This is a genomic window from Halanaerobium sehlinense (genome assembly GCF_055379485.1).
On sequence record NZ_AP042442.1, the window covers coordinates 115,343 to 230,685 of the forward strand.

Below are 115,343 nucleotides of genomic sequence, written 5' to 3' on the forward strand. Positions count from 1 at the left end.
TAGAAATAAGAAGAGATAAAGAACAAGGTGCTAATTTGTTTTGCATGTATGCTATTGATTTCAAAAGATTAAAAAACAATGAATTTAAATTGAAACTAAAAAAAAGAAATGAATGAATTTGGTGACACTGGCTTGATTATTTTAGATTGTCTTGAATTCTTTAAAAAAATTAATGCAGCGATTTATTTAGAAAACAAAAAGTTATATAATGATGCAATTGAACCATTAGGAGATGGATTAGTTGAATATGTTGATAAAAACACCTATAGTGGTAGGATGGGTTTATTTAAAAAGTTTAAGGGCTATAGTCATCAAAATGAATTCAGAATAGCGTTAGATGTACCAGAATCCTTATTAGATATCAATGATGTTTTTAAACTGGATATTGGAGATATAAGTGATATTACAAAAATATTTAAAACCAGAGAATTTGATAATATAATGGAAATAAAGATTGAATAAATAGTGATCAAAATTTTAAATTAAACAAATTATAATTTATGGAAGCTTTTAGTTCAAAAACCCCATCCAATCAAGAACAAAAAATCTTGACTTTTTCACCTAAATAATGTAGTCTAAATACACGTAGGGATAATCGAATCAGAAGTGATGAAACCTAAAAGATCAGATGCTTTTCAAATTTTCATACTGGAAATTTTACTTAAATAACTCTAAATATTTTCTAAAAATGGTCTTTTTTATTGTCGTCAAGACAGCTTACTAACTAACTTAAACAGCTCACAAAGGCTGTTAGTTCAATGAATATAATTTTTTATTAAAAATCACTTGACGATAATAAGAGTAACTGTTATAATATTTATTGTTGCTTAAGAAAAGTTTTAGCGTGCGCCTGTAGCTCAACTGGATAGAGCGTCTGACTACGGATCAGAAGGCTAGGGGTTCGACTCCTCTCAGGTGCGCCATTTTAAATATTAAGCCGCCAAAAAATGAGCGGTTTTTCAATAAAATATATTTTACTTTAGTAACTAAAGCAGCTGATCTTAAAACCAGCTGCTATTTTTTATGCGAAAATTTATTTATATGTGATTTCAATCTACTTATTAACTGATTTTAAGGCAAATTTTTCAGAGAAAATCCTTGCAAAAAATATTGGCAGCTGTTATAATAATTGATGTTGCAAGTTGAAAAATTGCATTATTTACAGGAGATATTCTATGGAAGATGATATAAAATATATGAAAATGGCTCTGGCAGAAGCTAGGAAGGCTTACCAAAGAGCTGAAGTTCCAATCGGTGCAGTTGTTGTCTGTAATGATCAGGTTGTTGGCCGTGGGTTTAATCTCCGGGAGCAAACTCAGGACCCAACTTCTCATGCTGAAATGATTGCTCTGAGAGAAGCTGCCGAAAATGAGGCTAGCTGGCGCCTGGAAGACTGCCAGCTTTATGTGACTCTGGAACCCTGTCCGATGTGTGCAGGAGCAATTCTGCAGTCTAGAATTAAACGTCTTGTTTATGGAGCCAGTGATCCCAAAGCGGGAGCTGTTGATAGCCTATATCAGCTTTTAAATGATGGGCGTTTTAATCATCAGGTAGAAGTTAAAAAAGGTGTTATGGAGGATGAGTCAGCTCAGCTTTTAAAAGATTTTTTCCGTGAGTTAAGACAACGGAAGGATGGGTGAGTCTGGCTGAAACCGCTCGACTCGAAATCGAGTAGACAGTTCTGCTGTCTCGAGGGTTCAAATCCCTCTCCTTCCGCCATTAGATTTTGATCAACCATAGAATTGTATATAAATTTTCAAAGTAGAGACTTAGAATTGGAGTGATTGGATTTATCCTACCTCCAACTTCTTATATCCTACTTCTTTTACGGAGAGGTGTCCGAGTCTGGCTTAAGGGGCCCGCCTGGAAAGCGGGTGTAGGCTCAAACCTACCGAGGGTTCGAATCCCTCCCTCTCCGCCATTAAAATTTTATAATTTTTGTTAAGATTTGGCCGCACTAGATGGGGTGGTAGCGGTACCCTATAACCTGCAACCCGCTATAGCAGGATTGATGCCGTGGCTGAGGATTTTTTCTTTCAGGGTCTGGCCCTGATAAGTAGTGTTGACAATTGGGTCTCGCGCAATGGAGTCTTGTGAACCCCGTCAGGTCCGGGAGGAAGCAGCGGTAAGCAAGTCGCTCCATGTGCCGCGAGGGTGCCTGGTTCGAGCCAACTGTCAGGGTAACGCCTGGGAGAAAATCTTCGAAACACGGTGTGCGGCCACTTTTTTAAAACACCCGGAATAGGGTGTTTTTGTTATATAATACTATTTTAGAGGTGAAAAAAATGTCCTTTCTCTCTCTTTACAGAAAATATCGGCCTGAAAATTTCAATGATTTAATTGGGCAGGATCAGGTTAAACAGACTTTGAAAAATGCTTTAAAAAATGACAGAGTTGCTCATGCCTATCTTTTTGCTGGGCCTAGAGGTACAGGCAAGACTTCGACTGCAAAGGTCTTTGCCAAATCTCTTAATTGTGCTAACCCATCTCCAGAATTTGAGCCGTGTGGTGAGTGTAATTCCTGTCAGCGTATAGAAAAAGGAAACTCTCTTGATGTAATTGAAATTGATGCTGCTTCCAACCGTGGTATTGATGAAATTAGAGAACTGAGAGAAAAGGTCAAATTTTATCCTGGAGAAGGCAAGTATAAGGTTTATATCATTGATGAGGTACATATGCTGACTAAAGGTGCTTTTAATGCTCTTTTAAAAACTTTAGAAGAACCTCCAGAAAGTGTTGTTTTTATTTTAGCAACAACTGAACCACATGAGGTTATTACAACAATTATGTCACGCTGTCAGCGTTTTGATTTTAGCCTTTTAACTTTAAATAATCTTAAACAGCGTTTGAAATTTATTGTGGATTCTGAGGGTTATGAAATTGAAAAAGAAGCTCTTGATATTTTAGCACGTAGTGCTAGAGGTGGAATGAGGGATGCAATTAGTCTTTTAGATCAGGCAATTTCTTTTAGTGACGGTCAGCTCAATGCAGAGGAAATCACAAGAATGCTTGGGCGAATTGATAAATCAGATTTAAAACAATTTTTAATTTATTTAAGTAAAAAGCAGAGCCAACCTGCTTTAGAATTATTAAATAAGCAATTAGAATCTGGTTTAGGAATAGAAAGGTTTAGCGATGAGTTGATTGAATATTGTCGCGAGTTGCTTTTGATAAAAGAATGTGGTATTGATTCTGGAATCTTGGAGTATTCCCAAAGCTATTTAGAAGAAATTTCTTCTGTGGCTGCTAATTTAAGCACTAAAGAGATAACCAAAATCATAGATGAATTTGCTTCTTTAAAAGAAAAATTACGTTCAAGTTCTAGACCCCGTTTACAATTGGAGATAAGTGTTATAAAATTAAGTAGTAGAGAGAGCAGTGGCAGTGGATTAGAAGCTAGACTCTCTGAAATTGAATTTAAACTAAATAATTTATTAACTAAAAAAGATAGTTCTAATCTCAAAAAAGAAATGCCTTCTAAAAATTTGGATCTAAGTTCTGAAGCGGCTGAAGATGATATTAATAAAGAGACAGTTGAGCCTATAAATGAGAACTCAGTTCAGCAAAAAAGTGAGGCAGAAGAGGACTCTAAATCTGAAAGAAAAAGAAAGTCTAAAGCTTCAGCAGTTGAGGAAGATGTTAAAACAGATAAAACTGCTGGAACAGGAAATCTCTCTTTAAAACAGGTCAAAGATAATTGGGGTCAAGTCTTAAACGAAATTAGACAGCTTGATGTTTCTGTACAGGCACTTTTAAGAGAAGGAGAACCACTGGCTGTAGATCAAAAAACAGTCACTATAGCTTTTCCTGAAACTAAGAAATTTCATTATAAAGGTGCTGTTTCGAACAAAGCACTGATTATTGGGGTTTTAAGAAATGTTTTAAATGAAGCTGTAGAGTTAGAGCTGCAGCTTGGTATTAAAAAAAAAGAAATAAATGAAACAGATTTTAATCAAACTGGAAATAATGATCCTTCTGTAGTTGAAGATAAAAGCAGTAGTCAAAAGAACAAAAAAACTAAAACACCGGCTTCTAAATCTAAGCTAAAAAATAATGATTTCGCTGGTGATTTAGATATAGAAAATCTGGCCAGAATATTTTCTGGTGAAATTATTGAAGTAGACCAAACAATTTTGGAAAATAGGGGAGGAAAATAAAATGAATATGCAAAAAATGATGAAACAGGCACAAAAGATGCAGGCTAAGATGGCTAAGATGCAGGAAGAATTAGAAGAAAAGACACTTGAAGCTACTGCTGGTGGTGGAGCAGTTAAAGTAGTAGTTAACGGTAAGCAGGAAGTCGTTGACCTACAGATTGACCCGGAAGTAGTTGACCCAGAGGATGTAGAAATGCTTGAAGATTTAGTTCTGGCAGCTGTTAATCAGGGTATGAGAGAAGTTCAAGAAATGGTAAATGAAGAAATGGGTAAAGTGACTGGTGGAATGAATCTACCAGGGATGCCTTAATGAATCCATATCCTAAACCTATGGGGAAATTGATCGGCGAGCTCAGTAAACTGCCTGGAATAGGGCCTAAAACTGCTCGCCGTCTTTCTTTTTATATACTGGGTCAGCCCAAAAATGATGTAAAAAATCTCGCAGATGCTTTAATTGAAGCGCGCGAAAAAATAAATTACTGTTCTAATTGTAATCACTTAACTGAAGGTGAAACCTGCTCTTTCTGTCAGTCAGAAGAAAGGGACCGGACTTCAATTTGTGTAGTAGAAAGTCCACGTGATGTTGTGGCGATGGAAAAGACTGGAGAGTACAATGGTCTTTATCATGTACTGCATGGAGCTATTTCACCAATGGATGGAATCGGACCAGATGAAATAAAAATTAGATCACTTATTCCTCGGCTGGAAAAAGACCAGGTTAAAGAGGTTATTGTGGCAACAGACCCTAATGCAGAAGGTGATGCTACCGCAATGTATCTTGCTAAACTGATCAAACCTCTAGGGGTTAAGGTGACTCGCATAGCTCACGGAATTCCTGTTGGAGGAGATTTAGAGTATGCAGATGAGGTCACTCTTTCCAAGGCCTTAGAAGGAAGAAGAGAATTATAGTATGTGCAGCTTCCGTTTGCGGAAGCATAAAATGGCAAATATTTAAGGAATCCACTATTTTTAGTCAGGAATAGTGGATTTTTTAAAAAGGAAGTAATCCCATCATCATTTATGGAAATAAATGGTCCTGTAAACGGTAGGTGTACGTTAATTCGCTTGACATTTGGCTGCTGCTTTGTTAAAATACTTAAAATATTAGATTCATTTTCGGATAATAAATATCCAATGATTATATTCAATTACATATATTTATAAAATTCTATAAGTATTAATTTTCACAAAAATCTAGGAGGTTGGTTATGGAAAAAATAATTAAAGAAGGCTTGACTTTTGATGATGTTCTGCTGGTACCTGCAGAATCTAATGTAGTCCCAAAAGAAGTAAGTACAAGATCTAAACTGACTGATGAAATTTATTTAAACACACCGATTATCTCAGCTGGAATGGATACAGTTACTGAAGGTGATATGGCGATTGCAATGGCTAGAGAAGGTGGACTTGGTGTAATCCATAAAAATATGCCAATTCAGGTTCAGGCTGCTGAAGTTGACCGGGTAAAACGTTCTGAAAGTGGAGTTATAGTTGATCCTTTCTTTTTGTCTCCAGACGCTTTAATAGAAGAAGCAGAGGCTTTGATGTCTAAATATCACATTTCAGGAGTGCCGATTGTTGATAAAGACGAAAAGTTATTGGGGATACTAACAAATAGAGATCTTCGTTTTGTCGAAGATTATAAGCGCCCTGTTTCTGAAGTTATGACTGATGAAGAACTTGTTACTGCTCCTGTTGGAACCGATTTAGAAGGAGCAAAAGAGCAGCTTCGCAAGCATAAAATTGAAAAACTGCCAATAGTAGATGATGATGGAGTCTTAAGAGGTTTGATTACTATTAAAGATATTGAAAAAGCAAAACAGTATCCACTTGCTTCTAAAGATAAACAGGGAAGATTATTAGCTGCAGCAGCAGTTGGTACTGGTGCAGATACCGATGAGCGTGTTGCTGCTTTAGTTGAAGCTGGTGTAGATATTTTAGTTATTGATACAGCACACGGACATTCTCAAAATGTATTGAATGTAGTAGAAAAAATTAAAAACAAATATCCTGAATTACCTATAATAGCTGGAAACGTAGCAACAGCAGAAGCAACCGAAGCTTTGATTAAAGCGGGCGCGGATGTAGTTAAGGTTGGAATTGGACCTGGTTCAATTTGTACAACTAGAGTTGTTGCAGGAGTAGGTGTCCCTCAAATTACAGCAATTAATGATTCTGCTCAGGTAGCTCAAAAGTATGGTAAAACTGTTATCGCAGATGGTGGTATAAAATACTCCGGAGATATTGTCAAAGCTATTTCTGCAGGTGCCAGTACAGTTATGATCGGAAGCCTACTGGCAGGTACAGAAGAGAGCCCGGGTGAATTAGAAATTTATAAAGGCAGAAGTTATAAAGTCTATCGAGGAATGGGTTCAGTTGGAGCAATGAAAAAAGGAAGTAAAGACCGTTATTTCCAGGAAGACGAAACTGAAGCAGAAAAATTTGTGCCTGAGGGAATTGAAGGAAGAGTCCCATATAAGGGTACTTTATCAGAAACCATTTATCAGCTGGTTGGAGGGTTAAAATCAGGTATGGGTTATTGTGGAACTCCTGATATTGATACTCTAATTAATGATTCAAAAATGATAAAAATATCTGCAGCTGGCCTGCGTGAGAGTCACCCACACGATGTTAAGGTGACAAAAGAAGCTCCAAATTACAGTGTTGATTAAAACTAAAATTATTATTTGAGATTAACTCTCTGCTTTATCTGCAGAGAGTTTTCTTTTGCGATCAAAGTTCTGTTAACGCTGCAGCCTTTGTTGCTAGTTTAACAGAAAAAAGTAAAGAATAGTAATACTATAATATTTGAAAGTTAAGATATAAATCGGATTAAATTAATATTAATTTATATAAAAGTTTTAAACAGGGGGAATTAATAATGAGCGATAAAAATAGACAGGAAGAGAATTTAATAATTATTGGTGGTGGACCTGGTGGGTTATCTGCTTCAATTTATGCTGCTAGAAATGGAGTAGCCCCACTTGTCTTAAATGGACCAGAGCCTGGAGGGCAAATTACAACAACCTCTGAATTAGAAAATTATCCTGGTTTTCCAGAGCCGATTGGTGGTTTTGAGCTAACACAAAAAATGACCGAACAGGCTGAAAATTTTGGTGTACGTTTGGAATACGAAAGTGCTGAGAAAGTTGATTTTTCAGGAGATAAGTTCATTGTAAAAACAGAAGCTGGAGAATATATCGCAGATTCTATAATAATTGCCACTGGAGCTGAACCAAAAACTTTAGGTTTGGATAAAGAAGACAGTTTGCGCGGTAATGGTGTTTCTTATTGTGCAACCTGTGATGCTGCTTTCTTTAGAAATAAAGAAATTGCAATTGTAGGTGGTGGAGATACAGCACTATGGGAGGCAACATTTTTAGCCAAATTCGCCTCTAAAGTATATATCCTGCATCGACGTGATAAATTTAGAGGGGCTAAAATCCTTGGTGATCGAGTCAAAGCTAAAGAAAACATCGAGATTCTTTGGGATACAGAAGTTAAAAGTCTCAAAGGCGAGAATAAATTAGAAGGTCTTCGCATTTTCAATAATAAAACAAATGAAGAGAGTGACCTTGATGTAGATGGATTGTTTGTGGCTATCGGACATCATCCAAGAACAGAATGTTTAAATGGCCAGATAGAACTTGATGATTATGGCTATATAATAACAGACAAAAAACAGCATACTAATATTGAAGGTGTTTTTGCTTGTGGTGATGTACAGGATCCTGACTACAGACAGGTTGTAATTGCTGCTGGTTCAGGAGCTAAGGCTGCAATTGAGGCTTCTGAATATATTGAAGAAAAAGAGGATTCTTTTCCAGCAAAAGAAGTTAAAATGAAAAATCAAAATACAGATAGCAGTGATGATGAATCAGCTGATCAGGAAAAGAATGAAGGCGGCTTAAGTTTAAGTCTTAATCTAGATTAATTTATCACAGCTCCAGGTTAAATTTTAGCTTTAGATTAATTTTTTGATTAAAAAAACACTTTTTAATAAGGGTTAATTAAGAGTCGACAAAACACTTCTTGTGGTAGTTCAAGGATGTTTTAGTCGGCTTTTCTTTTATTGCATTAGCAGATTGATTATTATATAATTAATATATAAATAAGATTATTTTAACAAAGTTTGAGAGGGGCTGACAGTTTTGGCAGAAGGTTTTTTTATCACGTTCGAAGGTATTGAGGGTTCAGGTAAAACAACACAAATTAATCTGCTGGCAGGTTATTTGCAAAAAAAGGGATATGAAGTTTTGGTTACTAGAGAACCGGGAGGAACTCTATTGGGTGAGAAGATTAGAAACTTACTTTTAGATCCTCAATATGATTCTATGGATTATCGAACAGAAATTCTTCTATATGCTGCTGACAGAGCTCAACATGTTAAAGAAAAGATAAAACCAGCTTTAGAAAAAGGGAAAGTAGTTATTTCTGATAGATTTGTAGATTCTAATTTAGCCTATCAGGCAGCTGGACGCGGCCTGGATTATGAAATGGTGTATCAGATTAATGATTGGGTAATTGATTCCACCTGGCCGGATTTAACATTTATTTTAGATATTGATATTAAAGATGGCTTAAATAGGGCGAGAGCTCAAAGTTTTGATGCTGAAGGTGATAGATTGGAAAGAGAAGTGGATGAATTTCATCAGCGGGTAAGAGAAGCTTATTTAAAAATGGCAGAAACAGAACGTTTTGCTCTGGTAAATGCTGGTGACAGTATAGAAAATGTCCAAAAAAAGATAGAAAATATAATTAGCAGGAGGTTATTCTAATGGAAAAAAGAGCAAAAACTGGAAAAACAGTTAAGATGGTAATTGCTGTTGTCCACGATCATGATGCGTCTGATCTTCTGGAAGCCTTAACAACATCAGGTTTTCAAGCAACTAAAATGGCTTCTACAGGTGGTTTTTTAAGGGAAGGAAATACTACTTTTATGATTGGCTCTGATGAAGGTCATGTAGAAGAAGTTTTAAATATAATTAGAGAAAACTGTGAAGCACGCAAAAAAACTGTGGCACCAATGTCACCTGTTGCTAACTCACTGGAAGGATATTACTCTTTCCCAATGGAAATTAAAATTGGAGGAGCAACTGTATTTATTATTGATGTAGAACAATTTATTAAAATGTAAATTAAAAGGAGTTTTTAAATGAGTTTTGACTCAGTTATTGGTCAAGAAGAAGCTGTGGAAATCCTACAGGATGAAATAGAAAAAGATCGAATCAGCCATGCCTACCTCTTTTCTGCAAAAAAAGGCAGTGGTAAAACAAAACTGGCTTTTGAGTTTGCTAAGGCCAGTTTTTGCGAAGAGTCTGAAGATGACAGCTGCGGCAGTTGTCTTAACTGCAGAAAAATGGACCACCAGAATCATCCTGATTTTAAAATAATTTCTGTGCTTGAGGGTAAAACTGCTATTTCAATTGATCAGATTAGAGAACTAAAAAAAGAAATAGCTTATAAACCCTATGATAGTGATCATAAAATATACATTATTGAGCCTGCAGAAAAAATGACTAAGCAGGCGGCTAATTCGCTTTTAAAAACTTTAGAAGAACCACCAGTTTTTGTTACACTCATTTTACTAACAGAAGATAGCGGCAAATTATTGCCAACAATTGTATCACGCTGTCAACAAATTAAATTAAGTAGTGTTAGACAGGAAAAAATTAAAGAATTACTTTTAGCTGAAGGGTTAAATCCAGAACAGGCAGCTATTATTAGTAAAACAGCGGCTGGAAGTCCAGGGAGAGCTCTGGATATTGTCGAAATAGAGGATTATTTTGAGCAGCGCCAGCAAATTTATGATTTTTTAAAAGATATTAAAGCTAAAAATACTATAGAAATTTTTAAAATAACAGAAAAATTGGTCTCACTGCTTAAAAGCGATTTTCCCTGTTTTAATTTGCTATCAGACTGGTATCGCGATATAATGTTGATTAAACAGGATTATCTGGATGCAGTGATAAATAAAGACTATTTAGAAGAGTTGACAATTTTGGCAGAGGAATTAAGTCTGCAGAATATTATTCAGAGTTTAGAGCTAATATCTGAGAGTGAAGAATATATAGAACGAAATATACGTGAGGAACTTAGTTTAGAAGTCTTGTTTTTTAAACTGCGCCAGCCTGATCAAGAATAGATAAATGAGGTGTATATTTTAATGAATACGGTAGTTGGAGTAAGTTTTAAAAAGGCCGGAAAAATTTATTATTTTGATCCTGGTGAACTCGAAATAAAAACTGGAGATTATGTAATAGTAGAAACTGCCCGGGGCATAGAATATGCCGAAGTAGTTGTTGGTAAAAAGGAAATATCAGATGATGAAATTGTTGCTCCTTTAAAAGATGTAATTAGAAAGGCAACTTTAAAAGATAGAGATAAACATGAAAAAAATCTAGAATTAGAAGAAGAAGCTTATGATATTTGTTTAAAGAAAATTGATAAGCACAATCTGCCAATGAAGTTGATAGATGTAGAGTATACATTTGATCACAATAAAATTATATTTTACTTTACAGCAGATGGTAGAGTTGACTTTAGAGAACTAGTTAAAGATTTGGCATCGGTATTTAAGACTAGAATTGAATTAAGGCAGATTGGAGTCAGAGATGAGGCCAAAATGCTTGGTGGCCTGGGGCCCTGTGGATTACCAGTTTGTTGTGCCACTTTTTTGAGAGATTTTCAACCAATCTCAATCAAAATGGCCAAAAAACAGGACCTTTCACTTAATCCTTCCAAAATATCAGGACTCTGTGGACGCTTAATGTGCTGTCTGCAGTATGAGTCTCAAACTTATAAGAGTTTGAAAAAGTTAATGCCAAATGTAGGCGAAAAAATAAATTTAGAGATGGGTAAAGGAAAAGTTGTAGACAGGAATCTTGTTAAACATACAGTAGAAGTTGATATTGGAACAGAAGAGAATTTAGAAGTAAATGTAGATGACTTAGATGAATATGATTTAAATTGATTGGAAAGGAAGGAAAATTAATGGATCAGGAAATATTGAGCAGCCTTGCCCATTTTCAGGAACAAATAGAGGCCCTTTCCCTTCGATTTCATAAGCTTAAAGATATTACCTATCAGCTTTATAAGGAAAATGAAGAACTTCAGCGAGAGAATGAGGAGTTAAGGTCTCTTCTTTTTAAGGATCAGGAAGAAGCAGAGGAAACTGTAGTTGAAAAAGAGGGTTACAGTAATTTAATTCATATTTATGATGAAGGCTATCATGTGTGTCCTTTAAGTTTTGGTGAAAAAAGAAAAGGGGATTGTCTTTTCTGTTTAAATCTGCTGGAAAATCAGGGTAAGGAGAAATAAGTGATGGAAGAGATTCATTATTTAATAGAAGATGAGCTTGAAATTATACAGGACGATAGATTCTTTAAATTTGGAACTGATTCTGTACTTTTAGCAAATTTTGTTGAACTCCGAAACGGAGATAAAGTAATTGATCTTGGTACAGGCAGTGGTGTAATTCCACTGCTTTTAGCATATAAAAATACGAATGTAGAGGTAACTGGAGTTGAGATTCAGTCGGAAGCCGCTGATTTAGCAGTGCGGAATGTAAAATTTAATAAATTGGAAGATAAAATTAAAATTATTAATGCTGACCTCTGTAGTCTTAAGCCACAGTTTAAGGCTGGTAGTTTTGATGTCGTTGTTTCAAACCCGCCTTATCTGCCCGTAGAGGGTGGAAAAATGAAGGAAAATGATTTTGTTGCAATTGCAAGACATGAAATTCATGCTGAGCTGGAAGATGTAGCCGCAGAAGCTGCTCGTCTTTTAAAATATGGAGGTCACTTTTTCCTTGTTCACCGAGCTGAAAGATTAACAGAAGTTATTGAGGTTCTCGCCAAATATAATTGTCAGGCAAAGGAATTGCGTCTTGTTCAGGCTCGAAGGGACAAGGAGGCTGATATTTTTCTGTTGAAGGCCAAAAAGGGGGCCAATCCCGGGCTTAGAGTTAAACCAGTACTTATAATTTATCAGGATAACAGCAGTGAATATACAGCTGAATTAAAAGAAATATATGGTCAAAAGTAACAGCAAAGATGGCTGTTAATATAAATTTTAGCAAATTAATAGACAGAGATTGGAGGTTGTTTTTTGCAAGCAGCAAATCTTTATTTATGTGGTACCCCTATCGGTAATCTAGATGATGTAAGTCAGAGGCTGCTGGCTACTTTAAAAAAAGTAGATCTGATTGCCTGTGAAGATACTCGCAGAACCCAAAAACTTTTAAATTATTTTTCTATCAAAACAAAGTTAATTAGTTATCATGAGCACAATGAAAAACAGCGGAGCCAGGAGTTAATTGATCTTTTAAAATCAGGCAGTGAAGTTGCACTGGTTAGTGATGCTGGAATGCCTGGGGTTTCTGATCCCGGAGAGATTCTAGTTAAGCAAGCAATAACTGCAGGAATTGAAGTTGTTCCAATTCCTGGACCGAGTGCTTTTTTAGCAGCATTAGTAGTTTCTGGTTTGGACCTTTCATCTTTTTCATTTAAGGGTTTTATTCCCCGTGCTGGCCAAAAACGCCAGGTTTTTTTGGAGGAATTAGCTTTAGCTAGAGATACTACAGTTTTTTATGAGTCCCCTTACAGGTTGAAGCAAACACTAAAAGATCTGAGTGATTTTAGTACTGAATTAGCTGCAAGGGAAACTGTTGTAGCCCGTGAAATAACTAAAATTCACGAGCAGAAATATTATGGGACTGCAGCAGAACTAGAAAATGAATTGAAGAATCAGGAAATCAAAGGAGAAATAGTAATAGTTATTGCTGGTAGAAGCGAAATCAAAGAAGAAAGTGAAGGTTGGGAAAATTTAAGTATTTTAGAACATCTTCAGCTTTTAATTGAAAGTGGAATGACAAAAAAACAGGCAATCAAGAAGGTTGCAGAATTGCGTGATCTTCCTAAAAGTGATGTTTATAAGGAAGCGGTTGTCATTTCAGTTGATAAAAATAAATTTGAATAAACAAATTTGGAAAGGATGATTATTTTGAGCAGAGATACTTATTACGTAACAACACCAATTTACTACCCCAGTGACAAATTACATATTGGGCATGCTTATACAACAGTTGCTGCTGATACAATAGCCCGCTATAAGAAAATGCGTGGTTTTGATACAATGTTTTTAACTGGTTCTGATGAACACGGTCAGAAAATTGAAAGAAAGGCTCAGGAAGCCGGTAAAGAAACTAAAGAATATGTAGATCAGATAGTTGAAACATTTAAAGATCTGTGGGATAAGCTTGATATTGACTATGATTATTTTATTAGAACTACTGAAGAACGACACGAAAAAGTAGTGCAAAAAATATTTAAAAAACTTTATGATAAAGGTGACATTTATAAGGGAAATTATGAGGGTTGGTACTGTACCCCCTGTGAATCTTTTTGGACAGAAAGACAATTAGAAGAAGAGAATGAGGAAAAAGTTTGTCCTGATTGTCACCGTCCGGTAGAGTGGGTTGAAGAAGAAAGTTATTTCTTTAAAATGGGTAAATATGCAGATCGGCTTTTAGAACATATTAAAAGTCATCCAGAATTTATTGAACCAGAATCTCGCCGTAATGAAATGATTAATTTCATTGAAAATGGACTTGATGACTTAAGCGTCTCCAGAACTACCTTTGATTGGGGAATTCCGGTTCCAATTGATGAAGACCATGTTATTTATGTCTGGATTGATGCTTTAAGCAACTATATCACTGCGATTGGTTATGAAACTGATCCAGAAAACTTTGAGCATTACTGGCCAGCTGATCTACATCTTGTCGGAAAGGATATACTTCGTTTTCACACAGTAATCTGGCCGATTATTTTGATGGCTTTAGATTTAGATCTTCCTGACCAGGTATTTGGTCATGGATGGCTTTTAAGTGATACAGGAAAAATGTCAAAATCAAAGGGGAATGTTGTTGATCCTGTAGTTTTAATTAATGATTTTGGCAAAGATGCTATTCGTTATTATCTCTTGCGTGAGGTAGCTTTTGGTACAGATGGAACTTATTCTACAGAAGCTTTAATTCAAAGAATAAATTCTGATTTAGCAAATGACCTGGGTAACCTATTGAACAGAACTGTTTCCATGGTTGAACAATATTTTGATAGTGAAATTCCTGAACCTTCCACTGTAGAAGAAGTTGACCAGGATTTAATTAATCTGGCTGCTGAAACAAAAATAGAGGTTGAAGCTCAGATGGAAAAATTGAAATATACTGTTGCTTTAGAAAAAATATGGAATTTTGTTCGTAGGACAAATAAATACATTGATCAGACAACGCCCTGGATTTTAGCGAGAGAAGAAGATAAAAGAGAAAGGCTGAAGACAGTACTTTATAATTTATTAGAATCTTTAAGGATAATAGCTGTGATGTTAAAACCATTTTTAACTGAGGCTCCTTATAAGATGGGAGAACAGCTGGGACAGCTGAAAGCAATAGAAAATGCCAGCTGGGATGACAGTAAATGGGGTGCTTTAGAGACAGGTGTTAAAGTTTATAATGGAGAACCTATGTTTCCAAGAATAGATTTAGAAGAGTACTTTGAAAAGGTTGAGGCTCGCAAAAAAGAGTCTACAGCAGAAACTGATGATAAGGAGGAAAATAATTTGGAATTAGCAGAAATTAAGGATAGGATTACTTTTGAAGAATTTATGGATACTGATATTAGAGTTGCTGAAATTATCGAAGCAGAAAAAATTGAAGGCAGTAATAAACTGTTAAAATTAAAGGTTGATATCGGTATAGAAAAGAGACAATTAGTTGCAGGAATTGCCAAGCACTTCAGTGCTGAAGATGTTATTGGACGCAAAATTTTGATTGTAGCTAATTTAGAACCTGCAACAATTTTTGGGGTTAAATCAGAAGGTATGATTTTGGCTGCTTCAGATCCAGAAGGTAATATGGTTTTATCGACAGTTGGGGACGATATAGCAAATGGAAGTCAGGTAAAATAAAAATTTAACCAGGGGGAATTAACAGTGAAAGATAGAGAGAATATACCTAAAGCAACAATTGAAAGGCTCCCTTTATATTACAGATGTCTTGACAAGATGGATACTTTTGAAGATGTAGATGTAGTTTCATCTAAAGATTTGGGAGGAAAACTTGATATTCCATCAACTCAAGTACGGAAAGATCTTTCCTATTATGGAGAGTTTGGACGTCGTGGAGTTGGATATAATGTTAATGAGTTAAAGAAATCAGTTGGAAAAATTTTAGGTGTTGATAGGATGTGGCCAGCAGTACTGGTAGGAGCTGGTAATCTGGGACATGCTTTAGTTAATTATAAAAGTTTTTCTATGATGGGCTTTGAAATTACTCATGTTTTAGATAATGATCCAGCTAAGATTGGAAATGTGATAAATGAAAGAAAAATAGAAGATTTTAATAAAATAGCTGAAATAACAGCTGAAAATAATATTAAATTAGGTGTGATCGCAGTTCCAACTGAGGCAGCTCAAGCAGTTGCTGATGAGATGATCGAGTCTGGAATTAAAGCTATTTGGAATTTTGCCCCAACTCGACTTCGAGTTCCGGATGAAATTGAAGTTAAAAATGAAGATCTAGCAGTTGGTATAGTTTCATTAATTTATCATTTAAGCTGGCAGGAAGAAATGGAAGCAAAGGGTGAATAAGAAAGTGATGATTGAAACAGCAGTTTTATCCAGCGGCAGCAAAGGTAACTCTACTTATATTCGAGCCGGAAAATATTCTGTTTTAATTGATGCCGGTTTAAGCGGAAAAGGTTTAGAGCAGAGGATGGAGGCGCTTGATTTGCAGGCGGAAGATTTAAATGCTCTCTTGATTACACATGAACATAAAGACCATATTAAAGGAATAGGAATCCTCTCCCGCCGCTATGATATTCCTATTTATGCAAATGATGGAACCTGGGCTGCAGCTGAATCTGAGCTGGGTAAAATAAAAGCTGAAAATCGCAGAGTCTTTACTGGAGATTTTATAGTTGGAGACTTAAATTTCTCACCATATGCAGTATCACATGATGCCGCTCAGCCGGTCGGTTATGTCTGTTATGCAGGCAGTAAAAAGATTGTATTAGCTACAGATACAGGAATCATGGATCAAAAAATGATCGCAAAGATCAAAGGAGCAGATTTTTTTGTACTTGAGTCAAATCATGATTTAGAAATGCTGATGACCGGTAAATATCCTTATTTTTTAAAAAACAGAATAAAAGGGCAGGAAGGTCATTTATCAAATGACGCTACTGCTGCTTTACTGCCTGAATTAATTAAAGATAATTTTCCAACAGTTGTTTTAGCTCATTTAAGTGAAGAGAACAATAACCCTAAAGTTGCTTATATAACAGTTAATAATGCACTTAAAGAAGCAGGGTTTAAAGTTGGAGAAGATTTAAGAATGGGATGTGCTGCTCAATCTAAAACAACACCACTTTTTAGAATTGATCAAAAGGCAAAGAAAAAGGAATTATTTTAATTATGGATATAAATATTATAACAGTTGGCAGCCTAAAATCTTCATTTTTAGAACCCGGCATTCAGGAATTTAAGAAACGCTTAAGCCGCTACTGTAAATTAAATATTATTGAACTGAAGGATGAAACTGTTCCTAAAAACCCTTCTCAGAAAGATATAGAAGCACTGCAGGCTTTAGAGGGTGAGAGAATTATTAAAAATATACCTGAAAGAAGTTATGTTTTTGCACTTGATATAAAAGGTAAGCCCATGACTTCTATTGGTTTTGCTAAATCTCTTAATAATTTGCAGGTTAGAGGTTATAGTTCATTTTCTTTTATTATTGGTGGAGCAACTGGTTTAAGTGATTTTGTATTGGATGCTGCTGATTATAGATTTTCTTTATCACATATGACATTTACCCACCAGATGATTCGTTTAATATTATTAGAGCAGATTTATAGAGCTTTCAAAATTAATAATAATGAGCCATACCATTTATAACTGTGCACCTTCCGTTTGCGAGACCAATTTTTCCCAATTTATAATAAAAATTTAACTATAATGAAAAAAGGTGCCTGATAACTCTCAAAAATTTGAAGAGCTTCCGGCACCTTTAATTATTTATTTTCTAGAATAGAATTCTATTACCAGCTGATCATTAATTTCAATTGGAATTTCTTCAATTTCAATTTCTGAAACTAGTTTTGATTCAAAATTGTCGAAATCTCTTTCTAGATAGCTGATTGGAGTTAGATGTCGATCTAAGAAATTTTCTCTGAATAAATTATTTTTTCTATATTTATCTCTTAGTGTAATCTGATCACCAATTTTGAGCTGATAAGATGGAATATCTATTTTTTTTCCATTGACTAAAATATGTCCGTGAACCACCATCTGCCTGGCCTGTCGTATTGAACGGGCAAAACCAGCTCGATAGACTAAGTTATCAAGCCTTTTTTCTAAGCTTTTAATCAAATTATCACCAGTTACACCATCTTCTTTGGCAGCATTTTTTACATATCGACTAAATTTTTTTTCCATTAAGCCGTAATAAGCACGTAAACGCTGTTTTTCAAGTAGCTGTTGTCCATAATTTGATAATTTTTTATTTGCTCGATTAAAACTTCCATCTGCTCTTTTCATTGCCTTTGGATGTCCATAAATATTAACACCCAACCGTCTTGATTCTTTAAATCTTGGACCTCGTTTTCTGGCCAATTTAAAAGTTCCTCCTTATTAATAACTATTAGCCGCGGTTATTAATCCATAGTCATCTTATCAAGATAATATACTTATTGATAGTTCTTGTTTAACAATTTCTTGATAAAACTACAATACTTTAATAATTTTAGTTAAATTCGTTTACAAAGTAGAGAAGAATATAATATAATATAATTTAGAGTAATAATATTAAGATATGAGGAGTGGAATTTTGAACTGTAAAATTTGCGGCAGTGATGATTTAGAGAAAATAGAGACTGACAATAATTATTATTTTTGTAATAATTGTGAAGCGATTTTTATTGATTCTACAGAAATCGTTGATCCTGATGCAGAAAAAGAACGATATCAGGGTCATGATAATAACCATCAAAATGAAGGTTATGTTAAAATGTTTAAGGAATTTATAGAGGATTTACTGGAGCCAAATATAGATTTCGAAGCAGTAAATGATGTTTTAGATTTTGGCTGTGGACCTGGTCCAGTTTTGGCAGACCTTTTAAGGGATAAAAACTTTGAAGTTGATCAGTATGATCCCTATTTTTTTCCGAAAAAAATTTTCAAAAATAAAAAATATGATTTAATCACTTCTACTGAAGTTTTTGAGCATTTTTCCGATCCCATTAAAGAGATGGAATTATTAACCTCACACTTAAAAAAAGGTTCTTATCTAGCAGTAATGACTTCTTTCCATCAGGGACCCGAAAACTTTGATGATTGGTGGTATAAATGGGATCCTACCCATATTGTTTTCTATAACGAAATTACTTTTAATGAAATTGCTTCAAGTTTTAATCTGGAAATAGTTCATACTGATTTTGAAAAATATATACTTTTTAAAGCTTAGAGGAGGAGAGACTTTTGAAAAAAGTTGTAGTATCTTTGGCTGTATTTTTAACAGTAGTTTTTATTTTGACAGCAGGCGTAAGTGCTGAAGAAGTTGATGTTTGGGAAAAGGCAAGGACGGAAGGTGTTCATTTTCGAGCAGTTGGTAATGAACCTGGCTGGTTGGTTGAAGTAATGGATGATAAAAGAATTAGATTTGTGAATGATTATGGTAATTTAGAGATAAAAGCACCGGTTGATGATTTATGGGTTGGACCAGCAGATGAAGACAAGATTTATTATGTTGAAAATGATGCTGTTCAATTTCAGGTAATTATTATGAAAAAAACCTACCAGGATACAATGAGTGGAGAAAACTTTCCTTACCAGGTAAGGGTGGTTTTTCCAAATAAGAGCTACATAGGTGGCGGCAGATTATTGATTCCAACTGATGATGAAAACTAAATATAATAAAATCCCTGCGGAAATTTTATTTCTACAGGGATTTTTATAATTAATCCATTTTAATTGAAATTGGTGTTTGATGTGCAAGATTATCACTAACAGGACATCTGCTTTCTACTTTTTTTAACCATTCATCTAAAACATCCTGGCTGACATCTGCTTTAGCATCAACTTTTACCTCTATTTCCTTGTAGCCAGCTCTTTTAGTTTCAGATTTACCTCTAAACTTAGCCGGATCAAGCTTACCGCTAAGATTAAACTTTAATTCATCTAACTTAAAATTCATTTCTCCAGCTACTAAATGGCCGACGATATTTAGACATCCAGCCAAAGAAGCTAAAACATATTCGACTGGATTAGGCCCTTCACCTCCACCACCGAGTCTTTCCGGCTCATCAATGGTTATTTTCAAGCCTCCAGCTGTTTCAACTACTGTTTTAGTGGTATTTTTACTTTCTGCTTCAACATTATACTTTGCTATAATTGTAATCACCTTCCATAAAATTTTTGTAATCTCTAACTAATTAATTCTATATTTGATTCACGATTCCTGCCTAAAAAAAAATAATTAATGTCTTTACAGCTGACAAGACAGATGATAAAATAATGAGCAGAAGTGACTTAATAAAAGAGGTGATAAAAATTAAGACTGAAGTTAGAAGAAGTGAGCTGCTGCAGAAATTGAAGAACTCTCAGCGGGCAGTTATTGGATCACAATTAGCAGAAGACTTTGGAGTTAGCCGTCAGGTGATTGTTCAGGATATAGCTCTTTTGCGGGCCAGAGGAGAAAAAATAATTGCAACATCACAGGGATATTTTTATGAGGATAACACTAGAATGTCAACTGTACAAACATCTATCGCCTGTGCACATGGTGATGGGATTGAACTTAGAGATGAACTTTTAACAGTAGTTAATTTTGGCGGTAGAGTTATTGATGTTAAGGTAGAACATCCCATTTATGGTGAGTTGAGTGGTAATTTGATGATCAGTAGTGTTGAAGATGTTGATAATTTCATAAAAAATTACAGGAAAAATGAGGCATCATTACTTTCCAAACTAACTGATGGTGTTCATCTGCATACAATTGAAGCTGTAAATACACAGGTTTTAGAAAAAATAAAAAAAGAGTTAGAAGAAAAGGGTTATTTGCTGGAAGCTTAATATTAAAAAATATTAAAAGTAACTTATGCACTTGGAGGTTAAAAGATGGATCAAGATCAGTTAAAAAAATTACGGTGGATATATACTATATTAATTACTATTTTAGTAACCTTAGCGTTTGTTGTGCCCTATACACTGATGAATAATATTAATCTTTTCCGGGCAGCATTTTTATTTTGGATGATTTTTGCTTTATGCGTTATATTTTTGACAATTAAGATTACGAGTTATTGGAGGAATAATTAATGCCAGCAATCTACTTATATTCAGCAGTCTTTTTATACATACTAATTGCTTCAATAGTTGCTCTGATGGCAAGAAAAGAGATGAATGAAGGAGTTGTAGAATATTTTTTAAGTGGTAGAAACACAGGAGGTTTTGTTGCTGCTCTTTCCTATAGCGCGACAACTTATAGTGCTTTTATGATGATTGGTTTAGCAGGTTTCACATATTCTGGTGGAGTTGGGGCACTTGGCTTTGAACTTATCTATTTATCAGGGCTTTCTTTAGTGGCGTTTTTCGGTCCCAGATTTTGGTTGATTGGAAAAAAGAATAATTATGTTTCCCCTTACGAAATGTTGGGAGATCGTTATCAAAATCAATGGATTGCTTTTGCAGCTTCACTATCAGCCTGCATATTTTTAATTCCCTACCTCGCAGTCCAATTAATGGGAGTTGGTTATCTCCTGAATGGACTCTCAGGTGGTGAAATTCCATTTATTTTCGGAGTAGCAATTGCGGTTGTGCTGGCAATTGCCTGGGCTTTGATTGCGGGTATGAAATCAGTAACCTGGACAGATGCTCTGCAGTCTTTAATTATGATAGTGGTCAGTATTATAATTTTATTTTATGTTGTTTACCAGCATTTAGGTGGTTTCAGAGAATTTTTTATTTCGCTAAATGCTATTGAAGGTGATGTACTTACAGTTCCAGGACCTGGTTTTTTTAATTTCAAAACTTTTTTAGGCTTGAGTTTGCCCTGGTTTTTCTTTTCTATTTCTAATCCACAAGTAAGTCAACGCTTATTTATTCCTCGAGATTTAAAAGCTATGCAAACTATGGTTAAAGGTTTTTTGGTTTTTGGTTTTATTTATACAATTGTTTCTGTTATTTGGGGTTTTTCAGCACGGCTCTTAATTCCAGGGCTGGAGAATGCTGATCTGGCGACTCCAGAACTTTTAGCCTCTCAATATGTGCCAACAATTTTAGCATTAGTAGCTATGATTGGAATAACAGCTGCAGCTATTTCAACAATTGATTCGATAATGCTGACCCTATCTTCATTAGTAGTCAGGGATTTATTTAAAAATGTTGAAGATAATCTGGAACAGGAACAGAATTTAAGACAGCTGCTGACTGCCAAAATAGCAATTTTATTTATAGCATTGCTTGGTTTTTTCTTTGCTATTCAGGAGTTAGACTTAATTGCAGCTTTATCAGTAGCAGCATCAATTGGCCTTTTAGTTGTAGTTCCTTCAATTTTTGGCGCTTTTTTCTGGAAAAAAGCAACAGCTTTTGGCTCTCTGGCAAGTATCATAGTTGGATCAATAACTGCTTTATACCTTCAATTTAGCTCCTTGTCACCTTACGGTTATGGAGCTGGAATTTGGACTCTTATCATTTCTACAGCAGTTTTTGTGATTGGCAGCTTACTGACAGAGGCACCTCGAGCAAAGGCTGATCAATTTATAGATTATATAAATCAAGAATGTAAAGAGAGAAACATAATTTAAATATTATTTTTAAAATGCTGTACTTTATTATGAGTTTTGAAAAAATTAAGCTTGACAAAAGATCTTTTATAAGATAGAATTATAAAAAATCAAGTTATAATTAAAATATAAAATAATAAAAACATTGATCAGGGAAAGTAATTAGAAATATTTATCTCAGCGAAGCGGGGTTAGTGAGAGCCTGCCGATAACTATTTTAATGAAGTTCCCCTGTGAGTTGTCAGCTGAACTAAAAAGTAAGCTTGAACCGGATGTCTACCGTTATCCAGACAGATTATCGGAGTTAAATTAATTCCTGTAATTGCTGAGTGGGCTTTTTAGCCAAAAAGATTGGTACCACGAGAATAACAACCCTCGTTCTTTAATTAGAACGGGGGTTTTTTGATTTTAAAGATACGTACATGCACCGTGAACCTGTCAGTTTTTGTAATAATTTGTCTAAAAAATTCTTAAAAATATTTTTTCTTCATGATAGTTGTTTTAAAAGGTGTCAAAATGAATAACAACAAATTAAAGGAGTGAGTAGATGAGTATTTTAGAGTATGGATATTTAGGCCCTCCTGGGACCTTTAGTGAACAGGCAATTTCAAATTATTGCCAGAAGTATGGAGGAGAGACGAGTCCCTTTGCTTCGATTAGGGATATTGTAGAAGCAGTAAATAGTGACCAAGTTGATCTGGGTTTACTGCCCCTGGAAAATTCATTAGAAGGATCGGTGAATTTAAGTCTGGATCTCTTATATCAGCATTCAGAATTGAAGCTTTATCGAGAAATAATTCTACCGATTTCCCATTATTTATTAGTTCAAAGAGGAGCTGCAGAAGGTGAAATTGATGAAATTTACAGCCACCCTCAGGCAATCGCTCAGTCTGGTGATTATTTAGCTAAAAAATTTAAGAACGCTAAAATTATTTATACAGAAAGCACTGCAGCAGCAGCAAAAAAAGCGGTAAAAGAAAAAAACAGAGCTGCAGTTGGTTCAATTAGGCTGGCAGACATTTATGATTTGGAAGTCATTGGGGAAAACCTGCAGGGGGATCTCCCGAATTCTACCAGATTTGTTTTGGCAGCAAAAAATGATAAGGATTTTTCCGAAAATAATCACTTAGGAGAACTGGCAGAAAGTGATTTCAAAACATCAATTATTTGTGCACCTGAAGTCAATGAAGCCGGGGTTCTCTATCGAATGCTTGGAAAATTTGCTGAGGCAGATATTGATTTGACAAGAATTGAGTCACGGCCAAGCCGTCAGCGTTTGGGAGAATATATTTTTTATATTGATTTAAAAGGCTGTGTCAGTGATGAGCAGTTAAAATTGGCTTTAATGAAAGTGAAAAAAATGTCATCATATTTTAGAATTTTAGGTTCATATCCTAAAACAATAATAGAATAATCATGTATTTTTAAAATTGAATATTTGGGCGAAAAAGCAGTTTTTTTATTTGACAGAACTAAAATTGCCTGCTATAATACTCATTAAATAAATAAATTCACTTTAAAAACTTTGAAAGAGGACCTAGTAAGCAATAAGCTGAAATACACCTCTTGAGTTGCCAGCTGAAAGTTAAACGAGTAAGCTTAAAGGCCGTCGACCGTCGTTATCCGGTGCGGAAGTGTTGGCTTCCAGTAGAGATAATCTGTTATTTTATGAGATTAAAACAGGTGGTACCGCGATATCAATCGCCCTGACTAAGGGGCGATTTTTTGTATTTTTATAGGAAATTTATTATAACTTAGTGTTTATTTGAAGAATTTTAGAAGAATTAATAAAAATAAAAGAAAACAGCTGCAGAATCAATTTCCATAAATTGGTTCGGCAAACTGTAGCTGCAAGTAGAGAGGAGAATTAATTATGATAGCAGTGTTGAAAAGAAACGCAAGTCAAGAAGATAAAAATAAGGTGATTGAGATCATTCGAGAAGAAAACTTTGAGGTTCATCCAATTCAGGGAGTAGAAAAAACAGTAGTAGGTGTTTTGGGAGATCCTGCAAGGAGATCAAACTTAAAAGAAAAGTTGCAGACCTTAGGAGCAGTCGAAAAAGTTGTGCTTATTTCTGATCCTTATAAACTAACCAGCTGGAATTTTAAACAGCAAAAAACAGTAATAGACTTAGGGGATGGTGTTAAAGTTGGTGGTCCTGAACTAACAGTGATGGCCGGACCATGTTCAGTGGAAAATAGAGATCAGATTATAGAAACAGCCAAAATTGTTAAGGCTGGAGGAGCTAAAATCTTACGCGGAGGTGCTTTTAAACCAAGAACTTCTCCCTATTCTTTCCAGGGTTTAGGTGAAGAAGGACTAAAATTAATGGCTGAAGCTAGAGAAGAAACTGGTCTAAAAATAGTGACTGAGCTGATGGATATTGAACACATTGATGTTGTCTGTAAATATACCGATATAATTCAGATTGGTGCACGTAATATGCAGAACTATTCACTTTTAAAAGAGATTGGAAAACTTGATAAACCGGTAATGCTTAAACGAGGTATGGCAGCAACTATCAAAGAATGGCTGCTTGCAGCAGAGTATGTGATGAATAACGGTAATCATGACGTTATTTTGTGTGAAAGAGGAGTTAGAACCTTTGGTGAGGAAACAAGAAATACAATGGATCTTAGTTCAATTCCTTTGGTTCAGCAGTTGAGTCATCTGCCGGTAATTGCTGATCCGAGCCATGGTACAGGACGTTGGGAATTAGTAACTCCGGTTGCCAGAGCTGCTGTTGCAGTGGGAGCAGATGGAATAATGGTTGAAGTTCATCCTGACCCGCAAAATGCTCTATCAGACGGTCCTCAATCCTTAAAACCTAAGAATTTCCAGCTAATGATGGATGAAATAAATGCTATTTCTAAATCTCTGCACAGCTTTGAAGCTAAGGAAAGAAAAATAGCTTATGCTTAAATTCAAAAAAATAGCAGTTGTTGGGATCGGCCTGATTGGCGCTTCACTGGCAGCTGCTTTGAAAGAATCGGATTCTGAAATTGAAATAACTGCTGTTGATAGAAGTGCAGAGAGCATTAGAAAAGCAGAGAACTTAGCTATTATTGACCAGGGATTTACCGAAATTAAGGATAATTTAAAAGATTGTGATTTAATCTTTATTGCGGTTCCAGTAGCAGCGATAGCTTCTGTTATCAAAAAAATTAAGGCAGGCAGTCAGAAACAGCAGCTGCTGGTTGACCTAGGTAGTACAAAAAAAGAAATTATGCAGCAGGCAGCAGAAATTTTAAGGGGTACAGATAAAATATTCATTGGAGGACATCCAATGGCCGGTTCTCATAAGTCGGGTTTAGATTGGCATCAGGCTGACTTATTTAAAAATGCCCCTTTTATCATTACACCCTGGATTCAAGCCGGCAAAAGTTCACTGCCGCTAAATCAGGCTTTAAAGGATTCAGGAATTGAAGCAGAACTGCTGAATCAGCTGCAGGAGTTAATTGAAAAAATAGGAGCCAGAGTTCATATTATTTCAGCTGAAGAACATGATCGCTGTACAGCTTATTTAAGTCACCTGCCTCATCTTTTATCTTCAGCTCTGGTTAATTTAAGCTCTGAAAAAGAATTTGCAGATGAGTTTTTAGAACTTTCTGGAAGTGGTTATCGGGATATGACTAGAATTGCAGGTAGTTCACCAGAGTTATGGCAGGATATAATAATTTCAAATAGAGAAAATATAGCAGAATTAATAGCTGATTATATAGTTGAATTAAAAGAGATCCAGTCTAATTTAGAAAATAATGAAGCAGCTAAGATTTTTAATTTTTTAGCAGGTGCAGCAGAAATCAAAAATAAAAGTAGAGAGAAACGAGGAGGAAACAATGAGCTATCAAGTTAATCCAGGCAAAAAAATTAATGGTGAAATCAAGGTCCCGGGTGATAAATCAATTTCACATCGGTCTTTAATCTTATCATCAATAGCAGAAGGTGAGAGCAGGATTGAAGGACTTTTAGAAGCAGAAGATTGTTTGAGTACGATGGGGATTATGCGTAATTTAGGAATAGAAATTACAAAGGAAGCTGATGGCAGCTACATAGTTAAAGGTAAGGGCCTTGATGGGCTCCAGGAAGCTGATGATGTTTTAGACTGTGGTAATTCGGGGACTTCAATGCGTCTTCTAGCTGGACTTTTAGCATCTCAAGATTTTTATTCAGTTTTAACTGGTGATCACTCACTGCGCAAACGTCCAATGCAGAGAATAATCGGACCACTTACAGATATGGGTGCAAAAATATGGTCCCGGCGGGATGGATTGGCCCCACTCAGTATTAAAGGCCAAAATTTGAAGAGTATGACTTATGAGCTTCCTGTTGCCAGTGCTCAGCTTAAATCGTCTATTTTGCTGGCGGCTTTAAAAACGGAGAGCGAAACAGTAATTGTTGAACCTGCTGTTTCAAGGGATCATACAGAAAGAATGCTCAAAGGAGCAGGGGTGGATTTAGAAATAAAAGAGGATAGGATAATTTTAAAAGAGGCAGCTGAAAGAAAATTAAGTCCATTTAATATTAAAGTTCCGGGAGATATTTCTTCCGCAGCTTTTTTCATAGCAGCTGGTCTTTTAGCAGACAGCGGCAGCCTCTTGATTAAAAATGTAGGTATTAATCAAACCCGCAGCGGCTTCTTAGAAGTAGTCGAGGCAATGAACGGAAAGATTGAACTTTTAAATCAAAAAGATGAGGGTGGGGAACCAACCGCAGATATTTTGGTTAAAGCATCTAATTTAAAAGGCTGTGAAGTAAGTGGAGAGATTATTCCTCGCCTGATTGATGAAATACCTATCATTTCTGTGATGGCTGTGATGGCAGCAGGTAAGACTACAATTAAAGATGCAGAAGAATTGAGAGTTAAAGAAACCGACCGCATAGCTGCAGTAGTAAAGGAATTTAAAAGATTGGGGATCGAAATTAAAGAAAATCCAGATGGGATGGAAATTGTTGGTGTACAAAAAGTCAGAGGTGGAATTGAAGTTGAAAGTTACCATGATCACCGCATAGCTATGTCACTGGCGGTTCTTGCTTTAAATACTGAAAAGGGTATAACAATTAACGGCAGTGAGATTATTTCTACTTCTTTTCCAAATTTTAAAGAACTTTTAGAAGAGGTGAGGGGATGAAAAAATTGATGGATAATATTGCAGATGGAGTTAAGAAAATGAACCGTTATCAGGCAGGTAAAAGCATAGAAGAGGTCCAGAAAGAATATGGCCTGGAAAAAATTGTGAAACTTGCTTCAAATGAGAATCCTTTGGGACCTGCAATTCAGGTTATTGATACAATTCAGTCGGAGGCGAAAAATATTTCTCTTTATCCTGATTCAGACAGCAGAGAGCTTAAAGATGCTCTTTCAGAAAAATATCAATTGGATAAAGAAAGAATTTTTCTGGGAAACGGATCAGATGAGATTTTAGATCTTTTGATGACTTTAATTTTAAATCCAGGTGATGAAGTAATTCAGGCAGATCCAGCCTTTATCAAGTATGATTTAGCAGTTAAATCACGGGGAGGAAAAAGTATAAAAGTACCCTTAGATGCTGATTATAAACATGATCTTAAAGCGATGGAGGCAGAAATAACTGATAAAACTAAGGCAATTTTAATTTGTAATCCAAATAATCCGACAGGAACAATGCTTAAAAAAGAAGAGATCGAATCTTTTTTAGAAAGAGTTTCAGAAGAAATATTAATAGTTGTTGATCAAGCATATTTGGAGTACATAACAGCAGAAAGTTATTTTGATGGGGTAGAGCTGCTGGAAGAGCACTCAAATTTAATGCTGATGCGTACTTTCTCTAAAGTTTATGGTCTGGCAGGGATGAGAATCGGTTATGCTTTAACAGATCCCCAGCTGGTAGACTATCTAAATCGAATCCGAGGTCCTTTTAATATCAATCGACTGGCCCAAAAAGCAGCTGTAACTGCTCTGCAGTCACAATCTCATGTAAAAACCTGTAAAAACTTAAATGATAAAGAAAAAAACTTTCTTTATCGAAAATTTGAAGAACTGGGACTTGATTATATAGAAACACATGCTAATTTTTTAATGGTTGATACCCAGATGCCAGCTGATCAAGTTTTCAGGAAATTGCAGCAGCAGGGAGTAATTATTCGACCGGGCAATCAATTAGGAATGGACAGCTGGATTCGGGTGACTATCGGGACAAGGGCTGATAATGAATATTTTGTTAGGAAACTAAAGGCCTTACTAAAAGAGGAGGAATAATTGAAATGATAGCTGTACTTAAACGTGGATCCACTAAAGAAGATGAGAAGAAAGTAATTGAGTTAATAGAAGCCGAAGGATTTGCTGCTCACCCTGATACAGGTGCAGAGACAACAATTGTTGGTGTTGTTGGAGCTGCTCCTGATAAAAAAGTCAATTTAAAAGAAAAACTGCAGGTTATGAGTGCTGTAGAAAAAGTGGTTGTTATTTCTGACCCCTATAAATTAACAAGTTGGAATTTTAAACAGGATAAAACAATAATTGATCTCGGAGATGGAGTTAAAATTGGTGGTGAAGAACTGACAGTAATGGCTGGCCCCTGTTCTGTAGAAAATAAAGAGCAGATACTCGAAACAGCAAGAATTGTCAAGAGTGCTGGGGCAAAAATACTGCGTGGTGGAGCATTTAAACCGAGAACTTCACCTTACTCATTCCAGGGTTTGGGTGAAGAAGGATTGAAGCTTTTAGCTGAAGCCAGAGACGAAACAGGTCTGAAAGTTATTACAGAATTGATGGATATCGAGCATATTGATGTTGTCTGCAAATATACTGACATTATCCAAATTGGTGCCCGCAATATGCAGAATTATGCTCTGCTTAAAGAGATAGGAAAACTAGATAAGCCTGTAATGCTTAAAAGAGGAATGGCGGCTACAATTAAGGAATGGCTTCTGGCTGCAGAATATGTAATGAATGAAGGCAATCATCAGGTGATTTTATGTGAAAGAGGAGTCCGCACCTTTGGCGAAGAAACCAGAAATACTATGGATCTTAGTTCGATTCCTCTGGTTCAACAGTTAAGCCATCTGCCGGTGATTGCCGATCCAAGTCATGGTACCGGGCGCTGGGAATTGGTTATTCCTGTTGCCAGAGCTGCAGCTGCAGTTGGAGCAGATGGGATTATGGTAGAAGTTCATCCCCATCCAGAAAATGCACTTTCAGATGGTCCTCAATCTTTAAAGCCAGATAAATTTAGATTGTTGATGGATGAGTTAAATGCAATAACTACTTCTTTAAGAACATTTAAGGCTAGAGAAAAGAAAATTGCTTATAATTAAAACTCAATATTAATAATTAAAATAAAAGCAGAAATATAGATTAAAAAAAAAATGGAGAATTGAGAATTTTGAGGAGGCATTTTAATGTTTGAATATTTAACGGCTGGAGAATCTCATGGTCCGAGGTTGACCGCAGTTATAAAAAGTCTGCCAGCGGGCCTGAGGGTAGAGGTTGAAAAAATAAATGAACAGTTATTTAGAAGACAGCAGGGCTATGGCCGTGGTGGGCGGATGAAAATTGAGAGTGACAGAGTAATTATTAATTCAGGTCTGCGTCATAAAAAAACTTTAGGGACACCAATGAGTATGACAGTTGAAAATAGAGACTGGGAGAACTGGTTAGAATCTATGGCACCTGATAAAGAACGAGGAGCTGAAGTAGAGGCTCTTACTAATCCTCGTCCAGGTCATGCAGATTTGCCCGGCGCTTTAAAATATAATCACAGTGATTTGAGAAATGTACTGGAAAGGGCCAGTGCCAGAGAAACAGCAGCCAGAACTGCAGTTGGAGCAGTTGCCAGGCAATTTCTAGAAGAATTTGAAATTGAGGTTTACAGTCATGTAGTTCAGATTGGGAATCTCAAAAGTGAAACCTGGACAGAGCTCAAAGCTAAAAATCCAGAAAGCTTTAATGACCAAAAAAAGATTAATAATTATTTTGAAAAGCTTGATCAAACTCCACTCCGCTGTGGTGACAGAGTAAAAACCGAAGCCATGAAAGATTTAATAGATTCCTGGAGAGCTAATGGAGATTCAGTTGGAGGAGTTTTTGAGATTGTTGTGACTGGTCTGCCGGTTGGTTTGGGCAGTCATGTCCACTGGGACTTAAAATTGGAAAGTAAACTTGCTGCTCAGCTGATGGGGATTCAGGCAATCAAGGGTGTAGAAATTGGATCGGGTTTTAAAGGTGCTGGGCTGCCGGGGTCTAAGGCCCATGATGAAATTTTTTATGATTTAAACAAAGGCTTCTACCGCAGTTCTAACCAGGCAGGGGGAATTGAAGGTGGGATGACAAATGGAGAGGAATTAATTATACGTCTGGCAATGAAGCCGATCCCAACTCTTGCTACAGCATTACACTCAGCAGACATAATTTCAAAAAAAGAAACAACGGCAGCTAAAGAGCGCTCAGATGTTTGTGCAGTTCCAGCCGCCAGTATTGTAGGTGAGGCTGTTACAGCTATTGTCCTAGCCCAGAGTACAGCTGATAAATTTGGTGGAGACAGCATCCAGGAGATTAAGCGCAATTATAAAAACTACTTAGAGCAGTTAAAGAAATTTTAATCGAATAATTTGTTGATTTTAATCGCATTTTAATAATCACTTATTATACTATTTATAGATAAGCAAATAATAATTTAATTAAATATTTATTCAAGGGGAGTGCATATCTAATAATGAAGAAGATTTTAATTTCACTTTTATTGATAACTGTTCTAATGGTTCCGACATCAGCTCTGGCTCAAGATATGGAAATGAACGGTGAAGAGCCTGCCGATCAATCATTGAATCCAAATAATAAGGTTGTAGCAACTGTTAATGGAGAAGAAATCACATCGCAAGAACTGGCTCAGCAGGCAAATGTTAATCAGATTTTACAGCAGGTAAGCCAGGTTGATCAGCAGTTAGCACAGATTTTAGCAAGTTCTGAAGCTGGAAATCAGGTACTGGAAGAGCTGCAGCAGGCGAAATTAGATAACATAATTGATAATGTTTTATTAAAGCAGGCAGCAGAGGAAGAAAATATAACTTTAAGCCAGTCAGAAAAGGATGAAATTTATCAGCAGCAGAAAAGTGCTATTTTGAAACAGCAGCAGATGAGTGAAGAACAATTTTTATCTATTCTAAAAAAGCAGGGTTATGAAAATGAAGCTGCTTATAAAGAAGAATTCTCAAATAATCCTCAGATTAAAATCAATAAATTAATTGAAGAAAAGGTGATTTCAAATATTGAAATCAGTGAAGAGGAACTGCAGCAGGCTTATGATCAGAATAAAGATGCCTTAGCTCAAAGTGGTCAGGATGCTTCATATGAAGAAATAAAACCACAGCTGGAACAGATGCTCAAACAGCAAAAACAGGGGCAGGCAATTAATGATTATTTATCAAAGCTGAGAGAAGAAGCTGAAATAAAGAAAAATATTTAAGTAAAGCTTTAAATAAAAATTATATACACTTTAGTTCTGTGAGTCCTGTGTAAAAGCAGGGCTTTTTACTTTTTTTAGCTATTGTAAATTGATTACTTACAATTAATTATATTTACTGGTATACTGAGAAAGAATAATCTAACACATATAGGAGGCATTATCGATGACTAAAGATCAAAAAAATGATAATTCATATCAGGCTAAAAATGCCTGGACAGAGATGGGGGAAGCAGAAAGAAAAGAAGTTTTTGCTTTTAACGAAAAATATGCTAAATTTTTAACTGAGAATAAAACAGAGAGAGAATTTGCCAGTGCTGCTGTTGCAGAATTAGAGGCAGCAGGATTTAAAAATATTAATGAATATCAAAAATTAGAAAAAGGCGACAAAGTTTATGTAGAAAACCGTTCTCGAGCTTTAATGGCTGCTGTAATTGGAGAAAAAGACTTAAAAGAAGGTTTAAAAATTGTAGGGAGCCATATTGACTCTCCAAGACTGGATTTAAAGCCAAATCCACTTTATGAAAATGGTGAAATGGCAATGTTTAAAACCCATTATTATGGAGGAGTTAAAAAATATCAGTGGGTTACAATGCCTTTAGCTTTACATGGAGTAGTTGTTAAAGATGACGGCAGTCAGATTGAAATTAAAATTGGAGAAAAAGAAGAAGACCCTGTTTTCTTTATTAGTGATGTTCTGCCGCATCTTGGTAAAAAGCAGATGAAAAAATCAATGAATGAAGGAATTAGCGGTGAGCAGCTAAATGTAGTTGTTGGCAGTATCCCTGTCGATGATGAAGATGCGAAAGACAAAATTAAAACTGCTGTTTTAAATTATCTGCAGGCTGAATATGATTTTAAAGAAGAAGATTTTATCAGTGCTGATCTGCAGATTGTACCAGCTTTTAAAACCCGTGATGCTGGTTTTGATAGAGCTTTACTTGCAGGTTACGGCCATGATGATCGGGTCTGCAGCTATACTGCGCTTGAGGCGATTTTGGATGTACAGGATCCAGAATATACATCAGTGCTGCTGCTGATGGATCGTGAAGAAGTTGGAAGTATGGGCTCTACCGGAATGCAGTCCCACTTTTTTGAAAATCAGGTAGCAAACCTGGTCGACCTTTACTATGATCAGTACAGTGAGTTAATTGTACGTAAAGTAATGCAGAACTCTAAGGTGCTTTCAGCTGATGTAAGTGCTGCTTATGATCCTGACTTTGCAGAAGTATATGCCAAGCATAATTCAGCTTATCTTGGTAAAGGTATTGTTATTTCTAAATATACCGGTGCTAGAGGCAAGGCAGGAGCTTCAGAGGCCAGTGCAGAATTTATGGGAGAAATCCGCGGTACTTTTAACAATGCTGGTGTAATCTGGCAGACTGCTGAACTCGGTAAAATTGATGAGGGAGGCGGCGGAACTATTGCCCAGTTTTTAGCAAATTATGATATGGATGTAGTTGACTGCGGACCTGCTGTGCTTTCAATGCATTCTCCTTATGAAGTTGTGAGTAAGGCAGATGTTTACCACTCCTATTTAGCCTATAATGTATTTCTAGAAAAATAAATTACTAAATTATGAAGCAGTAAAAATAATTTTCAGCTAAATTTAATTTTTTAAAATGTTAATTGCTTAACTTTAATTAAATTTATATCGTATATAATAAATGTTGTAAGCTAAAATTGTATTCTAGATTGATAAAAAAATAAAGTTAATAATTAATAAAACCCAGGGAGTGATATGTAATGGCAAAGATAGACCAGGAAGAGAAAATTAAGATTAAGGAACTTTTCACTAAAAATCTAAAAGATGAAGTTAATTTACTTTTCTTTACCAAAGAAGAGGGATGTCAGTACTGTGGAGACACTGAAGAAATCTTAAAAGAGGTAACTGAACTTGATGAAAAAGTAAATTTTGAAACTCATTTATTAGGCAGTGAAAAGGCTGAAGAATTTGGTGTTGACCGAGCTCCAGCAATTATTTTCTTAAACAATGATGGCCAGGATAGTGGAGTTCATTTTTATGGAATTCCTTCAGGTTATGAATTCACTTCATTAATTGAAGATATTTTAGATATCTCTGATAATGATAGAATAGATTTATCTGATGATATTAAAAAAGAAATAATGGCCATTGATTCTGAAGTTCTGCTTCAGGTTTTTATTACACCAACCTGTCCTTACTGTCCACGTGCAGTTAGAGTTGCCCATCAGATGGCAATGCTTAACCCTAAGATTAAAGGTGAAATGGTAGAGGCAATGGAATTTGAAGAGCTTTCAGCAAGCTTTAATGTATCTGGAGTGCCGAAAACAGTGATTAACTCAGGTGCAGATGAGCAGGTTGGAGCAGTTCCAGCAAAAACTATTTTAAAGAAGATTCAAAATCTAGCTGTGGCAGCTAGCTAAAATAAAGATTTAATATTTGTTTCAACTGTACCCGGTGCAAAAAACATTTTGCACCAGGTACAATAAAATTTTAATAACACAATAGGGGGAAATTCAATAATGAGTAAACCAGTTAAGGTAACAGATGGAAATTTCAACACTGAGGTTCTAAGTGCTGATAAAAGAGTTCTAGTTGATTTTTGGGCAGAGTGGTGTGGACCATGTAGAATGGTGGCTCCTGTAGTAGAAGATATTGCCGCAGAATATGGTGAGCAGATTAAGGTAGCTAAATTAAATGTTGATGAGAACCAGTCTACCGCATCTCGCTATGGAATCATGAGTATTCCAACAATGTTGGTTATGGAAGATGGTAAAGTCGTAGATAAATTAGTTGGCTATATGCCTAAAGATAAGCTGGTAAGTAAGCTGAATTTAAAATAAATTTTATTTATTTTTAAGTGCCTCTCTTTTTATTTTAGAATAGGAAGAGAGGATTTTTATATTTTATTGCAGATAACCCTGTAAAAGTAGAAACTTTTATGATAAAATGAAGATTGATTAAAAAAGGAGGGTTATCAGTGCAGCGCTTATTAATAATATATACCCCTGATGACGATTTAGAAGAGATTGCAAAAGGGATTAAAGAAGGGGCAGAATCACAGGGGTTTCGAGTGGATTTGAAAAACACCAAAGATATCGGAACCGGTATTTCTTTTTATCCATATGATTTAATAGCAGCAGGTAGTCCCACTAAAGGTATTTTTAAGGGGAAAATAGATAACTCTTTAAATAAATTTCTTGCTGAAGCTAAACGAACTGTTGGTAAAAATTCTGTAGCATATGTTAAACCACGTTTTTTTGCTACAAACAAGGCATTGAAGAAAGTAATGGCAGCTCTTGAATCTCAGGGCTGCATAGTTAAGAATTTTAAAGCCATTAAAGATCACCGTTCAGCAGTAGAATTTGGCAAAAATATTAAAATATAGAATTTAAAAACCGCAGTTAAAAAATGGGCTGTGGTTTTTTCAAATTATAAAATTTGGAGTGAGTTAATAGAGGATGAGTAAAAAAGTTTCTATTAAATTAGAAAATGTACAACAAATAGTTGATGACCAGGAAAAACAGAAGATAAATAATAATTATCAGGGCGAATTTTATATCAAAAATGAAAAGTTATATTTAAGTTATGAAGATAATGCTGAGGGAATCGATGGTTCTCAAACGATTGTTAAAATTGATCCAGACCGGGAGAGAGTTTTACTGCTGCGCCAGGAGCCTGCAGCTATGAAGCAGGATTTTGTCTGTGGTAAAAAACAGGAAGGATATTTTAAGACTGCTTATGGAGAAATTAAGATAGCAGTTAAAACAAAAAGATTAGAAATGGAGATCAGCGAAAAATCAGGACTGATAAGAATAAACTATCAGGTCTTTTTAGGTGGAGAACTAAATGCTGAACACCATTTAAAAATAAATTATAAAATAATAAAGTAAATCTATAGGAGGTTTATTGTTTTGCAGAAAAATTTACAGGCCGCTGTAGAAGCTGAGTTAATCAGTTTTCTGGTCGAGAGTGTTAAAAAAGCTATTTTTGATGGAGATTTGGACTTAGAAAAGGTGCCGCAGGTTTCAATTGAGGTCCCTAGAGAAAAAGGACATGGTGATTATGCAACTAATCTAGCAATGGTTTTAGCCGGACAGGCCGGAATGAATCCACGTAAGATTGCCGAGATTATTGTCGATAATTTTGAGAGTGAAATAGTTGAAGAAATCAGCATTGCTGGGCCGGGTTTTATTAATTTCAAACTCAAAAATGCCTGGCTCTGGAATAATTTAAAGATTATTACCAAAAGAGCAGATGATTATGGTAAAATTGATGCTGGTAATGGAAAGAGAGTTCAGGTGGAATTTGTTTCTGCAAACCCAACTGGTCCGCTGCATGTGGGCCACAGCCGAGGAGCAGTTGTTGGTGATGTTACTGCTGCAATTATGGAAGCTGCAGGTTTCGATGTAGAAAAAGAATACTATATTAATGATGCCGGAAATCAGATGGATATTTTGGCTGAATCAACACTTTTAAGGTACCGCGAAATCTTAGGGGAAGAAATTGAAATGCCTGAGGATGTTTATGCAGGTGATTATATCATAGAAATTGCTCAGGATCTATATGATGAGTATGGGCCAGAATTAATGAAAAAAGAAGAAGCGACAAGGCTTGAAATTTGTCGAGAGTATGCCTATCAGGAAATGCTGAAAAATATAGAACATGATCTGGCTGAATTTGGGATTGAATTTGACAGCTGGTTTAGCGAAAGAACTTTACATCCTAATAAAATTCAGCATGCAATTGATCTTTTAAAAGAAAAAGGATATATCTTTGAAGAAGAGGATGCTATCTGGTTTAAATCAACTGACTTTGGTGATGACAAAGATCGAGTAATCATCAAATCAGATGGTTCTCCAACTTATTTAGCTGCTGATATGGCTTATCATTTGGATAAACTTGAGCGAGGTTTTGATAAACTAATTAATGTTTGGGGTGCAGATCACCATGGGTATATTCCAAGGATGAAAGCTGTAATTGAAGCCTTTGGTTATCCTGCTGATACCCTGGAAGTAATTGTTGTTCAGATGGTTAACTTACTTCGTAATGGGGAAAAAATGCAGATGTCTAAACGTGCAGGCAGCTTTGTTACTATGAATGAAGTGAATCAGGAAGTTGGTAAAGATGCAGCTCGCTATTATTATGTGATGCGCAGTACTGACAGTCATCTTGATTTTGATCTGGAGCTTGCCAAAGAAGAATCAACAAATAATCCAGTTTACTATGTTCAGTATGCCCATGCCAGAATTCACAGTATTTTAGATAATGCTGAGCTTGAAGCTGATGCGGAAAATCTTGATTTATTAACACATGAAGCTGAGATTGACTTAATGAAGATGCTGGCTAAGTTTCCAGAAGAGATAAAAATGATTGCAGAATCGCGGCAGCCACATCATTTAACAACTTATGCTTATGATCTTGCAACAGCTTTCCATTCATTCTATAATAATTGTCGTGTGAACACAGATAGTGATAAATTGGCAAAAGCCAGACTATATTTAGTAAATGCTGCCCGTCAGGTATTAAAAAATGTCTTAACACTGCTTGGAATTAGTGCGCCGGAGCAGATGTAATAATATTAAAAATTAAAAGTGGAGGAGATAGTAAAATGACGAAATATATTTTTGTGACAGGAGGAGTAGTTTCTGCTCTTGGTAAGGGAATCACTGCAGCTTCCCTGGGACGCCTGCTTAAAAGTAGGGGTCTTAAAATTAGTATTCAAAAATTTGATCCTTATATTAATTATGACCCAGGGACAATGAGCCCCTATCAGCATGGTGAGGTTTTTGTAACTGATGATGGTGCTGAGACAGATTTAGATTTAGGACATTATGAAAGATTTATTGATACTAACTTAAGTCAGAGTAATAATGTTACTACAGGAAAAATTTATGGTTCTGTAATTCAAAAAGAACGCAGAGGAGATTATTTAGGGGCAACGGTTCAGGTGATTCCTCATATTACAGATGAAATAAAGGATAGAATTACCCGAGTTGGTCGTGAGACTAATGCAGATGTAGTTCTAACTGAAATTGGTGGTACAGTTGGTGATATCGAAAGCCTACCATTTTTAGAAGCCATTAGACAGCTAAAAAATGATTTGGGACGGGATAATGTCCTTTATATTCACTGTACTTTAGTTCCTTATCTGGCAGCAGCTGGTGAGTTAAAAACCAAGCCAACTCAGCACAGCATCAAAGAAATGAGGAGCATTGGAATTCAGCCTGATATAGTTGTCTGCCGTTCAGAAAGAGAGCTAACTCAAGAAGTTAAAGATAAGATTTCACTTTTTGGTAATGTAGAAAAAGATGATGTTATCAAACTTGTTGATGCAGAACATATTTATGAAGTGCCGCTGATGTTAGAAAAAGAAGGAATGGCAGAAAATGTTATTAACAAACTAAAGTTAAATGATCGTGTTCAAAAAGCAGATCTTAAAAACTGGATTGAACTTGTTGATAAAATAAAAGAGCGTGACCAGCAGGTTAAGATTGGGATTGTCGGAAAATATGTTGAGCTTCCTGATGCATACATAAGTATCGCTGAATCATTTACTCATGCTGGAATTGCTAATAACTGCGAAGTTGAAATTGAATATATTTACGCAGAAGGTATTGAATCTCTGGCTCAGGCTGAAAAAGAGATGGCTGATTTAGATGGTATTTTAGTTCCAGGTGGATTTGGAGATCGGGGAATTGAGGGTAAGCTGAAAGCAGTAGAATATGCCCGCAAAAACAAAATTCCTTATTTTGGAATTTGTCTTGGAATGCAGTGTGCAGTAATTGAATTTGCACGTAATGAACTGGAATTGAAAGAAGCCAACAGCAGCGAGTTTGACGAGGATAAAAAAGAACCTGTTATTGCACTAATGCCTGACCAGCATGATGTTGAAGATATGGGAGGTACAATGCGTCTTGGTCTTTATCCCTGTAAATTATCAGAGGGGAGCATCAGCCGCGATTCTTATCAAGAAGAAGTTATTTATGAAAGACACCGACACCGTTATGAATTTAATAACCAGTACCGCGAGCAAATTGAAGCTGCAGGAATGGTGCTGAGCGGTCTTTCACCAGATGAAAGACTTGTGGAAATAGTAGAAATTCCAGATCATCCTTGGTTTGTAGGGGTTCAGTTCCATCCAGAATTTAAATCAAGACCAAATAGACCACACCCTTTATTTGTCAGCTTCATTGAAGCAGCTTTAGCTAATAAAGAGTAATAAGGAGGAAAAAATATGGCAGGGGACCTGGTTAAATGTGATTTTGATTCTCCAATAGCGACTGTCAGCATCAATCGCCCGGAAGTTTTAAATGCCTATAATGAAGAATTACTGGACGAGTTATATCAAACTCTGGCAGAACTCTTTTCAGCAAATAAAGCCGCAGCAGTAATTTTAACTGCTGAAGGTAATAGAGCCTTTTCTGTTGGAGGGGATATTGACTATTTAGAAAAGCTGAACAGTGAGCAGGCTAAAAAATTGTCACAAAAAGGACAGAGCTTGTGTGATTTGATTGAAAACAGTGACCCTGTTGTTATTGCAGCGGTTGATGGTTATGCACTTGGTGGAGGAATGGAAATTACTTTAGCCTGTGACTTGAGACTGGCCTCAACTCGTTCTCGTTTTGGACAACCGGAGGTTAAACTTGGTATTATACCTGCTTTTGGTGGAACCCAACGTCTGCCGAGATTGATTGGAGAAGCTGAAGCCAAAGAACTTTTATATACAGGTGATATAATAGATGCAGCACTAGCTTATGAGCTGGGATTAATTAATAAGGTAGTTACTCCTCGAACTCTGCTTAAAGAGGCCAAAGAACTTGCTTTAGAAATAACTGACCGCTCAACTAAGGCTGTCAAACTAATTAAAACAGCTGTTAATAAAAAATACACAGAAACTGCTAAAACAGGTTATCAGTATGAAAGTGAAGCCTTTGCCGAATGTTTTAAAACTGAAGAGCACCGAGTTCGAATTAAAGAAATTAAAAAAATAATTAAAGAAGATAATTAAAGCTCTTTGTTTCCTTAAACTAATTTTTAAGATTCAAAAAAGGATTTTTAGAATCAATGAAGAATAATTAGGTTAAGGAGGTGAAGACCTGGCCTCAAGTTTACAGGCCGGGATAAAGAATGCTAATAAATCTTTCAACAACTATCGCTTTAAGCTGTCCTGCCTGTGGTCGTCTGGAAAAGGAAGAAATCAATATTTTTGAGCTGCCGGTAGGTAAATTAAAACAGTTAAGCTGCAGCTGTGGAGCAGAAAAAGCTTCAATTAAAAGAACAGATAATTCTAGACTGCAAATTAATTATTTTTGTTTACACTGTAATAAAGCTCATAAAGTTAAGCTTTCAACTCATAAATTCTGGTATTCTAAAAAGTTAAATCCTCTTTCCTGCATAGAGACAGGTCTAAACCCGGGTTTTTTTGGTAGATCTGCTTTGGTTAATGAAGAAATCAAAAAAGAAAAGCAGGAGCTAGAATTAATAGCAGCCGAGTTAGGTTTTGATGATTTTAAAAATCCAGATATAATGCTGCAGGCATTAGACTTTATTCATGATATTGCTGAAGAAGATGCCTTGAGTTGTGAATGCAGTAGTGATAATATAAATATAGAATTGTTTTCTGATAAAATTCAATTGATTTGTAATGATTGTGGAGCACGCCTAAATATAGCGGCTGTCAATGAAGATGATCTTAAAAGATTAAGGCAGCTTAACAAAGTGTGTATCCACTCTATTCAGGGAAAACCAAATAACTTTTAAAAGACCCTGAATTTACTATCTAATAAGGAGGAAATAATTATGAACTTAGTTCCAATGGCAGATATTTTACAGGACGCACACAAGAAAACTTATGCAGTCGGTGGTTTTAATATTAATAATATGGAATTTCTACAGGGTATAATGATGGGAGCAGAAGAACTTAATTCTCCTGTTATCTTACAGGCGAGTGAAGGTGCAATTCGATATATAGGAATGGATTATGTAATACAGATGGTCGAAGCTGCAACCAAAAACACTAATATCCCTGTTGCTTTACATTTAGATCACGGTAGTGATTTCGAAAGTATTATGAAGTGTATCAGAGCTGGATTTTCTTCTGTGATGATTGATGCTTCTAAAAAGCCATTTGAAGAAAATATTGCTTTAACAAAAAAGGTTGTAGAAGCAGCTCACAGTGTGGGAGTTAGTGTTGAAGCAGAATTAGGGACAATTGGTGGTACAGAAGATGACCACACAGTTGAAGAAAAAGATGCAATGTATACTGATCCAGATCAGGCAAAAGAATTTATTGAGGCAACTGGAGTAGATGCTCTGGCAATTGCAATTGGTACTGCTCATGGAGTTTATGAAGGTGAGCCGGAATTAGATTTTGAAAGACTCGATAAAATTAAAAAGTTAATCGATATGCCTGTTGTTTTACATGGAGCCTCTGGTATTTCTGCAGAGGATTTAAAAACAGGTGTTAAATATGGTGTTAACAAAGTTAATGTTAATACTGATTTCCAGCAGGTATTTACTGCTAAGGTTAAAGAAATTTTTGCTGAAAAGCCAGAACTATATGATCCACGTAAATACTGTGGACCTGGTAGAGAAGCTATTGCCGAAAAAGTAAAAGAAAAGATTAAAATTTTAGGTAGTGACGGCAAAGCCTGGTAAGCAATTATTGGTACCGGGTACCTGTAAAATATTTCCGCATTTATTAACTGGACTAAAATGTTGGAAGTATTTCACAGGTGCCCGGTATTTTTATTTCAGCTAAGGAGGATTCAGTTGACACAGCTTTGGTTAGAGTTTATTTTAATGGCAGTATTTATTATTATTTCAGGGACATATCTTTCACAATTTGGAGATGTAATTGCAGATAAAAGTGGATTGGGGCAAGCTTTTATCGGGGGGATTTTAATAGCAATGGCAACCTCACTACCTGAACTGGTAACCAGTGTAAGTTCAGCTATTGTAGGTGCACCAGATATTGCTGTTGGTAATGCCTTCGGCAGTAACACTTTCAATCTTGTAATTTTAGCATTTGCAGATCTACTTCAGGGCAAAGGTCCTTTACTACTTCGAGTTAACTACAGTCACATCCTTTCCGGACTTGTTGGTGTTTTACTTTCAGCTTTGGTAGTCTTCAGCTTAATATTATCTCATTTTATGAATTTTAATCTGAGTATTTTTGGAGTAGGCTTAGACAGCATAATTCTGCTTTTAACTTATCTTGTCAGTGTCAGGATGATTTATCGTTATGATCGGAATAATCCACTTGATGCCAAAGATGAGGAAAAAGAAGATCCAAATCCAGATTACACTTTAAAAAAAGCACTGCTTGGTTTTGCAGCCTGTGCCGTTGTGATAGTATTTAGCGGTTATCGTTTAACTTTAGCTGCAGATCAGATATCAGCAGTGACGGGTATTGATCAGAGTTTTATTGGATCTATTCTAGTGGCTGCAGCTACTTCACTGCCGGAACTGGTTGCTACAATTTCTGCTGTTAAAATAGGTGCTTTTAATATGGCAGTTGGAAATGTTTTTGGCAGTAATATCTTTAATATGACAGTTATTTTCTTTGCGGATCTTTTTTACAGGCAGGGAGTTCTGCTTCAGGATGCCCGCATTGTTCATATTTTAACTGCGACTGTAGGGATAATGATGGCGACAATAATTTTAATTGGTTTATTTTACCGCTCACGCAGATCATTTATGTGGATGGGCTGGGATGCAATTGCAGCAGCAGTTGTTTATTTTGTAGGAGTGTATTTGCTATTTCAGCTGGGGCTAAATGTAATTTAATTTCAAATTTTTTGCTTGGTCAATCTAAATATTTTGTCTTTAAACTTAAGTCTAAAAATATAAGTCATTCAATTATAATTTTTTTATGAAAAAAATTAAATTTAATAATGTATACTAAAGTTTAGAGACAAAATATAAGTTTTATAAAAATTTGAAATTAATTACTCTTCAGAGATTAGGATTTCGATTTTTTAATTAGTTATTATTTTTATGAAATACATATAATGATTTATTCAAAAGATATAAATTATTTTCAAATAAAACAAGGGGAACTTTGAGAAAGGTGGACTTGGTGTGCTTAACATCAGTGAATTAGAAAGAAAAACTATTACAGAATTACATGAAATAGCAAAGGAGATGGATGTCAGCGGTTATTCGCAGATGCGGAAAAAGGATTTAATCTTTGCTATTTTGAAAAAAGGGACAGAAAAAGGGGGTAATATTTTTGCTGAAGGAGTTCTAGAGATTATTCAAAGTGAGGGTTATGGGTTTTTAAGACCTTCTAAATATATTCCTTCCAGTGATGATATTTATATTTCTGCTTCTCAGATTAGACGCTTTGATTTACGGACTGGAGATGTTGTTTCCGGCCAGGTGAGGGAGCCTAAAGATAACGAAAAGTATTTTGCGATTTTAAGAATTGAGGCTGTTAATTATCAGGACCCTGAAAAAGCCAGGGAGCGGTCTCATTTTGAAGATTTGACTCCGCTTTACCCGGAAGAAAGATACAAGCTGGAGTATCACAAAAATGAAATTTCTTCAAGAATGATTGATCTAATTTCTCCAATTGGAAAAGGGCAGCGGGGATTGTTGGTTTCTCCTCCTAAGGCCGGTAAAACAGTACTTTTAAAGAAAATAGCAAACAGCATTCGTTATAATTACCCTGAAAGTAAGATGATGATTCTACTTATTGATGAGCGCCCGGAAGAAGTTACGGATATGAGGCGTTCGGTTGATGCAGAAGTAATTGCCTCAACGTTTGATGAGCCGCCAGAAGAACATATTCAGGTAGCAAAACTGGTGCTGGAAAAAGCCAAAAGATTAGTTGAACATAAAAATGATGTAGTTATTTTATTAGATAGTATTACCAGACTGGCTCGGGCTGCTAATGTTACAATTCCACCCAGCGGCAGAACTCTTTCCGGTGGTTTGGACCCAACAGCAATGCATTTCCCCAAAAGATTTTTTGGAGCAGCTAGAAATATTGAAGAAGGCGGAAGTCTGACAATTATTGCTACCTCTTTAGTTGATACTGGAAGCAGGATGGACGATGTTATTTATGAGGAATTTAAAGGCACCGGTAATATGGAGCTGCATTTAAACCGTCGCCTTGCCGAAAGAAGACTATTTCCTGCTATTGATATTGATCGCTCGGGAACTAGAAAAGAAGAAATGCTTCTAGAAGAAAAAGAGCTTGAAATAATTTGGAAGCTTCGTCAGCAGACTGCTGAGATGACTGAATATGAATTAATGGATACTTTTTTAAAGCAGTTGAAAAATACTAGAGATAATGAAGAACTGCTGCAGATGCTGGATAAAATATTTAAGAGCTGAGCTTGATATTTTGATTTGCTTTTTTCCTTGCATAGCGAAAAAGCCTGTGTTATAATAAATCTTAGCTTGAAGATTTATGTCTTCAGCCCGATTGTTGAGACAGAAATCAATCGGTGTATCAATAATTATGTGTGCAAGAGAGGTGATATAGATGCGTGAAGGAATCCACCCAGACGTAAAAGAAACTACAATAACCTGTGCCTGCGGCGAGGTTTATAAGACTAAGTCAACTAAAGAAGATATCAGGGTTGAAGTTTGTTCTAGCTGTCATCCATTCTATACAGGAAAACAGCGTAAAGCCAAAAAAGGTGGTCGTGTCGAAAGATTTAATAAAAAATATGGGATTTCAGACGAAAGCTCAGAAGAAGATACTGAGTAGAACGGGAAAGAAATCCTTTTTTTCTGCTGCAGGGCTTAATTGCTCTGCTTTTTTTTTAGAAAATTTTTCATGAATTTACTTTTAAATTATAAATTTTAATAGTATTTAAACTTTAAAAATTTATTTTTTAATTAATTTTCCCAAAAAAGATAAGCCAAACTGACGAGGTGGAATAATTGTATAAAATAACAAAGAGTGGCTGGCTGGAAGTGATTACTGGTCCGATGTACTGTGGTAAAAGTGAAGAATTGATTCGGAGACTGAGAAGAGTAAAGATAGCTAAACAAAAAATAAAAGTTTTTAAACCTGTTTTAGATAACCGCTACAGTAAAAAAGATGTTGTTTCTCACAGTGGAGACAGTATAGAAGCAGTTCCGGTTGATCATCCGGAAGAAATTTTAGAGAGAATTGACAATACAGTTGATGTTGTAGGTATTGATGAAGCGCAATTTTTTCATGAAGATTTAGTTGAAATTTGTGAAGAACTGGCAGATCAAGGAATTAGAGTTATTTTAGCCGGTTTAGATCGAGATTTTCGCAATCAACCTTTTGGGCCAATGCCTGAATTAATGGCTAGAGCCGAATATGTTGATAAACTGCATGCTATCTGTATCCAGTGTGGAGAACCCGCAAGTAGGACTCAGAGGCTGATTGATGGGGAGCCGGCCGCAGCTGATGATCCGGTAATCCTGGTTGGAGCAGCTGAGGTTTATGAAGCTCGCTGCAGAAGTTGTCATGCCATTAAAGGAGAATAACTTTATAATTCAAAGATAAATATGAGGTGAAATATAAATGTTTGATTTAAATGATTTAGAAGAAAAACTGGATAAATTAGTTGATAATTATAAAAAACTCAATTCTAAGCTGAGTGATCCAGAAGTAATTAATGATAGTGATAAATATCAAAAATTACTAAAAAAACACGCTAAATTGAAAAAGATTGTAGATAAGTACAAGGAATACAAAGAAGCAAAAGAAGGAATTGAAGAAGCAGAAGAAATGATGGAGCTTGATGACGATCCAGAAATGCAGGCTTTATTTGAAGAAGAAATTGCAGAATTGAAGCCTAAAAAAGAAAAATTGCAGGAAAGACTGCCTATTATGCTGCTGCCTGATGATCCCAATGATGAGAAAAACGTTATTGTGGAAATTAGAGCTGGAGCAGGTGGTGATGAAGCTGCACTTTTTGCTGCAGATTTATATAGAATGTATACCCGCTATGCAGAAAGCCGGGGTTGGAAGGTAGAAGTCATGAGTGCCAATGAGTCTGGAACTGGTGGTTTTAAAGAAATTATCTTTACCATTGAAGGTACAGATATTTTCAAATATTTAAAGTACGAAAGTGGAGTTCACCGCGTCCAGCGTGTTCCCTCAACTGAATCCAGCGGTAGAATTCATACCTCAACCGCAACTGTAGCTGTTTTACCAGAGGCTGAAGAAGTCGACGTAGAAATTAATACTAATGACTTAACAATAGATACTTTCCGCTCCAGTGGTCCAGGTGGCCAGAGTGTAAATACTACTGATTCAGCAATCAGAATTACTCATAAACCAACTGGTCTTACTGTTTCCTGTCAGGACGAAAAATCTCAGCATAAAAACAAGGCAAAGGCGATGCGCATTTTAAGAGCACGTCTGCAGGAGAAAAAAGAGCAGGAAAAACAACAGGAGCGAGCAGAGGCCAGAAAGTCTCAGGTTGGTACAGGTGACCGCAGTGAAAAAATTAGAACTTATAACTTTCCTCAGGGAAGAGTTAGTGATCACAGAATTAATTTAACTATCCACCAGCTTGATAAGATTTTAGATGGTGATCTTGATCAGGTTGTTGAAGCTTTAATTGAGGAGGATAATATCAAGAGATTGGAGAAGATCTAAAATGAATATCAAAGAACTTCTTAACCGCAGTGATCAGTTTCTGGCTGCAAAAGGTATTGAAAGTTCTCGTCTTGATGCAGAGGTGCTGATGGCAGATCTGCTTGATATGGAAAGAATAAATCTTTATGTAAAATATGATTATCCTTTAAAAAGTGATGAGATTAATAATTATAGAGAAAGAATAAAGAAAAGAGCGCAAAGAATTCCTGTTGCTTATATTACTGAAAAAAAGGAGTTTATGTCTTTAGAATTTAAAGTGAGAGAAGGGGTTTTAATCCCCCGTCCTGAAACTGAAAATCTGGTTGAGGCAGTGATTGAATACTGCCGCGAGCAAGAGATTCAGAGCCCTCAGATCATTGATGTCGGGACAGGCAGTGGAGCTATAGCTGTCAGCTTGGCCCATTACCTAGAGTCTGCAAAAGTGGTTGGAGTTGATCTTTCAGCTAGAGCCTTAAAAGTTGCCCGCCAGAATATGGATCAGCATGGATTATCTGAAAGAATGAGCATTTTAAAAAGTGATTTATTAACAGAATTCATAAGAAGAGAAATTACGGGTATAGATCTTATAGTTTCAAACCCTCCCTATATTTCAAAAAAGGAAATGGAAGAACTGCCGCCAGAAGTGAAAAAAGAACCAGAAACTGCATTAGCAGCAGGAGAAGATGGTCTGGATTATTATAGAAAATTGATTCCACAATCTGAGCAGGTTCTTAAAGACGGAGGTAGATTGTTCTTAGAAATAGGTTACCAGCAGGCAGAAGCAGTCAAGAATCTCTTTGGCAGCAGCTGGGATAAAGTTGAAATCAAAAAAGATTATTCAAAAAATGACCGGATAGTAGCTGCAAGTTTTAAAGAAGGGTAAATTAGTTTTTAAAAATATGGCTGCAGCATTAAAAATTAGGTGGAATTAAATGCGATTTGAGACTAAAATCAAAAAAACAAAATATCAGGCTGAATTAGAGAGTGGATCTATCCAGCATTTAGCTCGAGATGCTTCATTTGTAGAAAAACTAAAACAGGATTTGACAGTTGCTGAAGCAGCAGATTTTCTGCAGCAGGGGGAAGTTGTGGGCCTGCCGACAGAAACTGTTTATGGTCTGGCAGCTGATGCATTAAATCCAGAGGCTGTTAAAAAGATATTTCAGGCGAAGGGGCGTCCTCAAGATAATCCCTTAATTGTACATATAGCACAAAAATCGCAGCTTAAGGATTTGGTGAGTGATGATATTTCTGCTAAAGCTGAGATGTTGATATCTGAGTTTTGGCCCGGTCCTCTAACTATTATTTTTCCAAAAAATAAAATTGTTCCTTTGGATACATCAGCTGGTTTAGATACTATTGCAGTTAGGATGCCGGCCCATCCATTGATTCTGGCAGTGATTGAAAAATCGAATTTGGCTCTGGCAGCTCCAAGTGCAAATACATCTGGTTTTCCCAGCCCAACACGAGCCAGCCATGTTTATAATGACTTAAAAGGAAAAATACCACTGATTTTGGATGGAGGTCCCTGTCAGGTTGGAGTAGAGTCTACAGTAATAGATATTAGAAGTGAGCAGGTAAAAGTTTTGAGACCAGGTGGGATAAGTCGAGAAGAGCTTTCTCAATTCTTAGATGAAAAAGTAATTCTGGCTTCTGATTTAAAAGATAAAAAAGTATTATCACCGGGGATGAAGTACCGCCACTATGCTCCTAGAAAAAAATTATTTGTTTTTAATTTTTCAGATAAAAAAGCTGTATTAAATCAGGCGTTAAAAAGAGCTGAGATAAAAAAAGTTGCCATAATAACTGCTAGAGAAAGTGAAATTGATGCTGAAGAACTTGCAGGAAAAGAAATTGAGCTTTTAAAGGTTTTTAGTCATGCAAAACCGGAAGAGATGGCTCAAAAGCTTTTTTATTTACTTAGAAAACTTGATTCTGATGATAGTATAGCTGAAATTTATATTGAGGAATTAAATTCTGCTGGTATTGCTGAAGCTGTTATGAATAGAATTTATAAAGCTGAAGCTGCCGAAAAACATTCTCAGCCAGGAGGTGGAGACAATTAAAAGAATTTTATTTGTTTGCACAGGAAATACTTGCAGGAGTCCAATGGCAGAATATTTATTTAAAGATTTAATTAAAGATAATGATGAACTTAAAGCAGAGGAGTGGGAAGTCCTTTCTGCAGGGATTTCAGCTGTCAAAGGGGCTGAAGCTAACGATAAGGCAAAATCTGTGATGAAAGAAATTAATATTGACCTTTCAAATCACAGCTCTCACAATATAGATGATATTAAATTAAAAAAAGAAGATTTGATTATTACTATGACCCGAAAACACAGCCGAGCGTTGGTTCTCAGACATCCAGATTTAGCTGACAAGATTTTCACTCTAAAAGAATTGAGTGGTTTGGAATCTGAATCAAATGATATTCAGGATCCTTTTGGTCTTTCTAAAGAATTTTATCGAGAAACTAGAGATGAAATCAAAGAAAACTTAAAAAAACTTTTGAAAAAATTAAATAACACTGCACTGATAGAGGAGGATTAAGCCTCTTTTGGTAGAATAATATAATATGAAGGGAGAAATTATTTTGAGTGAATTACATGTAATGGAACATCCGTTAATTAGACACAAAATTGCAATTATGAGGGATAAAAATACTGGGCCCAAAGAATTTAGAGAACTTGCTGACGAGGTTGCTACTTTAATGGCTTATGAGGTAACAAGAGATATGCCTTTAGAAGATGTGGAAATTGAAACACCAATTACAAAAGGCAAGTTTAAAATGATCGCTGGTAAAAAAATGGGGATTGTGCCAATTTTAAGAGCTGGATTGGGAATGCTGGATGGGGTTTTAAAACTAATTCCTGCTGCTCGTGTTGGTCATATTGGTCTATATAGAGATCCTGAGACTTTAGAAGCAGTTGAATATTACTGTAAGCTTCCCACAGATATTGAAGAAAGAGATCTGCTGGTAGTAGATCCAATGTTGGCCACAGGTAATACTGCTATGGAAGCTATTAAGTTTATTAAAGAGAGAAATCCACGCAGCATTAAGCTGATGGTTTTAGTTGCTGCTCCAGAAGGAATAAAAAAGATTCAGGATGCACATCCCGATATTGATATTTGGACAGCTGCTTTAGATGAAAAATTAAATGATCATGCTTACATTGTTCCTGGTCTTGGGGACGCTGGCGATAGATTATACGGAACTAAGTAAATGCTAGTGATACCGGGTGCTTGTAAAAATATGCCTTATTAACTAACAAAAATATATAATGGATTATTTTTATAAGTGCCCGGTATTTTATTACAATACCTTTTTAAAAAGGAGTTGAGGGAATTGCTATATCTAGCTGCTTTTGCAGTATCTTTAGTTTTAGCTTTAGGAATAACTCCAGTGATAATCAAATTGGCACATAAGTTTGATTTTGTTGATAAACCTGGAGAAAGAAAAATAAATAAAAAGATTGTGGCAACAGCTGGTGGTACAGCAATTTATCTTGCCTTTATGATTCCGTTGAAATTTTTTATACCGATTAATCCAACGATTAAGGGAATTATAGTTGGGGGCAGCTTTATGCTGCTTTTAGGCCTACTGGATGATAAATTTGAGATATCAGCTCCTGTAAAATTTAGCGGCCAGATAATTGGTGCTTTGATTTTAATTTTTTATGGGGTTAAGATTAATTTTATAACTAATCCTTTTGGAGGTTTCATTTACCTGGGGATTTACACAATACCATTTACTGTTTTTTGGATAGTTAGTATTATTAATACCATCAATTTAATTGATGGTCTTGATGGTTTGGCTGCTGGTGTTTCAATAATAGCAGTATTGACTCTTTTTGCAGTGGCTTTACAGGAAAATCAGCTTATAGCTCCAATGCTGGCAGTGCTGCTTGCAGGAAGCTGTCTTGGTTTTCTGAGATATAATTTTAACCCGGCTGAGATTTTTATGGGAGACACTGGTTCAATGTTTGTTGGTTATATTATTGCAGCTGTTTCGATTACCGGAGCCTTAAAAAGTGCGGCGGCAGTAACAATTTTTGTGCCAATGCTGGCCCTGGCAGTTCCTATTCTGGACACAACATTTGCAATTGTCAGAAGAGTTTTTAATGATCGACCAATCGGAGAAGCAGATCACGGTCATATTCATCACCGGTTGCTGGCTATTGGTATGAACCAAAAACAGGCAGTTCTTTCCGTTTATATAATTAGCTCTATTCTAGGTGCAGTTGCTTTTATAATTAATGGAATCAAGTTTGATCAAGCTTTAATAATTTTTATTGCTGTCATTTTGATTGTTATTTTTGGGGCTAAAAAATTAGGTATTTTTTCTGTAGAACTTCCACAGGAAGGCTGTTCACTGGAAGACAGTTAAAAAGTTTTGATAGGCTTTAAAAGCTTCCATATCAAGCTTTTTAATGAATTTACAAGAGTAATTCACTCTGGTTTATGTTTGTTTTTTACAGATTAAAAATATTTATAAATATAAAATAAATACTGTATTCAATTTTTTGCTTTTTTAAAAACTTTGTTGTTAAATTCACAAATTTTCCTTGCAACTTTAGTTTTTATATAATAAAATATTAAAAAAAGGTAAGATTAAAATGGATAAAAATAATTGGCGTCAGATTATGAGAGCTTTTTCTTTGCTGACAGAAGTTGGATTATTAATAGTTTCTGCTGCCGGAATTGGTTTTGGTATGGGTTATTTAATTGACAATATTTTTAATTTTAATCTTTTTTTTAAATTAAGTGGTTTAATTATTGGTCTGGCAGCTGGCTTTTATTCTGTTTATAAATTATTGATCTCAACTTTTGATGATAAATAAAGTTTATTTTCTGATTATTTCATTTATTTATATTGTTGATTTAAGATCTATTGATTTTAATTTTCAAATTATCTTAAGAGAGGAGGAAATATTTTGAATCCAGGTCCACAGATACAATTTTATTTGTTTGGCAATGAATTATTTCCAGTAACTGATACTCTAATTGTTGGCTGGATCTCTGTTATAATAATTTTGATTGGAGCTAAATATTTAACTTCCAGTTTAACTATTCGCCCCAATGGAAAACAAAATATAGCAGAATTTATGATAGAACTGATTTATAAGCAGATTGAGCCAATGCTTCCGGGTGAAGGATGGAGATTTCTTCCTTTTATTTCAACGATTTTTATTTATGTTGGAGTTGGAAATTTAATTGGAGTCGTTCCTGGGGTTACTAACCCAACTGGTGATTTAAATACAACACTTGGTCTTGCTCTTGTTGTTTTTCTGGTTGTACAGTATGAAGGAATGCGGGAGTATGGAGTATGGGGATACATTAAAGGATTTGCAGAACCTGTAATTTTCCTGCTTCCAATTAATGTGATTGGAGAGTTAGCAAAACCAATTTCACATTCTTTCCGTCTATTTGGAAATATAGTTGGTGGTGGAATTATAATCACTCTAATTTATCAGGCAGCACCTGCTTTAATACCAGTGCCTTTACATGCCTGGTTTGGTGTTTTCACAGGAGCAATTCAGGCTCTAATCTTTGGTATGGTTTCTATTGCCTATATATCAGTTGCCAAATCTTAACATTTAGAAAGGAGGCAAATTATGATTGAATTTACGCCTGAAGTAGCTAATACAGTTATTACAACTGTTTCTTATATTGCTGCTGGAGCTGCAATGATGGCTGGTATGGGTCCAGGAATAGGTATGGGCTTTGCCGCAGGAAAAGCAACATCTGCCGTGAGGAGACAGCCGGAGGCCAGAGGACCGATTATTACAACAATGTTATTGGGTCAGGTAATTTCAGCCTCAACAGGTATTTACTCACTGGTTATTGCTATCTTTTTAATTTATGGAATTTAACTTTTATTTTATTAATTAGTTTACTTTGTTTTTAATTCTTAGAAGAAGTAAAAAAACAAATTAGATAATAATTGAGGAGCAGTAAATGAAAAACATTGATGATCCACAGAAATTACAGAAAGAAATCTTAAAAATTACATACCTGATTTCTCTTCTGCCGATAATTTCTTCTTTATTCTTTGGTGAATATGATATAACTTTGGGATTTGTCTTTGGTTTAGTTATTGCTACACTTCTTTTAAGGTTAAAATATAATAACATAATTAGGGCATTGAGTATGGAAGAAGATTCAGCAGAAAAATTTATCCGTAACAGATATTTTATAGAATATGCCCTGTATTTTGTAGTGCTTTTTAGTGCGGCGAGAAGTGATAATATAAACTTTCTTGCTGCAGCAGTAGGACTATTTATGATAAAATTTGTAGTCATACTGATGTCGATTGTTGATTTACTCAAGGATACTTTTCAAAGCAAATTTGATGAGTATAAATAAGACTTTTTGTTTTTTAATATCGAAAGGAGGAACTTATAATGGTAGAATTTTCACCAGAAGTTATTGACACAGTTATTAGAGCAGCAGCACTTTTAGGAGCAGGTTTCGCAATGATCGCAGGTATTGGTCCTGGTATTGGTCAGGGTTATGCTGCTGGTAAAGCTGTAGAATCTGTAGCTAGAGATCCAGAGGCCAGAGGTAATATTATTACAACAATGCTTTTAGGTCAGGCTGTTGCTGAGTCAACAGGTATCTATTCTCTGGTTATTGCCATTGTTTTAATTTTTACAATATAGTACAGAGTAGATTAAGTCGGGAGAGTTTTCTCCTGACTTAATAGTACTTACTATATTTCGCGACTATTTTCCCATCCTAAAGATGGGTAATTATATTTCAGGAGGTGAATGTACTCTTGGTTAATATTAATACAACAATGTTATGGCAGTTAGTCAACTTTTTTCTGCTTTTATTTTTACTGCGTAAGTTTTTATACTCACCAATCAAAAATATACTTGACAAAAGAGCAGCACAGATAAATGGTGATTTAGATGATGCTGAAGACCGCAGACAAGAAGCAGAAGAACTAAAAGCTAAATATGAGCAGAAATTAAGAAATGCTCGTACTGAAGCACAAGAAATTGTAGACAATGCTGAAACTAGAGCCAATAAAAAGGCTAAAGAAATTATAAATAAAGCAGAAGAAAGAGCTGAAAACTTAAAGGCCAAGAAATTAGAAGAAATTGAGCAGGCGAAAAAAGAAGCAGCAGCTGAGCTTAGAGACAGCATTGCTGACTATACTGTTCTGGCAGCTAACAAACTAATCCGAGAGCAGATAGACGAGAACAAACATCAGCAGATGATTATGGACTTTATAGATGATTTAGATAAAGAGAAACTGGGTGAGCTGCAATGAGAAATGAAGTAGCATCTAAATACAGCCGAGCTTTATTTGAACTTGGTAAAGATCATGATAATTTAATTGAACTAAAAGAAAACTTAGATGAATTCTGGCAGCTTGTATTGGAAAATGAAGATCTTAAAGAGCTTCTTTTCCACCAGAGAATTATGCCGGAAGAAAAGAAAAACATTTTGGAAAAATTATTTGCTGAACAGATGAATAAAGATGTTTTACACTTTCTTTTTATTTTAATAGATAAAAGAAGAGAATTCTTTTTAGAATCTATTATACAGGAGTTTAATACTCTTGTTGATGATGCTGAAAGTATATTACATGTAGAAGTCACATCAGCTATAGAATTAAATGATTCTATACTTGATAAATTAAAAGAGAAACTAGATTCACTATTAGACTATAATATTCAGATTAAAAATAATGTAGATGAAGAAATCATTGCTGGTATTGTTCTAAAAATTGAAGATTATATTGTCGACGGCAGTTTGCGTAATGAACTTAACTCATTAAAGCAAAAACTGCAGGCGATTCCAGTAAGTAAGTTAGGGGTGAATTAATTTGAAACTGAGACCTGAAGAAATAAGTTCTATTATCAAAAAAGAAATAGAAAATTATGATCAAAAATTAGAATCCGTAGGGGTTGGTACCGTTTTAGATGTTGGAGATGGTATCGCTCATGTTTACGGTCTTAAAGATGCTATGGCCGGAGAACTTCTGGAATTTCCAAATGAGGTATTCGGTATGGCTTTAAACCTTGAAGAAGATAATATCGGGGTTGTTTTACTCGGTGACGAAACATTAATTGAAGAGGGTGATGATGTAAAACGTACCGGTCGTGTGGTTGAGGTTCCGGTTGGAGATGCTCTTTTGGGTAGAGTTGTAAACCCACTTGGACAGCCACTTGATGGGAAAGGTTCAATTGATAGTGATACATATCGACCTGTAGAGTCTGAAGCTCCTGGTGTTGTTCAGCGTCAGCCGGTAGAAGTTCCTTTACAGACTGGTTTAAAATCAATTGATGCAATGACACCGATTGGTAGAGGTCAGCGTGAATTAATTATCGGTGACCGTCAGACTGGTAAAACAGCAATTGGTATTGATACAATTATCAACCAGAAAGACAATGATGTAATCTGTATTTATGTAGCTATTGGACAGAAAAACTCAACTGTAGCTCAGCTTACAGAAAGATTAAGAGAAGAGGGAGCAATGGATTACACTATTGTAGTTTCTGCTACAGCAAGTGAGCCAGCTCCAATCAGATATATTGCACCTTATGCCGGTTGTGCTATGGGTGAGCATTTCATGTACGAAGATGATAAAGATGTTTTAGTTATTTATGATGATCTTTCCAAACATGCGGTAGCCTATCGTTCGATGTCACTTCTTTTAAGAAGACCACCTGGACGTGAAGCTTATCCAGGAGATGTATTCTATTTACACTCACGTCTTTTAGAGCGTGCAGCTAAGCTGAATGATGATTTAGGTGGAGGTTCTTTAACAGCTCTACCGATTATCGAAACTCAGGCTGGAGACGTTTCTGCTTACATTCCTACCAACGTAATTTCAATCACTGATGGTCAGATATATCTGGAGAGTGAACTTTTCAACTCTGGTGTAAGACCTGCTGTTAACGTAGGTATTTCTGTATCTCGTGTTGGTGGTAATGCTCAGATTAAAGCTATGAAAGATGTTGCTGGTACTCTGCGTCTTGATTTATCTCAGTATCGTGAACTCGAGGCTTTTTCTCAGTTTGGATCTGACCTTGATAAATCAACTCAGCAGAAATTGGCACGTGGTGAAAGAATTGTAGAGATTCTAAAGCAGAATCAGTATTCACCAATGCCGGTCGCAGAACAGGTTATTATAATTTATACTGTAACTAATGGTCATTTAGATGATCTTCCAGTTGATAATCTACAGCGTTTCGAAGAAGAATATCTTAACTTTGTTGACAGCAACTATGCTGAAGTAAAAGAAGAGATTGTAGAAAGTGGAAAATTATCTGATGAACTTAGAGAAAAATTAGATGATATGGTAAATGAGTTTAAAGATATCTTCCAGGTTCAAAAAAATACTATTGTAGATATGGACACTGAAGAATCTGCTGATTCTAATGGGTCTGATACCGAAGCAGAGGAAGCTGAGGTGAAATAACAATGCAGAATATGCGAGATATTCAGCGGCGGATAGGGAGTGTTAAAAACACTCAAAAGATTACCAGAGCCATGAAAATGGTTGCTGCCGCTAAGTTGAAAAATGCTCAGGATAGAGCAGAAGATGCCAGACCTTTTTTCAACAAAACAGTAGAGGTTTTACGAGGTGTTTTTACAAGAACCAAAGAAGCATCTCATCCTCTTTTAGCAGAGAGAGAAGGCGGCAGGCATTTAGTAATTGTTATTACAGGTGATAGAGGTCTTTGTGGATCCTATAACCATAAGGTGATCGATATAGCTGAAGAAATAGCGGAAACGGAAGAAGAAGTTTCTCTAATGGTATTGGGTCGTAAGGCGCGCGATTATTTTCGCCGCCGTGGGGTAGATATTATGGCCGAATATGTCCAGCTGGATGATTATCCTGGTTATGGTTTTGCCAACAATCTTGCTGATGAGATTATTCATCATTTTGAGGCTGAAGACGTAAATAAAGTGTCAATGATTTATACACACTTTAATTCTGCTATCAGCCAGACAGTAAAAACTATGCAGCTTTTACCAGTGGAGAAATTTAGTGAAGCTGAAGCTGAGGCAGAATCTGAGCTTGAAGAAGAAAAAACAGATGCTGAAAATGAAGGTGAAGAAACAAAATCAAAAAAATATGTGGATTACATATTTGAACCTTCACCAGCTGAAGTTTTTGATAATATTTTACCACAATATTTAATTAATGTTATTTATTCGGCTCTTCTAGAATCAAAAGCTAGTGAATTTGGAGCTAGAATGACAGCAATGGATTCAGCAACAGATAATGCAAACGAAATGATAGATAAATTGACCTTGAAATATAATAGAGCTCGTCAGGCAGAAATCACCAAAGAAATAACTGAAATTGTTGGTGGAGCAGAGGCACTTAAATAAAGTTTTATAAAGGAGGAATTTGTGTGAGTGACCAGAACATAGGTAGAGTAGTTCAGGTTATTGGTCCGGTAGTCGATGTAGAATTTCCGGATGGAAGTTTACCAAAAGTTAAATATGCTGTTAAAATAGAAAATGAAGAAAAAGATATAAATTTAACCTGTGAAGTAATGCAGCAGCTCGGTGATGATCGAGTCCGTTCTGTTGCTATGTCCTCAACCGATGGATTAGTAAGAGGAATGGAAGCTGTAGATACAGGAGCACCAATCAGTACACCTGTAGGTGAAGCTGTATTGGGAAGAGTTTTCAATGTTTTAGGTGACACAATTGATAACAGGGGTGAGGTAGAAACAGATGAGAGAATGCCTATTCACCGACCTGCACCTAAATTTGAAGAACAGGAATCTACAACAGAACTTTTTGAAACTGGAATTAAAGTAATTGACCTTTTAGCACCATATACACGTGGTGGTAAGGTAGGATTATTTGGTGGTGCTGGAGTTGGAAAAACAGTACTTATCCAGGAATTAATTAATAATATAGCAACAGAGCACGGTGGATATTCTGTATTCTCCGGTGTAGGAGAAAGAACAAGAGAGGGTAATGACCTCTGGCTGGAATTCCAGGAAGCTGGTATTTTAGATAAGGTTGCTATGGTTTTTGGTCAGATGAACGAGCCGCCAGGAGCTAGAATGCGTGTTGGTTTAACAGGTCTGACTATGGCTGAGTATTTCCGTGATGAAGCTGGTCAGGATGTATTATTGTTTATTGATAATATTTTCCGTTTCATTCAGGCTGGTTCTGAGGTATCTGCACTTTTAGGTAGAATGCCTTCGGCGGTAGGTTATCAGCCAACACTGGCTTATGATGTTGGTTCTCTGCAGGAAAGGATTACTTCAACTAAAAAAGGTTCAATCACATCTGTACAGGCAGTATATGTACCTGCAGATGACCTGACTGACCCTGCACCTGCAACCACATTTGCTCACTTAGATGCTACAACAGTACTTTCCAGAGATATTGTGGAAAAGGGTATTTATCCTGCTGTTGATCCACTGGACTCATCTTCTAATATTCTTGATCCAAGAATTATTGGGGAAGAACACTATCAGGTTGCACGTGAGGTACAGGAGGTTCTGCAGGAATACAAAGATTTACAGGATATTATCGCGATTTTAGGTATGGATGAATTATCTGAAGAGGATAAGATTGTTGTAAATAGAGCCCGTAGAATTGAGCGTTTCTTATCTCAGCCATTCTTTGTTGCTGAGCAGTTTACAGGAACTCCAGGTCAATATGTTGAACTGGATGACACAATTCGCGGCTTCAAGGGTATCTTAGAAGGGCGTTATGATGATCTACCTGAGGAAGCTTTCTATATGGTAGGAACAATCGAAGACGCAATAGAAAAAGCTAAACAGCTGGAAGAAGGTGAGTAGCCAATGGCTGCTGCACCAAAAATTCAGCTTGATGTAGTAACACCAGAAAAATTAGTTTATAGTGAACAAATAGATAAATTAGAAGCACCTGCAATTGATGGTTTGATTGGTATCTGGCCCAGACACGCACCTCTAGTAACTGCAATGAAAATTGGAGTTGTGAGAGTCGTTAAAGATGGGGAAGATATTCAGATTGCCATTAGCGAAGGTTTTATGGAGGTCCAGCCTGATCAGGTTAATTTAGTTGTTCGAACTGCTGAACTACCTGAACAGATTGATGTTGATCGTGCTGAAGCAGCTAAGGAAAGGGCAGAAAAGAAAATGGAAAAAGGTAAGGACAATGTTGATTTTGCCCGAGCAGAAGCTTCTTATGATCGAGCATTAGCCCGCCTTAAGGCTGCCGGTCACCATGACCACGGTTATGATCGTTTATAACTAAAAATGTTCATTTATGTACACGCACCGTGAACCACTCGGTTTATGTTTAATTATGTTGAAAAAAATATTATAAATATCAAGAAAGGTCCCAGAATATGGGGCCTTTTTTTGTATATTGGAGCCATCTGTTTTTTTCGACATAAAATGACAGGTTCACGGTGCGTGTACAGATATGTACATAAGTACACATAGGTGTACATCTCGAGCTTAAAATGTTAAAATATTATAAGGAGGGTAGTATTTATGATAAATAATAATGGAGAAAGCAAACTTGAAAAAACTGCCCGTGAGGGTGCATTTGGTTCGAAAGAAATTAAAAAAGATGAAAAAAATAGATTTTTGGGTGAATATGAAGAAAGAGTAATTACCTATTTAACAGAAAGCCAGGTTGAAGAAAAAGCATTATACCCTGAGGTGAAAGAAGCCTTAAAAAATAAGGAAGCAGCCAAACTTATTATTCGAGGTGATATTGATAAAAAAGATATCTCAAATTATATAAAATGGGCCCGCCAGGAGGGCGTAAGATTTAATAGAAAAAACTCTCCTGAATTCCGTGGAAATGTAGCTCTGGCAGTAGTTGGGAAAAAAGCAGTATCTCAGCAATTTGGTGCAATTCCAGAGCGAGAAGAAAAGTTGCAAAAAAAGGGCTTATCTGATAACATTATAGAGAATGCAGGCTCTTTGCTCTGCAGTGATTGTTGGAATGAATTAATGGAAAAAGCGCCGGAAGAAAAAATCAATTATAAAAAAGCCGGCATTTTAGATAAAATAACTGGTACAAGCTGTATAGGCTGCAGAAAAAAATAACTGTTATTTATGAAATGAACAGTTGATAAGGTAAGACTGACGCGGCCTTTAAAGGCGTAATTCTAGAAAGGGGCTTTTAGAGGTGGACAAGTATATAATTCAAGGTTTGAATCCACTTAAAGGAGAAATTAAAGTTGGGGGAGCTAAAAATGCAGCATTACCAATCATAGCTGCATCACTACTTGCTGATTCTGAAGTAGTACTAGAAGATATCCCAAGACTTAGAGATGTAACAAATTTATGTAGTATAATTGAAGATATGGGTGCAAAAGTAATAAGAGATAAAAATCGGATAGAAATTGATCCTAAATTAGTTTCTAAAACAGAAGCTGATCATGAACTTGCTAGAAAATTAAGAGCTTCATATTATATTTTAGGAGTAATGCTTGCTAAAGAAGGACATGCAAGAACAACTCTGCCTGGAGGCTGTAACATCGGCAACCGCCCAATTGACCTTCACCTAAAAGGATTTAGAGCTTTAGGAGCAGAGGTTAATCTTGACCATGGAGTTGTAGATGTTAAAGCTGATAATTTAACTGGTGCAGAAATATATCTGGATTATCCAAGTGTTGGAGCAACTATTAATATTATGATTGCTGCCAGTCGAGCTGATGGTAAAACAATAATTGAAAATGCAGCTCGTGAACCAGAGATTGTAGATTTAGCCAACTTCCTAACTGTAATGGGAGCTAATATTAAAGGTGTAGGTACAGATATCATTAAAATTGAAGGTGTAGATGAGATGCATGGAGTTGAGCATCGAATTATACCTGATAGAATTGAAGCAGGTACATATATGATTGCATCTGCTATCACAGGTGGAGATGTTTATGTTCGTAATGTTTTAACTGAACATGTTAAACCGCTGATTGCAAAAATGCATGAGATGGGAATTATTGTTGAAGAGGATATAGCCGGGGTTAAAGTTAAAGCAGACGGAAAACTAAAAGCTGTTGATGTTAAAACTCTGCCCTATCCTGGTTTCCCAACAGATATGCAATCTCAAATGATGGCACTTTTAACTCAAGCTGATGAAACAAGCTTAATTATTGAAACAGTTTGGGAAAATCGTTTTATGCATGTAGATGAATTGAAAAGAATGGGAGCCGATATCAAGATTGATGGCCACAGTGCTCTCGTCAAACCTGGTCGCCTAACCGGTGCTGAAGTAAGAGCTACAGATTTGAGGGCAGGAGCTGCACTTATTCTGGCCGGATTGGCTGCTGAAGGTCAAACAGAAGTTAAAGATATCTACCATGTAGAACGCGGTTATGAAAATATTGAAAAGAAGCTTCAAAGAGTTGGAGCTTCAATAAATAAAGTATCTGAGTAAATAAAACCTGCCGCTGATATTTCAGCGGTTTTCTGTTTTGAAACTGATTTTAGCTTTTTAATAAAATAAGGTGGTGAATAAAATGATTACAACGGTAACTTTAAACCCGGCAATTGATCGTGAGTACTTTGTTGAAAAAAATGAGGTTATGAAAAACCAGTTTATTTATAAGGAAGAAGATTTAAAAGTTTATCCGGGTGGTAAAGGCTTAATTAGTGCAATTAATTTTAAAGAACTAGGTTATAGTGATGTGCAAAATATTGGTTTTGTAGGTGGCAAGCAGGGTTTGTTTTTTGAAAAAATGGTTCAAAAACATGATATTATAAGTAATTATATTTATACTGAAAGTGAAATTAGAAATAATGTAAAAATAATTGGTAAAGATCCTGCAACATATACTCAGTACAATGATTATACTTTTGAAGTTGAAAAAGAAGAGGTTGATGAGCTGATTGTCCGTTTCAAAAGATCAATTTCAGAAAGTGACTGCATTTTAATTTCAGGCTCCGTTCCTGAAGGTGTAGATTTTGATATTTACCAGCGTTTAATAAAAATTGCTAAATCTAAAGGAAAACATGTTTTTCTGCAGGCAAGTGGTGAAGCTTTAAAATTAGCTTTAGAAGCGGAGCCTGATATTGTAGCACCATATTTCAAACACCATAAAACAATTTTAGATATGGAGATGAATGATAAAGAGGATTACATTAAAGCAGGAAAAAAGATGCAGGAAATGGGTGCTAAAAGAGTTATGATTCCTTTTCACTGTGACCGCATACTCTTTGATAAAAATGGTGATGTTTATCAGCTTTCACCAAAAGGATACTGCATTATCAACTGGTTGGGAGCAAGTGATGCTTATAATACTGCCTATTTAGATTATGCTTTTAAAACAGAGGATTTTGATTTTATTGAAGCTAATTTAAGAGGGGGAGCTGCTGCCCTTTGGATAGCAGAAAATAAAGAAGTTTATTTAAATGAAAGTAAAGATTATAATTGCTGTTTGGAAAGATTAGAAGTTCAAAAACTGGAGGTGTAGAAGTTGAGTTTAGTAAAAGATTATATGATTAGAACGATGAATTCAGTTACTCCAGATGACAGTATTCGCAAAGCGATAATTTTGATGTATAGATCAGAACAGTCTGTATTACCGGTAGTTGACCATCAAAATCAGCTTATGGGAACTATTTATAGTAACAACATTCTTAAGAACATAATTCCTGAGAGCTTTGGCTTTTTAGACAGCAGCCGGCTGTTTTATGAGGTGAATGAAGCAGTAGAAAACCTAAAGTATGTTAAGGATGAAAATGTTGAAAAATACATGGCCCGCAACCGTGATGCAGTTAAAGAAAATAGCGATATGAAAAAAATTGCTGATATTATGCTCAATAATAAAGAGTCATTACTTTTTGTTATTAATGATGAGGGGTTTTTGCGCGGTTTTATTGAAAGATCTAATCTGCTGCATTATTTATTAGATGAAGCTGAAAATCATTCTAAATAGTAAGGTTGGGGATTAGTTTGAGCAGGTTTTGAAATTTGAAAATTGTATAAGATGATCGGATAAAATGGGGTGTATTTTATGAACGAATTAATTAACTTCTCTGCACATGATGTTGAAGAATGGCTGGTATTAAATAATGTTGCAAATAAAGAACTTTATTTGATTTCTTTATTGTTATTATTTGCATTTTTAGTAGTTTTGCTGGCCAAAAAGTATAGAGTTCCAATTGTAGTTGGTTATGTGTTTTTAGGTATTTTATTGAGTCCAGATATTATTTCTATCTTTCCAGTGGTAGATTCCGAAATGTCTAATATGTATACCTTTGTTCTGGCCAATTTGGATTATATTACAAATATTGCTCTGGCTTTTATTGCTTTTACAATTGGTAGTGAGCTTTCAATTAAGACAATAAGAAGATTGGGGAAAAGCATTTTTTCAATTGCAATAATGGAATCTGTTTCGGCTTTTATAGTTGTTACTGCAGCAGTATATCTGATTGGCCGCCCACTTTATATGGCACTTCTATTTGGGTCTGTCGCTTCTGCTACTGCACCAGCTGCAACTGTGATGGTTTTGAAAGAATATAACGCTGAAGGTCCATTAACTTCAACAATTATGGCTGTTGTCGGGCTTGATGATGCCTTTGCCTTAATAATCTTTTCTTTAATTAATCCAATTGCATATTCTCAGTATAAAGGTGAAGGAGCAATTAAAATATCAGAGGTTATCGGACTTCCATTAATTGAAATTTTTGGTTCCATAATCTTAGGTCTGTTTTTAGGTTATATTACCCAATATTTATTAATTAAATTTAACGAAAAAACTCGAAAAATATTAACTATGGTTACCTCAATTACCTTAACTTCTGCTGTTTCTATATTTTTAGGATTATCAGCATTGATAGCAAACATGGCTGTTGGTTTTGCAGTCCGTAATTTTGCCAAAAAGAATTTGGAAATTTCAGAAGAGATGGACACACTAACAGTACCACTTTATGCAATGTTTTTTATAATTGCCGGTACAGAAATTAGATTTTCAGAGATGGGTTCCCTTAGTTTTCTGCTGATAGCATTTATTTATTTATCTGCGCGTATCATCGGTAAGGTGGGGGGGTCAACCCTGGCAGCAAGAATCTCTGGAGCGCCGGAAGCGGTACAAAAGTTTATCGGATTTGGACTTCTTCCACAGAGTGGAGTGGCTATTGCTTTAGCTTATTCAATTCAGAAACAGTATGTACATGATACTCAGGTTGGACTCTTAATTTTTAATACTTTACTGCTTACAGCAGCCATGACTGAAGTTTTTGGTCCGCTTTTAACAAAGTATGCAGTAATTCAATCAGGAGAAGGTACAGTAGAGTAGTTATTTGATCTTAGATCAATAATTACGTTATTTTAATTTTATTTTAAGGTTGATAGTCTATAATGAGGTGTAAGAATGGAAAATAATCTAGAAGCAGCCATTGAGCTCGAAAATCTGCAGCACTGGTTTCATGCAAATGAGCTGCAGACCAGAGCAATTTATCTAATTGCCTTCTTTCTTGTTTTGGCAATGCTGGCAATAATTTTTTCGAAAAAATACAGCCTGCCGATAGTAGTAGGTTATGTTTTATTTGGGATAGTAATAAGCCCTGATATTTTGAATTTAATTCCTTTTTTGGAAAGTGAATTTCACAGCTGGTATGAGTTTTTAATCATCAAATTGGATTATATAACTCAGATAGCTTTAGCTTTTATAGTCTTTACAATTGGAAGTGAGCTCTCACTTAGAACTTTTAGAAGACTTGGTAAAAGCATATATATTATTACAATTTTTGAAGCACTAGGAGCAGCTTTAGTTTCGGCTGCAGCAGTTTATTTTATCGGAGCTCCAATTTATATGGCCTTACTTTTAGGAGCGATTGCTGCTGCTTCAGCTCCTGCTTCTACAATAATGGTTTTAAAAGAATATAATGCGGAAGGCCCACTGAGTTCAACACTGATGGCAGTTGTGGGGCTGGATAACACTCTGGCTTTGATTCTTTTTGCTCTGATTAGCCCGGTTGCAATGATGTTTATCGGAGAAGGTCAGGCCTTAAGCCTGGGACTGCTCGTAACTCCGATAATTGAAATATCAGCAGCGATTATTATCGGTCTTGGAATTGGCTATTTAACTCAGCATTATATCAGTATGGTTGATGATAAGACTAAAAAAGTTGTAGCAGTTTTGACTTCAGTAGTTTTAAGTTCAGCCATCAGTCTTGTTTTTGGTCTTTCATCTTTGATTTCTAATTTGGCACTGGGTTTTGCTATTAGAAACTTTGCTGAAAAAAATCTTGATATTTCCGAATATCTTGATACTTTAACAATTCCGCTTTACGCAATGTTTTTCATTTTTGCTGGTGCAGAAATTAGATTTTCTCAGATGGGATCTTCAGTCTTTCTAATTACAGCCCTTGTTTTTTTAGCAGCCAGAATTATCGGCAAATATGGTGGTGCAGTTTTGGCAGGTCATTTTTCTGATGCATCTCCTGTGGTCAAAAAATACATCGGTTTAGGACTTTTTCCTCAGGGAGGAGTTGCTATTGCACTTGCTTTTTCGGTTCAAAAACAATTTACAGTTGTTTCAGATGTTTCATTAATGATTTTCAACATGGTTATTTTAACAGCTGCTTTAACCGAAATTTTTGGTCCTTTATTTACTAAAGCAGCAGTCATTAAGTCGGGGGAAGCAGAAGAATAAATAACAAGGAAGGAGAAATCTATTGAGCTTTTTAAATAAATTTAGCAAAAAAATTGCAATTGACCTCGGAACAGCAACAGTAATTATTTACGAAAGTGGTAAAGGAATTGTTCTGCAGGAACCTTCCTTTGTTGCTTTAGATTCCAAGTCAAACAAAGTAATTGCTGTCGGAGAAGAGGCACGCAGAATGTTGGGGCGGACGCCTGCAAACATTAAAGTAGTACGCCCACTAAAAGATGGAGTTATAGCAGATTTTGAAATAGCCGAATTAATGCTTAAGAGTTTTTTGAAAAAAGTTGGTGTCAAAAGCAGGTTTATCAAACCTCAAATAATGGTCTGTATCCCGGTTGGTGTTACCGGTGTGGAAAGCAGAGCTGTTCTGGAGGCTGCAGTTCAGGTAGGAGCTCGCAAAGCTTATTTGATTGAAGAACCAGTAGCGGCTGCAATTGGAGCTGGACTTAGAATTGAAAAAGCCGAAGGGAATATGGTTATTGATATTGGTGGTGGAACCACTGAAATTGCCGTTCTTTCTTTGGGTGGAATTGTTGTTGGCGAATCAATTAGAGTTGGTGGCGATAAATTTGATGAAGCTTTAGTTCGCTATGTTAGGGAAAACTATAATTTGGTCATTGGTGAATCCACTGCTGAAGAAATAAAAACAAATATCGGTAGTGCTGATCCAGGCTACTCTGCCACCTATGAAGTAAAGGGTAGAGATTTAATGACCGGTTTACCAAGACATATCGAATTATCAGCTGCAGAAACAACTAAAGCTTTTAAGGAACTTCTGGATAATATTGCCCAGGCTGCCCGTAGGGTGCTTGAGCAAACTCCACCAGAACTTTCAGCTGATATTGTTGAAAAAGGTATTATTTTAACAGGTGGAGGCTCCTTACTGAAGGGGATTGAAAGTTTTATCAAAAACCAGACAGAAGTTGGAGTTTTTGTTAGTGATGATCCTTTAACCTGTGTTGCAGAAGGCACGGGTCAGGCTTTAAATGAATTAGATAAAATTTCAAATGTTTTAAGCACAGGCAATCAAGGCATTTTTTCCTAAAAGTTACTGGAGAGTGATTAGAGTTGAGTAAAAATATAAGAAGAATTTCATTATACATTTTAGTAGTACTAGTTTTAATAAATATCCCAGTACTTGCTGCCGAAGACATTATGCCATTAGATGAAGTAAAAGCAGGGATGACAGGTTATGGAAAAACTGTTTTTTCTGGCAATGAAATAGAAGAGTTTGAAATTGAAATTATTGATGTACTGGATAACCGCAGTCTGGATGAAGATCTGATTTTAATTAAATTAACAGGTGAAAAAGTAGAAGAATTTGGTGGTATTGCTGCCGGTATGAGCGGCAGTCCAATTTATATTGAAGACAAATTGATTGGAGCGATTGGTTATGGTTGGAATAACAGCAGTCACCGCTATGGCCTGGTAACTCCGATTGAAAGAATGCTTGAACTTTTAGAAAAAAATGATCCAGAGGCTGAAGACAATAACCTTAGTGATCTAGAAGTTGATATTGATGAATTTGCTCCCAATGAAAATCTAATTAGAAGCTCAAGCCCAATCATGGTTAGTGGAATTAAAGGTCGAGCTTTGTCTAGATTAGAGAAAACTTTATCAGAGCTTAACTTAGAAGTTGTACCATCTTCCGGAATCAAAGAAGCGGACAAAAGTTATCGGGAGCCCAAACCAGGTGAAGCAATTGCAGTTCAGCTGGTTCGAGGTGATATAAGTGTTGCTTCTATTGGCACCTTAACTTATGTTGATCAGGGCAAATTTTTAGCCTTTGGTCACCCTTTTACAAACCGAGGTAATGTCAATTATCTTTTGAGCAGAGCTAATATTAGTGCTGTAATACCAAGCTCAGAGCAGCCTTTTAAATTAGGTTCACCTTATCACAGGTTATTGGGATCAGTAACTCAGGATAGAGGAGCAGGAATTGCCGGGAGGATGAATAGTTATCCGCGTATTACCCCACTTTATATCTCTATTTCTGAAAACGGAGAGCTGCTTAAGGAAGTCAGCTTGCAGATTATTAATGATGAATACTTGTTTTCATCACTTTCTAATAGTGCTGCTCTGCAGGCGGTTGACTCGGCGCTCGATAGGATTGGTCCTGGTTCGGCCGAATCGAGAGTTAAGATTATGGGAAGAGGGCTGCCGCAGCTTCAGATAGAATCAAGCAATATGTACTACAGTCAGAATGATATAGGCAGTACTGCACTTTACGATTTTTCACAGCTTCTGGATTTGATATTGACAAATCCATTTAAAGAAATTAATTTGATTGATATCCGTTTAGAATTAGATTTTGAGAAAAAAGATAGTGTTGCTTTAATTCAGGAAGCAAAGGTTTTAAATGAGGAAATTTATCCTGGTGACGAATTAGAAGTAGAGGTAACCCTTCATCGATATCGAAATGGGACTGAAACTAAAACATTAAAAATGAAAGTTCCGGAAGATGTAGAGCCTGGAATAGCAACCCTATTCATTGATGGTGGTTATACCGGAGAAACAGTAAGGCCGGAAGATGCTGTTCCGATGCAGAGTCAGGGAGGCTTAAATGAAGCTGAAATATCTGGTCATAAAAGTTTTGAATCAATTTTAAATGCCTACCTTGATTCACCGGATAACAATGATCTAATTTTACAGCTTTACCCTTCTTATGCAGCACCTGTTTATCAGGAAAGCAGTCCGGAACCACCTGCTAAAAATACAGCTGAGCAGGCTCAGGGAAAAGAATCAACGGAGCAGGATTCTGATAATAAGAGCAAGCAGGAGTTTCCTGCAGCCGAAGATGAAATTAAAGAGACTTTTGCAACTGACTATGTTTTGGAAGGAAGCTTAAATCTTGATTTAGAAATTCTCAGCTCGGCTGAAGCAGAGACCGCTTCCGATTCAGAACCTGAACTTTCAGAATCTGAACAGCCAGAAAATGGCTCATTTGAAGCTGAAGGCCAAACAGAAGAACATTAATTAAAGTCAGGGCTTTGTGGAGGTTTTTAAATGAATAAGCAAATAAAATATCTTTTGGGGGTTTTGGTTTTTCTGCTGATTGCAGCTTATTTTTTAAGTCTGTTAAGCGGTTTACCCCAATATTTCAAAGATGATATTATTGCTTTTCTGGAAGAAAGGTTTTCAGGCGAAATTTCTTTCAGCTCTGTCTCTTTATGGCCTCTAAACAGGCTCAGGCTGGAATCATTTTCTTTTGCAGATCAAAATGGCAATCTTTTTAGAATAGAGCAGCTTAATCTTGACTATAATTTTGACTTTAGTGACTTTGATAATTTGATTAAAATTTCATTTTTAGAGGCAGAAAATGCAGAAATAATTCTGGTAGGAGATTTTTTGGATGCTGAGGTCAAAAATCAGGATGCTGATTTAAATACTCAAAACTCAGAGACTGTAGGATTTAATCTTTCTAGTTTTGATTTACCTAACTTTTTAGGTGATATTAATGTAAATGTTGTTAATTCAAATTTAACTATTAAAAATCAAAATTATAATTTTGAGCTTTCCAATTTAAATCTTGGGGCTGCAGTTCAGAGTTCTAAAGATTATGTTTTAAATCTGTCAACATCTGTTGTAGCAGACCAAATAAATTATAATAACTTTAATTTAAGCAGTTTTGATACAGAAGAGCTTGAACTCCAGCTGCAGCGAAAAGGTGAAAGTGCTGATCTATATTTTAAAATTAATAATTTAGCAGCTGCACCACTGGTCAATCTACTGGAGCAAAAAAACTATAATTTTGAAGGTTTAAGTCTTGACTTAAACACCTTAAAGGGAATTTTTTCTGCAAAAGGTGAAATTAAATTTGGCGAAAATGAGATTTTAGATTATAAATCAGAAATTGATTTTTCCGAATTAGAAATGACCGCCTTTTATCAGCAGCAAAACCAAAGTGAAAACTTTAATTTAAACTTTAGTGATTTAAATCTAATTTTATCTGGTCCCGAATTTAATCTGGCAGCAGTTGACAATCAGTTTTTGCTTGATGATAATTTGATCGATTTTTCTTTCAAATTGGACCAGAATTATCAGTACCAGTTAGAATTAGCAGCCAATAACTTTAATTATAATTATGATTTGTTAGAGCCAGAGCTAAGTTCAGGGATCATAACCTTTGCTTTAAAAGCAGAAGGTAGTCAGCAGCAGCTTAAAAAAGCTCATTTGGAAATTACAGCTGAAGATGTAGTAAATAAATATGCCCGGCTTCAGAACTCACAGTTGACTGTTAAACTGGTTGACCAGGAAATATTTGTTGAAAAAGCTGAACTGGAGTTAGAAAACAATTCCAGGCTTAATCTGCAGGCAAGTTATAACATGCAGGATGGTAATTATCTTTTGAGTGCAGAAGCTGCTGAAATGAAAATTTCTGATAATCTTATTACTCTTTTAGAAGAATATAATTTGACTGATGATTATTTAAATCAGCTGCGGAAAATAGAGGATGACAGTCTTGACTTTATTTTAGATATTGCTGGACGCTATAATCGTGATCGCGGGGTTTCTGCTGCTGGTGATCTAGACTTTGACTTTAGCTTTGCCGAAGAAGAAAGTGAAGTTCAGCTGGAAAGTAATTTTTGGTACACAGATCAGAGGCTATTTTTTGATTCTCTAAAATTAGTTAGCGATTTTGCTTATCTTGACCTACTCGGAGAAATTGATTTTGCAGCAGAGAACTTTGACCTTCGATATGCTGCTAAAAATATTGAGCCGGCTTTTTTGAATCAGCTTTTTGATTTAAATCTTAACTACTTAACTGAAATTAACCCAACAATTAATTATTTAGAAGGTCGTTTGGCTGATAGTTTCAGCAATCCCTCCCTAACATTAGATTTAGAAATGGATGAGCTGGGATATCAAAACTATGTTCTAAAAGATATTAAAGTGAGGGCTGATTATGCAGATGACAATCTGGAGTTAGCTGAAGCAAGAGCCTCAGTTAATCAGGCACTGCTGCGGGCAAAAGGCGAGATCACTGATCTCAGAGAAGCAGCAGTAGTAGATTTGAATATCAGAAGTGAGAACTTATATTTTCAGGATATTGCAGCATCAGTAGGAACTGAGCTTCCGCTAACAGGACAGCTGCAGTTAAATGCTGATTTAAGTGGTCCGCTTAGAGATTATGATCTTGATTTTAGTATCAATACCTCAAATCCTGTATTTAATTTTGCTGATAGGGAGTTTGAACTTTCAAACTTAAGCAGTAATATTAAAAAGGAGAATGGAGATTTTGTAGTAGAAAGTTTTTCTTTTGAACATCAAAATTTGAGTTTTAGAGCTGACGGCATTTATAATCTGTCAGCGGGTTTTGATTTAAACTATCAATTATCAGGTTTGGAAGTTCAGAGTTATTTAAATGATTATCCGGGTCTAGCTGAGAAAGTATCTGGTAGTTTAAGTTTAAATGGAGCTTTAACTGGTACTTTAGAAGCATTAAACCTTAATTTTAATTTAAATTCTGAAGCCTTATATTTTGAAGGTTTTGAACTGGACATTCAGGAAAATGATTTTGAATACAGCTTTCAGACTGATCAGCTTGAGATTAATCAATTTAACTTTGGTTTTGCATCAGGTAGTTATAAGTTGAGCGGACGAGCATTTGATTTGACTAAAGTGCCTCAATCACAGCTCAAGTTTGAACTGCTTGAAGTGCCAACTGAAGAATTTTTTCAAAAATATTTAGCCCTATCTCCTTTTGCGCAGGAAGTAATTTTAAGGGGAGAAAGTCAGATTGAAACAGCTGGCAGTGATTATAACATCCTCTTAGATATTTCAGGCTATTTAGGGCAGTCAGAACAGAACAGTTTTAACTTAAATGGAGAAATTGGAAGAGAACTGGCTTTAAAATTCAGTGGTTCTGGCCTCCCACTTGCTGTTTCAACTGATCAGTATGGTTTTAATTTAGATTTGAAATCAGAGCTTGATCTTAGTGGAAATATTAGCGGTGGTTTGATGACACCAATTTTGAATTTAAACCATACTCTATCTAATATCGAAATTAATGAGACTATTATAGAATCAATAACAGGTAATATTTTAGTTGAAAACCGTAGAAGATTTTCTGCCTCTGAAACTGTTAACTTTAGAGAGGGTGGAAATCTCAATTTGGATGGAAGCTATTCCTTAACTGATCAGCAGCTGAGCTTAACTTCTAATCTGCAGTCACTACCTCTTGCCTTTATTTTATCTTTCTTTGGTGATCAGGTTGCAGGCAATGGTTATGTAAATGGTAATTTGAGGGCTGAGGGGAATTTGGATTCTCTGCAGTTTAGTGGAGGCTTAGCTGCTCAGGGTGAGACCCTTGAAGTTGGAGTCTGGGCTCCGATAGAGAACTTTGAAGCTGAGATCACCTTTCAAAATGAGAGAGCTCTGGTGCAAAATGCAGCCGGTCAGTTCGTAGACGGCAGCTTTGAAATTGGAGGTGCCTTTAATTTACTGGATCAAGATAATTTCTGGGATTTAAACCTAAGTGGTCAGAATTTATACTTTGACTATGGATCTTTAACCGGAAATTTTGACAGTGAGCTGAGCTTCAGCGGTCCCCTTCTGGATCCGCTTTTGGCAGGAGAACTTCAGTTATTTAACTTTATAGTTGGTATTCCTTTTGAATGGCCTGCTGGAGGGGAAAGTGGAGCAGATTCTGAGGGAGTGAATGCTGAAGACGTTGAAACTGAAGCTGATGATGCTTTTATCCCTCGGATTGACCTGGATCTGATTCCAGAAAATAATGTTCGGGTCAAAAATCCTAATATGGATATTTTAGTTCAAAATGGTGATTTAAATCTTGACTTCAACCACCGCCGTGAGAATCAGCTGATGATGGAAGGCAGACTCAGAAGTAGTGAAGGTAGATTTAATTACTATAATTCTCGCTTTGCTTTAAACAGTGCAGAAATCACATTTACACCAGTTGATGAGGGAGATATACCTAATCTGCTGGTCAATGCGACTACTTATGCTGGTGGTAGAGAGATTAATATAATTCTTAATGGACCGGCAAATAATATGAGGATTAGCTTTAGCTCGAATCCGGAAATGACAGAAGAAGAAATTCTAAACCTGCTTTCAAGCAGAGGTGCCTTGGGTTCGGCGATAATTGGCGGTGAAAACATTGGGATTCAGCAGATAATTTTACAGGAACTGATTAGGATTGTCAGCGGATTTCTGCAGGAAGATTTGATTTCCGGTATTGAGTCAGACTTTAGAACAGTTTTATCATTGGATAGAATAGAAATCGACACCCTGCAGTATGGTACAGAACGAGAAGTTGCAATTTATCTCGGTAAAAATCTCAGCAAACGCTTTTATCTTGAGTATGCAGCATTCTTTGGTGAAGAAGAGAGAAATAACGAGATATCTTTTCAATATAGATTGAATGAGATTACTACCTTAAAAGGAAGTTATTTCGGTGAAGATGAATATCAGATAACTTTAGAAAATGAAATTGAATTTTAGGAGGAAAAACATGAGGAAGAAGTTGTTTTTAACCACAATAATTGTTTTAGCTGCTTTATTAGTATTTTCAGGTATAACTGCAGCCCAGAATATTCCTATTGATGAGGTAACTAAAATTACTGTTAACGGCAACCAGTATGTTAGTGATTTTGAGATTTTAAATGCTGTCACAACTGAGGTTGGAGATCAAACTGACCAGGAATCTTTAAGAGCAGATATGCAGTCTGTTTTTGAGCTTGGATATTTTTCAGATGTAAATATTGTTTTCGAAAACTATCAGGGTGGGCTCAATGTGATTTTCGAAGTCGTAGAAAACCCTGTTTTAGAAGAAATTAAAATAACCGGTAATGAACCTATTTACAGTCGAGATAAAATTATGGAGATTTTAGATCTTGATCTAGGTACTGTTTTAAATGTTAAAAAAATGAATGAAAACCTTAAAACTCTGCAGGAAAAAATGCAGGATGACGGCTATATATTAGCAAGGTTTAAAGATGTTAATATTTCTGATGAAGGAGTCTTAACAGTAGATGTTAGCCCGGGCTATTTAGCAGCTGTAGAAATCAACGGCAACACTAAAACTGATGATGATGTCATTTTAAGGGAAATGCCGATTACTGCCGGTGATGTTGTTAATATCAATAAAATTCAGAGAGGTTTTCAAAATTTAAGCCGCTTGGGTTATTTTGTTAACCTTAACCCAGCTTTAGAGCGGGCAGATGCAGAAGAAAACACAGCAAATTTGGTTATTAATCTGGAAGAAGGAAAAACAGGCAATTTAAAATTTGGTGGAGGATACAGTTCCAGTGATGGCTGGATAGGTTTTGTAGATGTCAGCGAGAAGAATCTTTTTGGTAATGGTCAGAATATTGGGGTTAAATGGCAGTTTGGTGATACAACAACATATTCACTTAACTTTTATGAACCTTATCTCTGGGATAGTGATTTTTCCTTTGGTTTTAGTGTCTATGACCGTGAAACAGATAGGACCACTTCTGAAGGTTTCGATTACATTAAAAAGAGTAAGGGTGGCAGTATCAGCCTTGGTCATCCACTGCCTAAAGAGTGGAGAACTTCTTTAAGGTATAGAATTGAAGATACCGAAGAAATTTGGGATGAAGACGTTACTATTGATAATACACTGTATGAAGAAGGTTTTACGTTTAATGATAATGAACTGCGCTCAATGACACTTTCTTTCAACCGAGACACTTCAAACAATAGATTCCACCCTACCTCAGGCTCGATAAACAATGTTAGTGTTGAGCATGCGGGTGACTTTTTAGGTGGAAACATGGATTTCACTAAAGTACAGTGGGATACCAGGAGGTATTTCCCTGGATTTAGCGACCATGCCTGGGCACTGAGAATGAAAATTGGTTTAAGTGAGCCGCGAACTGATTCCGGTGGTCTGGAAAATGAAGAATATGATCTAGGTGGCTCAGACAGTTTGCGTGGTTATGAACGTAATGATTTTGATTATGAAGGTAAAGATAACAATAATCTCTTATTGTTTAATGTAGAATACAGAATACCGTTTAATGATAGTTTTACCGGAGTTTTATTTACAGATGCTGGTAGTGTCTGGGAAGATCGAGACAGTATCGCTCTTGATGATCTATATTTAGGTTATGGATTAGGAGTGCGGATGAATACACCAGTTGGACAGCTGAGGCTTGACTATGGTTGGAATGAAGATTCTGATGGTCAGCTGCACTTCAGTATTGGAAATACATTTTAAATAAAATATTAATTAACTGATTTAACTTTGCAAAAATCAATGCAGCAGAGCAGTAATCAATCCAGCAGTTCGATAAAATAATTTTTGGAGGCAGATAGTAATGGAATGGAGCAACCGCAAGTTTCAGTTGGCAGTAATTCTGCTGCTGCTTGCTATTTTAACATCAGTTTTTCTTTTAAACTTTTTAAATCAAGATCAAACTGTTGACCGTGTGGCTTATGTAAATCTGGAAAGGGTTTTTGCGGAACATCCTGCTAAAACAGCGGCTGAAAAAAAGCTTAATCAAAAGGCCGCAGAATACCAGCAGCAGCTTGAGCAAGAAGGGGAAGAACTATCTGGAACTGAACAAAAAGAACTCCTGCAGTCATATCAAAAGGAGCTTGAAAATTTAGAGGCAGAGTTATTAACTTCAGTTTTAAAAGAAGTGGAAACAATCATTATTGAAACAGCTGCAGCCAAAAAAGTTAAGTTTGTCCTGGAAGAAGAGGATGTGCTTTACGGCGGTTATAATTTAACTGATGATGTATTGGCTGAACTAAAAGCTAAATGGTAAAAACAAAAATCTAAATCTGAAAGGGGGAGGCTTAATGCTGGATGAAAAAGATTATCATTTAATTGCACTTAAATTTTTAACTGCTATTTTGATGGCCCTGTTCTTTGCCTTCCTCCTTGTCTTTGTTTTTACACCAGAGACCAAAGATACTTATCCGGTTTATAGTTTTGAAAGGGAAAATATAGCTGATTCAAAACAGGTTAATCTTTTTTCGGAGCAGGAAAGTGCCGAATTGGCTTTGGATCTTTCGAAAAAAGAAAATTTTGAAGCCGAACTTAAAAATAGAAGCTTTCAAATTATGGAAGCAGCTAAAGCAGCAGTTTTGACTGTTTTGACAAGCAACCATTTAGATCGAGTCAATGGTTTAAAGGAAGAAGAAGAGCTGCTTTTAACTGAGCTTAAAATGCGTTTGAATAATGAAAGCGAAGAACTGCTGCAGCAAAAAAGAGAAGAATTAGAATCTGAACTTTCAGCTAAGCTGCAGACTGTTAGAAGAGAGATCAGGGAAAAATATTCTGATTACAGTCAGCAGGAAATTAGAGATAACTATTTGAAAATAATTAACTTGCGGATTGCAGTTGAAGTTCTGGCTCGTGATGAAAGTGAAAAAGAAAAATACGAGGCTGAGCTGGAGCAGGTTCAGCAAGAGCAGGAACAGCTGCTGGCAGAAAAAAATAGTGTTTTAAGTGAAGACATTTCTGCTGAAACCAGAATCCTGATTATGGATTTTAACCGCAAATATTCAGAATATAGACAGCAGCTTGAAAATCGACATCAGGAATTAATTGCAGACAGGGAAGCTGAGATTGAAGAAAAACTGGCAGCTGCTAGACAGGAAATAAAGACAGAACTCAGCTCGAAAAGAAAAGTAAAAGCAGAGGCTATGGATCAGTTAATAGTTGAAAGCAAAGAATATTATTAAGGGGTTAAATAAATGGATTATTTTCGAAAAGCAGCAGCAATTTTTATTGTAATTATTTCAATCACCCTGCCTTTTTACCTGGAAACTGAATCAGAGGTAGGTGTAGTAGAGCTTGAGGCGTTGACTGCGGAAAGCGAATATCTCAGTCAAATAGCCGCTCAGGATATAAAAAAAGAGGCAGTTGAGTCTGAGATGATGGACGTGATTAAAGAATCAGCAGCAGAATATGCAGCAGAAAATAATTACAGCAGTGTGGTTACAAAACATCTTATTTATAAAGGTGGAAATAACATAACTAGCGAGTTAGCCCAAAAAATTGATGCTGAAAATTAATTTTTATTTAAAAATGGGGAGGACATATTACATTGATAGCAGAAAACGTAAAAGAAAATAAATATAAAATATCTAAATTAGCAGAAATGACAGGCTCTGAGGTCAAAGGGAATCGAGAACTTGTTGTAGATAATGCACGTGGAGTTGCTGAAAGTATTAACACCTCTGTCACATTTGCTGATCAAAAAGAATACTTAAGAGAAGCTTTAAAATCTAAAGCTGCAGTAATTGTCAGCAGTTATAAAATCTGTGATGAAGTTGAATCTGATTTAAAAGCTAATAAAACATTTTTGTTAACAGACCATCCACGCCGAGTTTATGCGAAGATTGCTGATATTTTAACACCTCGACCTTATGAAAGTGCAGAAATATCTGAAAGAGCAGTAATTGATCCAAGCTGTGAGCTTGGCCGAGATCTTTCTATTCACCCGGGAGTTGTAATTGCAGAAAATGTTAAAATCGGTGATAATAGTATTATTGCCCCAGGAGTAATTATAGGACCGGATGTTGAAATTGGAGAAAATTGTCTGCTCCATCCAGGAGTAATAATAGAAAGAGATACTATTATTAAAAATCATGTTATTATCCAATCCGGTGCTGTAATTGGTTCTGACGGTTTTGGTTTTGCTACAGATGAGAGTGGACATCATAAAATTCCACAGCAGGGAAATGTAATTATCGAATCAGAAGTAGAAATTGGTGCTAATGTAACCATTGACAGAGGTGCAAGCGGCCCGACAATTATCAAAATGGGAACAAAACTTGATAATTTAATTCAGATCGGTCATAATGTTGAAGTAGGAGAAGAGTCTTTACTTGTTGCTCAATCTGGAATTGCAGGCAGCACTAAATTAGGCCGTCGAGTTACCTTAGGTGGTCAGGCGGGAGTTGTCGGACATATAAATCTGGCTGATAATACTATTGCCGCTGCTAGAGCAATGGTTACTTCCAGAACGAATAAGGGAGACTTTATTTCTGGAGCGCCAGCTCAAATTCACCGTGAGGCTCTAAAAGAACAGGCTTATTTAAGACGCCTGCCCAAATATATTGAGCGGATTAAAGAACTGGAAAAAAGACTTTCTGAATTAGAAAAATAAATAATTCTTGAATTCTACTGCCAGGAAATATATAATAGACTATTGAAAGGCATTAGAAAGAAAGGATGACGGATTTGTATATAGAAAAGGAAGCACAGCAGACTTTAAAAAAAGAAATTGTTATTCAGGGGATTTCCTTACATTCCGGTAAGGATGCAGAAATTAGACTAAAACCTGCAGCTGCAGATACTGGTATAGTATTTTACCGTGCAGATTTAGATAAAAAAATTAAAATAAGCGCTGAACCAGCTTCAGTTGTTAACTTAATTAGAAATACTACAATTGGAAGTCAAAAAATTAAAGAAGCTAAAATAAGTACTATAGAACATCTTATGGCCGCAATCTGGGGCAGTGGTATTGATAATTTAGAAATTGCAGTATCAGGCCCGGAAATACCGGTTATTGATGGCAGTGCATTTCCATATTATCAGGAAATGATAAAAAGCGGCTTAATCAAACAGAAAGCTAAAAGAAAAGTCTATCAAATTGAAGAAACAATTTTTGCTAGAGAAGAAGATTCTTATATAGCTATCCTGCCTTATGATGGGTTTAAAATTTCATATACTTTAGATTATGATCATCCTGTTATTGGCAGCAGTTACTTTGAATTTGATGCTGCAAAAATGGATTTTGCCGAAGAAATATCTAAAGCCAGAACCTTTGGTTTTGCTTCTGAAGTGGAAAAGCTGCACGAGCAGGGGTTGGCCCTGGGCGGAAGTCTTGATAACGCAGTTTTAGTAGAAGAAACTAAAACGGTTAATCCACTTAGATTTGAAAATGAATTTGTAAGGCATAAGATTTTGGATGTTGTTGGAGACATGTTTTTAAATGGTAGAATCAGAGGCCATATTATGGCTGTTAAATCAGGCCACAGGCTTCATGTGAGATTAGCAGAGAAAATTAGAGAAAAAATGCTTGAGGAGGAAAATTAATTTGAGTGAGGTAAACGAAATAATTGATATTAGTGTAATAAGATCGATACTCCCACATCGCTATCCCTTATTATTAGTTGATAAAATTGAGGAAATTAAGAAGAAGGAATCAATTGTTGGAATTAAGAATGTAACTATTAATGAGGAGTTTTTTCTGGGACATTATCCAGAACACCCAATTATGCCGGGCGTTTTAATAGTAGAGGCTATGGCTCAAGTGTCAGGTATTTTAATTTATTATAGCTCTGAAGATATGGAAGGTAAGCTTCCTATTTTTACAAGTATAGATAAGGCAAAATTCAGAACACCTGTTAAACCAGGTGATCAGTTAAAAATAAAGGTTGAAATAGTAAGATTGCGCAAAAAGATTGCCAAAGTTCGTGGTGAAGCTTATGTGGGCGATGATCTTGCTGCAGAAGCTGAAATGATGTTTACTTTTGAGAAAATATAGTTTGGAAAATTAGGAAGGGGAATGATAGTCTTGGCAGCAGAAAAAAAGGGAAAAGTTCTCCATATGAGCAGCATTCATGAAACAGCGATTGTTGCTCCTGGAGCAAAAATAGGGAAAAATGTAGAAATTGGACCCTATGCTATTATCGGGGAAAATGTTGAAATAGGAGAAGGAACAGTAGTTGGCCCACATGTTGTAATTAAAGGCTGGACTACTATTGGTAAGAATAATGAAATATTCCATGGGGCATCGATAGGTTTTGAGCCTCAGGATTTAAAATTTGAAGGAGAAAAAAGCTATCTCTTTATTGGAGATAATAATACAATAAGAGAAAATGTAACAATTCACCGGGGGACCGCTGACGGCGGTGGGGAGACAAGAATTGGTAATGATAATTTAATTATGGCCTACTGTCATGTAGCACATGACTGTCAACTTGGCAGCCACATCGTGATGTCCAATGCGACAAATTTAGCAGGCCATGTAGCAATTGAAGACCATACAGTTATTGCAGGTATGGTTGGAGTTCATCAATTTGTCCGCATCGGTAAAATGAGTATGGTTGGTGCTCACTCTAAGGTAGTAAAAGATGTACCTCCATATATTTTAGTGGACGGCCATCCAGCTGGAGTCAATGGAATTAATGTAGTTGGCTTGAGAAGAAATGGCGTGACTCCGGAGAAAAGAAGAGAAATAAAAAAAGCCTATAAAACACTTTATAGATCTAAATTAAATATTGATGAAGCAATCGAAAAGATGGATCAGGAACTGGATGCCAGTGAAGAAATCGAGCATTTTCTTCGCTTTCTGCGTAATGCCAGCCGCGGAATTTGTCGGTAGGTGAAAATAAATGACTAAAAAAGCTTTAATTGCAGGCTGGGGTGATCTACCCCGCCTCTGGGCCGAAAGAGCTCAGGCTGCAGGAGAAGACTTTATAATTTTAAAAATAGCAGAAGAAATTACAGCCGATTTCTCTGATCTGGCTGTAGAAGAGTATACTGTTAATTTAAGCCAATTTGCTGAAATTCTTAAGATTATAGAATCAAATAATATTGAAGAGGTCATCTGGTTGGGCAAGATTCAGAAGGCTCATTTATTCAATAATTTTAATCCTGATCAGGTTTTAGCTCAGATCTTAGCTGAACTGCCTGATTATAGTGATGATACAATTTTATTAGCACTTGCAGAAGAGTTTATCAAAAGAGGAATCACACTTTTGCCTCAGACTTATCTGCTTGAAGATCACTTAGCACCTGCTGGTCTTTTAGCTGGTAATCCTGATCAGCAGCTGAAAAAAGATCTGGAATTTGCTTTTACGACTGCCTATAACTTAGGTCGTTTTGATATTGGTCAAACCGCTCTGGTTAAAGAGGGAGCTGTAATGGCTTTAGAAGCAATTGAAGGAACTGATCAGGCGATTAAAAGAGCTGCCAGGTATGGTGGCCCGGGTGTTGTAATGGCCAAGTGCAGTAAAAAGGAGCAGGATATTCGTTTTGACCTACCGACTGTTGGCTTAAAAACCCTGGATAATTTAATTGAAGCAGAGGCTAAAGCCTTAATTATTGAGGCAAATAAAACATTCATTTTAAATAAGGAAGAGTTCTGTCAAAAAGCAGCTGCCAATGGTTTGGTTGTTGCGGCAGCAGAATTCAACGAAGGAGAACTGATTCTACCTTGCTGAAAATAATGGTTTCTGCAGGAGAAATATCTGGCGATATGCATGCTGCTGCAGTGCTGAAAAAAGTAAAAGCAAAATACCCTGAAACCGAAATTTTCGGGATGGGCTCTACAGCCTTAAAAGAAATGGGAGCTGAGATCTTAATTGATCCAACGGAGATTAGTACAATTGGTTATATGGAGGCTCTTAAGAATTTAAGACAGCATTTTAAGCATTTGTCAAAGATGAAGGAACTGCTTAGGGAGAGAAAGCCGGATTTAGTGTTTTTAGTAGACTATTCTGCTTTTAATATGAAACTAGCAAAAGCCTGCAGTCAGGCTGGAGTTAAAGCTGTTAATTATTTTCCTCCTTCTGCCTGGGTTTATAATAAGAAGAGAGCAGCAAAGATGGCTTCTTATAATACTAAGATTGCTGCAGTTTTTCCGATGGAAAAAGAAGTTTACGAAGAAGCAGGTGCAGATGTAACTTTTGTCGGCCATCCACTTTTAGATATGGTCACTGTTGAGGCTGATCAAAAAGAGCTTAAAAAAGAATTTGAGCTTTCTGAATCAGAGAAACTTATAGGTCTTTTTCCTGGCAGCCGCCGCGGAGAGATAGAATCATTGTTACCTGAGATGTTGGAAGCAGCTTCTGAACTAAAAAAAGAAAAAAATAATCTAAAATTTTTAGTTTCAGCTGCAGATGGGATTAAAAAGGAATATCTACAGTCTTTTGTTGATCAGAGTTCAATTGAAGCTGAGATAGTAGGAGAGAGTAATTACAAAATTATGAAGGCATCAGAATTTATAATTACAGCTTCCGGGACTACTGCACTTGAAGCTGCAATTCTAAATACACCACAGATTATCTGTTATCAGGCTGCCTGGACTTCTTACTTTTTAGCTAAATATATTTTTAAGATTGAATTTGTTGGTCTGCCTAATATTATTTACGGCAGTCAGGTTGTTCCAGAACTGCTGCAGAATGATTTTGAAGCAGAAAAGATTGTAGAAATTGCTTTAGAGTGGCTGAACGATCAAAATAAATTAAATAAAATAAAAAATAAGCTGCAGACCGTTAGAGAAAAACTTGGCGGTGGTGGTGCAGTAAATAGAACAGCAGAATTACTGCTAAAAGAAGGAGGGCTAAAAAATAGTGGATAGAAAAAGTATTTTTTTAGCGCTCTTTATTTTTATAATTATAGCACTGGCTTTTTATTTCACTCTGGATGAAGTTGGTTTTGTTCCTGAAGAAACTCCAACAGCAGATAATTCTGCCGAAGAAGAATTAGAAGATGTTAACTTTACAATCTATAATGATTCAGAAAACCAGGAACTGAAGCTAATTAGTGAGCGGGTGGATAATTTTAAAAGTGCACAGCGGCTGGAACTTAAGCCAATCAAGGTAGAAGTTTATTCTACCCAAAGTGGTGAGCTGCTTTATACTTTAACCGGTGATTTTGGTACTTATTTTACCGGACGTAAGTTTTTAGAAATTCGAAATAATGTGGTTTTAGATAGTGAAGAATATCATATTCTGGCAGATGAGATGGATTATGACATGCAGCAGAACTATCTTGAGGGTAGAGGAGCGGTTAAGATTACAGGCAGTGAATTCAAATCAACTGCTGATATTTTTAACTCTGACCTTAATTTAAAAGACCTTGAGTTGTCCAAAAGAGAAAGCTCGCAAAGAGCCCAAATAGTTTTTGATGAGCTGCAGGAGGACGCTAAAACAGAGGAGTCTAAAGATGAATAAAAAAATTTTTCTAATTTTATTAATAATATTTTTAATAGTACCTGCAGGAGCAGAAGCAGCCAGAGAACTAAATGGTGACCAGCTGGATCTGCAGCAGACTGAAGCCGGTCAGGTAATTATTGCCGAAGGTAATGTGGAGCTGATCTATGATGAGCTTCGGATTACAGCAGAAGATGAGGCGATTTACCGACGCTATAATGGTGAAATTGAATTCAGAAATAATGTGGAGTTCTTTTACCAGGACTACGAGGGTAAGTCAGTCGAATTAACAGGTAACTTAGAGCAGGAAATTATTAACTTAATTGGTGAGGCTCAGATTACAGGTCCCACATCTTATATTGAAGCTGACAGGATTGATATTTATCAGGCTGAAAATAGAATAGAAGTCCGAGGGAATGTTTATTTAGAATACCAGGATTTTTGGGCTGAGGCTGATCAGCTGATATATTATACTGAACGAGAGTTTATGAACCTTGAAGGAAATGTTAAAGGTGAAAGAAACGGTGAAAGTTTTGCTGCTGAGGCTGCAGATATAAACCAGAAGACTGAGGAAGTCAGGCTGCAGGGACAGGCAAAAGTTATCCTGCCGCGAGAAGAGGAATCAGAAAGTTCTTCTGAGGAGAATTCGGAGGCAGCAGAGAATGACAATTAGAGCAGAGGCTTTAATCAAAGAATATAATAAAGAAAGAGTAGTTAACGAAGTTGATCTGCAGGTAGAAAGAGGCGAAATTGTTGGACTTTTAGGCCCCAATGGTGCTGGTAAAACAACAACTTTCTATATGATTCTGGGCTTAATTAATCCAGATGGAGGCAAAATTTACTTTGACAAGCATAATATTTCTAGCCTTCCGGTTTACAAAAGAGCCCGGCTTGGGATTGGCTATTTACCCCAGGAAGCTTCTATTTTCCGCAAATTAACAGTTGGCGAAAATCTAAAGGCGATTTTAGAATATAGAGATTTAAGTGACCAGGAAATGGAAACAATTATTAGTGAACTTTTAGCAGAATTTCATATAGATAATTTAAGAAACCGGAAAGGATTTCAGCTTTCAGGTGGAGAGCGAAGAAGGGTAGAAATTGCCAGAGCCCTGGCAGCTGATCCCGCTTTTATTTTACTTGATGAGCCCTTTGCCGGGGTTGATCCAATTGCGGTTAATGATATTCAGGAGATTATTAAATACTTAAAAAATCGGGGTTTGGGAGTTTTAATAACTGACCACAGTGTTCGCGAAACCCTGTCGATTACAGATAGAGCCTATATTATGCATGAAGGCAAGATACTTTTATCGGGAACTGCAGATGAAATAGCAGATAATGAGCTGGCCCGTAAATTCTATCTGGGCGATAAATTTAAAATTTAGTGAGGTGCATCTTTTTTGAAAACAATTAACAAATATATCTATAAAGAATTGATTGCACCATTTTTCTTTGGGGTAGCAGCCTTTACCGGTATTTTTATCGGAACCGATTTGATTTTTGAGCTGACAGAATTTTATACAGAATGGGGAGTAAATGTTTTTACCCTGATTAGACTTTTCTTTTTGAGTCTGCCGGAAATTATAGTGCTTACCTTCCCCATGGCTTCACTGCTGGGGACTATTATGGCTTACAACCGGCTTTCTGGTGACAGTGAGATTACAGCGATGAGGGCTGGAGGAGTTAGCATTATTTCTCTGGTTTTACCTGCTTTAATTATGGGCCTTGTAACCAGTGGAGTAACAATCGGTATTTCAGAATTTCTGGTTCCCAATGCCAATTATCAGGCAGAACAGATAATGTACCAGGCCCGCCACGGGGAACAGAGGCCGGAAACACAGTATGACTTATTTTTAACACCAATGGACAGCAGCACCCGCCGCCCTGATTATATGCTTTATGCCCACAGCTTTAACGGTGATAATGGGGTAATGGAAGATGTAGTCATCCAGAGCTTCGAAGACGGCAGTCCAGATTCGGTACTGGAGGCAGAAAGTGCAGAATGGTTGAGTGATGGCTGGCATTTCTATAACGGTACGGTCTACTTTTTAGACCGAGCCAATAGACAGCCCGCCCTGGAGTTCAGCACCTACCGTTCGCGGGAGGAGATTCATTCTCCCTCACAGGCTGGAAAACTGGGTAAGGAAATAGATGAGATGAATATTCGAGAATTGAATGAACATATTGCCTTAAAAGAAGAGCAGGGGAGAACAGCTTATGAGGAAAGGGTCGAGATGCACCACCGCTTTTCAATTCCTCTGGCCAGCTTTATTTTTGCTCTACTGGCAGCACCTCTCGGGATTAAACCCCAGCGTTCAGCTGGTTCTGCTACAGGTTTCGGAATTTCAATTATTATCATTTTTATTTATTATGTTTTAATGACAGTCGGTGATGCTTTAGGAAGTCAGGGGACTATTCAGCCCTGGCTTGGTGCCTGGCTGCAGAATATAGTTATCTTTATTGTAGGAATTGGGCTGCTTATTAAAACAGCCAGACAGTAATTTTTAAAAGGAGGTGGAGATTATTAACGCATTTGTCATTATAATGTCATTAGTTATTTTAAGTGGTTTAATAGCCTTTATTGGTGATAAAATTGGGATGAAAATGGGTAAAAAGAGGGTTTCTCTATTTGGTCTCCGCCCCCGATATTCGTCGATTATTATTACAATTTTAACCGGTGTTTTAATCGCCGTACTTTCGATTACTATTTTGCTTGGGGTTTATTCTGAGCTTAGAAATGCGCTATTTAATATCAATGATGTTTTGAACAGATTGGAAAGACTGGACCAGCAGCTTGCCGAAAGAGATAAGCAGTTATCGGAAAGAGATCAAAAGCTGGCGGCAAGAGATAAGGAATTATCAAGGCTGCAGCAAGAAATTGAAAGTAGAGAAGCAGAAATAACGGCTAAGGAAAATGAAATTACAGCCAAAGAAAAAGAACTGACTGCTAAGGACCAGGAGCTGCAGGAAGTAGAAAATGAGCTGCAGCAGCTGACTAAAAACCGAAATGAGCTGCAGAACCGAGTGTCTGAACTGAGCTCCCAGCGAGAAGATTTGGAAGCCCAGGTATCTGAACTGGAAAATCAAATTGCTGATTTAGAAGCTGACTATGATGATTTAAGAGAGGTTGCAAATCAGCTGCAGGCCGGTGTGATCTATTATATGGGTGAGGACATGGTCTATCAGAAAGGTGATGTAATCTATAATGATGTCCTGGAAGGTGGACGCAGTGAGCAGGCAACTATTTCTGCTTTAAACAGATTTTTGCAGGAAGCAAATCAGGTTGCAGTGCAAAAGGAAATTCAGGTTAACGAGGAAACAGGGATGGCTTTGCGTCTGCAGACAGAGGATATACTAAATGCAGCCCGAATCATTTATAATATGGACCAGGGAAGTAGAGTTATTGTTTCGTTAGTTTCCCGGGTTAATGTTCCTAAAAATGACTGGCTCTATGCAAACTTTCAGCTCTACGAAGACTTTGTTGTCTTTCCTCAGGATGCTCTAATCAGCAGTCGAGTTATCAGCTCTGACCAGAGCAGCGAAGAAATAGAAAATGAATTGGAAGCCTTACTGCAGAATGTTAATGAAAAAGCAATTAACCAGGGTCTATTACCTGATAATTCAGGCCAGGTTGGTTCGATCAACTTCAGCCAGTTTTATGATTTAGTAAATAGAGTCCGTTCCAGTAAAGCTGAGGTTAAGGTTAGTGTCTATGCAACTACTAATATCTGGCGTGAAGATCGACTGAGCGATAACCTTAAGTTTGAACTGGAAGAAGTTACAGCAGGGGAGCAAAATAATGATGGATAATTATTTACTTGCTTTAGATCCCGGCAGTGACAAGGTAGGGACAGCTGTTTTAGATTATCAGGCTCAGGAAAAGGAAAAGACTATTGTTAAAATAGATGAATTAGTTGACCATTTAAAAGAAATATTTAAACATTACCAGATTGCAGAGATTATAATTGGTAATGGAACCGGGGCTGAAAATATAATTGAGCTGCTGAATGATAATTTCCAGGAGATCAAAATTACTGTAGTTGAAGAAAAATTTACTACAGAAGAGGCTCAAGCTCGCTATCTAAAGGAAAAACCGATGTCTAATTACGAAAAGCTGCTCAGAAAAATTGTCAGCTGGAAGGTTAAAAAACCTTTAGATGACTATGCAGCTCTGATCATTGGTGAAAAATATCTCGAAAAACTTGACAAAAAGGATTAAACCCTTTACAATAGGGGTTGAAGATAAAGTTTATGAATTAAATTTGACAGTTAGATGATTTTGCTGTTATAATTTAATTTGCAAATTGATAATTTAATAATGCTTATAAACTCGACGCTAAAATGCGGCAGAAAGGAGGTGCCCCCCGAAGCTGCGTGGTGGTAGAGTTATAAGAGTTCTAAAAACCTTATATTTATATCGATTGGACAGATGAAGAGGAAACTAGGAAACTCGCTCGGATGTCCTCTGTGATTGTATAAGTGATTAGAACTTATATACGAAAAAAAGAAAGATTACAAACAATCAAGGGGGATTTTAATAATGAAGAAACTTACAATTACAATTGCTTTAATGTTAGTCGTAGCATTAGCTATGCCGGCGTTTGGTGCTTCTTTCTCAGATGTACCTTCTGATCACTGGGCATATGATGCTATTAACAAGTTAGTTGCCGCTGGTATCGTTGAAGGATATCCAGATGGTGAGTACAAAGGTCAGCAGTCAATGACTCGTTACGAAATGGCTGTTATGGTTAGCCGCGCTTTAGATAACATTGTTGATGAAATGGAAGCTATGGGCGAAGGTCTAACTACAGGTCAGGCAGAAGACGTAACTGCTATCGTTAAGTCTTTAATGGAAAAGAACTCTCAGGATGAGCTTTCTGATGCTCAAGCTGAAGAAGTAGCAGATATCGTTGATGCTTTAACATTCGAACTAAGATCTGAACTTAAAGTATTAGGCGCAGAAGTTGACGCTTTAGGTAAAGATGTTGACGAATTAGAAGCTAAAGTAGCTATGATGGACGTACCAGAAGATAACATTGAATTTGGCATGGACGTAACTACTACATTTGAAGTAGCTAACTATGGTGAAGATAATACTGAAAAATTAACATCACTATATTTATTATCTGATGGAGATGCTATTGATGAAGATTTTGTTACAGATATTGATGAATTTGTATCTGAAAAAGCATTTTTTCAAGAGTATGATTTCAACATCAATGGTGCTTTAGGAGATGCAGAATTCAACTTAGCTGTAGATACTATTACAAATGTATTTACTGATGAAGATCATGTATTCGAAGGAACATTTGGTGAAGCTGATACTCAAAGTAATGGTTTAGAAATGGATTCAGCTTTATTAGAAGTTGTTTATGATAATTACAGTTTCAAGATGGGAGATTTAGATGATTATTCAATAGCTCCATACTTCACAGATGAGGAAGATCGTGAAGGTATTGAAATGATGACTTCTTATATGGATAATGATATTACTGTGTTTGCATTAGGTTCTGATACTGGTAATGATAGACCATTTTTAACTTATGATCTAAGTGATCCTGATAATTTAATTCTAACTAAAACATCTGCTGCAAATGCAGTGGCTTCTGATTCTAACGATGAAGAAACTTATGGATTTACAGTTGGAAGAGATATGAGTTTTGGTAGAGTAACTGGTAAAGTATTCCACGCAAGAGATGTTGCTGATATTTTAACAGGTAAAAACGAAGTTACTACAGTTGGATTACAAGTAGAAGACGTTGTTATAACTGATGCAGTATCAATGGGTGCAGAGGTTGCATTTAATGATTGGGATGATGAAACAAATAATGTTGATGGAAGCGACACTTACTTCAATGTAAATGGAGAGTTTGTAGCAACAGATGCGCTCACTCTTAATGCAACTGTTGAAACTGTTGGAGATGAATTTGTTGCTCCATATAATGATTTAGAGGAAGATTCTGATTATAACATGTTCGATGTTGGTGCAGAATATGCACTAAATGAGAACAACACTGTAACAGGTGGATTAACTATGGTTCAGCCTGGTGATGATAATTGGCCATCAAATGCAGAAGATAAATTTGTTTATAGTGTAGGATTAGAAAATTTATATGGTGACTTTACTAATAATGCGTCAATTGAGTTTACTCAAGAAGATGGATTTGTTGAAGATCATGAAGTAATGGTTATCGAATTAGGTACTGAGTATGCTTGGAGTGAAACATTAACTGTAGGTGCTTCTTTAGTTAATAAGAATGAAGAAGTTGCTGCCGGTGATGTAATTAGTTATAACTACTTAAAAGCATTTGCTGATAAGAAGTTAACTGATAATATTACTTGGAATACTGAAGCTACATTAATGGATGGTACTGTAGGAGAACAATATCAAGAAATTACTGATGGTACAACTTCTCCTAAGACAACTCAAGCAATTGGTGTAGAAGAAGATGCTCAAGCTACTTCATTAACTACATCTCTATCTGTAAGCTTCTAAATATAGCTTATAGCTAACAGAAAAATAGATAAAAAACAACCCGGGGGGATTGTCCCTCGGGTTTTTTATGTCTTAAGGAAAATATTGTAAACACACAAGGAGGAATTTAAAAAGTGAAGAATAAAATAATAGTATTAATGATGGCTTTAATTATAGTAGGGCTGATGGCAGGAAGTGCAGCAGCTTCTGAATGGGAAGCTATTGGTGGTATTGCTATTACAAATGTAACATTAGATAAATGGAATAGCACTATTACCGATCTAAATACATTAGTTGAGAGTGATTTTAGAGGTCAAATTCCAACAAGTAATATTGATGAAATGGATAACATTGACAGAGTTCCAATGATTTATTTGGGAGCTAAAAAGGAATTAAATGATAAATGGACAGCAAACATTCAGTATGAGCATATTTTTGGTACAGTGGAAACAGATTTTGATTCTGCTGTAGGTAGTGGATCAGCTGAAATTGATGTTACTCTAAATGGACTTGCTTTCCTAGCAGATTATGAATTAAATGAAAGATGGTCAGTTGGTGGTGGAGTAGCATTTTACAAAGGTACAAAAGACAAGAATTTTGAAGGACAAGCTTTTGCTGCATCTGGCTTAGTAGATAAAGAAGTTGATTTAGATGCAGTTAGTTATCGTATGGGTGTTGGTTATACACGTTCCTTTGCAGAAAATTGGGATTTTAATGCTGGTTTAGATTACTTATATCTTGAAATGGATGATGATGAAGAAGGTAATGTTTACAGTAAAGGATTTTCTTACACTGCAGGTTTAACTTATAACTTTTAATAAATATTATATTCTAAGAGCCCTTAAGGCAGAGATTTCAATTCTGCTTTAAGGGTTTTTTGACTTTTAAATTAAAATACTACTTTTTGGTACTAGTAATTTTCTTAAAGTTAAAGTATAATAGAATATAATTTAATTTTTTGGGGGGGATAATATTGAAGAAAAACATTATTTTTATCACATTACTCTTATTACTCATACTTAGTCTTAATGCAGCTGCTGAGTATGAAGACTTAAATTCTGATCACTGGGCTTATAAGGCTGTTAGTAGTTTATCAGAACTAGGGATAGTAGAGGGCTATCCAGATGGCTATTTTAATGGAGAAAATAAGCTTAGCCGCTATGAAATGGCAGTAATTATCAGTCGAATACATAATAATCTTAATCAAAAAGTAGAAAATTATAGTTCTACTTTAACAGAAAATCAGGTTTTACAGACTGAAGAATTAATAAAATCATTAATTCAAAAAAATACAGGGCAGAGGCAAGAATTTAGTTCAGAACAGCTAAAAGAAATAAAATTTTTGATTGCTGCATTAACTATTGAGTATAGATCTGAGTTAGAGGTTTTAGCAGCAGATTATTCTATACTGTCAAATGATATCGAGGCAATAAAAAATAAAATAGCAGAATTAAAAATACCAGAAGATAAGATTGAGTTTAATTTAGAAACTGGAACTTATTTCGAAACAACAGATTATCCATCTGATCCAGACGAAAGAGCTCTAGCACTTTTTGCCTGGACAGATGAAGAGGTTTTAGATCTGGAACCAGTACCAGGGTTTACTGATATGGATTATTCAGAAATATTATATAGATTCTTTAAATATAATGATTATAATAATTTTGGTGTTTTTTCTTTAAAAATTGATGATTTTGAAAAAAGTGATGATATTGATGATTTTCCTACACAGCGGAAATTCTGGCAGGAATATGATCTTTTAATTAGTGGAAATCAACCTTTTGGTAGTTTTGAATTAGAATTAAATACTATAACAAATATCTTTGCTGATGCAAATACTGTTATACCAGGTTATAATCCTGCAGATCAAAATTCATTTTTAATGGATAAAGCCCTATTGTCATTGAATTATCAAGAAAACTATTTTAGAATTGGTGATTTAGATGATTATCAAGTTAAGAGTTATTTCTTAGATGAAAATGATTTAGAAGGTTTAGAATATAGAAGAGAATATAAAGATACAGAATGGGAATTCTTAGCTGCTGGAACAGAACTGCCTATCATTAAAGATTTAAGTGGTTTTGAATCTAATCTTGTTGATGTTTACTCTTTAACAGCCGAAAAAAGAATTAATTCTATAAACTATATCCCTAGTTTTAATCAAATGCGATTTGAGGGAATGAATATTAGCAATTTATCATTACTAGTTGAAGATATTCCAGTCAATAATTCTTTTGCTTTAAATGGAGAATTAGTTTATAACAGTTGGGATTTAAATAAACTATCAACAGCAACATTTTTTGGTAGATCACCAGATTTTGATTTATATTTTGTAGGCTTAAATTACTTGCTAGATGATAATAAAGGTGAAGATTTTTATCTCAATTTAGAAGGAGATTGGAAAATCAATGATAAATTTTCTTTAAAACCTAATTATCAACGGGTTGGCAAAGAATTTTTTGCAGTGGAAGCAGATTTAGAAGCCCCTTACGATTTTGATCTATTCGGTATTTCTACTGATTATCAGCTGAGAGATAATTTGAAACTTAATTCAGCATATTCATATATCAAACCTGGTAGTGAATGGGATAAAGTTTATGGTGATTTGATTTTTGCAGCTGGTGTTGAGCCAGAAGCTAAAGAGCTTTTCTCTATTTCTCTGGCCCATCAATATGATAAATTCATCAATTCCGCTGCAGCTGAATATGAAAAAAATGATAACTTTTTTGATGGCTTTGATCAGTTAACAGTTATTTTAAAAACTATTTACCAGTGGAATGAAAGTACCATATTTGGAGCAAAGATTGTTCATAAGCATGCAGATTGGGAGTCTAATCTAATCAATAATGGAACAGAATATGATTCTGAGCTTTCGAATGGATATAATTATCTGGAAGCATTTATAGATAAAAAACTGAGAGAGAATATTAAATGGAATCTTACAGGACGCATAGTGGATTCAAATGCAGAATATATTCAAGATAATAGTCAGGGTTATGATGTGGATGCAGTTTCTTCAATGTTGGAAAGCTCACTGATAGTAAGTTTTTAAAATATAAAATTAGGATTCTAAAAATGATATGGGCCCCTTCTGGTAGTCAGATTAAATAACAAAAATCTGTCTATCAAAAAGGGGTTTTTATGTTAGATAAAGTAAATATCACTATACTATTGCAATGAAGGGGTCAAATATAATATAATTCAACTACAAGCTTTTTAAAATATTATTTTTCAATCTTGAAATTTCGGTTAAGAGGAGGGACAAAAGCTATAAATTTAACAGATTAATTTAAGATATTCGAAGTAATTATTAAATAAAATTGATAGTTTTAGCAATTGGAAAAATTTTTTTAGTAGAAATATAAAAACTAAGGTGATAGATATGGGGAAAGAAAGTAGTGGATTTTTTGACAGTATCTCTTTTAAAAAAAGCTTAAGCATAAAAATAATTACTATAATTACCATTGTTATTGTTGTTGGGATGTTTGTTTTAGGATATTTAATTAATAATACAGCTTCAGATAAAATTTCTGAGCTGGCTAGAGAAAGAAACTATGGAATTGCTTCTGTTCTAAGTTCAGAAGTTAATGCTTTTTTAGAAAATTCAGCTTCTGTGATAGAACTTGCTTCTCAACAAAATTCTATCCGGAGATCTAATACCAGGGAAATGAAAGACCTTTTTGACAATTTACTATCTAATTATGGTCAGTTTAAAAGTGTCTATTTAGGTACAGCTCATGGGAGTATTCATATACGGCCAGAGCAAACATTACCTGAAGGTTATGACCCAAGAGAAAGACCATGGTATCAAAATGCACTAAATTCCGATGGGGTAGTCTGGACTGATCCTTATGTTGATGCAGGTAGTGGAGAAATTATTATTTCAGCAGCTAAAAAAGTAGAAGTTAATGGTAGATTAATTGGAGTAGCAGCTGGAGATATATCATTAAAGGTAATTAGCGAGTTAATTTCGTCAACAAAAGTTGGAGAAAATGGATATGCGTTTATGATAGATGGTGAAGGTAAAATTTTAGCCCATCCAAACCAGGAATTTGTTTCTGAACGTCGTGATCTAACTCAAGATATGAATCTAGATAAAGCCCTTGCTGGTGAAAGTGGCTATTTAGAATATGAAGAGGCTGGCGAAGAAAAATTAGCTTCTTATGTCCCTATACCAAATGTTAATGCATCAGTGTTTGCTCAGATACCACTTTCTGAAGCCTATAGTGCTAACCGTGAAATATTACGGCAGATCATTATCATGGCTTTAATCATTCTGGTAATTTTGATTTTGATTATAGCAGTTTATATTCGCAAAAGTATTGTTAGCCCAATTTTAAACTATGGTAATCAAATGCAGAAAGTTTCTAATGGTGAACTAAATTTAGAATTAGACGTTAAACGTGAAGACGAACTGGGCAATCTTGCCAGCATTTTTAATCAGATGGTTAGGGATTTAAAGAACCTTGTTTTAAATATCAAAGAAACTTCTGACGAGGTTTCAAAAACTTCTAACCATTTAGAGGAAAGTTCAAGGGAAGTAGGAAATACTTCAAACCAGGTAGCCGTTTCAATTCAGGAAGTTGCTCTGGGTGCTGACGAGCAGGCAAAGAGTGTTGAAAATGTTTCTCTAAGTATACAGCAGCTGTCTGAGGGTATAGAAAATCTAGAAGAAAATAATAATCAGGTTGTAGAGATGACAGATGATATGAACCAGGTAACTGAAGATGGATTTAAAAAGATGAATGAGTTAAGCAAGCAGATGCAGGAAATTGTAAATTCTGTGCGTGAGGTTGGTGCTGATATTAGAGAGTTAGAATCAGTATCTCAAGAAATTGGTAGTATCATTGATATTATAGATAATATCGCTGATCAGACAAATCTTCTGGCTTTGAATGCTGCTATTGAAGCCGCTAGAGCCGGAGAAGCGGGAAGAGGCTTTTCTGTAGTTGCAGATGAAATTAGAGACTTGGCTGAAGAGTCTTCTGCTTCAGCAGAAAAGATTAAAAAATTAATTAATGAAGTTTCTAAAACAACAGAATCTGCTGGTAGTGAAATGAAAGTCAGTGAAAAAGAAATTTTAAACGGTGAAGAACTTGTAGAATCAGCTAATACAACTTTCAGTGAAATTAGAAAAACACTGAAGAATATTAGTGAGGGCATGGAACGTTCTGCAGAAATTGTGACAAAAACAAATGATTTTAGTAAAGAGATAGCAGAAAATGCCCAGAATATTGCAGGTATTTCCGAAGAGACTTCTGCTTCAGCTGAAGAAGTTGCAGCTGCGAGTGAAGAACAGAGTGCATCTGTTGATGAGGTTTCTTCAATTGCTGATGAACTATCCGGAAGAGCTGAGAATTTAGAAAACTTAATTGAAAAGTTTGATTTATAATAGATAAAAAACATGACCCTCTCATTTGAGGGTCATGTTTTTCCTTTTACAAAAGCATCCTGTTTAATACTTCCAGATATCCTGTGATCATCATTAAACCAAAGATAATTAAAAGTGTACCAGTTATTTTATTCACTACAGGCAAGTATTTATTAAAAGCTTTAAACTTAGGTAATAGATAATCCATAAATACTGCTGTCAAAAAAAATGGGACTGCCATACCGACTGCATAAAAGAATAAGAGCATCCCACCTTCTGCTATATTAGCTCTGCTGCTGGCTGCAATTAAGATCGAACTTAGAATAGGGCCAATACAGGGTGTCCAGCCTAAAGCAAGAACAATCCCCATCACAAAAGCCTTTAAATTTCCTTTCAGATAACCTGGTAGCTCAAATTTCTTTTCTCTATAAAAATAACTTATTTCAAAAATACCGGTTAGGTGAAGCCCAAAAATAATAATGATTACTCCACCAACTGTTGTTAAAAGACTTTGATTTTGAATTAAAAACTTACCCAAAAAGGTTGCTGATAAACCCAGCAGCACAAAAATAACTGTAAATCCTAAAATAAAACTAACTGATCTAATTATTAAAGAGAGATTTCTCTCTTTTTTCTTAGCTTTAGCATAATCCCCCAGCAGATATGATAAATAAGTGGGAATTAGAGGCAAGATGCAGGGTGAGAAAAAAGAAAGTAATCCTGCTGAAAGTGCAGCTATCAAAGAGACTTCAACCGCCATTTGATCACTCCTTTTCTATATTTCTTTAATTATAACATAGTTAATTACTCTTGTATAATATTTAAAAACTACAATCTAAAATATTCTTGCTGCTGTCTGGATTATTGAATAGATATCTGTTATAATTAAAGTGTGTAATTAGATTTAGAAAGGAGGCAGGTAGAGATGAAAAAAGTAATTTCTTTATTAATTGTTTTGCTGCTCTTGGTTTCATTCAATGTTTTTGCTCAAGAAAATGATCAATTAAATACTGAAGAGACAAGTTTAGAAGATCTTGGCCTGTCTCAGGAGAAGAGTTTTTCTCAATCTGCAAGAGAAGAACTACTCGGTATTGCTTCACAGTTTGATAGTTCAGAAGATCAGGAACTAGATCAATTAACTTTTGAGGGTGAAGACTTCTCGTTAACAGAGTCAACACTTAATAATTCTCAGCAGTTAAATATTTTAAACGATTTAACTTTCGACGCAGATTATTCTAAAGAAGAAGACGAAAAGCTAGAAACAGCAGCTGATTTCCAATTAGAATATGCTCTCAACTCCAGAACCTTGATTAGAGCTGGGTATTCTATTTTAAATGAAGAATGGTGGGATGTTCAGAGTAATACAGTTTCAGCTGAAGAGCCACCTACAAATGATAGTGACGGTGATTCTGCAACTGACGATAATACTTCTGAAAACTTAATTCCAGAAAATGATAACCCGGCAGCAGCTAATAATAATGTGCGGAAGGTTTATCAAAATGAACTGGAGAGCAGCCGCAGTCTTGGTGTAGCTTATAGGAGTAATGATCGAGTTACTTTGTCAGCTGATTTTATCGATAATAATGAATTTGGTAGTTATTACGATGAGGACTGGGAGCTGGCTGGGGATTCAACAGTTTTCGGAGTAGAATATAGTTACCCGGAAGGTTCTTCAATTAGAGCCCGTTATCAGATCGATACTGCAGATGATATTACTCAAAGAGTAACTGGCTTAGATTTTGACTTCAATAATTTAGCAACCTTTAGTGCTTCTTATAAATTACTTGATTTAAATCAGTTAGCTGATGATTTAAGTCAGCAGAAAACAGCCTGGGACTTAGGTTTGGGGGTAAATATTAGCGAAGATTATGATTTGAATCTGGGTTATGAGAGAATTGAGGCTGAAGGTGAGGAAGAGGCAGAACAAAAAGTTAGAGCTTCTTTCGAAATTAACTTTTAATAAATATAAATAAGGATGGTGTAGGTCTTTGTCATTAAAAATTAGAAAGATAATCAGTATTTTTGTATTAGCAGTTTTAGTTTTTACACCTTTTTTGAAATTTAATTCTGTTCAGGCAGCAGGTATTATTCCTCTGAAAGAGCTGGCAGAAATAGAAAAAATTCTTTATGGTTCTGTTTCTGAGAAACCTATCTTGACTAGAGTCGATGATGTGGAACAGACAGTTTATAATGCCAAACAATCAGGTTCAATTGTAGAGCGTACAGAAAAATTAATTGATGATTTTTTAATTACATCTGAAAAATCTCCTTCACTCGTTTTTTTATACAACACCATAGAATGGTCAATTAGAGGAGAGCTTGCGGGTGGAAATCTAGTTCAGCGATTAGATAACCTGGAAGAAATGGTAACCGGTGAAGTAAACGAAGGCCCAATTAAAACCAGGATTGAAGAATTATATAATTTAACAATTAAGGGTCAGGAAATGCCGATTCAAAAAGTTGAAACTAGAAATAATCAGCTGATTAGGGTAGAGTTATTGGATAAGATAAACTCTAACACTGCTCGGCGGGGAGAAAAAGTTTCCTACAGAGTTCTGGAAGATATCAAAGTTAAAAATACTTTGATTATTCCCAGGGGTACCAGAGGCCAGTTAGAAATTACTAAAATAGAAGAAGCCGGGAAAATGGGTAAGGATGGAGATATCAAAATCGGTTTTCCTCAGCTGGAAACAATAGATGGTACCGATTTAGCTGTTGCCATTCAGGAAGAAGCCCAGGAGGAAAATGAAAGTCAGAAGTTTGCAATTGGAGCCAGTGTATTAGGTACAGCTATCCTTGGTTTGCCAGGAGTAGTTGCAGGTTATTTTGTAGAAGGTAAAGAAGAAGAAATACCTGCGGGTTCTGAAATGTATATTCAGGTAACTGAAGCTAAAGAACTATCTGGAATAGTTATTAAATAAATTTTTAATTATTAACCTGCCCTGAGCTGTTAACTTGGGCAGGTTTTAAAAGTTAATTAGGAGAATTATTGTGCTAAATAATATTTTAGAAAATAAATTAAATTTAATAAGTCTCTTCTGCCTAATTTTTATTTTCTCTGCAGTTCCTGTCTCAGCTGCAGAAGGGCCGGGAGATAACTATATTCTAACTGCTGATCAAATCACTTTTATGGAAGCAGCAGGGATGGTAATCTTTGAAGGTAATGCATTATTTAAGTCTTCTGATTTTGAGGTTAAGTCAGATAAAATGACAGTTAATACAAATACTAAAACAGTTAAGTCAGCTGGTAAAGTTATAATTCACTCTGATAAAAATGACCTTTATGGAGATAGCTTAACCTATAATTATGAAACTGAAGAAGGAGAACTTTATGGTGCGGAAGGAAGTTTGGGGGAATTAAATTTTTCCGGTAAAACTTTAAAAATACTTTCAGTTTCTCCCGTAGAAGCAGAAATAGATTCTGCTAGCTTTACTCCCTGTATTAGAGAAGAGCCGCATTATCATTATAAGGCTAAAGAAATTAAAATTAATGAAGATGGAACCCTCGATATTTTTCATATAGTTCCCTATGTCTGGAAAATACCAGTTTTCTACCTGCCTTATTATTCAGCTACATACGACCCTGACGATGAAGAGAAACCTTTAAAAAGCACATATCCACTGCCTAAGATCGGTTATGACAGTGACCGGGGAATTACTGCTGAACTCAATTATCCTTATCAGTTGAGTGAGCGAAACAGTGGCGAAATTTACTATTTAACAGAGGGTAGAGATTATGACAGATATGAATTCAGACGTTTTACAAATAACCACCAGTTGACAGAAAGGTTGACCTTTAAAAACCGCTACGATTATTTATATAACTATGACCTTGACGATGAAGAGCTAGATGATCATGAGGAAGAAATATTTAGTTCTTTAGAATATAATGCGGGTCATTATGCAATTGAAGCTGGAATTGGACGAGACCTCATGGCTGAAGATAATGAAAACAGATATTTATTTACAGGGCGCTACCGTTTTAGTAATGGTTTAAATACCAGCTTCAGGCAGGAATATAATTTTGACTGGGAGCGGGTAAAGGAAAGGTATTTAATGTCCTATAATCAAAACTCAATCAACTGGAATCTAAAATATATTGATGGAGAAAGTTATAACTATTATCCTTATCTTACTCTCAATTTACCACCGCTGATGGGAATCAGAACAACTATCGGTACTGGTCGGGTAGAAAATGAGGGGGTAGAACTGAATAAAGAAAGAATTAATTTAAGCTATAATTCTTCTTATGCCTTAGGTGCGGGACTTTCCTATCATTTGCGCTACACTTACCTTCTGGATCATTACCGCAGCTCTTATGACTATAATTATCATTATACTACCTTAAATACGGGGCTTAGATACAATAAACGCTTAAATCAAAAAATGAGACTGAATTCCTCTCTCTTTTTTGAGAAAAATTATCCCTGGGGCAAAAGCCCACTGCCTGATGATAGAGAAGATCAGGATCGATTTATCAAACCTGCTTTGAGTTTAAATATTGATCGTGATTTAGAACAGTCATCTTATAGTATTTCAGCTAATGCAGCCTATGATTTGGATTTAGAAGACTGGGATGAGATCAACTTAAAGTTTAGTCAGAATGAAGACTGCTACAGTTTTTATCTTAACTATGAATTTGTAGATGAAAGCATCAGCTTTGGTTTTGAAATTTAATATTTCTGGAAATAATTAAAAATATTTCATAAAAATCACTTAAAAATAGAGGACTTTCTTTACAGGTCGTGAACTTAAAAAAGAAAGGGTGATTTTTGTGAAAAAGAACACAATTGATTTAAACTTAACTTTCTTTTTTATTTCAGTCTTATTAATTCTTTCAATTTTAACTTCTTCAGTGTTGGCTAAAAGCTATCAGCCTGAAATAAGCGGAAGTATTGAAAATGGTGATCGACTCTATACGGATCCTGGTGACTGGGAAAATGATGATCCTTTAGATTATTACCGCTATGATAAGCAGTGGTTGAAATACAGACAGCAGCTGGCTGTTGGCGAATACTACTATTTTAAAGTGCAGCGGCAGGAAAAAATTTATGAACAGAGCCAGAGCTACAACAGTCTTAATTTAGAAACGGAAGCCAATTATACCTTTTATTTAAACGAGAAGTTCCGCAACAGATTTAAAGTTCTGGTTAGAGATAAAGATTATCTGGAAGAGAATTATGATTATAAGGATTATCAGCTGGCTCGCCTGCAGTATACTCTGCAGTATAAAAGAAATAAGATCCATGATTACGAGCTTATTTTACAGAAACAGTGGACTAAATATGAGCTGAGTCCTGATTCTGACTACCAGCGGGAACGGATAGCTTTAAAGTGGGGCTGGAAGCTGAGTCAGGATTTAGAATTAAACAGTAAAATACAGTATGACTGGCAGCGAAACGATAATGACTCGAGCCGTTCTGATAAAGATGGACGTAAGATCTCACTAAACTTTAAATACAAACTCTAAAATATCACAATTTTCTTAATAATGATGCTGAAAAAGAGCCTTGATTTCTGCAAAAACTTTATAAAAAAAACTATTTGTGATATAATATTTTCAATGAGTAGAATAATAATTTAGCAGTGTTAATCAACAAAGGAGTTGATCAATTTTGAGTTATATGTCCAAATATCGTGATTGGCTTGTAAGTGATTATTTTGACCAAGAAACCAAAGAAGAATTAGAAGCTATTAAGGATAACGAAACAGAAATTGAAGATCGTTTTTATAAAAATTTAGAATTTGGAACAGGTGGAATGAGAGGTAAAATGGGAGCCGGTACCAATAGAATTAATAAATATGTAGTTCGCAAAGCTACACAGGGACTGGCAAATTATATAATTAATTATAGTGAGAATGGACAGGATAAAGGAATTGTTATTGCTTATGATTCCAGACATAATTCACCAGAATTTTCTTTAGAGGCAGCTTTAGTTTTAGCCGCTAATGGAATTAAAACATATTTATTTACAGGAATGAGAGCAACTCCGGAACTTTCTTTTGCAGTTAGAGAACTTGATGCTGTAGGAGGAATAGTTATTACTGCCAGCCACAACCCACCAGAATACAATGGCTATAAGCTTTACTGGGAAGATGGCGGTCAGGTTGTACCTGAGCAGGCGAGAGATATTATTGCAGAAATTGAAGAAATAGATGATTTTTCTATTGTTAAAACAATGGACGAAATGGAAGCAGTTAACCAGGGTCTTTTAAATTATATTGGTAGTGAAGTTGATACAAGTTACCAAAAAACTTTAAGGAGAGTTTTACCAGAGACTGAACTTGCTGCTGAAAAGGGTAGTGACTTATCAGTTGTTTATACTCCTCTGCATGGAACCGGAAGTACTGTTGTGCCTCAACTTTTAAGTGATTTGGGTTTTTCTAATCTGCATGTTGTGGAAGAACAGGCAGATGGAGATTCTGATTTTTCAACTGTGGAAAGTCCTAATCCTGAAGACCGGGATGCCTTCAAACTCGCTTTAGAACTTGCTGAAAAAAAGGATGCAGATTTGATTATTGCTACTGATCCTGACTGTGACCGAATGGCACCTGCTGTCAAAGATGCCGATGGTAACTATCAGTTTTTAAATGGTAATGAAGCTGGGGTTTTATTTGCAGATTATCTTTTAAAAACTAAAAAAGAAGCAGGTACTTTAGGAGAGAATGGGGTAATTGTAAAATCTATAGTATCTACCGATATGGTAGCTGATGTTGCTGCTGATTATGGAGTAGAGGTTCAGGATGTTTTAACCGGTTTTAAATTTATCGGAGAAAAGATGAATGAATACGAGGAATCAGGGGATAAAGAATTTATTTTAGGCTTTGAAGAAAGTCTGGGCTATTTAATTGGTAAATATGCCCGAGATAAAGATGCGGCTGTTGCAGCTGGTCTGGCTGCCATTATGGCCTTAAAGTATAAGGAAGAGGGAATAACTCTGATTGATAGACTGGCTGAACTGAGAGAAGAATATGGTTATTATTTAGAGGACCTGCACTCAATCAGGCTTGAGGGTAAGGAAGGCCAGGAGATTATAACCAAAACGATTGCCCACTTAAGAGAAAAGAGTCCGGAACAGATTGCGGGCTATAATGTTGAAATTGCTAGAGATTATAAGGAATCTAAGATTTCTTATCTTAAAGAAGATAGGGAAGAAGAGCTCAAACTGCCAAAGTCTAATGTGCTGCAGTATGTGCTTGAAGGCAATTCTAAACTAACAATTAGACCATCTGGAACTGAACCCAAGTTAAAATTCTATTTTGCTGTTAAAGATAAAGATCAGGCAGCTGCAGAAAAGAAACTGGCTGAGTTCAAAGAAAAAGTTATTGCTCAGATGGACGAAATAATGGATAATGTTTAGTTTGAAAAGTTAAGTTATTAATTTAAAAGCAAATATTTTATACTTAATCAAAGAGAGGCTCTGCGGCCTCTCTTTTTAACATTCTTTTAAATAAATGTTATAATAAAATTGATAATAAAAAAATTTAGGAGTGATATAATGAAAGTTAAAAAAGCAGTAATCCCTGCCGCAGGTTGGGGTACCAGATTGTTACCTGCTACTAAAGCTCAGCCCAAAGAAATGCTGCCTATAGTTGATAAACCAGCTATTCAGTATATGGTTGAAGAGGCAGTTGCAGCAGGAGTTGAAGATATATTGATAATTACCTCAAAAAATAAGCAGAGTATTGAAGATCATTTTGATAAATCTCAGGCCTTAGAACTTGCCCTAGAAAAACAGGGTAAAACTGAACTACTGCAGGAAGTACAGGATATATCGCAAATGATTACCATTCATGCAGTCAGGCAGAAAGAGCAGAAAGGATTGGGGCATGCAATCCACTGTGCTAAAAGTTTTATTGGTGATGAGCCATTTGCAGTTTTATTAGGTGATGATATTATTAACTCTACTGAGCCTGTGATAAAGCAGATGATAGAGGTTTATGAAGAAAAAGAAACAGCCATTTTAGGCTGTCAGACTGTTGCTAAAAAAGACGTTAACAAATATGGAATTGTAGATTTCAGTCAAAAAGAGGGCGATATTTATAAGGTTAAAGATCTGATAGAAAAGCCAGCTCTGGCTGAAGCTCCATCTGAACTGGCTATTTTAGGCCGCTATATAATCACACCTGATATTTTTGAAATACTAGAAAATACTCCTCCGGGTAAAGGTGGAGAAATACAGCTGACTGATGCTTTAAAAACCTTACTTGATAAACGCGCTGTTTATGGATATGATTTTGAAGGTAAGCGCTATGATATCGGTAATAAAATGGGTTTTCTGAAGACAACAGTCGAGCTGGCATTAGACCGCGAAGATCTAGGGCCAGAATTCAGAGAATATCTGAAAGGAATAGCCAAAGATCTTTAATTAACAAGTGGCCTAGTTAATCATATTATTTTTACAGCCTTTAGTCTAATAAATTTTTAGAACTTAAAGAACTGGTCGAATATCTTTCTTTCAAAATTGTCCCCCAGAAGCTTTGCCAGTTCAGTTTTAGTTTCAGGTTTTTCTAAAATAATACGGGAAGCTCTCTTGCTGCCAATACCTGGTATTGATTCTAATTCTTTTTTGCTGTACTCATGGACCTTTTTTGGCCATTTGAGGGCGGTAATTGATCGATAGCCGTGATCTATAACTTTGACCTGCTCAAAAAAGTCATCATCCTGGTCAATAACTGCTGTTAAAATTGGGTAAGTCCCCAGCTGTCTGCAGTAATTTAGGCTTCCTTTCTTTTTTTCTGAATAAAGATCCTTTAAAACAACTCCGGTCGGAAAGACTCTTTTCAGCATCTGCTGATTAATTTCCTGGTTCACTTTTTCTTTGTATTTTTTAAATTCTCCCTGGCTGTATTTAATCTCGGGATAACTTCCCAGACGAACAACCTGGCGGATATTGATTCTTCGGAGCATTAAATCATCCCGCAGCAGTTTTTTGAGGAATTGAAAATTATGGTTTAGGGTTTCTTTTCTTTCGCCAATTAGACCGTGAAGAAAGTTTAATCCCGGCAGCAGCTTAGGAACTTCGTCCTGGCGTTTGCCGCCAATTTCATTCATCAGCTTAATTGCAAAGTAATTTTCTTCGGCTGTGCTGTCAATGTTATTTTTTTCTAAAACAAGTGGGTCAGCAGATTCCAGCCCAAAGGCTGCGGTATCACCAGGAGTATTGTATTTGGAGATTGTTTCAATTATTTCAGCAGCCTGCTCGGGGTGTCTTGCTATTTCAGCCGGATTCATATTGTCCATATGTAGAACCTTAAGTTCGGGATCAACTTCTCGGATTCCACGATAAAGTTCCCTGATCTGAGAAGGGTTTAAAATGAAGTTATTGCTTTTTCTCCGGGCACCATAGAGCAGCAGGTCAGTTTGGCTGCCGAGTCTGTAGTGGTGCAGTCCGGCTGCAGCTAGTGCTTTAACTTCAGAGCTTATTGCTTCCGGCTGTCTGGAATATATGACTTTTTTAAGTCTTTCACTGCAGAAGCTGCAGTGGCTAACTCTGGGGCAGCCTCTAAAAGTTTCTAGTTCTGCAATTAGGTTGGGATAGTTAGGATGTTTTTCAACAACTGGAGCTCCTCTGACAGCAAATTTGTTAATATAATCATTTCTTTCAGCTGCAGTTATTTCTACTGACTCCAGACGCTGATAAAGATCAAGAGCTGCAACTTCAGCAGCAATGATATCGTAATCTGCCTCAAACCTTTCTCTCATTTTCTTTATTAAAGTAATTGGTCCGGCTAAAACCTTAGTTGGATAAAATAATTTTTTTCCGATTTCTTTGATTTCAGCTGCCGAAGCTGGCTGTCCGCCCAGATAATGGCCTGGAACTGTAGTTCCGGCCAGTAAAATAACAATATCCAGAGACTCCATTTTTTCTAATTTGTCATTTTTGTTCTGACGCAGTTGGTCAATTGTGATATAATTTAAATTATCAGGGCTAATTCCTGCTTCTAAAAGTGCTCCCCAGAGGTAGCGAATATGTGGTGAGATATAGGGAGGTACTCCCAGACAGGAAGGTTCATCTAAATAGCCGTCGATTATAGTTATTTTTATGTTGCTATTTTTCATATTAAAATCCTTTCTTGAAAAAGTTATATAATCTATTTTGAGCAATTTATTTAAGCTTCTGCTAAATATATTATAACATAAACTGCTTTTATTAAAAAAATAGCTAAATAAATGCTTTTTCAGGCAGGATTTAGGCCTTTGAGATTAAATATATATAAGTAAGGAAAAATTTTAAATCTTTTATTAATGGAGATGAAAACCTTGCAGAAATTAAAAAAGATTTCATATACAATTTTATTCATTTTTATCGTGCTTTTAAGTTTAAGCTCTCCTATTTCAGCTGAATTTTTTAAGGCTAATTTAATCGATTTTGTTAAAAGTGAGGGGGTAATTACTATCCCGATTTTTGAGCCTGCAGAAGAAATAGAAATAACAGCAGGTCAGGACACGACTTTAGCAGCTGCAGATGGTAAAGAGCTGAACTTAGAAAGTGGAAAGAAATATATTATCAGTCAAAAAGAAATTAAGCCGCCGACAGCAGAAAAGCCATTGGAAGATCAGACTGCTTCGGAAAGTGAAAATGTTCCAGAAAAGCCTAAATCAGGCTGGGGAATTCAGATTATGGCCAGTTCAACTGAGGAAAAGGCTGCAGCATTTAAAAAAGAGACAGCTGGTGTGGTCAAAGCAGAGTTAAGAATTATCGAAGAAGATCAGCTTTTTAAGGTTATTGCTGGTTTTTATCCGGAAAGGATTCAGGCAGAAAAACTGCAGCAGGAGCTGGAAGCTGAGGGTTATAAAGGCTGGCCGCGAGAATTTAAAATTATAGAAAAAGAGCAGCCTGCAGTTAAAGAAACAGAAGCCAAATTTGAAAATAATGCGGAAGCTGAACCAGAAAATAAGGTAGAAGTTGAACCAGAAAGTAAGTTAGATTCCATTTCTGATAGAGAGGGTTTAATACTCTATAATCAGGCTGGTGAAAAGCTGGTAGAAGCCTATGTTTTTGAAATTGAAGGTGAATTTAAAGCAAATTCTAAAGAAATGAAGGGCAGTTACCAGTTTGGCCCTTTAGCTAATTCAGTATTATTTTCTTACAAAACAGATCTTGAAGAACTAACTGCTCATTTACTGCAGAATTATTTCAGTCCTGCAGCTCCAGTGGAGGCTTTAAAGGCTCAAGCTGTGGTTTATAGGACTTCGATTTTATATCAGCTTGAATCTCAGGGGGCCAGACTGGAGAATTTAAATTATTTAGATTTCAGCTCTTTGAGTCCAGTTTTTAGAGAAGCTGCCGCAGCATCTGCAGCAGAAGTTTTAATCAAAGATAATGAATTTTATTATAACCAGGACTTTTCTTTAAGAAAAATTGCCAAATCCAGAACTGGAACTGTGGCTCTGGCCCAGGCAGAATACAGTTATCGGGAAATAATTAATTATTATTATGAAAGATCAACAATAGCTAATTTAAATGATTTAATCGATAGTGAAGAAAAGTTTTCAGCTCGGATAACTCAGGGTCTACATCTAAAAGAAATTAGGCAGCTGAGCTGGGCTGGCCCAAGATTAATTACAGTCATCGATTATAATTTAAACAATGATCGTTTAAAATTAAAACCTGTTTTAGCCCAGGGTATAGTTCCCGGGCGCGAAGATTTAGCTGATATAATTAAAAAACATCAGGCTTTGGCCGGAGTTAATGGCGGTTATTTTCACTACAGCGGTAGGCCGCTGGGACTGCTTTATATAAATGGAGAGCTGGTAAGTGAGCCTCTGTATAACCGCAGTGCTATTTTAGTAGATCAGGAAAACAATATTTCTTTTGCTCAGGTTAACTGGCAGGGGGAACTGCTGGTTAAAAATCTTGATTTCAGAATAAAGCTGGATGGAGTTAACCGAGAGCTTAAAGCAGAAGAAGTAATCTTGTTTAACTATTTTTATGGCCCCAGAATGCCAGCTTTAGATGCACAGCATTATGATATTGTAGTTAGAGATGGTAAAATTTTAGGTGTAGAAAGTGAAGCAGGAGTCGAGACTGCTATTCCACCTGATGGATTTGTAATAAGATTCCCTATTCAAAGAACAGATATCAGAAATAAGATTCCTGAGTTAAAGAATAAAGAGATTGCGTTAAATTATAATTTCACCCCGGACTTAAGAGGAAAAAATATCATGCATGCGGTTGGAGGCGGACCCCGTCTTTTGAAAGATGGCAAAATTGAGATTAACGGTCAGGAAGAAAGATTTCAAAATGATATCCTGCAGGGTAGAGCTCCTAGAACAGCTGTCGCCTTAACTGAAGCTAACCACCTTCTGCTTTTAACTATTGACGGCAGACAGAATGATCTTAGTGTTGGAATGACTTTAAGGGAAGTAGCTCAAATTTTGAAAGACTTAGGTGCTGTTGATGCTGTTAATCTAGATGGTGGTGGCTCAGCTAGAATGGTTATTCGAGGTTTTACAATGAGCAATCCCAGTGAAAAACGATTAATTTCAAATGGGGTAATAGTTGACGAGTATAATAATTAATGATTAATTTAATACTAAATAAAATACAAAATAAAGGAGTAATCAGATGTTAAAAAAATCAATCATTTTACTAATTGCAGCAGTATTTTTAGTTATTTCTTTTTCTCCAGTTAGTGCTGCTAATTTAAATTCAGTTACATATTCTATCTCAGGTGATTCACTTGATGTTGACACACTTGAGCTGGAACCAGAATTTTTAATTAATAATATTCATCCGGCAAAAATCAATCTGGCTTTTGACGGAGATGATTTCTATATTGGCGCCAATATGGGTTTAAATATGCTGATGGCAGAAAACTTCAGAATGGATTTGAATCTGATGCTTACCAGTGAGGTTGACGGCCGTGATTTTGGCAAGGGAATAGGATTATCGGCTGCTACCTTAGGGCAGGATTTAAGTTTTTTCTGGCAGACATATTATTTTATGGATGACGACTTAGATGATCACGCTTATTACAATGGTGGAGTAAACTACAGTATTGGGCCCCGCAGTGATCTGCAGTTAAGTGTGGCAAATCAGTACTGGGATTTAGATAATAACGTAATCAAACTGGGAATAAAAGTTAAGCTCTAGGGGGATGACATGGATAATTATCAGGCAGAAGAACTTGTAAAATATATTAAAAAATTTAAAGATAAAAAAATAATGGTTTTAGGAGATTTAATTGCAGATAAATTTATTATCGCTGATCCAGAAAGGCTTTCCCGCGAGGCTCCTGTTTTAATCTTAAAACATCAGCAGGAGAAAGTGCTTCCGGGTGGTGGTGCCAATGCAGCTGCAAATATTGCGAGTCTGGGAGCAGAGGTTGATCTGCTGGGTGTAGTTGGAGACGACCTGGCTGCAGATGCTTTGACAAAAGAACTGGACCAAAGAAATATTATTACTAAGGGTATTTTTAAGGATAAAAGTCGTCCTACAGCAGAAAAGACTAGAATTCTGGCTGGAGGAGAGCAGATAGTAAGACAGCAGGTTGTGAGAGTAGACAAGGTAAAAAGTTTTGATATTAGTGAAGAACTTGGCCAAAAGCTGAGCAGCTATCTCGAAAAAAATATTGCTGCCAGTGACGCAGTTTTATTTTCTGATTATGGTAACGGTATTTTTAACCAAAAGACTACAGCTCAGTTTGTAGCAGCTGCTGCAGCTGCAGGAAAGTATTCCGCTGTTGACAGCAGGTATCAGCTGCCGCAATTTAAGGGTTCAGTAATTGCCACTCCAAACTTAGAAGAGGCATCTGAAATTTATGGTTCTAAACTAAAAACGCAGGCAGAGGTAGAAAAAGCAGGTATAGAAATGAGAAAAGAGCTAAAATTGGAATACCTGTTAATAACTCAGGGTGGAGACGGGATGACTCTTTTTGCTCCCGGAGATAAGATAGACCACATTCCGGCAGCAAATTTTTCAGAAGTTTTTGATGTTACAGGAGCTGGTGATACAGTTGTTGGGACTTTAATTCTGGCTCTTGCTGCCGGGGCACCGGTAGGAACTGCGATTAGAATAGCAAATTTTGCTGCTGGAATTGTTGTCCGTAAAAGTGGAGTGGCTGCAGTAACTGCTGAAGAATTGATCAGGGAAGTGAATAAAAATGTCGGCTAAAATTATGGAATTAGATGAACTTAAAAACGAAATTGAAGCTAAAAAAGAAGCGGGAGAACTAATAGTTTTTACTAATGGCTGTTTTGATATCTTACATGTTGGTCATATCCGCTATTTAAAGAAGGCAGCTGCTTTAGGAGATAAGCTGGTGCTGGCTGTTAATAGTGATAGTTCTGTAAGAGAATTAAAAGGCAAAAACAGGCCGCTGGTTCCGGAAGCAGAAAGGATGGAGATGCTTGCTGCCCTGGAGATGGTTGATTATTTAGTTCTTTTTTCCGAGATTGACTGCAGGTCTGTGCTGGAAGCTATTAAGCCTCAAATTTATGTCAAAGGTGGAGATTATAGAATTGAAGATTTACCTGAAGCGGAAACAGTTTACAATTATGGTGGTAAAATAGTTTTAATTACAGAAGTCAAAGGTAAATCGACAACTAATATTATAAAAAAGATAAGGCAGAGTAAAGATGAAAAATAATCAGCTGCATATTCTTATACTGCTGACCCTCTTGCTTTTAGGAGTGACAATGCTAGAATTGGGAATTTCACTTCAGGATCTGATAAGTTTTTGAGGGAAAACTAGTACCGGGATGGGGGGATACTCTTGTTTAAAGAGAAAGAAGAAGAAGAGATTATAGAAATGGCCCAGGCTGGAAATGACTTTGCGATTGAATATTTGATAGATCAAAATATGGATATAGTTTATGCTAAGGCTCGATTCTTTTTTATCAAAGGGTTGGATCGAGATGATGTAATTCAGGAAGGCAGAGTAGGTTTATATAAGGCTATAAGGGACTTCAAAGAGGATAAAGGGGCTTCTTTTAGAGGTTTTTCGCAGCTTTGTGTACACCGGCAGTTGGTTTCTGCAATTAAGAAGGCAAATAGGCAAAAACATATGCCGCTTAATACATCTGCTTCTCTAGATAAAAGTCTGGATTATGGTAATGAGACCGGTAGAACTTTCAATGAAATTTTACCAGATGAGGGAGAAGATCTGGAAAGGAAGTTTATCTGCCAGGAAACATTAATTACAATTATGGGAGAGCTTTCAGAGGAGTTAACAGATTTAGAGTGGAATGTTTTTATGCTCTACTTAGATAATCAGTCTTATCAGGAAATATCTGATAGGCTTGATATTAATGTTAAAACTGTTGATAATGCCCTGCAGCGAGCCCGCAAAAAGGTTGATGATCTGCGTGAGCATTACAACCTCAAAGGAGTTGTTAATTAAAATTGAAAGTACTTGATATTTTAAAAGACCTAATCTATCCTGAAAAACCGGTTTGTCTGGCCTGTGGACGCAGATATGATCACTCAGAAATTGAAGGGATTTGTGACCGCTGTCTTTCTCGTTTCTCTTTTATTACAGAATCCTGCCCTGTGTGTGGTCGGGAAGTAGTTCCTGCTGCTTTAATTGACGGTCAGTACTGCCCGGAGTGTAAGGCGGAGCGACCACCTTATAATTTTGCCCGCAGTGTTTTTACTTATTCAGGGTATGCACGAGAGGTTTTATTGGAATACAAGTATGGACACCGCCCGGATTTAGCTGGGCCATTTTCTCATATGTTATTTCTTTATTATGATGAGTATTTCAAGGATCAGAATATAGATTATCTGATTCCAGTTCCGATGCACGGTGAACGCAAAAATTATCGTGGTTATAATCAGGCGGCAAGGCTGGCCCAGGCTCTTTCTAAAAAAATTAGAATTGAGTACAAAGATATACTTTTAAGGGTTAAAAATTCTTTGCCACTTTATACTCTGACTAAAAAAGCAAGAAAATTAGAGCTGGAAGGAGCTTTTGAACTCAAAAAAAATACTGATGCCTCGATTTTTAAAGATAAAAACATTTTAATTATTGATGATATTATTACTACAGGTACAACAGCTTCTGAAATTTCTCATTTTGTTTTAGAAGAAATGGAAGCAGCTAATGTTTATGTGCTGACAGCAGCTTCTGTTCCGGTAAAAATAGGTTGAATTTAAAATTATATAATATTGTTTAAGTAAAAAATTGATGCAGAGATTAGAATTTGATTAAGATTTTTAATAATTAGTTTTTAAAGCAGGAATTACATTTAATTTGTAGAATAATATAATATACAGAAGTAAAATATAATAATAATAGCTGTATGAGAGGAGTGAGCTTCATGAAAATTATGACCTATGGTAAAAACATTGATGTTACCCCAGCTTTAAAGAGGCACGCAGAGGAGAAGGTACAGAAGCTAGAGAGGTATTTCAATGGAGAACCGATGGAAGTTCAGATCTCCATGGAAGTAGAAAAAGAGAGACACATCGTTGAAGTAACTGCCTTTGTTAAAGGTTTAATCCTTAGAGGTGAAGAGGCTTCTGGCGATATGTATGCTTCTATCGATGGTGTAATGGATAAACTTGAGCGCCAGGTTAGAAAATATAAAACTAAGATTCATGATAGATACATCGAGAAAAAGCAGGAATATAAAGAAGAGTATAAAGAAAAGCGAAAAGAACAGGTAATGAATCATAAATTGGGCAATGATGAGGAAAATATCGATACAGATGTTTTTGAACCTCAAATTGTAAGAACTAAGCGTTTCCCAATGAAGCCGATGAATGTTGAAGAGGCCTGTATGCAGATGGATCTTTTAGATCATGATTTCTTTGTTTTTCACAATGCTGATACTGAAGAAACCAATGTTGTTTATAAGCGAAAAGATGGCCACTATGGTTTAATTGAACCAACATTTGGTTAATAATTAAATAATATTGACTTAACAGGGATGCTCTTAATTGGGCATCTCTTTTTACATTTTGAACTAAAATAGTAAAATTAATTAAATTCTAATCATGAGGTGTCCTGCTTTGATTGAGTTTTAGGGATTAAGATGATATAATTACTTTGATTGAGAAACTGAAACTTGACTGTAGAAAAAGTTATAAAACTACTATAAATATAATTATTGAAAGATAAAATTGGGTTAAATTTAGGGAGGAAGATAAATGTTTAAGTTCCTCAAGAACTTATTTAAAGATGCAAATGAAAAAGAATTAGAAAAATTAGAGCCAATTGTCGAAGAAATTAATTCTCTGGAACCGAAAATGCAGGTTCTTAGTGACCAGGAATTAAAAGCTAAGACTCAAGAATTCAAAGAAAGACACAAGGTAGGTGAGACACTGGATCAGCTGCTGCCGGAGGCTTTTGCTGTAGTTCGCGAAGCTTCTCAAAGAGCGACTGAGGCAGGATTTCGCCATTATGATGTACAGCTTTTAGGAGGAATTGTGCTTCACCAGGGTAAAACAGCAGAGATGAAAACAGGTGAAGGTAAAACTCTAGCTGCTACTCTACCTGTATATTTAAATGCCCTAACAGGTAAAGGTGTGCATGTGGTAACAGTTAATGATTATCTGGCTGAAAGAGATAGTGAGTGGATGGGCCAGATTTATCGTTTTTTAGGAATGTCAGTCGGTGTAATTTTAAGCGGGATGTCTCCTGCTCAAAGACGTGAAGCTTATAATTGTGATATTACTTATGGTACAAATAATGAATTTGGTTTTGATTACCTGCGGGATAATATGGCCTATAAGGAAGAGGATCTAGTTCAGAGAGAGCATCACTATGCAATTTTAGATGAGGTTGACAGTATTTTAATTGATGAAGCTCGAACTCCACTAATTATTTCTGGACCAGTACAGGAAAAAAGTTCAGATTATCGCAAATTCAATCGGGTTATTCCCCGACTAAAAAAAGAAGAGGATTATGAGATTGATGAAAAAAATAAACTTGTAACTCTAACTGAAGCAGGTGTGAAAAAAGCAGAAAGCAAATTGAATGTTGATAACCTTTATTCAGAAGAAAACTTTAAACTTAATCACCAGCTAAATCAAGCTCTGAAGGCTCATACTTTAATGAAAAAAGATAGAGATTACATAGTTAAAGATGGAGCGGTCAAGATTGTCGATGAATTTACCGGGCGAGTTATGGAAGGCCGCCGTTATAGTGAGGGCTTACATCAGGCGATTGAGGCTAAAGAAGGTGTAGAAGTGCAAAAAGGCAGTCAAACCTTTGCTAAAATTACACTGCAGAACTTCTTTAGAATGTATAATAAGCTGGCGGGAATGACTGGTACTGCTGAAACAGAGGAAGAAGAATTTATCAAAATTTATGATATGCCGGTAGTTGTTGTACCAACAAATGAACCAATGATTCGAGATGATATGGCCGATTTAGTATTTACCAATAAAGAAGCTAAATATAAGGCTGTAATTAAAGAAATCAAGGCTAAATATGAAAAAGGCCAGCCGGTACTTGTCGGTACAGCTGATATTGAAAATTCTGAGATGCTGAGTCGAGAACTGAAAAAAGTTAAGGTTCCACACGAAGTTTTAAATGCTAAAAATCATGAGCGAGAGGCTGAAATTGTTAAAGATGCCGGGCAAAAGAAAAGTGTAACAATCGCTACCAATATGGCCGGCCGTGGGACAGATATTGTATTAGGTGATGGAGTAGTAGAACTCGGCGGCTTACATGTCTTAGGTACAGAACGCCACGAAAGTCGGAGAATTGACAATCAGCTGCGAGGTCGTGCTGGGCGTCAGGGAGATCCCGGTTCATCTCAGTTTTATGTATCCTTAGAAGATGATTTATTGAGGCTCTTTGGTTCAGATAAAATCAATAGTATTTTAGATAAGCTTGGAGTAGAAGAAGATCAGCCGGTTGAACATAAGCTGATTTCTAATTCTATTGAGCGGGCTCAGCAGAAGGTTGAAGGCCGCAACTTTGATATCAGAAAGGCAATTTTAGAATACGATGATATTTTAAATAAACAGCGTGAGGTTATTTATGAGCAGCGTAAGACTCTGCTGACAACTGATGAACTGGAAGAAAAAATTGCAGGCATGTTGGAACAGCTGCTTGATGATGTGATGGAAATGTTTATCTCAGAAGATCTGCATCCTGATGAATGGGATTTAGAGGGTATGTTTGAATATCTTCACGGTATAGGTCTTGCCAAAGATACAGAACTTGCTGATTTAGATACAAAAACCAAGCCTGAAATTAAGGATAAAATCACTTTGAGCTCTCTAGCTTCTTATGAGGCTAAAAGAGAAAAAGTGGATTCAGATCGATTTAATAAAATAATTAAATTTCTTTCCTTGAGAGTTATTGATCGAAAATGGATGAACCACCTTGATAATATGGATGAGCTGCGCCAGGGTATTGGTTTGAGAGCTTATGGACAAAAGGATCCGCTGACTGAATATAAGTTTGAATCCTTTGATATGTTCAATGAACTGACCTCTTCCATAAGAGAAGATATAGTTGAAACTGCCTTTAAAGTTGAAGTTGAAGAGCGGGAAAGAATACCAAAAGAACAGATTAATCAGCGTCAGCTCAATTATTCTTCACCGGAAGCAGCTCTAGAAGGTCAGTCTAGAGGCAGTGATAAATCAAATGCTGGTGATGGAAGTGTGGGCCAAAATACCGTGGTTAAAGAAGAAGAGCCTGGCCGTAATGATCCCTGCCCCTGTGGCAGTGGTAAAAAATATAAAAAATGTTGTGGGAGATGATTTGAGTGAATAAGAATTTTAAAGATAAATTTTCTGAATTAGAGCAGCGGTTTCAGGATTTGAGTGATTTACTTTGACCGGGAAAGACTGCTGGAGGAAAAAAAGGATATAGAGGCAGAAATGGCTGCTGGTGGTTTTTGGGATGATAAAGAAAATGCGCGTAAAAAATCGCAAAAATTAAATAGGATCAAGAAACGCTTACAGGTTATTAAAGATCTGGAAGAGAAGTTTGAAGAAGCCGAGGTTTATTTTGAGCTGGCTGCAGAAGAAGATGCAAGCTTAGATGCTGAATTAAAAATCACTTTAACAGAACTCGAAAAAGAGCTGGAAAAACTTGAATTGAAGCTGCGCCTGAATGAACCATATGATGACCATAATGCAATTTTGTCTATTCATCCTGGTGCTGGTGGAACTGAGTCTCAGGATTGGGCACAGATGCTGCTGAGAATGTACAGCCGCTGGTCAGAAGCAAATGGTTATGAACTGCAGACTCTGGATTTTAATCCTGGTGAAGAAGCAGGTATCAAAAGTGTAACAATGATGATCGAGGGAGATTATGCTTATGGCTATTTAAAAGGAGAAAAGGGTGTCCACCGTTTGGTTAGAATTTCGCCCTTTGATTCTTCAGGGAGACGCCATACCTCTTTTGCTTCGGTTGATGTTATGCCCGAGATAGATGACGATTTAGAAGTTGATATTGACGAAAATGACTTAAAAATAGATACCTATCGAGCCAGTGGAGCTGGAGGTCAGCATGTAAATAAAACTGACTCAGCAGTTAGAATTACCCACCTGCCGACAGGAGTAGTGGTCCAGTGTCAAAATGAGCGGTCACAGCATAAAAACAAGGCAACAGCAATGAAAATTTTAACTTCTAAACTCCTAGAATTAAAGGAAGAGGCTCAGGCTGAAAAGATTGATGAATTAAGCGGTGAACATAAAGAAATTGCCTGGGGAAGTCAGATTCGTTCTTATGTCTTCCACCCATATAATATGATTAAAGATCACCGAACTGATTTTGAAGAAGGTAATGTAGATAAAGTTATGGATGGGTATTTAGACGAATTTATAGAAGCATATTTGAAATATAAGAGCAAACAGTAAATATTTTATAGAAAAGGTGAATTTCTTGAAGAAAATATTGATTGGAGTTATTTTAATAACTTTTATTGCAGCAGCTTTTACTTTGACAGCAAGGATTGAAAATGTAGATCAAAATCCTGGTGTAGAAGTAGTTATGGACGGAGAAAGTTATGCAGAATTAAAATCACTGGCTCCGGAAATAAATTTGCAAAAACTAAAAGATAATGGAATTACAGCTCTGGCAGTATACCAGCAGAGCTTAGAAGAATTTTTAGATAGTGGTAGTCTGAAAAGATTAGAAGCGTTTGATATATTTCTGGCAGGAAATGAACTGCAGTCCAGATTGGAAAATGAAGGGATAGAAATTGATCAACTGGATAAATCAGCTATCTTTGCGGTTTTTAGTTCTTCATTACAAAAGCAGTTAGAAAATCTGAAGTCTGATCTGAAGGCTGAATACTCAGCTGAACTGATCAAAACTGAGGATTATGATCTTCTTTATTTTCCAAACTGGCATGAAAGCTTAGAGGACTTAAGTTTAGGTTATAATTCCAATCAGGTGGAAGAAGCACAGGAGCTGGGCTTGAAAATTGCTTATAGAAGTAATAATAAAGTTAATGCATTTTCGGCTTTGGAAAATAATCTTGAGCTGCTGCAGCCTGAAATTTTAATTTTTGATGGAGAAGAAGTAACTGGTTACCCGGATAAAATTGAAGAAACTGCTTCTTTAATGCAGGATTATGATTTGACTTTTGGTAAGGTAGAGGCGTTTATTGCTGCTCAGTCAGGAGCAGAAAAGTTAGCAGTTTTAAATAACTATGATCTGCTGCGGACTCACAGTATGCAGCAGGATGAAGTTGAACAGGCTGATGATCGGGAGATAATTAATAGATATCTATTATCAGTGAGAGAAAGAAATGTAAAATTGATTTATCATAAACCATATCTCAAAGGGAGTCAGCTGACATCAAGAAATTTGGATCTATTGGCTTCACTTTCAACCAGCTTAGAAGCAGAAGGCTATAAGCTAGGAAATTCAGAGGTAGTAGATTATTACAGCAACTCTAACTGGGATCTTTTAGCAATCTTATTAGGTGTTACTGCCGCAGGTATTTTATTATTAAATTATTTTACTGCCTTTAAATATTCAAAACTTATGAATATATTTTTTGTTCTGGCAGGAGGGGCAGGTTTATTTTTGCTGCGTTTTGGTAGAACAATTTTATTAAGACAGATAACCGCTCTGGGAGCGGCTGTTAT

At 36.0% G+C, this 115,343-nt stretch carries 112 protein-coding genes, 3 tRNA genes, 1 other RNA gene and 1 other annotated feature (2 of these 117 running past the window's edge); of the genes, 112 read left to right on the forward strand and 4 right to left on the reverse strand.

Features of this window, described 5'->3' with window-relative positions:
- The 23 genes from ACZ446_RS00520 to rlmH form a co-directional block, all read left to right on the forward strand.
- Positions 1–116 carry the 3' portion of a hypothetical protein gene (locus ACZ446_RS00520; RefSeq protein ID WP_464393219.1) on the forward strand. 151 nt of this gene lie to the left of the window's left edge, so the window shows 116 of its 267 coding nt (coding positions 152–267); its start codon lies beyond the left edge, outside the window; its stop codon occupies positions 114–116.
- The gene (locus ACZ446_RS00525; protein WP_464393220.1) at positions 109–462 is read left to right on the forward strand and encodes a hypothetical protein; all 354 of its coding nucleotides are present in this window, start codon (positions 109–111) and stop codon (positions 460–462) included. Before ACZ446_RS00520 ends, ACZ446_RS00525 begins: the two co-directional genes overlap by 8 nt.
- Before the next feature lie 384 nt (positions 463–846).
- Positions 847–923: transfer RNA gene (locus ACZ446_RS00530), tRNA-Arg, on the forward strand.
- Between the two features lie 252 nt (positions 924–1,175).
- Positions 1,176–1,640 carry a tRNA adenosine(34) deaminase TadA gene (gene tadA / locus ACZ446_RS00535; RefSeq protein WP_464393221.1) on the forward strand — a complete coding sequence of 155 codons (465 nt, stop codon included), beginning with the start codon at positions 1,176–1,178 and terminating at the stop codon, positions 1,638–1,640.
- Positions 1,627–1,719, forward strand: a tRNA-Ser gene (locus ACZ446_RS00540). Before tadA ends, ACZ446_RS00540 begins: the two co-directional genes overlap by 14 nt.
- Before the next feature lie 110 nt (positions 1,720–1,829).
- Positions 1,830–1,921: transfer RNA gene (locus ACZ446_RS00545), tRNA-Ser, on the forward strand.
- 31 nt (positions 1,922–1,952) lie between these two features.
- Positions 1,953–2,219, forward strand: an RNA gene (gene ffs, locus ACZ446_RS00550) — signal recognition particle sRNA large type.
- A gap of 66 nt (positions 2,220–2,285) precedes the next feature.
- Positions 2,286–4,157: a DNA polymerase III subunit gamma/tau gene (gene dnaX / locus ACZ446_RS00555; protein WP_464393222.1), complete on the forward strand. Its 1,872-nt coding sequence runs from the start codon at positions 2,286–2,288 to the stop codon at positions 4,155–4,157.
- Between the two features lies 1 nt (position 4,158).
- The gene (locus ACZ446_RS00560; protein ID WP_464393223.1) at positions 4,159–4,467 is read left to right on the forward strand and encodes a YbaB/EbfC family nucleoid-associated protein; all 309 of its coding nucleotides are present in this window, start codon (positions 4,159–4,161) and stop codon (positions 4,465–4,467) included.
- The gene (gene recR, locus ACZ446_RS00565; protein WP_464393224.1) at positions 4,467–5,066 is read left to right on the forward strand and encodes a recombination mediator RecR; all 600 of its coding nucleotides are present in this window, start codon (positions 4,467–4,469) and stop codon (positions 5,064–5,066) included. Before ACZ446_RS00560 ends, recR begins: the two co-directional genes overlap by 1 nt.
- A 299-nt stretch (positions 5,067–5,365) precedes the next feature.
- A complete protein-coding gene (gene guaB / locus ACZ446_RS00570; protein ID WP_464393225.1) occupies positions 5,366–6,829 on the forward strand; it encodes an IMP dehydrogenase in 1,464 nt (487 codons plus the stop codon).
- A 209-nt stretch (positions 6,830–7,038) separates the two neighbouring features.
- Complete coding sequence (trxB, locus tag ACZ446_RS00575; RefSeq protein WP_464393226.1) at positions 7,039–8,091, forward strand: thioredoxin-disulfide reductase; 1,053 nt, start codon at positions 7,039–7,041, stop codon at positions 8,089–8,091.
- 217 nt (positions 8,092–8,308) lie between these two features.
- The gene (gene tmk, locus ACZ446_RS00580) at positions 8,309–8,935 is read left to right on the forward strand and encodes a dTMP kinase (RefSeq protein ID WP_464393227.1); all 627 of its coding nucleotides are present in this window, start codon (positions 8,309–8,311) and stop codon (positions 8,933–8,935) included.
- Entirely contained in the window at positions 8,935–9,294 is a 360-nt protein-coding gene (locus ACZ446_RS00585) for a cyclic-di-AMP receptor (RefSeq protein ID WP_464393228.1), read from the forward strand. The genes tmk and ACZ446_RS00585 overlap by 1 nt, the downstream gene beginning before the upstream one ends.
- A gap of 18 nt (positions 9,295–9,312) precedes the next feature.
- Positions 9,313–10,302 carry a DNA polymerase III subunit delta' gene (gene holB / locus ACZ446_RS00590; protein WP_464393229.1) on the forward strand — a complete coding sequence of 330 codons (990 nt, stop codon included), beginning with the start codon at positions 9,313–9,315 and terminating at the stop codon, positions 10,300–10,302.
- Between the two features lie 21 nt (positions 10,303–10,323).
- Positions 10,324–11,130 (forward strand): PSP1 domain-containing protein, encoded by an 807-nt coding sequence (locus ACZ446_RS00595; protein ID WP_464393230.1) that lies wholly within the window; start codon positions 10,324–10,326, stop codon positions 11,128–11,130.
- A gap of 20 nt (positions 11,131–11,150) precedes the next feature.
- On the forward strand, positions 11,151–11,477 hold the full coding sequence (locus tag ACZ446_RS00600; protein WP_464393231.1) for an initiation-control protein YabA: 327 nt from the start codon (positions 11,151–11,153) through the stop codon (positions 11,475–11,477).
- 3 nt (positions 11,478–11,480) lie between these two features.
- Positions 11,481–12,203, forward strand: a complete 723-nt coding sequence (locus ACZ446_RS00605) for a tRNA1(Val) (adenine(37)-N6)-methyltransferase (RefSeq protein ID WP_464393232.1) — start codon at positions 11,481–11,483, stop codon at positions 12,201–12,203.
- Positions 12,204–12,266: 63 nt separating this feature from the next.
- Positions 12,267–13,136, forward strand: coding sequence for a 16S rRNA (cytidine(1402)-2'-O)-methyltransferase (gene rsmI / locus ACZ446_RS00610; protein ID WP_464393233.1), 870 nt, complete (start codon positions 12,267–12,269; stop codon positions 13,134–13,136).
- A gap of 24 nt (positions 13,137–13,160) precedes the next feature.
- Positions 13,161–15,125, forward strand: a complete 1,965-nt coding sequence (gene metG, locus ACZ446_RS00615; RefSeq protein WP_464394359.1) for a methionine--tRNA ligase — start codon at positions 13,161–13,163, stop codon at positions 15,123–15,125.
- Between the two features lie 24 nt (positions 15,126–15,149).
- Positions 15,150–15,806: a redox-sensing transcriptional repressor Rex gene (locus tag ACZ446_RS00620; RefSeq protein ID WP_464393234.1), complete on the forward strand. Its 657-nt coding sequence runs from the start codon at positions 15,150–15,152 to the stop codon at positions 15,804–15,806.
- Entirely contained in the window at positions 15,799–16,629 is an 831-nt protein-coding gene (locus ACZ446_RS00625) for an MBL fold metallo-hydrolase (protein ID WP_464393235.1), read from the forward strand. The genes ACZ446_RS00620 and ACZ446_RS00625 overlap by 8 nt, the downstream gene beginning before the upstream one ends.
- 2 nt (positions 16,630–16,631) lie before the next feature.
- Positions 16,632–17,111: a 23S rRNA (pseudouridine(1915)-N(3))-methyltransferase RlmH gene (gene rlmH / locus ACZ446_RS00630; RefSeq protein ID WP_464393236.1), complete on the forward strand. Its 480-nt coding sequence runs from the start codon at positions 16,632–16,634 to the stop codon at positions 17,109–17,111.
- A gap of 120 nt (positions 17,112–17,231) precedes the next feature.
- Here the strand turns inward: rlmH and rpsD are convergent, their stop codons facing one another.
- Positions 17,232–17,828: a 30S ribosomal protein S4 gene (rpsD, locus tag ACZ446_RS00635; protein ID WP_464393237.1), complete on the reverse strand. Its 597-nt coding sequence runs from the start codon at positions 17,826–17,828 to the stop codon at positions 17,232–17,234.
- A 214-nt stretch (positions 17,829–18,042) separates the two neighbouring features.
- Between rpsD and ACZ446_RS00640 the strand changes: the two genes are divergently transcribed.
- Complete coding sequence (locus ACZ446_RS00640; protein ID WP_464393238.1) at positions 18,043–18,678, forward strand: class I SAM-dependent methyltransferase; 636 nt, start codon at positions 18,043–18,045, stop codon at positions 18,676–18,678.
- A gap of 14 nt (positions 18,679–18,692) precedes the next feature.
- Positions 18,693–19,121, forward strand: a complete 429-nt coding sequence (locus ACZ446_RS00645) for a hypothetical protein (protein ID WP_464393239.1) — start codon at positions 18,693–18,695, stop codon at positions 19,119–19,121.
- Positions 19,122–19,170: 49 nt separating this feature from the next.
- Here the strand turns inward: ACZ446_RS00645 and ACZ446_RS00650 are convergent, their stop codons facing one another.
- Positions 19,171–19,614 carry an OsmC family protein gene (locus ACZ446_RS00650; protein WP_464393240.1) on the reverse strand — a complete coding sequence of 148 codons (444 nt, stop codon included), beginning with the start codon at positions 19,612–19,614 and terminating at the stop codon, positions 19,171–19,173.
- Positions 19,615–19,727: 113 nt separating this feature from the next.
- On the opposite strand from ACZ446_RS00650, the gene ACZ446_RS00655 reads away from it, so the two are divergent.
- From ACZ446_RS00655 to ACZ446_RS01005, 71 genes are all read left to right on the forward strand, one after another.
- Entirely contained in the window at positions 19,728–20,285 is a 558-nt protein-coding gene (locus ACZ446_RS00655) for a 3H domain-containing protein (RefSeq protein WP_464393241.1), read from the forward strand.
- Positions 20,286–20,330: 45 nt separating this feature from the next.
- On the forward strand, positions 20,331–20,531 hold the full coding sequence (locus ACZ446_RS00660; protein ID WP_464393242.1) for a hypothetical protein: 201 nt from the start codon (positions 20,331–20,333) through the stop codon (positions 20,529–20,531).
- A complete protein-coding gene (locus ACZ446_RS00665; protein WP_464393243.1) occupies positions 20,531–22,018 on the forward strand; it encodes a sodium:solute symporter family protein in 1,488 nt (495 codons plus the stop codon). The genes ACZ446_RS00660 and ACZ446_RS00665 overlap by 1 nt, the downstream gene beginning before the upstream one ends.
- Before the next feature lie 115 nt (positions 22,019–22,133).
- Positions 22,134–22,382 (forward strand) — a binding site (T-box leader).
- Between the two features lie 162 nt (positions 22,383–22,544).
- The gene (pheA, locus tag ACZ446_RS00670; RefSeq protein ID WP_464393244.1) at positions 22,545–23,411 is read left to right on the forward strand and encodes a prephenate dehydratase; all 867 of its coding nucleotides are present in this window, start codon (positions 22,545–22,547) and stop codon (positions 23,409–23,411) included.
- A gap of 459 nt (positions 23,412–23,870) precedes the next feature.
- Entirely contained in the window at positions 23,871–24,920 is a 1,050-nt protein-coding gene (gene aroF / locus ACZ446_RS00675) for a 3-deoxy-7-phosphoheptulonate synthase (RefSeq protein ID WP_464393245.1), read from the forward strand.
- On the forward strand, positions 24,913–25,854 hold the full coding sequence (locus ACZ446_RS00680) for a prephenate dehydrogenase (RefSeq protein ID WP_464393246.1): 942 nt from the start codon (positions 24,913–24,915) through the stop codon (positions 25,852–25,854). The genes aroF (ACZ446_RS00675) and ACZ446_RS00680 overlap by 8 nt, the downstream gene beginning before the upstream one ends.
- Positions 25,838–27,130, forward strand: a complete 1,293-nt coding sequence (aroA, locus tag ACZ446_RS00685; RefSeq protein WP_464393247.1) for a 3-phosphoshikimate 1-carboxyvinyltransferase — start codon at positions 25,838–25,840, stop codon at positions 27,128–27,130. Before ACZ446_RS00680 ends, aroA begins: the two co-directional genes overlap by 17 nt.
- On the forward strand, positions 27,127–28,236 hold the full coding sequence (gene hisC / locus ACZ446_RS00690) for a histidinol-phosphate transaminase (RefSeq protein WP_464393248.1): 1,110 nt from the start codon (positions 27,127–27,129) through the stop codon (positions 28,234–28,236). Before aroA ends, hisC begins: the two co-directional genes overlap by 4 nt.
- Before the next feature lie 5 nt (positions 28,237–28,241).
- The gene (gene aroF / locus ACZ446_RS00695; protein ID WP_464393249.1) at positions 28,242–29,294 is read left to right on the forward strand and encodes a 3-deoxy-7-phosphoheptulonate synthase; all 1,053 of its coding nucleotides are present in this window, start codon (positions 28,242–28,244) and stop codon (positions 29,292–29,294) included.
- A gap of 84 nt (positions 29,295–29,378) precedes the next feature.
- Positions 29,379–30,578: a chorismate synthase gene (gene aroC, locus ACZ446_RS00700; RefSeq protein WP_464393250.1), complete on the forward strand. Its 1,200-nt coding sequence runs from the start codon at positions 29,379–29,381 to the stop codon at positions 30,576–30,578.
- Positions 30,579–30,691: 113 nt separating this feature from the next.
- Positions 30,692–31,441, forward strand: a complete 750-nt coding sequence (locus tag ACZ446_RS00705) for a SurA N-terminal domain-containing protein (protein ID WP_464393251.1) — start codon at positions 30,692–30,694, stop codon at positions 31,439–31,441.
- A gap of 163 nt (positions 31,442–31,604) precedes the next feature.
- On the forward strand, positions 31,605–33,005 hold the full coding sequence (locus tag ACZ446_RS00710) for an aminopeptidase (RefSeq protein ID WP_464393252.1): 1,401 nt from the start codon (positions 31,605–31,607) through the stop codon (positions 33,003–33,005).
- 179 nt (positions 33,006–33,184) lie between these two features.
- Positions 33,185–33,844 (forward strand): protein disulfide oxidoreductase, encoded by a 660-nt coding sequence (gene pdo / locus ACZ446_RS00715; RefSeq protein WP_464393253.1) that lies wholly within the window; start codon positions 33,185–33,187, stop codon positions 33,842–33,844.
- A gap of 99 nt (positions 33,845–33,943) precedes the next feature.
- Complete coding sequence (gene trxA / locus ACZ446_RS00720; protein WP_464393254.1) at positions 33,944–34,264, forward strand: thioredoxin; 321 nt, start codon at positions 33,944–33,946, stop codon at positions 34,262–34,264.
- 137 nt (positions 34,265–34,401) lie between these two features.
- Complete coding sequence (locus ACZ446_RS00725) at positions 34,402–34,809, forward strand: DNA-binding response regulator (protein ID WP_464393255.1); 408 nt, start codon at positions 34,402–34,404, stop codon at positions 34,807–34,809.
- Positions 34,810–34,882: 73 nt separating this feature from the next.
- The gene (locus ACZ446_RS00730) at positions 34,883–35,314 is read left to right on the forward strand and encodes a YwiB family protein (protein ID WP_464393256.1); all 432 of its coding nucleotides are present in this window, start codon (positions 34,883–34,885) and stop codon (positions 35,312–35,314) included.
- Between the two features lie 21 nt (positions 35,315–35,335).
- Positions 35,336–36,997: an arginine--tRNA ligase gene (argS, locus tag ACZ446_RS00735; protein ID WP_464393257.1), complete on the forward strand. Its 1,662-nt coding sequence runs from the start codon at positions 35,336–35,338 to the stop codon at positions 36,995–36,997.
- Between the two features lie 35 nt (positions 36,998–37,032).
- Positions 37,033–38,643, forward strand: coding sequence for a CTP synthase (locus ACZ446_RS00740; RefSeq protein ID WP_464393258.1), 1,611 nt, complete (start codon positions 37,033–37,035; stop codon positions 38,641–38,643).
- Positions 38,644–38,658: 15 nt separating this feature from the next.
- Complete coding sequence (locus tag ACZ446_RS00745) at positions 38,659–39,432, forward strand: enoyl-CoA hydratase/isomerase family protein (protein ID WP_464393259.1); 774 nt, start codon at positions 38,659–38,661, stop codon at positions 39,430–39,432.
- 119 nt (positions 39,433–39,551) lie between these two features.
- Positions 39,552–40,184: a hypothetical protein gene (locus ACZ446_RS00750; RefSeq protein WP_464393260.1), complete on the forward strand. Its 633-nt coding sequence runs from the start codon at positions 39,552–39,554 to the stop codon at positions 40,182–40,184.
- A gap of 39 nt (positions 40,185–40,223) precedes the next feature.
- On the forward strand, positions 40,224–41,081 hold the full coding sequence (locus tag ACZ446_RS00755) for a class II fructose-1,6-bisphosphate aldolase (RefSeq protein WP_464393261.1): 858 nt from the start codon (positions 40,224–40,226) through the stop codon (positions 41,079–41,081).
- Between the two features lie 114 nt (positions 41,082–41,195).
- On the forward strand, positions 41,196–42,212 hold the full coding sequence (locus ACZ446_RS00760; protein WP_464393262.1) for a sodium:calcium antiporter: 1,017 nt from the start codon (positions 41,196–41,198) through the stop codon (positions 42,210–42,212).
- A 294-nt stretch (positions 42,213–42,506) separates the two neighbouring features.
- Positions 42,507–43,766, forward strand: coding sequence for a transcription termination factor Rho (gene rho, locus ACZ446_RS00765; protein WP_464393263.1), 1,260 nt, complete (start codon positions 42,507–42,509; stop codon positions 43,764–43,766).
- Positions 43,767–43,917: 151 nt separating this feature from the next.
- Positions 43,918–44,145 (forward strand): 50S ribosomal protein L31, encoded by a 228-nt coding sequence (gene rpmE / locus ACZ446_RS00770; protein WP_464393264.1) that lies wholly within the window; start codon positions 43,918–43,920, stop codon positions 44,143–44,145.
- 224 nt (positions 44,146–44,369) lie between these two features.
- Entirely contained in the window at positions 44,370–44,900 is a 531-nt protein-coding gene (locus ACZ446_RS00775) for a thymidine kinase (protein WP_464394360.1), read from the forward strand.
- A gap of 37 nt (positions 44,901–44,937) precedes the next feature.
- Positions 44,938–46,020, forward strand: a complete 1,083-nt coding sequence (gene prfA / locus ACZ446_RS00780) for a peptide chain release factor 1 (protein ID WP_464393265.1) — start codon at positions 44,938–44,940, stop codon at positions 46,018–46,020.
- Position 46,021: 1 nt separating this feature from the next.
- Positions 46,022–46,882: a peptide chain release factor N(5)-glutamine methyltransferase gene (prmC, locus tag ACZ446_RS00785; protein ID WP_464393266.1), complete on the forward strand. Its 861-nt coding sequence runs from the start codon at positions 46,022–46,024 to the stop codon at positions 46,880–46,882.
- 49 nt (positions 46,883–46,931) lie between these two features.
- Positions 46,932–48,065, forward strand: coding sequence for an L-threonylcarbamoyladenylate synthase (locus ACZ446_RS00790; RefSeq protein ID WP_464393267.1), 1,134 nt, complete (start codon positions 46,932–46,934; stop codon positions 48,063–48,065).
- Between the two features lie 43 nt (positions 48,066–48,108).
- Positions 48,109–48,549 carry an arsenate reductase/protein-tyrosine-phosphatase family protein gene (locus tag ACZ446_RS00795; protein WP_464393268.1) on the forward strand — a complete coding sequence of 147 codons (441 nt, stop codon included), beginning with the start codon at positions 48,109–48,111 and terminating at the stop codon, positions 48,547–48,549.
- Between the two features lie 25 nt (positions 48,550–48,574).
- Positions 48,575–49,222, forward strand: coding sequence for a uracil phosphoribosyltransferase (gene upp / locus ACZ446_RS00800; protein WP_464393269.1), 648 nt, complete (start codon positions 48,575–48,577; stop codon positions 49,220–49,222).
- A gap of 123 nt (positions 49,223–49,345) precedes the next feature.
- Positions 49,346–50,386: a glycosyltransferase family 4 protein gene (locus ACZ446_RS00805; RefSeq protein WP_464393270.1), complete on the forward strand. Its 1,041-nt coding sequence runs from the start codon at positions 49,346–49,348 to the stop codon at positions 50,384–50,386.
- A 229-nt stretch (positions 50,387–50,615) separates the two neighbouring features.
- Positions 50,616–50,840, forward strand: a complete 225-nt coding sequence (locus tag ACZ446_RS00810; protein ID WP_464393271.1) for an AtpZ/AtpI family protein — start codon at positions 50,616–50,618, stop codon at positions 50,838–50,840.
- Between the two features lie 93 nt (positions 50,841–50,933).
- Positions 50,934–51,593, forward strand: a complete 660-nt coding sequence (gene atpB / locus ACZ446_RS00815; protein WP_464393272.1) for a F0F1 ATP synthase subunit A — start codon at positions 50,934–50,936, stop codon at positions 51,591–51,593.
- Positions 51,594–51,614: 21 nt separating this feature from the next.
- Entirely contained in the window at positions 51,615–51,872 is a 258-nt protein-coding gene (gene atpE, locus ACZ446_RS00820; RefSeq protein ID WP_464393273.1) for an ATP synthase F0 subunit C, read from the forward strand.
- An 85-nt stretch (positions 51,873–51,957) separates the two neighbouring features.
- Complete coding sequence (locus tag ACZ446_RS00825; protein ID WP_464393274.1) at positions 51,958–52,365, forward strand: ATP synthase subunit I; 408 nt, start codon at positions 51,958–51,960, stop codon at positions 52,363–52,365.
- Positions 52,366–52,403: 38 nt separating this feature from the next.
- On the forward strand, positions 52,404–52,661 hold the full coding sequence (atpE, locus tag ACZ446_RS00830) for an ATP synthase F0 subunit C (RefSeq protein WP_076544182.1): 258 nt from the start codon (positions 52,404–52,406) through the stop codon (positions 52,659–52,661).
- 116 nt (positions 52,662–52,777) lie between these two features.
- The gene (gene atpF, locus ACZ446_RS00835) at positions 52,778–53,278 is read left to right on the forward strand and encodes a F0F1 ATP synthase subunit B (protein WP_464393275.1); all 501 of its coding nucleotides are present in this window, start codon (positions 52,778–52,780) and stop codon (positions 53,276–53,278) included.
- Complete coding sequence (gene atpH / locus ACZ446_RS00840) at positions 53,275–53,835, forward strand: ATP synthase F1 subunit delta (RefSeq protein WP_464393276.1); 561 nt, start codon at positions 53,275–53,277, stop codon at positions 53,833–53,835. Before atpF ends, atpH begins: the two co-directional genes overlap by 4 nt.
- A 1-nt stretch (position 53,836) precedes the next feature.
- Positions 53,837–55,435 (forward strand): F0F1 ATP synthase subunit alpha, encoded by a 1,599-nt coding sequence (gene atpA, locus ACZ446_RS00845; protein ID WP_464393277.1) that lies wholly within the window; start codon positions 53,837–53,839, stop codon positions 55,433–55,435.
- A gap of 2 nt (positions 55,436–55,437) precedes the next feature.
- On the forward strand, positions 55,438–56,355 hold the full coding sequence (gene atpG, locus ACZ446_RS00850; RefSeq protein WP_464393278.1) for an ATP synthase F1 subunit gamma: 918 nt from the start codon (positions 55,438–55,440) through the stop codon (positions 56,353–56,355).
- 23 nt (positions 56,356–56,378) lie between these two features.
- Positions 56,379–57,791: a F0F1 ATP synthase subunit beta gene (gene atpD / locus ACZ446_RS00855; protein WP_464393279.1), complete on the forward strand. Its 1,413-nt coding sequence runs from the start codon at positions 56,379–56,381 to the stop codon at positions 57,789–57,791.
- A 3-nt stretch (positions 57,792–57,794) separates the two neighbouring features.
- Positions 57,795–58,226 (forward strand): F0F1 ATP synthase subunit epsilon, encoded by a 432-nt coding sequence (locus ACZ446_RS00860; protein ID WP_464393280.1) that lies wholly within the window; start codon positions 57,795–57,797, stop codon positions 58,224–58,226.
- A 246-nt stretch (positions 58,227–58,472) separates the two neighbouring features.
- Positions 58,473–59,036 carry a YueI family protein gene (locus ACZ446_RS00865; RefSeq protein ID WP_464393281.1) on the forward strand — a complete coding sequence of 188 codons (564 nt, stop codon included), beginning with the start codon at positions 58,473–58,475 and terminating at the stop codon, positions 59,034–59,036.
- Positions 59,037–59,118: 82 nt separating this feature from the next.
- Entirely contained in the window at positions 59,119–60,369 is a 1,251-nt protein-coding gene (locus ACZ446_RS00870) for a UDP-N-acetylglucosamine 1-carboxyvinyltransferase (protein ID WP_464393282.1), read from the forward strand.
- An 82-nt stretch (positions 60,370–60,451) separates the two neighbouring features.
- The gene (locus tag ACZ446_RS00875) at positions 60,452–61,405 is read left to right on the forward strand and encodes a 1-phosphofructokinase family hexose kinase (RefSeq protein WP_464393283.1); all 954 of its coding nucleotides are present in this window, start codon (positions 60,452–60,454) and stop codon (positions 61,403–61,405) included.
- 3 nt (positions 61,406–61,408) lie between these two features.
- On the forward strand, positions 61,409–61,870 hold the full coding sequence (locus ACZ446_RS00880) for a CBS domain-containing protein (RefSeq protein WP_464393284.1): 462 nt from the start codon (positions 61,409–61,411) through the stop codon (positions 61,868–61,870).
- Positions 61,871–61,948: 78 nt separating this feature from the next.
- Positions 61,949–63,232, forward strand: coding sequence for a cation:proton antiporter (locus tag ACZ446_RS00885; RefSeq protein ID WP_464393285.1), 1,284 nt, complete (start codon positions 61,949–61,951; stop codon positions 63,230–63,232).
- Positions 63,233–63,307: 75 nt separating this feature from the next.
- Positions 63,308–64,591 (forward strand): cation:proton antiporter, encoded by a 1,284-nt coding sequence (locus ACZ446_RS00890; RefSeq protein WP_464393286.1) that lies wholly within the window; start codon positions 63,308–63,310, stop codon positions 64,589–64,591.
- 22 nt (positions 64,592–64,613) lie between these two features.
- Positions 64,614–65,648 carry a rod shape-determining protein MreB gene (gene mreB / locus ACZ446_RS00895; protein WP_464393287.1) on the forward strand — a complete coding sequence of 345 codons (1,035 nt, stop codon included), beginning with the start codon at positions 64,614–64,616 and terminating at the stop codon, positions 65,646–65,648.
- Positions 65,649–65,671: 23 nt separating this feature from the next.
- Complete coding sequence (locus ACZ446_RS00900) at positions 65,672–67,579, forward strand: SpoIVB peptidase S55 domain-containing protein (RefSeq protein ID WP_464393288.1); 1,908 nt, start codon at positions 65,672–65,674, stop codon at positions 67,577–67,579.
- 30 nt (positions 67,580–67,609) lie between these two features.
- Entirely contained in the window at positions 67,610–72,067 is a 4,458-nt protein-coding gene (locus ACZ446_RS00905; RefSeq protein WP_464393289.1) for a translocation/assembly module TamB domain-containing protein, read from the forward strand.
- Positions 72,068–72,077: 10 nt separating this feature from the next.
- Complete coding sequence (locus ACZ446_RS00910; protein WP_464393290.1) at positions 72,078–73,808, forward strand: BamA/OMP85 family outer membrane protein; 1,731 nt, start codon at positions 72,078–72,080, stop codon at positions 73,806–73,808.
- A gap of 100 nt (positions 73,809–73,908) precedes the next feature.
- Positions 73,909–74,361: an OmpH family outer membrane protein gene (locus ACZ446_RS00915; protein WP_464393291.1), complete on the forward strand. Its 453-nt coding sequence runs from the start codon at positions 73,909–73,911 to the stop codon at positions 74,359–74,361.
- A gap of 34 nt (positions 74,362–74,395) precedes the next feature.
- On the forward strand, positions 74,396–75,283 hold the full coding sequence (locus tag ACZ446_RS00920) for a hypothetical protein (protein WP_464393292.1): 888 nt from the start codon (positions 74,396–74,398) through the stop codon (positions 75,281–75,283).
- 12 nt (positions 75,284–75,295) lie between these two features.
- Positions 75,296–75,616, forward strand: coding sequence for a hypothetical protein (locus ACZ446_RS00925; protein ID WP_464393293.1), 321 nt, complete (start codon positions 75,296–75,298; stop codon positions 75,614–75,616).
- A 32-nt stretch (positions 75,617–75,648) separates the two neighbouring features.
- The gene (lpxD, locus tag ACZ446_RS00930; protein WP_464393294.1) at positions 75,649–76,713 is read left to right on the forward strand and encodes a UDP-3-O-(3-hydroxymyristoyl)glucosamine N-acyltransferase; all 1,065 of its coding nucleotides are present in this window, start codon (positions 75,649–75,651) and stop codon (positions 76,711–76,713) included.
- Between the two features lie 65 nt (positions 76,714–76,778).
- On the forward strand, positions 76,779–77,645 hold the full coding sequence (gene lpxC / locus ACZ446_RS00935) for a UDP-3-O-acyl-N-acetylglucosamine deacetylase (protein WP_464393295.1): 867 nt from the start codon (positions 76,779–76,781) through the stop codon (positions 77,643–77,645).
- Between the two features lies 1 nt (position 77,646).
- Positions 77,647–78,096, forward strand: coding sequence for a 3-hydroxyacyl-ACP dehydratase FabZ (fabZ, locus tag ACZ446_RS00940; protein WP_464393296.1), 450 nt, complete (start codon positions 77,647–77,649; stop codon positions 78,094–78,096).
- 21 nt (positions 78,097–78,117) lie between these two features.
- Complete coding sequence (lpxA, locus tag ACZ446_RS00945; protein ID WP_464393297.1) at positions 78,118–78,936, forward strand: acyl-ACP--UDP-N-acetylglucosamine O-acyltransferase; 819 nt, start codon at positions 78,118–78,120, stop codon at positions 78,934–78,936.
- Between the two features lie 10 nt (positions 78,937–78,946).
- Entirely contained in the window at positions 78,947–79,777 is an 831-nt protein-coding gene (locus ACZ446_RS00950; RefSeq protein ID WP_464393298.1) for an LpxI family protein, read from the forward strand.
- Entirely contained in the window at positions 79,771–80,916 is a 1,146-nt protein-coding gene (lpxB, locus tag ACZ446_RS00955; protein ID WP_464393299.1) for a lipid-A-disaccharide synthase, read from the forward strand. The genes ACZ446_RS00950 and lpxB overlap by 7 nt, the downstream gene beginning before the upstream one ends.
- Positions 80,909–81,511 carry an LPS export ABC transporter periplasmic protein LptC gene (lptC, locus tag ACZ446_RS00960; RefSeq protein WP_464393300.1) on the forward strand — a complete coding sequence of 201 codons (603 nt, stop codon included), beginning with the start codon at positions 80,909–80,911 and terminating at the stop codon, positions 81,509–81,511. The genes lpxB and lptC overlap by 8 nt, the downstream gene beginning before the upstream one ends.
- Positions 81,504–82,163 (forward strand): LptA/OstA family protein, encoded by a 660-nt coding sequence (locus tag ACZ446_RS00965; RefSeq protein ID WP_464393301.1) that lies wholly within the window; start codon positions 81,504–81,506, stop codon positions 82,161–82,163. Before lptC ends, ACZ446_RS00965 begins: the two co-directional genes overlap by 8 nt.
- Entirely contained in the window at positions 82,153–82,872 is a 720-nt protein-coding gene (gene lptB / locus ACZ446_RS00970) for an LPS export ABC transporter ATP-binding protein (protein WP_464393302.1), read from the forward strand. The genes ACZ446_RS00965 and lptB overlap by 11 nt, the downstream gene beginning before the upstream one ends.
- 15 nt (positions 82,873–82,887) lie before the next feature.
- Complete coding sequence (locus ACZ446_RS00975; RefSeq protein WP_464393303.1) at positions 82,888–83,988, forward strand: LptF/LptG family permease; 1,101 nt, start codon at positions 82,888–82,890, stop codon at positions 83,986–83,988.
- A gap of 43 nt (positions 83,989–84,031) precedes the next feature.
- Positions 84,032–85,297, forward strand: coding sequence for a DUF3084 domain-containing protein (locus ACZ446_RS00980; protein ID WP_464393304.1), 1,266 nt, complete (start codon positions 84,032–84,034; stop codon positions 85,295–85,297).
- Positions 85,287–85,706 carry a Holliday junction resolvase RuvX gene (gene ruvX, locus ACZ446_RS00985; RefSeq protein ID WP_464393305.1) on the forward strand — a complete coding sequence of 140 codons (420 nt, stop codon included), beginning with the start codon at positions 85,287–85,289 and terminating at the stop codon, positions 85,704–85,706. Before ACZ446_RS00980 ends, ruvX begins: the two co-directional genes overlap by 11 nt.
- Positions 85,707–86,027: 321 nt before the next feature.
- Complete coding sequence (locus ACZ446_RS00990) at positions 86,028–87,983, forward strand: S-layer homology domain-containing protein (protein WP_464393306.1); 1,956 nt, start codon at positions 86,028–86,030, stop codon at positions 87,981–87,983.
- Between the two features lie 113 nt (positions 87,984–88,096).
- Positions 88,097–88,780 (forward strand): hypothetical protein, encoded by a 684-nt coding sequence (locus tag ACZ446_RS00995; RefSeq protein WP_464393307.1) that lies wholly within the window; start codon positions 88,097–88,099, stop codon positions 88,778–88,780.
- 155 nt (positions 88,781–88,935) lie between these two features.
- A complete protein-coding gene (locus tag ACZ446_RS01000; RefSeq protein ID WP_464393308.1) occupies positions 88,936–91,014 on the forward strand; it encodes an S-layer homology domain-containing protein in 2,079 nt (692 codons plus the stop codon).
- Between the two features lie 330 nt (positions 91,015–91,344).
- Positions 91,345–93,354, forward strand: a complete 2,010-nt coding sequence (locus tag ACZ446_RS01005; RefSeq protein WP_464393309.1) for a methyl-accepting chemotaxis protein — start codon at positions 91,345–91,347, stop codon at positions 93,352–93,354.
- Positions 93,355–93,400: 46 nt separating this feature from the next.
- On the opposite strand, the gene ACZ446_RS01010 is transcribed toward ACZ446_RS01005, so the two are convergent.
- Complete coding sequence (locus tag ACZ446_RS01010) at positions 93,401–94,093, reverse strand: cytochrome c biogenesis CcdA family protein (RefSeq protein ID WP_464393310.1); 693 nt, start codon at positions 94,091–94,093, stop codon at positions 93,401–93,403.
- 165 nt (positions 94,094–94,258) lie between these two features.
- On the opposite strand from ACZ446_RS01010, the gene ACZ446_RS01015 reads away from it, so the two are divergent.
- The 6 genes from ACZ446_RS01015 to galU all read left to right on the forward strand — a co-directional run bounded on the left by ACZ446_RS01015 (position 94,259) and on the right by galU (position 101,702).
- Positions 94,259–95,293, forward strand: a complete 1,035-nt coding sequence (locus tag ACZ446_RS01015) for a hypothetical protein (protein ID WP_464393311.1) — start codon at positions 94,259–94,261, stop codon at positions 95,291–95,293.
- Positions 95,294–95,321: 28 nt separating this feature from the next.
- A complete protein-coding gene (locus ACZ446_RS01020; RefSeq protein WP_464393312.1) occupies positions 95,322–96,254 on the forward strand; it encodes a hypothetical protein in 933 nt (310 codons plus the stop codon).
- A gap of 70 nt (positions 96,255–96,324) precedes the next feature.
- Complete coding sequence (locus tag ACZ446_RS01025) at positions 96,325–98,010, forward strand: LPS-assembly protein LptD (protein ID WP_464393313.1); 1,686 nt, start codon at positions 96,325–96,327, stop codon at positions 98,008–98,010.
- Between the two features lie 97 nt (positions 98,011–98,107).
- A complete protein-coding gene (locus tag ACZ446_RS01030) occupies positions 98,108–98,803 on the forward strand; it encodes a hypothetical protein (protein ID WP_464393314.1) in 696 nt (231 codons plus the stop codon).
- A 145-nt stretch (positions 98,804–98,948) separates the two neighbouring features.
- Positions 98,949–100,694, forward strand: coding sequence for a phospho-sugar mutase (locus tag ACZ446_RS01035; protein WP_464393315.1), 1,746 nt, complete (start codon positions 98,949–98,951; stop codon positions 100,692–100,694).
- A gap of 138 nt (positions 100,695–100,832) precedes the next feature.
- Positions 100,833–101,702, forward strand: coding sequence for a UTP--glucose-1-phosphate uridylyltransferase GalU (gene galU / locus ACZ446_RS01040; RefSeq protein WP_464393316.1), 870 nt, complete (start codon positions 100,833–100,835; stop codon positions 101,700–101,702).
- Between the two features lie 56 nt (positions 101,703–101,758).
- Here the strand turns inward: galU and ACZ446_RS01045 are convergent, their stop codons facing one another.
- Positions 101,759–103,396: a radical SAM protein gene (locus tag ACZ446_RS01045; protein ID WP_464393317.1), complete on the reverse strand. Its 1,638-nt coding sequence runs from the start codon at positions 103,394–103,396 to the stop codon at positions 101,759–101,761.
- Between the two features lie 192 nt (positions 103,397–103,588).
- Here ACZ446_RS01045 and ACZ446_RS01050 point away from each other — a divergent pair, with 192 nt between their 5' ends.
- The 10 genes from ACZ446_RS01050 to ACZ446_RS01095 form a co-directional block, all read left to right on the forward strand.
- Positions 103,589–105,859, forward strand: a complete 2,271-nt coding sequence (locus ACZ446_RS01050) for a phosphodiester glycosidase family protein (protein WP_464393318.1) — start codon at positions 103,589–103,591, stop codon at positions 105,857–105,859.
- Positions 105,860–105,905: 46 nt separating this feature from the next.
- A complete protein-coding gene (locus tag ACZ446_RS01055; RefSeq protein ID WP_464393319.1) occupies positions 105,906–106,433 on the forward strand; it encodes a hypothetical protein in 528 nt (175 codons plus the stop codon).
- A 9-nt stretch (positions 106,434–106,442) separates the two neighbouring features.
- Complete coding sequence (locus tag ACZ446_RS01060) at positions 106,443–107,453, forward strand: bifunctional heptose 7-phosphate kinase/heptose 1-phosphate adenyltransferase (RefSeq protein WP_464393320.1); 1,011 nt, start codon at positions 106,443–106,445, stop codon at positions 107,451–107,453.
- Positions 107,443–107,928 (forward strand): D-glycero-beta-D-manno-heptose 1-phosphate adenylyltransferase, encoded by a 486-nt coding sequence (rfaE2, locus tag ACZ446_RS01065; protein ID WP_464393321.1) that lies wholly within the window; start codon positions 107,443–107,445, stop codon positions 107,926–107,928. The genes ACZ446_RS01060 and rfaE2 overlap by 11 nt, the downstream gene beginning before the upstream one ends.
- Before the next feature lie 126 nt (positions 107,929–108,054).
- Complete coding sequence (gene sigH, locus ACZ446_RS01070; RefSeq protein ID WP_464393322.1) at positions 108,055–108,681, forward strand: RNA polymerase sporulation sigma factor SigH; 627 nt, start codon at positions 108,055–108,057, stop codon at positions 108,679–108,681.
- 2 nt (positions 108,682–108,683) lie between these two features.
- Positions 108,684–109,430, forward strand: a complete 747-nt coding sequence (locus ACZ446_RS01075) for a double zinc ribbon domain-containing protein (RefSeq protein ID WP_464393323.1) — start codon at positions 108,684–108,686, stop codon at positions 109,428–109,430.
- Positions 109,431–109,600: 170 nt separating this feature from the next.
- The gene (gene hpf, locus ACZ446_RS01080) at positions 109,601–110,185 is read left to right on the forward strand and encodes a ribosome hibernation-promoting factor, HPF/YfiA family (protein WP_464393324.1); all 585 of its coding nucleotides are present in this window, start codon (positions 109,601–109,603) and stop codon (positions 110,183–110,185) included.
- A gap of 247 nt (positions 110,186–110,432) precedes the next feature.
- Positions 110,433–113,000 carry a preprotein translocase subunit SecA gene (secA, locus tag ACZ446_RS01085; protein WP_464393325.1) on the forward strand — a complete coding sequence of 856 codons (2,568 nt, stop codon included), beginning with the start codon at positions 110,433–110,435 and terminating at the stop codon, positions 112,998–113,000.
- A gap of 5 nt (positions 113,001–113,005) precedes the next feature.
- Positions 113,006–114,104 (forward strand): peptide chain release factor 2 gene (gene prfB / locus ACZ446_RS01090; RefSeq protein ID WP_464393326.1). Its coding sequence is split into 2 segments (ribosomal slippage): positions 113,006–113,074 and positions 113,076–114,104, totalling 1,098 coding nucleotides; the frame shifts between segments, so codons are not numbered across the junction.
- Positions 114,105–114,120: 16 nt separating this feature from the next.
- Positions 114,121–115,343 carry the 5' portion of a DUF5693 family protein gene (locus ACZ446_RS01095; RefSeq protein ID WP_464393327.1) on the forward strand. The gene runs 736 nt beyond the window's last position, so only the first 1,223 of its 1,959 coding nucleotides appear in the window; its start codon is at positions 114,121–114,123; the stop codon falls past the right edge of the window.

Bases quoted from the DNA above. Each gene is read 5' to 3' on its own strand.
- ACZ446_RS00525 (WP_464393220.1), top strand. From the start codon at position 109: ATGAATGAATTTGGTGACACTGGCTTGATTATTTTAGATTGTCTTGAA.
- tadA (WP_464393221.1), top strand. From the start codon at position 1,176: ATGGAAGATGATATAAAATATATGAAAATGGCTCTGGCAGAAGCTAGG.
- dnaX (WP_464393222.1), top strand. From the start codon at position 2,286: ATGTCCTTTCTCTCTCTTTACAGAAAATATCGGCCTGAAAATTTCAAT.
- ACZ446_RS00560 (WP_464393223.1), top strand. From the start codon at position 4,159: ATGAATATGCAAAAAATGATGAAACAGGCACAAAAGATGCAGGCTAAG.
- recR (WP_464393224.1), top strand. From the start codon at position 4,467: ATGAATCCATATCCTAAACCTATGGGGAAATTGATCGGCGAGCTCAGT.
- guaB (WP_464393225.1), top strand. From the start codon at position 5,366: ATGGAAAAAATAATTAAAGAAGGCTTGACTTTTGATGATGTTCTGCTG.
- trxB (WP_464393226.1), top strand. From the start codon at position 7,039: ATGAGCGATAAAAATAGACAGGAAGAGAATTTAATAATTATTGGTGGT.
- ACZ446_RS00585 (WP_464393228.1), top strand. From the start codon at position 8,935: ATGGAAAAAAGAGCAAAAACTGGAAAAACAGTTAAGATGGTAATTGCT.
- holB (WP_464393229.1), top strand. From the start codon at position 9,313: ATGAGTTTTGACTCAGTTATTGGTCAAGAAGAAGCTGTGGAAATCCTA.
- ACZ446_RS00595 (WP_464393230.1), top strand. From the start codon at position 10,324: ATGAATACGGTAGTTGGAGTAAGTTTTAAAAAGGCCGGAAAAATTTAT.
- ACZ446_RS00600 (WP_464393231.1), top strand. From the start codon at position 11,151: ATGGATCAGGAAATATTGAGCAGCCTTGCCCATTTTCAGGAACAAATA.
- ACZ446_RS00605 (WP_464393232.1), top strand. From the start codon at position 11,481: ATGGAAGAGATTCATTATTTAATAGAAGATGAGCTTGAAATTATACAG.
- rlmH (WP_464393236.1), top strand. From the start codon at position 16,632: ATGGATATAAATATTATAACAGTTGGCAGCCTAAAATCTTCATTTTTA.
- ACZ446_RS00655 (WP_464393241.1), top strand. From the start codon at position 19,728: ATGAGCAGAAGTGACTTAATAAAAGAGGTGATAAAAATTAAGACTGAA.
- ACZ446_RS00660 (WP_464393242.1), top strand. From the start codon at position 20,331: ATGGATCAAGATCAGTTAAAAAAATTACGGTGGATATATACTATATTA.
- ACZ446_RS00665 (WP_464393243.1), top strand. From the start codon at position 20,531: ATGCCAGCAATCTACTTATATTCAGCAGTCTTTTTATACATACTAATT.
- pheA (WP_464393244.1), top strand. From the start codon at position 22,545: ATGAGTATTTTAGAGTATGGATATTTAGGCCCTCCTGGGACCTTTAGT.
- aroF (WP_464393245.1), top strand. From the start codon at position 23,871: ATGATAGCAGTGTTGAAAAGAAACGCAAGTCAAGAAGATAAAAATAAG.
- ACZ446_RS00680 (WP_464393246.1), top strand. From the start codon at position 24,913: ATGCTTAAATTCAAAAAAATAGCAGTTGTTGGGATCGGCCTGATTGGC.
- aroA (WP_464393247.1), top strand. From the start codon at position 25,838: ATGAGCTATCAAGTTAATCCAGGCAAAAAAATTAATGGTGAAATCAAG.
- hisC (WP_464393248.1), top strand. From the start codon at position 27,127: ATGAAAAAATTGATGGATAATATTGCAGATGGAGTTAAGAAAATGAAC.
- aroF (WP_464393249.1), top strand. From the start codon at position 28,242: ATGATAGCTGTACTTAAACGTGGATCCACTAAAGAAGATGAGAAGAAA.
- aroC (WP_464393250.1), top strand. From the start codon at position 29,379: ATGTTTGAATATTTAACGGCTGGAGAATCTCATGGTCCGAGGTTGACC.
- ACZ446_RS00705 (WP_464393251.1), top strand. From the start codon at position 30,692: ATGAAGAAGATTTTAATTTCACTTTTATTGATAACTGTTCTAATGGTT.
- ACZ446_RS00710 (WP_464393252.1), top strand. From the start codon at position 31,605: ATGACTAAAGATCAAAAAAATGATAATTCATATCAGGCTAAAAATGCC.
- pdo (WP_464393253.1), top strand. From the start codon at position 33,185: ATGGCAAAGATAGACCAGGAAGAGAAAATTAAGATTAAGGAACTTTTC.
- trxA (WP_464393254.1), top strand. From the start codon at position 33,944: ATGAGTAAACCAGTTAAGGTAACAGATGGAAATTTCAACACTGAGGTT.
- ACZ446_RS00730 (WP_464393256.1), top strand. From the start codon at position 34,883: ATGAGTAAAAAAGTTTCTATTAAATTAGAAAATGTACAACAAATAGTT.
- ACZ446_RS00740 (WP_464393258.1), top strand. From the start codon at position 37,033: ATGACGAAATATATTTTTGTGACAGGAGGAGTAGTTTCTGCTCTTGGT.
- ACZ446_RS00745 (WP_464393259.1), top strand. From the start codon at position 38,659: ATGGCAGGGGACCTGGTTAAATGTGATTTTGATTCTCCAATAGCGACT.
- ACZ446_RS00750 (WP_464393260.1), top strand. From the start codon at position 39,552: ATGCTAATAAATCTTTCAACAACTATCGCTTTAAGCTGTCCTGCCTGT.
- ACZ446_RS00755 (WP_464393261.1), top strand. From the start codon at position 40,224: ATGAACTTAGTTCCAATGGCAGATATTTTACAGGACGCACACAAGAAA.
- rpmE (WP_464393264.1), top strand. From the start codon at position 43,918: ATGCGTGAAGGAATCCACCCAGACGTAAAAGAAACTACAATAACCTGT.
- ACZ446_RS00775 (WP_464394360.1), top strand. From the start codon at position 44,370: ATGTACTGTGGTAAAAGTGAAGAATTGATTCGGAGACTGAGAAGAGTA.
- prfA (WP_464393265.1), top strand. From the start codon at position 44,938: ATGTTTGATTTAAATGATTTAGAAGAAAAACTGGATAAATTAGTTGAT.
- prmC (WP_464393266.1), top strand. From the start codon at position 46,022: ATGAATATCAAAGAACTTCTTAACCGCAGTGATCAGTTTCTGGCTGCA.
- ACZ446_RS00790 (WP_464393267.1), top strand. From the start codon at position 46,932: ATGCGATTTGAGACTAAAATCAAAAAAACAAAATATCAGGCTGAATTA.
- ACZ446_RS00795 (WP_464393268.1), top strand. From the start codon at position 48,109: ATGGCAGAATATTTATTTAAAGATTTAATTAAAGATAATGATGAACTT.
- upp (WP_464393269.1), top strand. From the start codon at position 48,575: ATGAAGGGAGAAATTATTTTGAGTGAATTACATGTAATGGAACATCCG.
- ACZ446_RS00810 (WP_464393271.1), top strand. From the start codon at position 50,616: ATGGATAAAAATAATTGGCGTCAGATTATGAGAGCTTTTTCTTTGCTG.
- atpE (WP_464393273.1), top strand. From the start codon at position 51,615: ATGATTGAATTTACGCCTGAAGTAGCTAATACAGTTATTACAACTGTT.
- ACZ446_RS00825 (WP_464393274.1), top strand. From the start codon at position 51,958: ATGAAAAACATTGATGATCCACAGAAATTACAGAAAGAAATCTTAAAA.
- atpE (WP_076544182.1), top strand. From the start codon at position 52,404: ATGGTAGAATTTTCACCAGAAGTTATTGACACAGTTATTAGAGCAGCA.
- atpH (WP_464393276.1), top strand. From the start codon at position 53,275: ATGAGAAATGAAGTAGCATCTAAATACAGCCGAGCTTTATTTGAACTT.
- atpG (WP_464393278.1), top strand. From the start codon at position 55,438: ATGCAGAATATGCGAGATATTCAGCGGCGGATAGGGAGTGTTAAAAAC.
- ACZ446_RS00860 (WP_464393280.1), top strand. From the start codon at position 57,795: ATGGCTGCTGCACCAAAAATTCAGCTTGATGTAGTAACACCAGAAAAA.
- ACZ446_RS00865 (WP_464393281.1), top strand. From the start codon at position 58,473: ATGATAAATAATAATGGAGAAAGCAAACTTGAAAAAACTGCCCGTGAG.
- ACZ446_RS00875 (WP_464393283.1), top strand. From the start codon at position 60,452: ATGATTACAACGGTAACTTTAAACCCGGCAATTGATCGTGAGTACTTT.
- ACZ446_RS00885 (WP_464393285.1), top strand. From the start codon at position 61,949: ATGAACGAATTAATTAACTTCTCTGCACATGATGTTGAAGAATGGCTG.
- ACZ446_RS00890 (WP_464393286.1), top strand. From the start codon at position 63,308: ATGGAAAATAATCTAGAAGCAGCCATTGAGCTCGAAAATCTGCAGCAC.
- ACZ446_RS00905 (WP_464393289.1), top strand. From the start codon at position 67,610: ATGAATAAGCAAATAAAATATCTTTTGGGGGTTTTGGTTTTTCTGCTG.
- ACZ446_RS00910 (WP_464393290.1), top strand. From the start codon at position 72,078: ATGAGGAAGAAGTTGTTTTTAACCACAATAATTGTTTTAGCTGCTTTA.
- ACZ446_RS00915 (WP_464393291.1), top strand. From the start codon at position 73,909: ATGGAATGGAGCAACCGCAAGTTTCAGTTGGCAGTAATTCTGCTGCTG.
- ACZ446_RS00920 (WP_464393292.1), top strand. From the start codon at position 74,396: ATGCTGGATGAAAAAGATTATCATTTAATTGCACTTAAATTTTTAACT.
- ACZ446_RS00925 (WP_464393293.1), top strand. From the start codon at position 75,296: ATGGATTATTTTCGAAAAGCAGCAGCAATTTTTATTGTAATTATTTCA.
- lpxC (WP_464393295.1), top strand. From the start codon at position 76,779: ATGACGGATTTGTATATAGAAAAGGAAGCACAGCAGACTTTAAAAAAA.
- lpxA (WP_464393297.1), top strand. From the start codon at position 78,118: ATGATAGTCTTGGCAGCAGAAAAAAAGGGAAAAGTTCTCCATATGAGC.
- ACZ446_RS00950 (WP_464393298.1), top strand. From the start codon at position 78,947: ATGACTAAAAAAGCTTTAATTGCAGGCTGGGGTGATCTACCCCGCCTC.
- ACZ446_RS00965 (WP_464393301.1), top strand. From the start codon at position 81,504: ATGAATAAAAAAATTTTTCTAATTTTATTAATAATATTTTTAATAGTA.
- lptB (WP_464393302.1), top strand. From the start codon at position 82,153: ATGACAATTAGAGCAGAGGCTTTAATCAAAGAATATAATAAAGAAAGA.
- ACZ446_RS00980 (WP_464393304.1), top strand. From the start codon at position 84,032: ATGTCATTAGTTATTTTAAGTGGTTTAATAGCCTTTATTGGTGATAAA.
- ruvX (WP_464393305.1), top strand. From the start codon at position 85,287: ATGATGGATAATTATTTACTTGCTTTAGATCCCGGCAGTGACAAGGTA.
- ACZ446_RS00990 (WP_464393306.1), top strand. From the start codon at position 86,028: ATGAAGAAACTTACAATTACAATTGCTTTAATGTTAGTCGTAGCATTA.
- ACZ446_RS01005 (WP_464393309.1), top strand. From the start codon at position 91,345: ATGGGGAAAGAAAGTAGTGGATTTTTTGACAGTATCTCTTTTAAAAAA.
- ACZ446_RS01010 (WP_464393310.1), bottom strand. From the start codon at position 94,093: ATGGCGGTTGAAGTCTCTTTGATAGCTGCACTTTCAGCAGGATTACTT.
- ACZ446_RS01015 (WP_464393311.1), top strand. From the start codon at position 94,259: ATGAAAAAAGTAATTTCTTTATTAATTGTTTTGCTGCTCTTGGTTTCA.
- galU (WP_464393316.1), top strand. From the start codon at position 100,833: ATGAAAGTTAAAAAAGCAGTAATCCCTGCCGCAGGTTGGGGTACCAGA.
- ACZ446_RS01045 (WP_464393317.1), bottom strand. From the start codon at position 103,396: ATGAAAAATAGCAACATAAAAATAACTATAATCGACGGCTATTTAGAT.
- ACZ446_RS01050 (WP_464393318.1), top strand. From the start codon at position 103,589: ATGAAAACCTTGCAGAAATTAAAAAAGATTTCATATACAATTTTATTC.
- ACZ446_RS01055 (WP_464393319.1), top strand. From the start codon at position 105,906: ATGTTAAAAAAATCAATCATTTTACTAATTGCAGCAGTATTTTTAGTT.
- ACZ446_RS01060 (WP_464393320.1), top strand. From the start codon at position 106,443: ATGGATAATTATCAGGCAGAAGAACTTGTAAAATATATTAAAAAATTT.
- rfaE2 (WP_464393321.1), top strand. From the start codon at position 107,443: ATGTCGGCTAAAATTATGGAATTAGATGAACTTAAAAACGAAATTGAA.
- hpf (WP_464393324.1), top strand. From the start codon at position 109,601: ATGAAAATTATGACCTATGGTAAAAACATTGATGTTACCCCAGCTTTA.
- secA (WP_464393325.1), top strand. From the start codon at position 110,433: ATGTTTAAGTTCCTCAAGAACTTATTTAAAGATGCAAATGAAAAAGAA.